The following is a 115,343-nucleotide window of genomic DNA, read 5'->3' on the forward strand; positions in this document are numbered from 1 at the left end:
CACGCCCATTTTTTCAATATGGAACGGTGAAGCATTGAGATTCAAAATCAGTTCCGCGCCCGCTTCTTTGGCTTGGGCGATCGGCTCTGGGTGCCAAATGTCTTCACAGATGCTTAAACCAACCTTGGCCCCTTTAATATCGACAATACAAGGGGTTGTCCCAGCTTGGAAGTAACGTTTGTCATCGAACACTTGGAAGTTCGGCAACTTCTGCTTGCAGTATTCACCCAGGATTTGCCCCTGATAAAATACCCCAGCGCAGTTAAATAACTCACCGTCAATGTCACGTGGGTAACCCACAACAACATAAATGTCATGAACTTGGTCTAAAATACTAGCCAAGGCCGCTTCGATGCGTGGCGCCAAGCTTGGGCGAAGCAATAAGTCTTCAGGTGGATAACCGGTTAGGGTCAATTCAGGAAAGACGATCACATCTGCTTGATGTTCGTCTCTTGCAACAAGAGACTGTGCAATCACAGATTCCGTGTTATGTTTAATGTCGCCAACCAGCATATCCAGTTGGGCCATGGCTATTCGAATGGTCATTACGTTGCTATCTCAGACACTCTGTTAGATGATATGAGTGTTATTGTCGTGGAATTACATTGCTAAGGTAAAGGGCATGATTGTACGTTTGCTATTTTTTATTCTGGTTTTTGCCATTGGCTGGATAATTTATCGCCAATTTGCCAAAGCAATCATGGCAAAATCCAAATCGGTTAAGAAACAAGATGACAAGTCACATGAAGAAGCTATGGTCAAATGCGCAACCTGTGGCACCTTTGTCCCCACCAGTCACGCGGTTTACGACCATAACCAAACACCATTTTGCTGCGTTGAGCACAAACTCGAGCATAAATCCTAAAACGGACTAATACTGCAACCATAGAGAACGTTGTTCACCATTGTCATACAGCCACCAGCAACGCACTCTTTGCTGGTCTGCGGTGGCACACCAACGTTCTACCCCTAGGCGCGCAATTCGCTGCTTTTGCAACCAGAATTGCCCCGTTGTCAGCCTAGCCAAATGCCAATGGCCGTCCTGCGGCCGACAAAAGCCAGCACAATGGCTCTGCTCTCCTGCTGTGGCTGACATGGCAGACAGAGCCTGATAACTCTCTTGCCAGACGGATTGGGGATTGTATTGCGCCCGTTGTGTTTGCCATAAATGGCTATCATTAAGAGACACTTGGTGACGCACCAAGAGTAGGCTTAGTATCACCACCAGCACTAACACGGGCACCGATACCCAGCCGTGACGCCCCTTCACTGCGACGCCCCTACCTGCGCCAGCAGCTTGCCTACCTTAAAACACACACCGTCGTAGTCCCATTGATCGCCACGTAATGTCTGGTAACTCAAGACAGCTGACGCCATGTCACAGTGCCCTAAGCCATAAAGATACTCCACCAAAATCGCTTTGATTTGACGAACCGGCACCGCACCATAGTCCACCCAGACTTCATCAGCGACGCCATCTAAATCACGATCCACTACCGGATAAAAGCGCACGTGCTCAACCCCTGTCATCAGTTCCAATGGCCGACCTGATGGCGCGGGTCTGCGCCAGAAGGCATGCTGCTCGGCTTTGCCCATTTTCACAAACCAATAAAACTCTTTCGCATCGTATACCAGCACCTCCCCCGTTAAATCCGTCTCCCCATGCCATGAGGTGATCATGCCATGATTATTCGCCAATACCGTGGCGGCGACATTCTGTTCACAACTACTAACACGCAAGATGTCCCCCACATCCAAATTGTCGCAGGACAGCTGCACTTCAATATGCTGCTCATTCGACCAACCATAGCCAGCACAGGCCCCGAAATCGGTGCCGTATAACCAATCCGAGCCAGGATCGAGCTTATCGTTTTTTAACCGTGCAGGCTTATCCCCCTGCTCTCCAACTTGCAGGCGCCCATGACTGGCATAGCAGCCACCACTGCCAAGGCGCTGAAACTGTGCTTGAAATTGATCCTCTACTGCCTGATTCAAGGCCATTAGCTGCAATAGCTGCTGACGCTTAGTCATATGGCTTTCGAGCGCCTGTACCACAGGCACTATAAGGCTCACCACGCTGGTCAATATGGCCATCGCCAGCAAGGCCTCTAGCAAGAAGAAACCGGATGCAGCTCGACCTACCATTGGTTCAACTCATATTGCAGCAAGTGTTGTAGCGCGGCCCCGCGACAGCGCTGACAATTAGGCACGCCAAGGCTCGATGAATTAAGAGCGGGCGCCTGCCCAAATAATAGGCGCATGTTAAGCTGTAAGCTCTGCTGCACCTTTTGCTGGTGCTGTGTTTGCAAGGCCTGCATTTGCTGCGTCAGCTGATTTTGTTGCTGCTGGGCCAGGCTAATGACAAATGCCACACAAGCAATACTGAACATAGCCTCCACCAGCATCCACCCTGATTGTTTGGAAGCCTTCATAAACACTCCTCAACCTCATAGGATTGGCTGTCTAGGTAGGCGCGACCACTTTGGTTGACGAGAATTCGCTGGGCGTGCGCTTGTGCTCGACAGAGATAAAAGGAGCCATTTTGATAGCTGGATAAGCCATTGGGGAGAAATTCGATATAAGCCCGCTGTGCAGGAAAGCCACGCCAGACCATTGAGGTATCGGATGACAACTGATGACGTTGCAAAACCTGGGTATCGCCCGACAAATGGAGCCAAGCTTGTTGCCCCCAATCACCATTGCAATGTTCACCACCACACAAACGTACGGGCTGTTCACTGCGCATCGCTAGGCTGCGGGCACGAGCAATGAGGGATAGCAAGCCACTTACATCTTGTGCGAGCATTTGTCGGTCTTGCCAGCGCTGGTAGTAAGCCAGCAGATTAGAAGAAAGAAAAGCCGAAGCGACGATTGAAATCATAGCGATTGCAACCAACAACTCCGGTAGGGAAAAGCCCTTGCAGGAATTCATGACACACTCCTTATGCCACTGACGGTCAGCGTCCTTGCTGACCCATGAATGTTCGCTTTAGCTAAGCATTACTCTGATCAGTATTGTCCAAGTTTTCGCCATCTGCCAGTGTATCACCCGCTACATTTTCCTCATCCTGAGGACTTTGCTGCGCTTCAGGGGCAAACCATTGGCTGATCCGTTCTATCATCTGTTGCTGATAATCAAATACTTGACGAATGTCGGCCATCTTCTGTGCTTGTTCCTCACGCATGGCCATAATATCTGACAGAGTGTTTTCCACCACGTCGCGGTAATCATCAAACAGTTCTGAGGTTTTCTTAACCGCCTCTTCCAGTGTCTGACGATACTCCCCTAATGGCTCTTGGATAGAGCGCATACCAGGATTTTGACCATAAGCGGATACCGCCTGAGAAGATTTCATTGTCTGGCTGGTTTGCAAGGTCATGGAGAAACTCGCCAATTGCGAAGCATCAAACCCCATGTCGAAGCCCTTTTGCAACGCCCCCGCCACATCGCCGTCATAAAATAAGTCGGACACTTTGCCGACGGATTCCATCATGTCTTGAATGGCACTTAATTCGTCATCGTTCAGGTCCCCTTCGACACTGAAGTCAAACGCAAAAGACTGGCTGGAATTTTCATAACGAGAGTAACTAATGCCATTGTCACTCATGCTCGCCGCTTCGCCCTGCTCTGTGGCACTGAGCGCATACAAATTCAGTTTTACCACATCGCCTTCTTGGGTCGTCATTTGAATTTGTGAGTAATCTTCACGGCGATAGCTCATTTCTGAAGCCATGGACACTTGCGACGCTGCATTGACATCCGCAGGTTCAAAAAAGGACTTTCTTAATGCTTCAAAGCCTTCGTCTAACAGACTCTGTGTTTCATCAATACCTTCTTGTACGCCACCGTTCACCAACCAACCGAGCGCATCTAACTTTTCTTTGGCATCGTCCATGCCTTTTTGCACGGCTTCTTTTGCCGTATCAAACACTGCCGCTAAGCGCTCATCATTGGCGCCATTCTTCTGCAGCTTTTCCATGTAATTACCGACATGGGACATAATACGCTGCGCCACTTTTTCCGGAGAAAAATCATTGTCACTTTTAGCGGTCGCCGTCGTTGCTTGTTCAGAGGCTTCAGCGTTAGGCGAGCTAAAAGAAGCCGCTAGCCTAGCTGACAAAGACTGCTGAATGACCCCCATGGAGCGATAAGAAGATGAGGAAGGCATATAACCATCTGCTCCCCACTGTTTCGGTGTTTGCGCTCGATCAGTGTGAGAGGTCTGGTGGTTATGATTGGTTGTAAATGAGGGCATGGTTTGACCAAGGCCCTTTAGTGGATCAGACATAATCCTTCCCCGCGAATGAAATTATCGTTGTTTAATTATCGACCAATATCGTGCACTCTTGAGCAAAAATTTCATCTTTTTACGCAAACCACGCTGACAGGTATTTGGCTATCTGCCGCGGCTTTTGAAACGGTAATGAATGATCACAACCCTTCACGGTTTGATGCTGCCAACCTAGGTGCTGCTCAGCCAACTCATCATAATGTTGGCGCAGCAGTGCGTGGCTGAGCTCGCCAGATAACAAAAATACCTGATCCGCTTGCGCTAACATGTCATCGCGCAATGCCACGTTCCCAGAAACACGCTCCACCCAATCTGTCACCGCATCTAAGGCATAACTAAAGCCAAGCGGCCGATGCGCCAAGCGACTTTGTGTGGTGGCTTCTGCAACCGGATGCTTGCGGCGATTGGGTGCTACACCATCCATAAAATGGGCAATCCCCAATTCCACATCACCGGTTTCACGAATGGTTTGTGAGGCCACCCGATAACGCTGACGCACCTCGGCTAAGGTCTCGACACACTCGCGCTCTAGGGAGGCAGGTTCCATCAGAGCTAAGCGATGAGCTTTACCCTGTTTAGATTGCCGCTGCGCATTCAAGTGCAAGGCCACCAAACCGCCTAATGAATAACCAATGATATCGAACGCTTGCCATGATAAGTGCTGTAATAACTGCTCAATCTCTGCCGACAATTGATCAATGCTCAACGGTGCCTCTTGTTGACCATGGAAAAACGACTGTCCCATGCCCGTCAAATCAGGGATCAAAATCCAGCGCCAATGGTCCAAATAGTCCAACATAGGAGCATAGGTGAGCTCCCCTGCAACACCAGCACCATGCAACATCAAACAAGCGCCATCGGTTTTACTGTTGGGCACTTCAATCAGGCGATAGGCCAGCTCGGTGTCGGCTAATGGCAAAAATTTTGTCTCGAACACTTTAATTCTTCCTACTCGTTCCCACATTTCAGGGTAAAATAGCGCTATCAAACGCTTGAAAACTCTTTAAATATACGTGGTTCCTTATTATGGCAGAAGTCAAACTCATTAGTTTGCCTTATGAAAGCACCTTGGCTCGTCTGTTCCCTAAGTTCAGCGATCTTCCTTACCCGATTCTGTTCGACAGTAATTACGAATCATTCTCCGATACGCGCTGGGATATATTAAGTGCGGCACCACTTGCCGTGCTGGACGCACAGGCGCAGCAATTTGCTCTCAATTGGTTTGTTGAGCCGTTATTCGAGACCCAGGTAACGGATAACCCGATGACACTGTTAACTGAGTTGGTTGACATCATCACCCAGCAGCCGTGGGCCGACGACTGCTCTTTGGTGTTCAATGGTGGCTTGTTGGGTTACTACGGCTACGAAGCTGGCCGCTATGTAGAGCGGCTACCTGAGAATGTCATAGAAGACGTACAACTGCCGACCATTTTGCTGGGGCTTTACGGATGGGCTATCGTCACAGACCATCTTGAAAAAACCACAACCTTGGTCGTTACGCCATGGTGCCAGATGAGTGAAGCAGAGTTACTTGCTCGCCTGACTCAAGCGGACGACCCTGCGCTCGCTAAGCCCTTTGAACTGCACACAGCCTTTGCGGCTAATATGAGTGCGGCAGGTTACGCTGAGCGCTTCCACAAAGTCCAAGCGTACATCCAGGCGGGCGACTGCTACCAAGTCAATTTAACGCAACGCTTTAGTGCGCCTTACACTGGTCAAACTTGGCAGGCCTATTTAGCGGTGAAAGACGCCTGTCCAACCCCATTTGGCGCCTACTTCCAATTACCAGATGGCCGTGCCGTGTCATCTCACTCGCCAGAGCGTTTCATTCTTTGCGATAACGGCCGCGTGGAATCCAAGCCAATCAAAGGCACCCGCCCACGGGGCGCCACACCAGCAGAAGACCAAGCTTATGCGGATGAGTTGATGGCCTCACAAAAAGATCGCGCTGAAAATCTAATGATCGTCGATCTACTGCGCAACGATCTGGGTAAAAACTGTGTTACGGGCAGTGTCAAAGTACCTAAACTGTTTGACCTCGAGAGCTACGCTAACGTTCACCATATGGTGTCCACTGTTGAGGGCCGCATTGATAAGAAAGGTGATGCCCTGAAAGTATTCCAAGAAAGCTTCCCTGGTGGCTCTATTACCGGTGCGCCGAAAGTGCGTGCGATGGAAATCATCGATGAGCTGGAGCCCCATGAGCGCAGCGCTTACTGCGGTTCCATGATCTACTTCGGTTGCAACGGTCAAATGGACTCCAGTATCACCATTCGTACTTTGATTGCCGATGGACAAAAGATACACTGTTGGGCAGGTGGCGGCTTGGTAGCGGATTCTGTGTGCGAAGAAGAGTACCAAGAAACCTTTACCAAAATAGGCCGTTTAACCCATACTTTAGAGAAGGAATTCCTCAGGTAGCGACTTATGGTGGACGTCTCAACGTTTTTAGAATCCCCTCCTATAACGCCGACAATCGATGAGATTCGTGCGGCATTGGATAATGAGACGTCCGCACAAATCTTTAATCCCGATCAGCATATTGCGCCCCATGCCTACCGCCACGACTATCGTGCCGCGGCCGTGCTCATCCCGATTTATCACTGCCCCGATGAAGGCGAGCTTAAAGTACTGCTGACGCAGCGCTCACTGCACATGCGTAACCACCCAGGACAAATTGCTTTTCCTGGCGGCAAGCACGACCCAGAAGACGCCAGTATTCAGTACACCGCGCTGCGCGAAACTCTAGAAGAAGTCGGCCTTGCGCCTGACTGCTTTGAATTACTCGGGGAACTTGGAGAGTACTGTTCCATCTCCGGTTTTTGCATCAAGCCTGTGGTGGCAGAAATGACCCGTATGAGTGAACTCAGCATCAGCGAAGATGAAGTCGAGCGGATCCATTGGGTGCCCTTAAATCATCTTCTCAACCCGCAAAACTTTAGTTATGTCGAAAGAGAAATAGGCAACCTTAAGCGTGGCTATTTTGAGATTGATTACCATGGCTTACGCATCTGGGGCGTCACTGCGGGCATCATTTTTGGCCTTTACCAAGCGATTGAAAATCATTCTCGCAGATAGTGGGATTGCATTATAAGGTTAGGCAGCATTTGTATTTTATCTCCTGCGACGAACTTGCTATGGTACAGCCAAATTTGATTAAGACTAGGATAAGACAGCATGTCCAACTTTGATCTAGACGCGTTTATCAGCAGCCACAAAGCCGATGAAGCTCAAAAAATCATTCACAGCGCTTTAAAAGAATTCGACAACATCGCTATTTCATTCAGTGGTGCAGAAGACGTTGTGCTGATTGATATGGCGGTAAAAGCCAAAAAAGACGTACAGGTATTTTCACTAGATACGGGTCGCCTACACCCTGAAACTTACCGTTACATCGAACAAGTTCGTAAACACTACAACATCAACATCGACATCATGTCACCTGACGCAGAAAAGCTAGAAGCCTTCACCAAAGAGAAAGGCCTGTTTAGCTTCTACGAAGATGGTCACAAAGAATGTTGTGGCGTACGCAAAGTGGCGCCGTTACGTAAAAAGCTAGCAACGTTGGATGCCTGGATTACTGGACAGCGCAAAGATCAAAGTCACGGCACTCGTAATCAACTAGATTTCGCTGAGCTAGACGGTGCTTTTGGTACTGAAGAAAGCCCGCTTTACAAGTTTAACCCACTGGCTAACTGGTCTTCTGAGGATGTATGGAACTACATCAAAGTATTTGAAGTACCGTTTAACGAGCTTCACCAGAAAGGCTTCACCAGCATTGGCTGCGAACCATGCACTCGTCCGGTACTGCCTAACCAGCACGAACGTGAAGGACGCTGGTGGTGGGAAGAGTCAGAACACAAAGAATGTGGTCTGCACGTCGGCAACCTTATCCCGACTAAGCAAGCTTAAAACAAAGCGCCTAAAGAGAAATCTTTAGGCGCTTTTTCTTGCTTGGTCCGAGCCCTTGGTATCCACATAGCTCTGCCATTGGCTGACAAATTTATCGTAGCAGTTACCTAAATCCTGTACATGCTTGTACAGCACTTCCCCCGCTTCAGTGAGTTCTGTCGAGCGCCCATGACGAATCAATAGTGGCTCACCGAGCCCTTTCTCTAGTTTTTGAATATGCTGACTTACTGCAGGCTGAGTTAACCCCAACCTGCGTGCCGTCTGCGTGAAACTTCCCGTTTCGACTAGCGTTCTGAATGTGATGAGATGTTGAGTATTTAGCATAATGTTTCCTTATGATGGTGAACATTATGCCCCCTACCGTTTAGTCAGGCATTGACCTACATCGTATTTTAATGAAAGACTCGAAAGACAGTATTATCAGAGCACTAAAGCATGATGAACGACAAATTTGATCTAGCCACTTGGATGACTCGCCGCTCTGGCCCACGCACTGAACGCAGCAACGATCATCGTGACGTCTACCAACGTGACCGCGCCCGCATTATCCATAGCGCCGCCTTCCGACGCTTACAGTCTAAGACTCAAATCCTCGCCATTCGCCAAAACGATTACAGCCGCACCCGCTTAACCCACTCCTTGGAAGTCGCCCAGATTGGCGGAGGCATCGTCTACCATCTGCAGTCCTCACACCCAACAGAAGCAGCGTTTCAACCTTGGCTGGCGAGTGACTCGCTCATGGAAACCATCTGCTTAAGCCATGATATTGGCCATCCTCCTTTTGGTCATGGTGGCGAGGTCGCGCTGAATTTCATGATGACCGAGCACGGTGGTTTTGAAGGCAACGGCCAGTCGTTACGCATCCTTGGTAAGCGTGGCTCCTACTCAGAACAGTATGGTATGGACGTGTCGCGCCGCACCATGTTGGGGGTGCTCAAGTACCCTGCACTGTATACTGGCGTGGTTGGGCATTATCCCAACAAACCTCATAGCTTGCGTCAATTTAAAGCCAAAGACTGGCACCCTCCTAAGTGTGTTTATCAAGAAGAGGCCGAGCTGCTGGATTGGATCTTAGCGCCCTTCAGCCAAACCGATCGCAATGCGTTAACAACCGTGACGCGCAGCGACCTCAAGCAACATGGTCGCACCCAGCATTCTGGGTTTGATACCTCGATTATGGATTTGGCAGATGATATCGCCTATGGCGTGCACGATTTGGAAGACGCCATTGTACTTGGCATGGTGACGCGCGAAATGTGGCAGCAACACCTGCGACCTAAACTCTGTGCCATCGACTGCGCCTTTATCCATGACAATATAGAACGCTTAGAGTCTCAGCTGTTTAGCAAGCAAAGCCATTTGCGTAAAAAGGCCATCGGCGACATGGTCAGCTGGTTCATCACCGCTTGCTCGGTGATTGAAAAACCGCAATTCGAACACCCTTTGCTACGTTATCAAGCCACATTACCAGAAGCGGAGCGCAGTGCATTAGACATTCTAAAAGCGTTTGAGATGCAACATATTATCATGCGCCCAGAAGTGCAGATGCTGGTCTACAAAGGGCAACAGATGTTGTTAGAAATGTTTGAAGCAGTTGCCGCTGACCCGGCTCGTTTACTGCCTAAGGACCTGGCTAAAGAATGGCTCAACAGTGTTGAGAGCGGTGGTAATGATTACCGCATTATTTGTGACTACATGGCGTCTATGACCGATGATTACGCCAGCCGTATGTACAAAACCCTGTTTGTGCCGAGTTCGGGCTCGGTATTTGAACCGATCTAAAGCACTAACTCAACTGGCGGCCAAGTAGCTTCAGGTCGCCTTTTAACCCAGCACTGCGCACCACGTTTGGCAAACAGCCCCACTCTTGAAACCCGTTTTTCATAAAAAAGTGATTGCTCTTTTGATTTGAGCCGAGAATGTAGGCCACCAATGTATGAATGCCCATCTGAGCAGCTTGCTGTGCAATATGGTTTAACAACCAATGACCGCAACCTTGCCGTTGATAGGCAGCGGCAATGTAAAGGGCAATTTCCACCGCACCATCTAAGGCAGGCAGACCATAAAAGCGTTCAAGGGAGCACCAGCCAACAATTTGACCTGCGCTTTCCTGTACCCATAGAGGATGTTGCTCAGTGGCGTTTTCAATCCATTCCATCACACTGATCAGATTGATACCGCCCTTCACATCCGCTTGCGCTTCTGATTCGAGGAAAATAGAGAGGATCATCGGTGCATCCTCTATGCTCGCAGGACGCACCGATAAAGATAAGGCCGACATACTAGCCCTGTTCAAGCAACCTGATTAGGTCGATCATCTGTGCATTGGCACGGGACATGTAAGACGCCATGACCAAAGAATGGTTCGCTAGCAAACCAAAGCCACTGCCATTCAAAATCATTGGTGACCAAACCGTCTCTTGAGTAGCCTCAAGCTCACGAATGATTTGACGTAGGCTAACCAAAGCATTTTTACCTTCTAGCGTGTAGACAAAGTCCACTTCGATCGCTTTTAGAATATGCAGCATGGCATAGCTCGCACCGCGGGCTTCGTAGAAAATGTTATCTGTTTGCGTCCATGGCGTTTGTACGTTTTGCACTGAACCAGTATCGGTAGATTGACGCGCGGTCACATCACCAGCCAAGTCAGTGTTCTCACGTACTTTGGCAACACTTGCTGACAGACGCTGAGACAGGCTACCAAGGCGCGTTGACATATCAGATAAGTAATCTGCTAGGTTGTCGGCGCGGGCATAAAACTGCGCGTTGTCATCTTTGTTGGCCAAACGGTTTAGGTATTTAAGCAATTCAGCATTACCACGACGGTATTCGCTTTCGCTTGAAGGCAGCGCCCAGCTACGGGTATCGAAGTTGTACTGAGGCTCAGCAATCTTCAAGTTTTCATCTTCAGTAGATTGCGATTGGCTACGGCTGAATTCTTTACGCAAGCCACGTGCTAAGTCACGCACTTGCACCATCACACCAAACTCCCAAGACGGCATGTTATCCATAAACACACCTGGTGGCATCACGTCGTTAGAGATAAAGCCACCGTTCTTGTGCAACATAGTGTCCACTAGGGTGTACAGCGTGTTGGTCATGGTGTAACCAGTCACTAGCTGCTTACTGTTGTTCAAATAACCATGCTCTTCAGCACGACTCTTCGCCTCAGCAACCACATCAAATTGGTCTGGCTCAGTGTCCCAGTAGACCCCTAAACCAAACAAAAAGATGACCACTAATACCACTGCGATGCCTGCCGACTTGCCGACATTTGGTACGTCTGGCAGCGCTCGCCAGAAAGCTATCTTATCGATAAATTTCGCCATTGATGTGTTCCCATGTTAATTAACTTTAACTTCAATTACGTGCCTAGAACTTTGAAAGGTCATTGCTCGTACACGAAAATCCGGTGTTCTGCTGTTAATAATCTGATACAGCAATCGACCTTCCTTATCATTCGGCCAATAAATCTCAAGTGAGCCTTTGGTGAGCCCAACTCGTTCAATAATAGGCTGAATTTGAGCGAGAATCTTCTCTTCACCCAATTGAAAAAGATTATCGGACAAATTAAAAAGATTTTCCGAAGCCATTGGTTGCGCTTCCGCTGTCAACTTAAGGCGCTTACTCTGCACCTGTATTTGTTGAATTTGTTGTTCGACTTCAGTGATCAAGGGGTCACGTGGATTCACCTGTTTCGCTGAAGCAAGATAACGCCTAGCACTGACAAGATCCTGCCGCTTAGCTGCATTGACCGCCCAAGCAAGATATCGTTCAACGATCGCAGCAATGCCCAAGGTGGCATCGTAGTTGCCAGGATCACGACCGAGTGCCACCTGGAAGTACAAATTGGCATTATCTCCGTCCGGTCTTAATAGGCGATTCTCTGCTAGTGCAATCTGACCCATTTTCACCAAATCGGCGGTCATCTGATCCGTAACTTGCTGCTGCCCCAATGAGCCTAGTGGATTGTCTTGTGTCTGCTGAGACGGTGCTTGCCTATGCGCGCCATTTTGGTTTTCTTGGTGCTCGCTGTGCCACCAATTCGGCCCTGACAAGGTACTGCAGGCAGATAAAAACATTGACGAAGTTAGTAAGAAAAGCGCTTTTTTTATCAAGAGAACTCCTAGGCGTTTGGAAACTTTCGTGGGCATTGGTAGTCTATAGCGCCTTATCTCCAGAAGAAACCATCGCCGCAATACAACGAGCCTTGCCTTATGATGCGATTCATCGCTGCGTTTTTAACACTTATTTTTACCAGCTTCAGTTTTGCCTTTAACTTTAGCTCCGCTTTCGACTCCGAACCGGAGTTTCTGCCAGTCGACCAAGCCTTCAGCTTATCGGTCAACAGCGATGCGTCAGGACAAGTATGGGCCACGTGGGACATTGCCGACGGCTATTACCTTTATCGCCACCAGTTAAAAGCCAGCAGCGAAACCGAGCCTTCTTTAAGCTTTACAGCCCTGCCAGACGGAGAGATGAAACAAGACCCATATTTTGGTGAAGTCGAAGTGTATCACCAGCAATTGAAGCTGCCATTAAACGTCGCTAACACCAATTTACCGCAACAGATCGATTTTACTCTTCGCTATCAAGGCTGCGCTGAAAAAGGCTTATGCTATCCCCCGCAAACCGTGCCTATGTCAGCCGAATTTATTACAGTTAGTCAGTCTCAGCCGGTTGCTGAGAATGCACTCGGCGACACAGCCACCACAGCTTTTAAACCTTCTGAAGCACAACAAGTAAGCACTCTTATCAGTCAAGCGTCCTTTAGCAAGATGCTGGTCGTCATGTTTGGCCTCGGCTTGCTACTCTCTCTCACCCCTTGTGTCCTGCCTATGATCCCAATCGTCAGCGCCATTGTGGTGGGCAGTAAAGCCAAAGGCTGGAGCGGCTTATACCTGTCGGCTATTTATGTTCTGGGTATGGCGCTGACCTATGCTGCAATTGGCGCATTAGCAGGCTGGTTTGGCACACAACTGAATTTACAAGCAGCACTACAAGATCCACTTATTTTACTGCTGAGTGCCGTACTGTTCGTGACCCTTGCGTTGGCCATGTTTGGTGTCTATGAGTTGCGTTTACCGAGCGCCTTGCAAACCCGTCTGGACCATTTATCGAATCGCTCACAAAACAGTCGTTCTAAAATCCTAGGAATTTTCCTTGCCGGAGTATTTGCCACCTTGGTGGTGTCTCCATGCGTCTCAGCCCCACTGGCCGGTGTCGTCTTGTATATCAGCTCCACATCCGATCCACTGTACGGCGCTGCAGCACTCTTTAGCATGGGCCTCGGTATGGGCTTACCATTGCTCTTGGTGGGGACGCTGGGTAGCAAAGTATTACCGAAAAACGGGGCATGGCTCGAAGACATTAAAAAGCTGATGGGCTTCGCCATGTTGGGTCTTGCCATTTGGCTCGCCAATCGCTGGCTAGCAGAAGGCTGGCACCTGTTGCTGTGGGGACTCCTCAGCTTAGCGCTTGCTTCTTACTTCCTCCATCGTGCGCTCACTGGAGACTCACATCCAGTGCGCTGGCTATTAGCCCTAAGTGCCATCATCGTTGGCTTTATTGAAATCATCGGTGCGGCGTCCGGCAGTCATACCCCGCTATCGCCGCTCAACCAGCTTAACCTAAATCAAGCTGCTCAACATAGCAATGTAGAGGTGCCTTACTATCGCACCATCGGCTCATTAGCAGAGCTGCAACAGATCCAAAGCCAAAGCAGCCTACCGGTGGTCGTGGATCTGTATGCCGATTGGTGCATCAGCTGCAAGGTCACCGAAGAAGAAGTATTCAAACACCCAGATGTGCTGCCGTTGCTACAACAAATCACCTTTGTCCAAGTCGATGTGACCGATAACAACTCACAAAACCAGGCCTTTTTACAGCAGTTTGATTTATTTGGACCACCTGCCATGCTGTTTTTCAATCGTCAGGATGAACTCTTAGATCATTACTCCCTAGTCGGTGAACCAACCAAAGACGAGGTAGAAGCACGCTTGCAAGCATTATTGTCAAACAAAATGCAGTAAAAAGTTTACCACTGTGCATTTTTTAAACTTATTTCCAAGTTATAGGTTTTTTATCTACAAAACTGGACAATATCGCGCTTTTTACTGATAATTTCCGGCTAATTGGATTTCCAACTGGCTGATGATCAGTGATTAATCAATACTTTTTTCACAGCCAGTACCGCCTGCTGCTGATTGCATCAGCAGCAGTTATAGACTGAATACATAGACAGAAAAAAAGAGAGTCAACATGGACATTCGCAAAATCAAAAAGCTTATCGAACTACTAGAAGAATCTAACGTTTACGAGATCGAAATCAAGGAAGGTGAAGAAGCAGTTCGAATCAGTCGTGGCGGAGCTCCAGTAGCTGCCCCTCAGGTTTACGCGGCTCCAGCGCCTGCGGCAGCTCCAGCGCCTGCGGCAGCTCCAGCAGCTGAAGCAGCACCTGCCGAAGCAGCGATTTCTGGTCACACTGTTAACTCTCCAATGGTCGGCACTTTCTACCAGTCTCCTGCACCAGGTGCGAAATCATTCGTAGAAGTAGGCCAGAAAGTAAACGTTGGCGACACTATCTGTATCGTTGAAGCGATGAAGATGATGAACCAAATCGAAGCAGACAAAGCCGGTACAATTGGCGCCATCCTAGCAACTGATGGTGAGCCAGTAGAATTCGACCAGCCTCTTGTTACTATCGTTTAATTCACAGCCAAAGGTTTCATCATGCTAGATAAAGTATTGATTGCTAACCGAGGCGAAATTGCACTGCGTATACTACGCGCTTGTAAAGAACTCGGTATCAAGACAGTTGCGGTTCACTCTAAGATTGACCGCGACTTATTACACGTACGCCTTGCAGACGAATCGATCTGTATCGGCCCAAACCCATCAAAAGACAGCTATTTGAACATTCCTGCGCTGATCAGTGCAGCTGAATTGACGGATACGTCTGCGATTCACCCAGGTTACGGTTTCCTTGCCGAAAACGCGGATTTCGCGGAGCAAGTTGAGCGTTCTGGCTTCACTTTCATCGGTCCTAAAGCTGAAACCATTCGCCTAATGGGTGACAAGGTTTCTGCGATTAAGGCGATGCGTGAAGCAAACGTACCGACTGTTCCAGGTTCAAACGGTCCTGTACCGTCTGACCCAGAAGAGTGTATGCGTATTGCTCGTGACATCGGCTACCCTGTGATTGTTAAAGCCGCTGCCGGCGGCGGTGGTCGTGGTATGCGCGTTGTACACAACGAAGGCAGCCTACTGAAGTCGATCAGCGTCACACAATCTGAAGCAGGCTCTTACTTCGGTGACAGCACGGTTTACATGGAAAAATTCCTAACCAACCCACGTCACGTTGAAGTCCAAGTCCTAGCAGACGGCCAAGGTAACGCGATCCACCTATACGATCGTGATTGTTCGCTACAGCGTCGTCACCAGAAAGTATTGGAAGAAGCACCAGCACCACAGCTTGATCCAGATTCTCGCGCTCAGTGTCTACAAGCCTGTGTCGATGCCTGTATCAAGATCGGTTACCGTGGCGCAGGTACGTTCGAGTTCCTATACGAAGATGGCCGTTTCTACTTCATCGAAATGAACACTCGTGTTCAGGTAGAGCACCCTGTTACTGAAATGGTAACTGGCATCGACATCGTTAAAGAGCAGCTACGTATTGCCAGCGGCCTACCTCTTTCTATCAAACAGGAAGATGTGAAACTAAAAGGTCACGCAGTCGAAGCGCGTATCAACGCCGAAGACCCTAAGACCTTCATGCCAAGCCCAGGTAAAGTAAACTACTTCCATGCACCAGGCGGCATGGGTGTACGTGTTGACTCGCACCTATACAGTGGCTACTCAGTACCACCGACTTACGATTCTATGATCGCGAAAGTCATCTGTTTCGCAGACACTCGTGAAGGCGCCCTAAAACGCCTAGAAGTGGCACTAGATGAAACCTTCATCGATGGCATCAAAACTAATATCGACCTTCAGAAAGATTTAGTAACCGATACCAATTTCATTGCTGGTGGCGTCAACATCCACTACTTGGAAAAGAAACTGGGCCTATAATTGCGCTCAATTACTACACCTCCGTCCGGAGGTGTAGTACCCTCCTTCATATCGCATTAATCAGACTTACTTGAGTCATAACAGGACTTTACTCCCATGCCTTGGTTGCAAATCCGCGTTCACACAACGCCTGAGCACGTTCCCGCATTCGAAGATTCCATGCTTGAATGTGGCGCACTGGTCGTAACATTCGAAGACGTTCACGACGATCCGGTTTACGAGCCTGACCTCAACACCACCCCTTTGTGGAAACACACCCGTGTGACCGGACTGTATGAAGCCGATGCTGATTTAGACGTCATTCGCAGCGTCATCGAACATAAAGCGGAACATCTCAGTGAATCCAACATCGATCTAAAAATCGAAATCCTTGAAGACAAAGATTGGATCCGCGAATGGATGGACAGCTACCACCCTATTCAATTTGGTAAGCGCCTTTGGGTCTGCCCGAGCTGGCGCGACGCACCCGACGAAAACGGCGTTAACTTGATCCTTGATCCAGGCCTCGCCTTCGGCACCGGCACACACCCAACCACCGCCCTGTGCCTAGAGTGGCTTGATTCTGTCGACTGCCAAGACAAGAGCATCATCGACTACGGTTGTGGCTCAGGCATTTTAGGGATTGCAGGCCTTTTGCTGGGCGCAAACAACATGGTGGGCATCGATATCGACCCACAAGCCGTTGAAGCGACGCAAGCTAACGCGGAACGCAACAGCATTGCGCCAGATCGCTACGAAGTGAAACTGCCACCGTATGAAGGCGATCTTCAAGCCGATATCGTGGTGGCAAATATTCTAGCAGGGCCGCTTGCCGAGCTTGCGGACACCATTTCAAAGCTGGTAAAACAAGGTGGTATGTTGGCACTTTCTGGTATCCTAGAAAGCCAAGCTCACTCCGTTGTCGAAGCCTACAAACCTTGGTTTAAAATCGAGTCCATCGTGGAAAAAGAAGAATGGGTTCGTATTGTGGCGAAAAAGTTGTAGCCCTTTAAGGAAATTCTCGGCTTATGTCAGAAAGCATGATCACGCGTTGCCCTAAATGTTCCACCACTTTCCGCGTCACGCAGGAAGTGCTCAGTATGGCCAAAGGTAAGGTCCGCTGTGGTCAGTGCTTTCATATCTTTAGTGCCCAACCGGCGTCCAATAGCGCCGAGGACTCCTCTGCCGATTCACAGCAACGCGCCCCTCAAGCTCAGCAACAAGCAGCAGAGCAACGCGAGCAGCCAAAACCGGCACCTCAAGAGCTTCCTTTGTCACCCAGTGAATCTAGCGAACAGACTGACGTAACCAGCAAGCCACAAACTCTTGCTGCAGCACCAGAACCTAAGGCTCCGGCCACAGACTCTATTCAAGAAGACGGCAGCGTTAACCCTGAATGGCTAGACACCCTTTTCCACGAGGAAGATCTAGAGCCCTATACGCCACCAAAAGACACCAGTGCCCGCTTTATCGGCAGCACCCTTGACGACGAACTGTTCGATGACCTAGACACGCGTTCACGACCATCGACACCGGATACGCCTGCCCGTCAGAAAACACCACCTCAGCCTGACACTGCGCCGCCAGCAGCGCCTCAGCCTGCAGCAAAGCAAACTAAGCTAGACGCGACACCTGCAGCTAAAGAGCAGCGCCCTCAATCACCCACTCCTGCCAGCGAAGAACTGGCCCCTTGGGAAGTAGAGCTGGCAGAACTTGAGGCACAATTTAGCGAACAAGGGCCAGCCTCTGAACCCCTGTTCAGTGAAGCTTTGGCCCCTAAAGCCAAACCGCAGGCGCAGCCTGCAGCACAACCGACACCAGCCCCCCTGGCCAAGCAACACAGCCCTGCTATTGACGCCGATGAGCCCGACTACATGCAAGCGCTGCACTCGTTAGCGCAGGATGTGTCAAAGCATGAACACCTGAGTGACGCTGAATACTCCTCGCAAGAGTCGATCAAACAATTGGCCGCAGAATACAGCCTTGCCACCTTAACAGGCTCCGAACCAGGCTCAAACAAGCCGGCCCGCAAGAAGGCAAAATATACTTGGCTTTGGACATGCGCCTCCTTGCTTGCCTTCATTGCCTTGGCCGTGCAGATGGCCACCAGCCACTTTGATCAAGGCAGTCGCTCTCCCGAATTACGCACCTTTTATAAAACCGCTTGCTCTTACCTTGGCTGCACTCTACCTGCCTTTGAAGACATTAATGCAGTAGAAATTGAGCATGTTCGCATCCAAAGCCATCCAACACTGGCAAATAGCTTGCAAGTCAATGCCATCATGACCAATCGCAGCAGCTTCGCCCAACCTATGCCAAAGCTGGCATTAGAGTTCTATGACCTCAATAGCCGCCCGGTTGCTGCGCGCTTATTTTCACCACAGGACTATCTACACAAGGACTTTTTGGACATTACCTTTATGCCAGCGAACACGCCGATCCATATTGTCTTGCCGATCCAAGACCCTGGCGCGCGCGCAGTGACGCACCAAATCAAAGTCTTTGCCAGCGACACTCAGTCTTACTAAATGTGCATTTATTGAACATACTGCAAATAAGCACAAATTTTAGCCAATTTCTGAGTTGTCAAGACTTCAAAAAACCGAATCCCCTAGGTATTATTCACGCCCGCTCGACGGTGTAGCAGATCTTTAACAACAGATTCGGTATTTAGACACATCATGGCCTTCAGTATTGGCAATTACAGCATCGAAAAGCCCGTTATTCTTGCTCCGATGGCAGGGGTAACCGACTTACCTTTTCGACGTCTTTGTCATCAGCATGGTGCCGGTTTAGTGGTGTCAGAAATGGTCACATCTGATGTGCGCCTTTGGGACACTAATAAAAGCCGCATGCGCCTGATTCATGATGCAGAAGTGGCACCTCGATCCGTACAAATTGCAGGCTCTGATCCAACCATGATGGCCCAAGCGGCGCGTCAGAATGTCGAGCTTGGCGCCCAAATTATTGATATCAATATGGGCTGCCCCGCCAAAAAAGTACTCAACAAAGCAGCTGGTTCTGCCTTGTTGCAAGATGAGCCTCTGGTTCAAAAAATACTCGAATCCGTCGTTAGTAGTGTTGATGTTCCGGTCACACTCAAGATCCGTACGGGTTGGTCACCGGACCAGCGTAACGGCTTGAGCATAGCGAAAATAGCCGAACAATCTGGCATTCAAGCCCTGGCAGTGCATGGCCGCACTCGTGCTTGTAAATTCAAAGGTGAAGTGGAGTTCGACACCATTGCAGCAATTAAGCAGGCGATCTCCATTCCTGTGTTTGCCAATGGCGATATCCAAAGCGCAGAACAAGCCAAGCAAGTATTAGATTACACGCAAGCCGATGCTGTGATGATTGGTCGCGCCGCTCAAGGACGCCCATGGATATTTCGGGAAATCAATCACTACTTAGAGCACAACGAACTGTTAGCGCCGCCTTCAACGGATGAAGTCCAAGCCATCGTCATCAATCACGTTACGGCGTTACATGATTTTTACGGTAGCTTCATGGGGACACGTATTGCGCGCAAGCACGTTGGCTGGTATCTGCAAACATTGGCAGACACAACGCCATTTCGAAGCCAGTTTAATCGCATCGAAGATGCACAAGAACAGCTCGATCTGTTGAATGAATTCTTTGCTTCTTAGCACAATAAGAAGCATCTCTGGTACCTGAATAGCGTACGAGGTTACCCACCTCGGCGACGTCTATTCAAAAATGGTTAGCTTTAAAATAGAAGGTTATTCTGTGGTAGATCAAACACATACTCAAACGTTTCAAACAGCTTCAGCTGAGCAATCGCAAACACTGCGTGACAATGTTGAAAAAGCATTGCAGAACTACTTTGCTCACTTAGATGGCCAACCTGTAACTGATTTGTACCAACTAGTGTTAGCAGAGGTAGAAGCACCTTTGCTAGAGTCAGTCATGAACTACACTAAAGACAATCAAACCAAAGCGTCAGCGATTCTAGGCTTGAATCGTGGTACGCTACGCAAAAAGCTGAAGCAGTACGGTATGCTGTAATAAAAAGGGCGCTCACGCCCTTTTTTCGTTTTACCCGTTCCCCAAACTTTATAAAACGTTAATCACATTGCGAGAAGCATAATGGCAAACACAACTCCAATTAAACGCGCTCTTATCAGCGTTTCTGACAAAACTGGCATTGTAGAATTTGCACGCGAATTGGCGAGCCAAGGCGTAGAAATCCTGTCGACTGGCGGTACTTATAAACTGTTGCTAGAAAACAACGTTGCTGCAGTAGAAGTATCTGACTACACAGGCTTCCCTGAAATGATGGACGGTCGCGTTAAGACCCTTCACCCAAAAGTACACGGTGGTATCTTGGGTCGTCGTGACATCGACGGTGCCATCATGCAAGAGCATGGCATCCAAGAAATCGACATGGTCGTGGTTAACCTTTACCCATTCGAAGCAACAATTGCTCGCCCTGACTGTGACCTACCAATGGCCATTGAAAACATCGACATCGGTGGTCCAACCATGGTTCGTTCAGCAGCGAAAAACCACAAAGACGTGGCAATCGTAGTAGACCCAACCAGCTATGCAGGCATTCTAGCGTCTTTGCAAGAAAACGGTGGCCTAACCTACGACCAGCGTTTCGACCTAGCTGTTAAAGCGTTCGAACACACGTCTAACTACGACGGCAACATCGCTAACTTCCTAGGTAAGAAAGTGGAAGGCGGTAGCGAAGACTTCCCACGCACGTTCAACTTGCAATTCAACAAGCAAGAAGAAATGCGCTACGGTGAAAACCCACACCAAAAAGCGGCGTTCTACGTTGAAGCCAACCCACAAGAAGCGTCTATCAGCACGGCGAAACAGCTGCAAGGCAAAGCACTTTCTTACAACAACATCGCTGATACTGATGCAGCACTTGAGTGTGTTAAGAGCTTCCAAGAGCCTGCTTGTGTGATCGTTAAGCACGCCAACCCATGTGGTGTAGCAACCGCAGCGAACCAACTTGAAGCCTATGACCTAGCGTTCAAAACGGACCCAACGTCAGCATTCGGTGGCATCATCGCGTTCAACCAAGAGCTAACGGCTGAAACCGCACAAGCCATCGTTGATCGTCAATTCGTTGAAGTGATCATCGCGCCTAAAGTCAGCGCCGCAGCACTTGAAGTGGTTGCCGCGAAACAAAACGTTCGTCTTCTTGAGTGTGGCGAATGGTCCGCTGACAAGCCTGCAGCACTAGACTACAAACGCGTTAACGGCGGCCTATTGGTTCAAGACCGTGATGACGGTGCGATCGAACTCGGCGATCTGAAAGTTGTGTCTAAGCGTCAGCCTTCTGAAGCAGAACTAAAAGACCTGCTATTCGCTTGGAAAGTAGCGAAATTCGTGAAATCTAATGCCATTGTTTACACTAAGAACGGCCAAACAATCGGTGTCGGCGCAGGCCAAATGAGCCGCGTATACTCTGCGAAGATCGCCGGTATCAAAGCCGCTGACGAGGACCTACAAGTAGAAGGTTCTGTTATGGCGTCTGACGCATTCTTCCCATTCCGTGATGGTATCGATGCCGCGGCAGCAGCAGGCATTACTGCGGTTATCCAACCAGGTGGCTCTATGCGTGATGACGAAGTCATCGCTGCAGCAGACGAAGCGGGTATGGCCATGGTATTCACTGGCATGCGCCACTTCCGTCACTAAGATAGGCATAGGAAACAAGCATGAAAGTTCTTGTAATTGGTAACGGCGGGCGCGAACACGCGCTTGCCTGGAAAGCCTCACAATCTGCTGACGTTGAAACCGTTTACGTTGCACCAGGTAACGCTGGTACAGCGCTTGAGCCAAAATTGGAAAACGTCAACATCGGTGTAGAAGACATCGATGCGCTGCTAGCGTTTGCTAAAGACAACAACATTGGCCTAACCATTGTTGGCCCTGAAGCACCGCTTGTGATCGGTGTTGTGGATGCGTTTGAAGCCGCAGGCTTAGCGATCTTTGGTCCAAGCAAAGCAGCCGCTCAGCTAGAAGGTTCAAAGTCTTTCTCTAAAGACTTCCTAGCGCGCCACAAAATCCCAACAGCGGGTTACGGCAACTTCACTGAGATCCCGGCAGCGGTTGAGTACATCAAACAGCAAGGTGCACCGATCGTCGTGAAAGCTGACGGTCTAGCTGCAGGTAAAGGCGTAATCATCGCTGAGACAGAAGCCGAAGCAATTGCCGCGGTGGAAGACATGCTGGCTGGTAACGCATTTGGCGAAGCGGGCTCTCGTGTTGTTATCGAAGAGTTCCTAGTTGGCGAAGAAGCGAGCTTTATCGTGATGGTTGACGGTGAATCCGTTCTGCCGATGGCCTCAAGCCAAGACCATAAAGCACGCGATAACGGCGACACTGGCCCGAACACAGGCGGCATGGGTGCTTACTCCCCTGCACCAGTGGTAACGCCTGAGATCCATGATCGCATCATGAACGAAGTGATTATGCCAACGGTGAAAGGCATGAACGCGGAAGGCAACCGTTACCGCGGTTTCCTATACGCTGGTGTCATGGTAGCGAGAGATGGTACACCTAAAGTGCTTGAGTTTAACTGCCGTTTTGGTGACCCAGAAACACAGCCAATTATGATGCGTTTGCGCTCAGACCTAGTGTCTATGTGCCTGGCTGCAGTAAACGGTGAGCTAGACTCTATTGAGGCCGATTGGGACCCACGTGCCAGCCTAGGCGTTGTCCTAGCAGCAGGCGGTTACCCAGCGTCTTACAATAAAGGCGATGTGATCTCTGGTCATGATGCAGCGCTGCCTGAACACCAAAAAGTGTTCCACGCTGGCACAGCATCAAAAGACGGCGATGTTGTCACCAATGGTGGTCGCGTACTTTGCGCCGTATCACTAGGTGATACCGTTGCAGAAGCGCAAGCAGGTGCCTACGAAGTAGTTAAACAAATCTCTTGGGATAACGTTTACTTCCGCACCGATATCGGCCACCGTGCCGTAGCGCGTGAGCAAGCAAAATAATCTAACGCTCCCAGGTGAGTTTTAGAGTAAAAAGGCCACATTATGTGGCCTTTTTTATGCCTTATTAACAACTACTTTTTACCTAAACCCGCCTGTTTTTCATCCAGCCAAGCTTTAAACTTCTTGCCCACTTCCAATACGATCAAGCCAAAAATAACACCGCCCATCCACTCAAAGTCCAGCAAAAAGCCAATTGCTCCCAACATGGCGTAGCCGTACATAAAATTACTACGCGTCTGCCCTTGGTGCACACGGGTAAACCAAGTCACCACTAATAGCGCAATACACCACCAGACATAATATTCCACCAAGATTGGATATAGCATTTGACACCCTAACTAGTTAATAATGTAGGCCTCAGGGAGGCCGTTTTGATAAAACACAGCATACAAACGCTTATTTTACTCGCTATCATGCTACTGACCAACATCGCTTACTCCGCACCGATGATGGCTTTACTGGATGAGGAAAATCACAGCGTCAACATTGGTAACGTCGGCAGCTATTTCATTGATGAAACCAGCCGCCTCACCTTAAGAGATATTGACTCAGAGGTGCTACGTAAGCGTTTTGTTCCTCTCAAACACGAGTTTCCACAATTTGGTCTCGTTGAAGGCAACATTTGGATTCGAGTCGAGGTAGCACAACGCTTGCCAACAGGAGAGTCCGCCGCCCTACATATCAAGGCCCCACGCGCTCAAGTGGTGGATGTGTACACGCCCAATTTGTTAAATAACCAAATCTTTGCCGAAATGGGCGATGCGCGCCCATACCGTAATCGCTTGATTGCTTATCCAGACTATATTGTTCCGTTACCCAGCTCCGCCCCGCCGCTGTATACGGTATACATTAAAGTCAGTTCGCGCCTACCGATCAATTTGATTATGGAAGTGAAAACACTTTCACAGTTAACCAATGACATCCAAAAAGACACTTACTTAACAGGCTTTTTGATGGGCGTACTCTTGCTGCTTTTCGCCAGCAATGTGTTCTTTTTCATCCGCACCCGACACCCCATGTACTTATTGTATAGCACACTGTTGGTTGGCATTGCCTGCCTGCACTTTGCCTTACATGGTTTCGTCTATCAGATATTCCCAAACCTGATGGGCTTACAGGAACGGGTTTACAACTTTTCTGCGCTGGCTTGCGCGGCGATGATTACTTATTTTACGCGCTACTATATCGACACCAAAGAAACCTTACCGCAGGTCGATAAGCTGCTGCTTTTACTGATCCTTGGCAATGGTTTCTTAGCCGTCATCTACGCACTGGCCCCAGAAGAACTTAACATCGCCTTTTTAAGCATCAGTGCCGTCAGCACATTGGTATTGTTGCTGTTTGTCGCCCTCTACAGCGTCTACAAACGAATCCCTTATGCTTTTTATTATTTGACCGCTCGCTTGGTATTAACCCTAGGTCACAGCATCTGGATTCTTTCGACCTATGGCGTACTATCCCTGCCTTTCTGGTACGAATGGGGGCTGACCACCTCGATCATTTTGGAAGCCCTAGTGCACTTTGGGGGCATTATCTCACGCCATACCCCCACCCACCTCAATACAGCAAAAGGTGAAGATGTTCCTCGCTACGAGCTGCTCAGTGAAGTGGCATCACGCATTAAACGCCAGACATCCATCATTGATCATCAATACAATTTAAACGAACCCAATGCTGATGAGCTTAAGCAGGCCTATAAAAACCTAACCAATATAGCCGAGCGCCTGACGATTATTCAAAGCCTACAGGAGCAAAACAATCACGATCGCAGCAACGTGCCCACTAACCTGCAACTCTTGATTGATCAAGCAACCATTGATTTCTTCACGCTCGATCAAAGCGATGCCGAGATCGACATGCAATACGACAATACGTTTGGCTGGGAGCTGCTTGCCAATAGCCATATTGTGAAGCACCTTTATCAAGTGATTATGGAAGAGCTGCACCATCACACCGACCAAACGCTGAATGTGGAAAGCGATGTCATCATCAATGAGCGCGATGGGCAGCGATTATTGCAGATCCGCGCTTATCCGATACCAAGCTCAGTGACCTTAGAGAAAGAACAGTATTTTGGCCCACGCTACCTAAGGGATCTAGTCGAAGCCCTACAGGGTGAGATCAGCATTTCTGGGGAAGGCCGAGCGCGTGCTTTAAGTTGCAGCATTCCGGTTAACATCCGACAAGTTGAAGTCAGCGAACTGGCCAAACAAACACAGCAAGAAAATATTATTTTGGTGATCATTGGTCATCAAGACTCTGACCTGATCGAGCGCACCAGTAACTTCTTACACACCCGCTTGTTTGCCCTAACACACATTGATTCAGTCACCGACCTACACAGCCTGCTCAATCAGCGCAACGGCAAAAGTCGCTTCGTCATTTTACTGTTTGAAGATCAGAAAAACTTCGGCGCCTCTGATTTGGCCGGTTTCGTCAGTGAGTTACATGAAACCGATTCATGCCTACTTATTTCAAACAATGTTAATATGTCACAAGAATATGCCAGTGCACTTGGCTTCAACGGCTTTGTATACAGTTCCCAAATTGAAACAAGGCTGTTAGCGGATATTGAACAGCTACAACGGGAAGCATCCAACTCGATGTTGCCCAGAATCAAGAGATACTCTCAATCCACTTGAGATTTGAGAGCGTAATTAAAATAATGAACGCCGCAATAGGAGACTTTAATGGACTGTTTATTTTGTAAACTTGTCAACGGTGACATTCCAGCCAAAATACTTTACCAAGACGATGATGTGATCGCCTTTGAAGACATCGCGCCACAGGCTCCTAGCCATTTTTTAGTCATTCCTAAGCGCCACATTAGTACACTGAATGACTTAACGGCCGACGACGCTGCCCTAGTCGGGAAACTGCCCATCACAGCGGCGAAAATCGCAAAACAGCTAGGCATCGCTGAAGACGGTTACCGTGTCGTGATGAACTGCAATGAGCAAGGCGGTCAAACGGTTTACCACATTCACATGCATGTGCTTGGCGGCCGTGCCATGACTTGGCCTCCAGGTTAACAGAAGGTATTTCTTATGCTTCTAACAAAACTCGATAAAGCCGTGCTGCAATTTGACCGAGCGCTGCAAACCTTGGTGCCGAATGCCGCCAAATCCGCGCGTCCGTCACCAGCATTACATCACTCTGAAGCACCTCTTGCTGCCTCAGAGCGTAAGCATTCAATTGGTCTGATGCGCATCAACCATACCGGTGAAGTATGTGCCCAAGCCCTCTACGCAGGTCAAGCCACCACGGCGAAACTAGAGACGGTTAGAGCAGATATGGAACACGCCGCCGACGAAGAGATCGATCACCTAGTTTGGTGTGAAGAGCGCCTACACGAGCTTGGTAGTCGTCCGAGTGTTCTCAACCCACTCTTTTATGGTGCGTCATTTTGCATCGGTGCAGGCGCAGGCATCATCAGCGACAAACTGAGTCTCGGTTTCGTCGCCGCCACGGAAGACCAAGTATGTTTGCATCTTGATAAACACATGGCCGCTTTGCCGGAACAAGATCAGCGTTCGCGTGCAGTGCTGGAGCAGATGCATATCGATGAAGCCAAGCATAAGCAAATGGCGCTGGACTCTGGTGGCTATGAATTTCCTCAGCCAGTCATGCGTGTCATGACCTTGGTCTCTAAAGTAATGACTCATTCAACTTATCGGATCTAACTTATGAATCGTGATCTACAATCACTTCGCCGTGACTATCAATTTGACGACTTAACCGAAGAAAAAGCTGGCTCAGATCCGTTGGCATTGTTTGATGCTTGGCTAAGCCAAGCCATAGAAACATGTCCAGACGACCCGACAGGTATGTTACTGAGCACGGTGGACGCACAGAATAAACCACACTGCCGTACTGTGCTCTTGAAACAACGTGATGCGCACTCGTTCTCTTTCTTCACCAATTATGACAGCGACAAAGGCCAAGACATCGCACACAATCCTAACGTGTCTTTGACCTTTTTCTGGGCCCCTCTTTCGCGCCAAGTACGCATCGAAGGCGTGGCAGAGAAAGTGGCGCGTGAAGTGTCTGAAGCCTACTTTGCAACACGACCAAAAGGCAGCCAGATTGCCGCCAGTATTTCACGCCAAAGTCAGGTCGTTGCCTCACGTGACGTGCTCTCTAATGAGTTTGCCGCCCTTGAGCAGGAGTACCTAGACAGTGATATTCCTTGCCCAGATAACTGGGGTGGCTATGCTGTCAAAGCTACTTCGATTGAATTCTGGCAGGGCCGCCCAAGCCGCTTACACGACCGTATCGTGTTCACTCTGAATGTCGACGGCACATGGCAAGCGGTACGTAAAGCACCTTAAGCCTTGTTTAGCCCCTGTTAACGCCATAGCAACGATCGCCTGATCATCGCTATGGCGTTTTATGCTGCAAAGAGCATCTCGCCAATGTCGCACCAGCGCTCTCGATCACGCTTTCAATGTCTAGATGGCTACCGTGGATTGGCGGTAGTATTGATGATTGTGTTTCACCTCTGCTGGAACTTGAGAGATTTTGGCTTTATTGAATTTGATGACCGAAGTGCGTTTTGGGTCAATTTTCGCGCCCTGATTGTATTTCTGTTTGTCAGCGCAGTGGGCTGGTCTAGCTATGTGGCGCACAAGCTCGGCCACAGTTTTCACAGCTTCGCCAAGAATCAAGCCAAACTGGCGTTCGCCGCCGCTCTGATCTCACTAGGCACTTACCTTGCTCTGCCAGAGCAATGGGTCTTCTTTGGTATTTTGCACTTTATTTTTGCCGCTGGTTGGATCGTACGCCCTCTATCGGGGCACCCTCTTATCAGCGCAGTCATAGGCTTGAGCTTAATCACGCTCAACCAGCTTCTCAACATCGACTCCGGCACTTCGCATCGCTGGTTTATCCACACCTTTTCCGCTCCCAGCGCCACCTTAGACTACATCAACCCATTACCTTGGCTAGGCGTCGCGCTAATTGGCCCGATATTTGGATACCTGAGCCTACACACCCTCCCGTTACCAGCAGCGATCACTACTAGCGTGCTGACTTTCTTAGGCCGCCATGCACTATTGGCCTATTTGTCGCACCAATTGATTCTATTTCCGCTGGTCATGGGGGCGTACTTTTTATGGCGCTAGACAACAAATGATCAGTGAGTGATCAGCAGACAATCAGCCAAAAACAGTAAACAAAATTTCTTATTTTAATGTTGCAATTATACATTCAAGAACTTTTGGGCATGCTCACGTAAGTGATCACTTCAGCGATTGATAAGGCGCAAAATTTTGATTTTTTCAAGCCTTGATTTTCATCGATATGAGCACTATTGTTCGTGCCATCAAATACAAATTACACTACATCTAGTATCAAGCAGTACCTAGAAATACTATATACAGTATATCCACAGGTTTTACTGCAGAAATGGGAATCCAAGGCATGAGCACTCTGACAGTTACCAAGCGGAACGGCAAAACCGAGAACATTAACCTGGATAAAATCCATAAGGTAATCACTTGGGCAGCTGAAGGTTTAGACAATGTTTCCGTTTCTCAAGTTGAGCTAAAGGCTCAAATTCAGTTTTTCGAAGGCATTCGTACCACCGACATCCATGAGACACTGATTAAGTCTGCGGCAGACTTAATCTCTGAAGACACGCCAGACTACCAATACCTAGCGGCGCGTCTAGCGATCTTCCACCTGCGCAAAAAAGCGTTCGGTGAGTTCGAGCCACCACACCTACACCATCATGTGCGTAACCTAGTTGAGCAAGGTCGTTACGACAAAGAAATCCTTGAGAACTACAGCGCTGAAGAACTGGACACAATCAACGGTTTTATCGATCACTCGCGTGATATGAACTTCTCCTACGCAGCGGTAAAACAGCTGGAAGGTAAATACCTCGTTCAGAACCGTGTCACTGGCCAAATTTACGAAAGCCCTCAGTTCATCTACATCTTGGTGGCCGCGTGTCTGTTTGCAAACTATGAGAAAGCAGCACGTCTTGACCTGATCAAGCGTTTCTACGATGCCGTGTCGCAGTTCAAACTGTCTTTGCCAACACCAATCATGTCGGGCATCCGTACCCCAACACGTCAATTCAGTAGCTGTGTATTGATCGAATGTGGTGACTCTCTAGACTCGATCAACGCGACCTCAAGCGCCGTCGTAAAATACGTAAGCCAACGTGCAGGTATCGGCATCAACGCCGGTGCCATCCGCGCCCTAGGTAGCCCAATCCGTGGTGGTGAAGCGTTCCACACTGGTTGTATCCCATTCTACAAGCACTTCCAAACAGCGGTTAAGAGCTGTTCACAAGGCGGTGTTCGTGGCGGTGCGGCAACTGTGTTCTACCCGATTTGGCACTTAGAAGTTGAGAACCTACTGGTTCTTAAAAACAACCGTGGTGTGGAAGAGAACCGCGTACGTCACCTAGACTACGGCGTACAGTTCAACCGTTTGATGTACCAACGTCTGATCAAAGGCGGCAACATCACGCTGTTCAGCCCATCGGACGTACCAGGTCTATACGATGCTTTCTTTGCTGACCAAGAAGAGTTCGATCGCCTGTACACCCAGTACGAAGCGGACGAAAGCATCCGTAAGCGCTCTATCAAGGCGTCGGAACTGTTTACGCTATTTGCCTCTGAGCGAGCCAGCACCGGTCGTATTTACCTACAGAACGTTGACCACTGTAATACCCACAGCCCGTTCGATCCAAAAGTGGCACCAGTTAAGCAAAGTAACCTATGTCTAGAGATCGCACTGCCAACTAAGCCACTAGAGCGTATTGATGATCCAGAAGGCGAAATTGCTCTGTGTACTCTATCTGCCTTCAACCTAGGCGCACTTGAGAACTTAGACGAGCTAGAAGAGCTGTCTGAGCTAATCATCCGTGCCTTAGACAGCCTATTGGATTACCAGAACTACCCAATCCTAGCGGCACAAAAGGCGACTGAGCTGCGCCGTACTTTGGGTGTGGGCGTGATTAACTACGCTTACTACTTAGCGAAGAACGGCGTGCGTTACTCTGATGGCAGCGCCAACGAACTGACACACCAGACGTTTGAAGCGATTCAGTACTACTTACTGAAAGCATCTAACAAGCTAGCGAAAGAATTTGGCCCTTGTAAGGCATTTAACGAAACCACTTATGCTCAAGGTATCCTACCAATCGATACTTACAAAAAAGAGCTAGACAATATCGTTTCGGCCGAGCTGCAATACGACTGGGAAGCCTTGCGTGAAGAGATCAAGCAACACGGTCTACGCAACTCAACGCTGACAGCATTGATGCCATCTGAGACGTCTTCTCAGATCAGTAACGCGACCAATGGTATTGAGCCACCACGCGGTTTTGTATCGGTCAAAGCAAGTAAAGACGGTATCCTAAAGCAAGTAGTGCCAGACTTTGAACGCTTGAAAAACAACTACGAATTATTGTGGACCATCCCGTCAAATGATGGCTACCTTCAACTTGTGGGCATTATGCAGAAATTCGTTGACCAAGCGATCTCGGCTAACACAAACTACGACCCAACCAAGTTTGAAGCAGGCAAAGTGCCAATGAAAGTCATCTTGAAAGACTTGTTAACGGCCTACAAATTGGGTGTCAAAACGCTGTACTACCACAACACTCGTGACGGTGCAGAAGACAAGCAAGACGACATGGCTGATGATTGTGCCGGCGGCGCTTGTAAGATCTAATTAGCCAAGCCCTACGTATCAATGACGTAGGGCTTTCTGCCTTACTTCTCTAATTACTATTTTCGTGATCATTAAGGATCCTTTTCGGCAATGAGTTACTCTACTTTTAACCGCAAGAAATTTGATAGCCTGCAAGAACCGATGTTTTTCGGGGAAAACGTGAACGTAGCGCGCTACGACCAGCAAAAACACCCTATTTTTGAAAAGCTAATCGAGAAGCAACTGTCGTTCTTTTGGCGCCCCGAAGAAGTAGATCTGTCTAATGACCGCAAAGACTTCCTAAAGCTAGAAGAGCATGAGCAACACATCTTCTTAAGCAACCTGAAGTACCAAACACTGTTAGACAGTGTTCAAGGCCGCTCTCCAAACGTAGCCTTACTACCGATTGTGTCATTGCCTGAATTGGAAACGTGGATTGAGACTTGGTCGTTCTCTGAGACCATTCACAGCCGCTCTTACACGCACATCATCCGCAACATTGTTAACGATCCAACGAAAGTGTTTGACGACATCGTGGTCAACGATGAAATCGCTAAGCGTGCCATCAGCGTATCGAAATACTACGACGACCTAATTGAGCTAGTGAACCTATACAACACGCTAGGCCTTGGCGTTCATCATGTGCCTGAGCGTGGCGACGTCGTTGTCACCATGAAGACCCTAAAGAAAGCGCTGTACCTAACCATCGCATCGGTCAACGTACTGGAAGCGATCCGCTTCTATGTCAGCTTTGCCTGTAGCTTTGCCTTTGCCGAGCGTACCCTGATGGAAGGCAACGCTAAGATCATCAAGCTGATCGCCCGTGACGAAGCACTGCACCTAAACGGTACTCAACACATGTTGAATCTGATGATGTCAGGCCGTGACGACCCAGAAATGGCAGAGATTGCGCAAGAGTGCCAACAGGACGTGATCAACATCTTCGTCGAAGCGGCACAACAAGAACGTGATTGGGCGCAATACCTGTTCAAAGACGGTTCTATGATCGGTTTGAACGCACAAATCCTTGGCCAGTACGTGGAGTACATCACCAACGTTCGTATGCAAGCGATTGGTCTTGAGCCGCAATTTGCCACCAAGAACAACCCAATCCCATGGATCAATGCTTGGCTAGTCAGTGACAACGTGCAGGTCGCACCACAAGAAGCAGAAATCAGCTCTTACTTGGTCGGCCAAATTGATAACGATTTAGACGGAGCCGATTTTGACGACTTTGATCTCTAACACTGAGCATCAAGATCGAGACGTTCACCGAGTTCTGTTAGGCAAGAAGCAGATTCTCGTCACTGAAGACGAGCCTCTGCTGCCACAACTCGAACGAGCGGGCATACAAGTGGAGTACCAATGCCGTGAAGGCTACTGCTCCTCTTGCATGATCAAACTTCTATGGGGCAAAGTCAGCTACCCGATCGAGCCCCTAGCGTGGGTCAACAGCGGTTATATGCTGACCTGCTGCGCCATCGTCAAAAGCGATATTGAAATCGCCATGCTGTAATGGCTTAGCCTGCGCTAAGCATTTTATAGGCTGCGTAAATTCGTGTGACGGTGGTGACCCAGCACAACCCGCCAAACAGCATAGCCAACAGCACAAACTGGCCTGGGAACAAGCACATTAAGACAAAGCAAGCGATGGTTTCCGTACCCTCCGTAATGCCCCCTAAGAAATACAACGACTTCTTACCATAATCGAGCTGCTCGATATTACGCTTGGCCGCCATGATGGCAAACGCTAAAAAGCTACTCCCTGTCCCCATAAAGGACCAGATCAGAAATGCCGCAGCCAACGCATTCTGCTCAGGCGCCGCGGCAGCAAAGCCAACCACCACCGCCGAATAGAAAATAAAATCCAGCACAATATCGAGATAGCCTCCGGCGTCACTACTGCTCTGCGTGGTCCGAGCAATGCTGCCATCAAGGCCATCACAAAGGCGGTTAAGAGCAATCGCAAACAGCCCTAACAGATACCAGTCCGTGGCAATCAACAATGCCCCACACAGCCCTATCGCAAAGCCTACCAAGGTCACTTGATTGGCATGGATACCGCGCTTAATCAAAGGTTTCGCTAGGCACTCTAAGGGGGCCTTGATGACGGGAATGAAAAACTTATCAAACACTTCAATTTCCTATTGGCTGGTTACCGTTACTACCTTTAGTTATACGCTCCCTAGGCGTTGTTTGTTACTATACCCGACAGATTTATTGGCTCGATATAGGAAAGATTTCATGATCCATGCAAAGCAGTACGGTGACAGCCTACCTCCCCTTGTTGTGATACACGGCCTGTTTGGCAATGCCGACAACTGGCATTCCATTGCACAGAAGTGGGCCGAACACTTTACCGTGTATTGCTTAGACCTACCGAATCATGGCCGCTCATCGACGCTAGATCCCGTTACTTTCCCCGCTATGGCAGACGCCATTAACCGCTGGCTCGAAGAACATCAGCTCGACCATATCTTCTTACTCGGTCACTCCATCGGTGGCAAAGTGGCCATGCAGCTAACCAGCGATCATCCAGAGAAAATTGCCAAATTAATTGTGGCCGACATCGCTCCAGTGACTTACCAACCAAGTCATACCGAGATTTTCAAAGGCTTGCAGGAAATCAACTGTCAGAAACCAGCCAGCCGTAAGGCCGCTGATGAGTTGTTAGCCCAGTTTGAAAGCAACTCGGGGGTTCGCCAATTCCTGCTAAAGAATTTAACACGGACCGAGCAAGGGCATGTGATTGATTTAGGTCTTGAACAATTGCTGGCAGGCTATGAGACGATCCTGCGCCAGCCTGAGCTGAAAGAGGGAATTCAGACACCGACTCTATTTATCAAAGGTGAACACTCAGATTACATTCTACCTAAATACCAGGAAGCGTCTCTTAAACACTTCCCGCATGCCAGCGTAAAAATGATTCCTGAAACAGGCCATTGGCTACACGCTGAAAAGCCTACCACTTTCGCCAGCTTAGTTAAGCGCTTCCTCACAGCCTGATTCTGGACACAGGCCAAATTCGCTAAACAAATAGCGATCCGTTGGCAACACTAGACCATACAAACGGATCAGATAGGGGTTAAAGGCGATACGCAGAGGATTAGGATAGCTTGGCGGCATTAAGGTGCCGCTGGCTTCATACACCTTGATATAAGAGCTCACCAAAGAAAGTTTGTCCTGCGAGGTACTGTATAAAGCAAACAAGGCCCCGGCTCTGACCAACTGCAGTGAGTGCGCAGCCAAGGCTTTTTTCTTATGGAACATCAAGCGAATCGCGTCCTTGGAGAACTGCGTGTCGAATAAGGCGGAGTCGTACAAGGACATCACTAAATTGGAGTTTTCCAGCACTTCGGTGAGCGCCTTAAGCTTCTCTGCTCGCTCCTCTGCCACCACCGGATAAGAATACACTTCCACTTCGTACAACTTGGTCATGCGCAGACTGCGATCACTTAGGGACAGAGCATCACTGTGAACCACCGCGATCGGGGCATGGTCTTCCCAAAATGACTGCAACACATTTAATCGCTGGTCCAACGGCGCCCCAGACAATACCGCAGTACTGGATTTCGAGCACTGTGATTGGGCTAGAGCAAATTCTTCTTCACCTAAGAATAAAGCGATAATAGCTACCTGTGCCGTGCTGGCACAGATCTGGGCGTAGCTATGCAGACCCACTGTGATCACCAGATCGCCATCCGCTAATTGAGTGCTAGGATTATTCAGCACCGGCACTTGATACGAGGTCGACGCCGAGAGTGACATAGACAATACCCTGGAAACCGTTTCCCGCCCATCATGGAACACATAAGTGCCTGCCGAAAGCAGCGCACTCATGAGTAATCCAACGATAAGTAAAAAAATCCGTTTCATAATGTATGCAGTGTCTAATTAAAAAGATACGTTAGCAAACATAAAGTAGCTCGTTTTCTTTTCCGTCACATTATTGACTCGTATATAAGGCTCATTATCCAAACGAGCATTAGCACCTATACCAGCCGTCAAGGTCGTGGGGCCAGCCACCACACGATAGGTCAGCCATAAACCCAACGCTTCGTAATCATAAGTAGCTACTTCCTTACCATAAATATAGCGAGTATTTATAGAAAAACTATCGTTTAAAGGCGTGCTGACAAACAAGGTAGTTACAAAAGGAGCCACGCTCTCTAGGATGTCATCGTTCTCTGATTGCGTATCTTGATAGGCAATGGTTGCACGCACCAAGATGTCTTTCGCAGAGCGCCAATCCAATTCCGCTTCCACCCCCTCAATGGTCGCACTCAGCCCTGTTTCAGGGGTCAACAGACCACCCTCTTCAAGCGCATCCACATATTTTTTATTGGAACCGACCAAATCGCTCAACTCTTCACGGTATGCCGAGACATCAAAAGACAACCCGAGTGTCGGAATATTTTGATAATACCCCACTTCATAAGAGGTAATCTTTTCCGCGGGTACACCGGTTGCGATGGCAGGAATGGATCGCTCTCCATTAAACACATACGACCAGCTGGCCTTTTGATCGTACAAATCTGGCACGCGATAGGCCTGCGAAACGTTAGCTCGAAGCGAGGACTGCTCGGTCAGCTTGTAGGTCGCCCCCAGCTGTGGCGAGCTGTAGTCACCAGTCATCTTGCTGTGCTCATACATAACACCTGCGTTGATGATCAAAGGGTCCCATACTCGGTAACTTAGGTTACTCGAAGCACGCACCAATTCTTCTTTGTACTTGCCAGCAAAGTAGGTTTTTGAATGCACCTTATCCTGGCGATAAGAAACGGTGTTTACCAAACGATAGTCCGTGCTAGGCGTCCAAATACTTTGTAACTCAATATCATGACGCTGTTCATCTAGATCCGACACCAAATGGCCTTCGTAGATCTCAGCGTCCGGCAGACTCTGCGCAAACAGCTCATTCAATACTTGGCCATAAACGTCGACGTCATGATCTTCAATACGCTCAGAATTGTCATAGTAGTATTGCGCTTTTAGAGTATGCCTTGGCGACTGTTCAAGCTCCCACCCCACTTTTATGTGTTCACGATCTCGCTCTAGCTTAGGGCGCGTACCGCCATAACTGACCCCAGGTACTTCGTAAAACTCCACATCCGCATCGAGATTTGTTGCACCAATATCAATATCGACTTTTTGGTCCTGATCTTCGTAAACCAAAAACATATTACCAGAGGTTTGAATATGGCCATCGTTGCGTGGTTCGCCATCGCCTTTGAATTCGTAGCCATCCACCGTGCCACGGGACGCCGACGCACGATAACTCCAATTTTCAGACAGGCCGCTGTATTGCCCATACACTCGACGATTACCTTGGTCATCGGAGGTCACATAGACATCACTGCCTAAGGTATCCATTGGGCTGCGCGTAATAATGTTAATCACCGCTAAGAACGAGTTACTGCCATAGCTTGAGGCATTCGGGCCACGGTTCACTTCGACCCGTTCAACGTCTTCGATATTCAGTGCCAAACTTGGCCAATCCACTCGGGCATACACTGAACTGTATACTGAGCGGCCATTCACCAGCACTTGTATACGACGAAAACGGTCCAGCTCAGTGCCGTGATAAGCGACGACTTTACGGTATGAATTCCAATAGGGCCCAACAAAAAAACCTGGCACGTAAAACAGTAAGTCCTCGACATACTGCACATTTGAGCGTCGAATAAACTCACCCGATAACACCGACAGCGTCGAAGAAACTTCTACGCGCGGCTGTGCCACACGGGCAGGAGTCACCACGGCGGGAATGTCGCCATAGACGAGATTATCAAGACTCGCCAAAGAATCACGATAAGTGTCTGCTGCGGCCAAGCCAACATATGAGCTGACCAGTGCAGTCGTTACGAATCGAATCATACAATCCTCAATTTCTGAAAGTATCCGCATAATATGTCCCTAATATGCGCACTTCCTCGGAAAAGAAACGGAGCTCCTCTAGCGCTGCCTGCATTGCTGGAGATTGAAAATGGGCTTCTACATCAACGTAGAATTGGGTCGCTGCAAATTGGCCATCAAGCATATAGCTTTCCAACTTCAGCATATTAATACCTTGGGTCGCAAAGCCACCCATGGCTTTATAAAGTGCGGCTGGAATATTGCGCACTTTAAACAAAAAAGAGGTGATGTAGCGCTGATCCGGCTCAAACATTGGCATCTTTTGCTGCTGCGCAAACACCAAGAAACGTGTGGTATTACCCTCCACATCATTAAAATGGGACTGCAATATAGAAAGTCCATAGAGATCTGCTGCAAGCGATGAAGAAAGGACGGCCAAGCCAGGCTGTTTCGACTCTGCCAGATGCTTGGCGGCGCCCGCAGTGTCGTACATAGCAACAGGCGTTGCCGCTAGCTGTTTGATGTTACGATCGCACTGTGCCAGCGCCTGCGGGTGACTGCCCACCGTTTTGACATCCGCCAAGGTCATGTCAGGCGTACCAATCAAACAATGATTGACGGGTTCAAAATGCTCTTTCACCACATAGAGCTGTGTGCCTTTCAGCTCGCGATAAATTTCTTCCACTCGACCTGCAGTCGAGTTTTCAACGGGAATCATGGCATAATGGGCTTCGCCGTTTTCTACTTTCGCCAAGGCTTGGCTAAAGCTCGCGCAATTCACCATCTGCCAATCAGGAAAACAATGCTTACACGCAAGATGTGAGTAAGCCCCAGGCTCACCTTGGTACGCAACAATATGATCGGCATTGATTGAAACGCCAGATTGGGCCATGATTTACACCGTCTTTCTAACTTCGAAGATGCAAAACATTACCAATTTTTCGTGCCTTTCAACACTAAAATTGGCAACTAAAGCAAATATTTACCCAATCAGTTAACTTTTATGAAGCAAATATTTATCAAGTTCATTCGTTTTTACCAGTATTTGCTAAGCCCACTGCTGGGCAATAACTGTCGCTACTACCCAACCTGCTCGGCATATATGATTGAGGCAATTGAGCGATTTGGCGTGTTCAAAGGGGTTTGGCTAGGCTTGAAACGTCTGGGGCGCTGTCACCCTTTCCATGAAGGAGGGATTGATCCAGTCCCTGAGAAGAAATGCGACTCAGATTGCCATAAGCCGCATCATAAAGACTCTTAGTTAAGCTGTAGGTTTAAATCACTGACCACCAACACCGCTTGGGTGCGATTATTAATGTTCAGCTTGCGGAAAATGGCGGTAATATGCGCTTTCACCGTGGCTTCAGAGATATTCAGCTCATAAGCAATTTGCTTGTTTAATAAACCTTCGTGCAGATAGCACAATACCTTGTATTGCTGGGGCGTCAACTCCGCCACACGCCGCTGCATATCTAAGTCTGGTGTTGGCTGTTGCGCCAATTGCTCAGACATTCCTGGCGGTAACCAAGTATCGCCATCGAGAATGGCTGAAATGGCTTCCAAATACAGCGCAGGCTCACTGGTTTTGGGGATAAATCCCAATGCTCCGGCCTCGATGACATTGGCTACCACAGCCACGTCATCGCTGCCCGAAATCACCGCAATCGGAATATCAGGGAAATCGGAACGAATACGTATTAATCCATATAAATCACCGCTTCCTGGCATATTTAGATCCAGAAGCAACAAATCCACATCAGGATTCGCTTTTAAGCTTCCTAATGTGGATTCTAGGTCATGTGATTCTTGGATCTCTACTTCACCGAGTTGATCGCGTAGCGCTCCCGTGAGAGCGCTGCGAAATAAAGGATGATCATCAGCGATAAGAAGTGAAATCACTAGGTTTCCTTAGCATGAACGTATGGTTTACTTATTTAACCTGTTATCGATCAAATCATCAACCACACTTGGATCTGCTAAGGTACTTGTATCACCTAATGCATCATGTTCATTAGCCGCAATCTTGCGCAGAATGCGTCGCATGATCTTGCCTGAACGAGTTTTTGGTAAACCAGTTGTCGCCCAGTGAACGAGGTCTGGGGTTGCAATTGGGCCCACTTCTTGACGCACCATCATTTTCACTGACTTAGTCAGCTCTTCATCCGGCTCAACGCCCGCAACCGGAATGATGTAAACGTAAATGCCCTGACCTTTTAGATCATGTGGGTAACCCACTACTGCCGCTTCTGCAACCGATGGGTGTGCGACCAAGGCACTCTCAATTTCAGCGGTACCTAGACGGTGACCGGATACGTTTAACACGTCGTCCATACGACCAGTGATCCAGTATGCGCCATCGGCATCGCGACGTGCACCGTCACCGGTAAAGTACTTGCCTTCAAAGGTGCTGAAGTAAGTTTGTTCAAAGCGTTCATGGTCGCCGTATACGGTACGCGACTGGCCTGGCCAAGAATCTAGAATCACTAGACCGCCTTCCACTTCAACGCCCGTCTCAGTAATCATGTTGCCTTCGGCATCCACTAAAGCTGGCTGAACACCAAACAATGGGGCAGTACAGGATCCTGGTTTTGGATTGGTTTCTGTCACACGTGGCGTCATCATCAGACCGCCCGTCTCTGTCTGCCACCAAGTATCAACAATTGGACACTGACCGTTACCAATGTTCTTGTGATACCAAACCCAAGCTTCAGGGTTGATCGGCTCACCGACACTGCCTAGCACACGCAGAGAATCACGTTTACTGGAAGCGATTGGTTCATCACCCTTCGCCATCAAGGCACGAATCGCCGTTGGCGCTGTGTACAACTGAGTGACCTGGAATTTATCCACCACACGACCAATACGGCCAGAGTCAGGGTACGTTGGTACGCCTTCAAACAGCACGCTGGTCACACCATTCGCTAATGGACCATACACCATATAGCTGTGGCCGGTGATCCAACCCACGTCCGCAGCACACCAGTAAACATCGTCTGGTTTTATATCGAAGACCAATTCATGGGTGAGTGAAGCGTAGACTAGGTAACCACCGGTGGTGTGTACCACACCTTTTGGCTTACCAGTGGAACCGGACGTGTAGAGGATGAAAAGTGGATCTTCTGCGTTCATCGGCTCAGGCGCAGCTTCTGTACTTTCGACTGCTGCCAGCTCAGCCCAATCTAAATCACGGCCATCTACCCACTTCACATCAGCGTTGGTGTAGCGGTATACCACGACCTTTTCCACCGATGGACAAGCGTTATTCTCAAGCGCTTTATCGACGTTATTTTTCAGAGGCACTAGGTTGCCAGCACGCTTACCTTGGTCGGCCGTCAACACCAATTTCACGGAACAGTCATTAAGACGGTCAGCAATCGCTGACGCAGAGAAGCCGCCAAAGATAACACTGTGGATCGCACCGACACGGGCACAAGCCAGCATAGCGTAGGCTGCTTGTGGAATCATTGGCATGTAAATAGCAACGCGATCGCCTTTTTGTACGCCTTGTTTGCGCAGTACGTTGGCGAGACGGCCCACTTCATCATGCAGCTCTTGGTAGGTCACGATACTGTCATGGCCTTCCACATCACCTTCGACATAGAACGCCACTTTATCGGCTTTCTCCGGTAGGTGACGATCAATACAGTTGTATGCCGCGTTTAGCTCACCGTCTTCATACCATTTAATGCTGACATTGCCACGCTCAAAGCTAGTGTTCTTTACTTTGGTGTAAGGTTTTGACCAAGCCAAACGTAGACCTTCTTTGCCCCAAAATGCATCTGGGTCAGTGATCGACTCTTGGTAACGTTGTTCAAATTCGGCTTGGCTAACATTGGCATTGGAGTAGGTGTAATCCATCTGCTCCGTGTATTCTGAATGTGACATGACTCGCTCCGTTGTTATTTTTTATAAGGATGCTGAAACTTACTATATCGCCTGCTTAGAGACAGGCTATCCCACTTTAGTCTAACTCTCTGATAACACTCAGTTATCAAATGTGCCGGCGTATAAGAAAAATGGTAAACGCGCAGGGACCTTCTCTAGAGGATCTTTCCAGACATACTCAATTTCCTTTTCTGCTTCTTGAATCATGAAGTCGCCATGCTGCTCCATCATAATTTGTGAAGCCGACCAAGAGCGCATAAAGGCAAACGCTTGTGACATGGTCCAATGACACTCCAATTCGAATGTTGGCGTTTCAATGGCCCTGAATGGAAACTCAACAGCGCTGTACTGACCACGCAGCAATGCCGTTTTTTCTGGCCAAAATGGCTGCAAGATCGGCAGCATATGCTCTTTAATCGCTTGGTCTAAAACGTTATCGAACTGAACCCAGTTATAACCCCAAATAAACAACTTCCCTTCAGGCTTTAATACACGACGCACTTCCGCCCAAAAGTTGTCTAGGTCAAACCAATGTAAGGCGTGAGCCACACACACAGCATCAAAGTAATCATCTGGAAAGTTGGTATGCTCTGAAGGCTGTACCGAATAATTGACCTTGCGATGTGGCGTTGCTTTGGCTATTTGCGCCTCGGAAATATCCGTGGCTTCGACGTGATCAAAGTACGCTGCCAAATCAATCGAGGCTTGTCCTGTACCACAGGCACAATCCCAAACTCGCTCGGTTTGTTTGACTTGGTGACTCAGCCAGTAATACAGCTCTGGTGGGTACGTTGGCCTAACACGAGAATAATTGGCCGCCGAGGAGGGATCGAAAGTACGCATATCTCTTCCAAATTGATTTGTACAAAAGATTAGTATCTACCTAATTACCCCATATGTATAAAGGATTTCGCGCGCACATGCGATACCTTTGACCTGCTCCGCCTGTATCCCTTTTGTAAGCGCCCCTTCGACATTGATTAGGTTATCGTCCAAAAACAGGATTTTATTGGGTTCAACAGCTAACTCCTTGACCACATAGTCAAATACTGCCAAATCGGGTTTCACCAAACCCATTTGATGGGAAGCAAAGTAACTGTGGAAAAGACCAGACAAGCCCATTTCATCCATTAACCGTGCCCAATGGGCATCATTGGTATTAGACAGCACGGCACGGTGATAATGAGACGGAATGCTTTGCACGAGCTCGATTGCGCCATCAAACAAGCCTTTTGGCCAATTGATAAAGTTATCCGTAAACGATTGCTGATCTACATTGCTATCCGTTTCGGCTAATAAACGCTCAACAAAGACTGGCAACGGAATTTGGCCGCTGTCGAAGGCCTTGACCGATGGTGACTCTAACCACATTTCCCATAATTGAGCCTCACTGCCAACTTCGACTTGGAACACCTTAGCGAAGTCTGCTTGTGAACCTAAGTCGACCAGCACATTGCCTAGATCGAATAACACCACCTCAATCATTTTAATCATTCACTCTAAATAATTGATAAAAATCAAACTTACCATTTAATACAAAAAACCTGTACGGCTATTGAAAGTTCTTCTTATAACATTAACACTGATGTTAACTTTACCGTTTCATGTTTCCGGCAAGCTTGCTAAGGACACTTTAGGAAAAGTTAATTACCTAAAGCTCACGAAATACGTGCCGCTAAAAGATTTGTGTAATTACATTTTAAAAGGAATGCACATGAACAAACTTCTTAAACTTTCAAGCTTGGCTGCCTTGGTAGCCCTATCTGGTAACTACGCCTTGGCTGAAACGGCTACAGGTAATGCTTCGGTTACCGTATCCAATGCTTTTACTTTGGAAGAAACCACTCCCTTAAGTTTTGGTACCATTCGAGCTCAAGTGGGTAGTATACCGAGCTCAGACGAAGCAGCTTATAGCGAGCTTAGTTTGCCAGCAGATGGCTCTAACGCAACCGTCACTAACACAGCAAGTACTGGCGATGGCACAGCATCCAGCATTAACATTATTGATCCTGGTACGCCAGGGACATTTAGTGTATCTGGGGCTGCACCGAATCAAGTTTTAGTGATTACACCGCCAGGAGCTTTTGATCTAACCACCACTACTGGCGGCGCAGTATTTGAAGTTTCCATTGCGGAAGCAGATATTCGAATTACATCAGGGGCCAATGCAAACCGCACTTACTCAAGTGGCACTAACGACTTAATTACAGATGACTCTGGTAGTGTGACATTTGATGTAGGTGGCACATTATCTACTGACACAGATGGTAATGCTACTAACTACCGTGATGTCACCTACAGTGGCACCTATACAATGACCGTAGAGTACTAACATCAAGAATGACACGAGCCAAGCTAAGAAAATTAACTTTACTTTTGCCACTAATGCTTCATCTGAGCACTTGTTTTGCAGATATAGAAGAAGTTACCCCCTTAAGTTTTGGCTCAATTGTTGTTTTGTCAAATGATTCAGTTGAAAGCATCTCAATTAATCACAATGGCATCGTTAGCTCTACTCAAGCAATAATGACGGTCACTCCCCCCACTGTGGGGGAGTTCCTTCTATCAAATTTCCCACTCAATCAGAGACTCTTTCTCTCGGCACAAAGCATTCAATCAACAACTAATAGCGCCGTTTACTCCACGGAACAATTTGTTATGTCCAATGTCGATGTTCCTAATGTTATTTTCACAGATGGAAATGGAAATGCTCAAGTTAATGTAGGCGGAACCCTTAGCACTTCAGGGTCTGGAAATAAGTCGTTTGTTGATACTGCCTACCACATTAGATTCCAACTGAGTGTAGATTATTAAAAAGCCATGAACTCTATAAAGTACTGTTTTTTTATATTATGTATTTCCCTTAGTAGCAGCATTTCCTATGCTGACCTGCTCATCTCACCGTTAAGAGTTGTTCTGGACGGTAAACAAAGATCCAGTAATGTCACACTAATCAATTCAGGTAATGAAACCAGAAGCTACAGAGTAAGCTGGAGCCAAAAAGTGGCATTGCCTAAAGGCGGATACCGAGACCTGACCGAAGTTGAGCAACAGAATTATGCGGGATTAGAACGTATTGTTCGTATCAGCCCAAAACAGGTCACCCTATCACCAGGACAGCGACAAACCGTCAAGCTGTTATTACGGGATCCAGGCAACCTGCCCAGCGGCGAGTATCGCTCTCATTTAACGTTTACAGCTTTACCAATACATAAAAATGACTCAAGCCAGCCTTCTGGCCAAACTGGAATTCAGCTCAATGTGCTAATGAGTTATACCATGCCGGTTATATATCGAACAGGGAATGTCAGTGTTGCCCCCGCCATCGACAACTTATCCTTACTTACGATTAAAGAAACCGGCGCTACGTTTATTAAAGTTCAGTTATCGCATAATGATTTATTTAGCTCCTCTGGCCGTTTAGTGGCTTATTGGACTCCAACAGGACAGCCAACTCGACAAGTAGGCTTATTAAACGGTTTTAATTTCTACCCAGAAAACAAAAACGCTGAAATACGCGTCCCCTGGAATAACTTTAAGCTCGAGCCTGGAAGCCTAGAAGTGCGCTATGAGGGACAACAAGAGTTTAATGGGCTACTATTGGCAAGACAAATTCTGGAAATCACACCTGCCATGGTTCGATCTGTTCAATAAGGTGATCAGCTAATGCGTTTACTTCTGATTAGCGCTCTCATATTGAGCGCTAATAGTACTTATGCGAATGACATTCTTGATCGCCTTAAGGCGCGCTATAAAGCGATTGAGCAAGGTGAAGTTGCACTACCAGAATTAAACGCCCCCCAACAAAATATCAGTACAACTCCCTCTAACAACGCCAGTATGGTTAATTTAAACAGCTCGGATGTTTTCATTCCTAGCGGTGAAGAATTAATTGTAACGCTGTATTTTGATCGCTATCTATTGGGGGATATTTTTGGTGTAAAAACCGACTCAGGTGCAGCGTTTAGCCTAGCAGACATTGCCACTGTATTAGATTTCCCCATCACCACGCAGAACGAAGCACCGCAAGCTCAGGGTTGGGTCCGCACCCCAGACAATACCTTTTCGCTAAGTATTTTAGAGAACCAAAGCTCAATCACTTTAGCGGGTGTCACCTACCCAGTCAGTCAAGAGGCCATTGTAGATATTGATGAGCTGTTCATCGATGCAGACACACTAGAAGATTGGTTCGATATTATCATCGACATCAACTATCAAGAATTAAAGGCGAACATCTCCTCAAACGCCCCTTTGCCGCTGCAGGAGCGTATTGCCCGCCAAAGTCGATCTGGGTCAATTCAACCGAACGCCAATGTGGCGCAAAACCCGCTGGCGGAAAACGACTATTCACCACTCTCATTGCCTTTGCTGGATATTCAAGCCTCCACCAGCTTTGCCCAAAATCGAAACCAAAGTACTAACCTATCAGTGCTAGGGGGCAATGACTTAGCTTATTTTAATACCCAGTATTATTTAGCAGCCAACTCAGAGATAGGCTTAACCGGCGCCCGACTGCAAGCCAGTAAAACCAGCCCAGAAGCCGGTCTACTAGGGCCTCTGCAAGCAACCATACTAGAACTTGGTGATATTAGACCCACCCGGGTAAATAACACCTTAAACTCCAGTAATGCCGTCGGCCTTCGTGTTAGTAATGAAAAAATCGGTAACATAAATAACACCAGCATCGATCTTTTTGGTGATATTCAGCCTGGCTGGGATATTGAGATTTATCGTAACAACCTACTGATCGCCAGTGACACCAATATTGAGGACGGTCGCTATAACTTTGATAACCTCCCCTTAGTCTTTGGTGCCAACACCGTCGAGATTGTGTTTTATGGTCCACAAGGGCAAATAGAACGTGAAGTCGAAAGCTACTACGTGGATGGCACAGGGCTGGGCGCCGGCAGCTTTGTTTATGATGTCAGTCTCTACGAGGATGGTGCAGAGCTCTTTGACAGTTTCCTTGACGCTCAATCGAATAGCCAATCCTATGGCACCACATTGACCGGACGAGGCACCTTTGGTCTAACCGATTGGCTCAGCATCAATGTTGGCCAGCAAACTCATTTGGATAGTGAGTACCGAGCATTCGATCGCCAATCCGTGGGCTTTACGACTTCCCTTTTTGGTCAGGCACTACTTTCGAGTGACTATATTGTCGCGCCTGACAGCTCTTCGATTGAAGAACATACGCTTTCAACCGAAGTGCTGGGACAGTCATTGGACTACTCCATTACCAAAAGCAAATACCAAGACGAATTGACTCAAGACTGGCAAACTAGCAAAAATGATGAGATAAACCTTTCAGGAGAAATCTCAGCGCTCAACTTATCCTATCAGCAAGATATAGAGCGCCAACAAAGCAACAACCAAACCGAGTACCAATACCGAAATCAGATTGCGACCAGCATCCAGGATATTTACCTGAGTCATGAACTGGAATGGGGCAGCCTTGACGACGACAAAGTAGGTCGTTGGCAGCTACAAAAGTTTATTGATGGTTACTTCGTACGAGTGGGCAGCAGCTACGTCATCAACCCAGACTTTCACGTTAACGGCATTTCTACCGAAGTCAGTGGCGCACCGTTTGAGAACATACAAGCCCAAGTCAGCTACTCTAGAAACTTAGACACTCAAGTCAACAATATCGCCCTATCAACCAGCTGGCGCCCAGGCGACTTTAGTCTCCGCTCACGCCTAGCTTACAATGACCTGTTAGGCTGGAGCGCCAACCTTTCTGGACAAGTTAGCATAGGCCAAATCCAACAAGGCTATTTCACATCCAACCGCTCTTTGGTGAGCCAAGGCTCACTCTCCGTTTTTGTCTACCAAGATAACAACAACAATGGTGTCTTTGATCTGCAAGACCAAGCGCTACCAGATATTGACGTGCTCAGTAAACAAAGCTTTCGACGGGCGAAAACGGATAAAAATGGTATTGCCGTCATAGAATCACTGCCCAATTACCGTCAAACAGACATAGAAGTCGATGAAGGCTCCGTTGCTAACCCCTATTTGATCCCGAGAGGCGAAGGGGTATCCGTGATCCCTCGCTCCAGTGTGGTACAGCATATCGAAATCCCGATGGTGAATTCGATTGAAATAGAAGGCAAAGTGTCTGAACTGCTAAGCAATGAAGCTCCCCGTCCCGTCGCATTCGTTCCCGTGCAATTACTGGATAAATTCAATCAGGTCATTGATGAAGTCAATACCGAGTTCGATGGCTATTATGTCTTTAGCCGAGTTCCTCCCGGCCAGCATAGCATTCGGGTGAAGCCAGAATACTTAGTGCAACGCAGTTATTTACCTCAAACAGCGACGCAAATAGACCAGCGCCGTGCTCAAGACAACCTTATCTTGGGTGAGAACTTATATATTCGTAAAGGCGATGAGGTATCGGGCTATAGCAGTGAAATTAGAAGCTTCGCTTCCTTGGGCGCACTAAGAAGTTACTGGACTATTTTACGCAAGCGACAACCCCAGCTGCTCGATTACCACTATTTCTATCAGCAGAATGGGCAAACTTACACGCTATATATTGGCTTTTCAGAAGAGCGCCAACCCGCTGAAAATGCCTGTGAAAAATTCACCACCATCGGCTTAGCATGCAGCGTACAAGCCATCACCCGCCGCTAACCTTACTCGCTAGCGGCATTTTGGGTTTACAACGATAGAAACGGATCGCCCTTGTAGCGGGTCACCAAACAATCCTGTTGCATCTGTTTCAACATGTTACAAAAGTCGACGCTGTAGGCTTTTTTCAGGAAGGGGCCAACAATCAGCTGATAGTAAGTTTTGCCTTTCACCTGATGGCGGTTAATCAAAGGCGCTGTGTCGGCAAATTCTTCCGCATACCTTTGGGTAATGGACTGCCAACCTTGAATCGCTTGTTGCTCAGAACCATAGGCCGCAAGTTGAACGCCATAGTATTGTGTATTGGCACCGGCGTCTGCTTTGGTCTTGCTGCCACCTTGAAATTCAGCCGTTACCGCATTACTCGGTGGTCCTTGACGAAACGGCTTATCCGAGCGATTCGCTGAAGTGGAGATGGGGGCAGTCGAACCCGCGTCCGCTGTTTGAGCATTGATATCGGCTAACGCCGCCGACGGCAACACTGGCGCTTGGTTGGCTTGTTGCGCGGCTTCCGCCGCCGGTGCCATTTCTTGAGTTAAACTTTCGCTGGATTCTGGCACCGTATCCAGGGTTTCCACCAAGAGTTTTAAATCAGATTCAAGGGCGAGGATGCGCTGCAGTTGTGGCTTCATGTCCTCCCATTCTTGCTGCTGGGTTTGCAACGCCTGCTGTAATTCGGCATTGGTCATGGTGCCTTTTTTCTCGGGCGTTAAGGTACATCCTGCTAGCCAAATAGCTCCTGTACAAACCACTAATAACTTCAGTCCCATACATCCTCTCCCATCAATTGAGACATATTACGATAACACTAGGGCGTTTGTCCCCCAAACTAAGACCCCGTAGCGAACGCATTTTCCGACAAAAATCCATAACATGACAGGCAACCAATGCAACTTCGCCACCCCAGCAGCTAAGCACAAAGCATCGCCTACCACAGGAAGCCAGCTAAACAACAGGGCCGGTTGGCCAAAACGCTGAATCCAATACTGCACTTGCTGTAATCGCTTGGCCGATACGGGAAACCAGCGCCGCTCTTGAAAGTGTAATAGGTACTTGCCAAGCCACCAGTTTGTCATGCCACCTAGGGTATTGCCTAGGGAAGCACTTCCCCAGCCGATCAGCGCTAGTTCTGGGTAACGAGCGACAAAACCCAACAACAGCAACTCTGAGCCCAAGGGCAACAAGGTCGCTGCCAAAAACGCGACAAAAAATAGGCCAACTAATTCGCTGGTAGCTTCTACTACTATATTGATATGACTGCACCTTTACATCATAGTTTTGGTAACACAGCGTTACACCTCGGCCCCGCTTTGGTTTCTCGCCACGAAGCATAGTACTCATTAATGCGAGATAAATTAAATTTTTACGTGCACCTTAACAAGATACTGTAATGAAACAGGCGTATACTGCCCTGTACGATAAAGGCCTTAAAATTGCATAAGCAAATAAACGCTCTCAGCCATAAAAGGGATCTTTTATATGCCGTTTGATATTCCAACCGAGCTCGACTCCCTGTACCAACACATCGACAAGGTAATTCTGTCTCGACAGCACCCGGTGACGGGGCTATTTCCAGCGAGTACCAGTATTAATAACCATGGTGATTACACCGACGCTTGGGTACGCGATAACGTCTACTCCATTCAAGCCGTTTGGGCCCTGTCACTGGCCTACAAACGTGCCTCAAACCCAGACAATCGTGCTCACGAACTAGAGTACGCTTGCATCAAAATGATGCGTGGTTTGTTATTTGCCATGATGCGTCAGTCGCATAAGGTGGAAACCTTCAAGGATTCCTTAGACCCCATAGACGCCCTGCACGCCAAATACGATACCAAAACCGGGCTCGAAGTCGTGGCTGACGATGCCTGGGGACACTTGCAAATTGATGCCACCAGCCTGTACTTGTTAACGCTCGCGCAGATGATCAAATCCGGCAGCAGCCTGATTTACTCACGTGACGAGTTCAATTTTATCCAAAACCTGATTTATTACATTTCCCGTACCTACCGCACCCCGGACTTTGGTATATGGGAACGCGGCAATAAGGTCAACAACGGTAAAGCAGAGATTAATGCCAGCTCTGTAGGCATGGCCAAAGCCGCCATGGAGGCCTTAGACGGCTTGAACTTATTTGGCGAACACGGGCCAGAATGGGCCGTGGTGCATTCCTTTGCCGATGCCGTTGCCCGTGCTGGCTCGGTGCTGGAATCCTTATTGCCAAAAGAATCCCGCTCCAAAGAGGTAGATGGCGCTTTACTTAGCATCATCAGCTACCCAGCCTTTGCGGTAAACGATGAGAAACTGAAACGTCGCACACGCCAAGAAGTCCTCGATAAACTGGGTGGCAATTATGGTTGTAAGCGTTTCTTGTTAGACGGTCACCAAACCGTTATCGAAGATCACAGCCGCATCTATTATGAATACGACGAACTGATCAATTTTGAGCACATCGAATCTGAATGGCCGCTGTTTTTTACCTATTTATACATTGATCGTTTGTTCGCCCGTGACTGGGAAAGCGCTAACTACTACCGTTACCGCTTGGAAAGTTTGATGGTGGAAAAAGATGGCGAGCGCCTGCTGCCTGAGCTGTACTATGTTCCTGAAGAACTGATTTTGGCGGAAAAAGCCGCTCCCGGCTCCCAGCCTCGAGAGGCCAATGACAACTTACCCTTAGTGTGGGCGCAAAGTCTCTATCTCGTAGGACGTATGCTGGATGATGAGTTGATCACCACCGAAGATCTAGACCCGTTAGGCTTGCACAAAAAGCAGCACATTCAGCGTAACGTCAACATCTCCATGGTGTTGCTGGCCAAGAACAACAAGATCAAACAACAACTGCTCGATGCCGGCTGCTTGTGTCAGACCGTGGATGAAATCGCGCCGATTCAGATCATCACCTCTGAACAACTGATCGAACTTTACCGTAACGTGGGGGCCTCTAAGCCGCTTGGCTTGAGCGGCCGCCCGAGTCGCGCGCTCAATAGCCTTGCCATCGCTCAGCCATTTGTTGTAAACGAGCAGCGCTGCTTATGTCTGTCTTGGTTTCAAAATGAGGATCGCGATTACCGTAAAACCGACCCGGCACTTTTTGAACAGCACATCCGCAATGAATTATCGGTGATTTCAGACAGTTGGTATTACCCAGCCAATGCGGTGTTTGCCATCCTCATCGATGAAGCGTTGGCGGAAATGACTGGCGCCTCCGGTCTCTTTGATTTCATTCGCAGACTGCAAAAGCGTGAGTTCAGTGAATTTCGTGTACTGCCCCAGTCGGCCAAAAATGCCTTTAAATCAGGCAGTCGCCGCCTGATGAACTTTGACATGCCAGCAGGCCATAAACTGGGCACTCAACTGCCTGTTTACGAGGCCCCTTGGCCGATTTCAGGCGCTGTTGACCGCACCACTTATGATTACCAACATTGGAGCATCAGCCAGTTGATTCAGCATCTGCAAGAGCTGCCAACACTAGAAGATGCCACCGAAATCCTACTGCAACTGGGCCGCAGACAGGCGCTGCATGAGCAAGTCACTGAGCTGCACGATGCCCCCATCACCGTGCGCAATGTATTAGATTCGGTCTACACCAATGCTCTAATACATCGTAACTGGTACTGTGTGCGCCAGCTTTATTCCATGATGTTAAAACCGACAACGGACATGGCGACTCATGCCGCTGAGATTACCGTGCGCCAGCGTGTGTTGATCATCGGTCAGCGTACTGCCCAGCAACTCAGCATTACCACACCACTGCATCAGAACGAGGTCTTTAAGGCGATTGCGCAAAGCTCCGATTCGTTATTAGCCCAAGTGGTCTATCACGAGTTATTGGCCATTACCGGTACCTTGATGAAAATTCACCCTGAATATTTTGCTGGGGTACGCACCATTCGCCTACACAACTTAGGCCTACTCTGTGCACATAAGTTTATCGGTGATGACCAGTGCGACAACATTGATGTCATCAAGACGCTCGCCTCGCGCTCCCCGATGGAGCTGTATGAAACCCTGCGCCGAGTGCTCATCGAGAAGCACAAAGAGTTCACTCACGTGGTCGCCAGTGTGCGTTATCACCAACGCGTGGACAGCCAAGCTGGCCGCACCAAAGACATTGATTGGTTTGAATGGCGCACAGGTCAAGGCCTGATCACCAAACTGCCAGAAGCCATGTTGTTACAGTTATGGGACAGCTTGGCGCAGACCAATCGTATCGTCTTTGGTGACCCGCAAAGTAACACCATCCTCGACAGCAAACGAACGCTCAGTTCGATGACGCCTGGTGAGGATACCTTTGCCCATTTAATTGAAACCTTAACCTCAGATATTGCCCCAAGTTGGTATAAGTGCCTTATCTTCGAGGGTTTGTACGCCTTTATCCAGTTTTGCCAGAAACATCCGAATGGTGAGTTTATCGACGAAGTAAATTTACCAGTTTTGGTTTCCAAAGCAGCGATGGATCATGTAAAACAGTATAAGACTGACCACCCTGAGGTGGATAACTACGACATGGCCTTGGACGAATTTGCCCAGCTAACACCAAATAAAGTGAATCATTATTTAAGCTGGGCCGTGACCAAACTCCATAGTCAGCAACGTCATACACATAAAAAAACGTAATTGGTTGGAGAAGTAAATGGATCTTCTGAACGACGTCATCAACGCTCGCTGTTCCGACCCCTTTAAATGTCTTGGTTTGAAGCCAAGCCAAGACAAAGGATTCACATTAACGGCATGGCGCCCCGACGCGACTAAGGTTGAGGTGTTAGAAATTGACTCTGATAAGTTAATTGGCACCATGCAAGCCGGTCAAGATGAAGGCGTGTTCCTGTTTGATTGGCCAGCAAAGCGCACACAAAGTCACTACCGCCTGAGAGTCCATTACGGTGAGAACCATTTCACCATTGTTGACCCCTACCAATTTCCAGAGGCCACTTTTTCGGACCCAGAGCATCACAGTGCGACCCTGTATCATAAAGAAGGTGCCATCGTGCGCTCTGCAAGCGTCAGCGATCAACTCTCGATTCAAGGCACACGCTTCGCGGTATACGCCCCAGCGGCCCGCTCTGTTTCAGTCGTGGGCGACTTTAATAGCTGGGATGGCCGACTGCACCCGATGTCCAGTAATGGTGATGGTGTGTGGCGTTTATTCATTCCCGATGTGGTCGCCGGCGCCCGCTACAAATATGAAATTCGCGCGAAAAACGGTGACGTCCTCCCCCACCGTACTGACCCCTTTGCCAAAAACATCGAGCAATTCCCATCGTTTGCCAGTGTCGTGTGTGATGATGACTATGCGTGGCAAGATCAGCAATGGACTACGCGTGCTATTGAGGACGTTTACGAGCAACCTATGAGCATCTATGAAGTGCACTTAGGGTCTTGGAAAAAACATAGCGACGGCACTTCTTTAAGCTACGCACAACTGACTGAGGAATTGGTGCCTTATGTGGTGGAAATGGGCTACACCCATGTCGAGCTACTGCCGGTGATGGAATTTCCTTTTGACGGTTCTTGGGGGTACCAGCCAATTGGATTGTTCGCACCTACCTCCCGCTACGGCACAGCCGATGAATTTCGAGCACTGGTGGATGCATTCCACCAAGCTGGCATTGGTGTGATTATGGATTGGGTACCGGCCCACTTCCCCACAGATAGTCATGGTTTGGCTAGTTTTGACGGTAGCAAACAGTACGAATACCCAGACCCGAAAAAAGGCTGGCATACCGAATGGAACTCGTTGATTTACGATTTCGGTAAGGATCATGTGATGGATTACCTAATCAGCAATGCCAATTACTGGTTAGAGGAATTCCACATTGATGGCCTGCGCGTCGATGCGGTGGCCTCCATGCTCTACTTGGACTACTCGCGCAAAGACGGCGAGTGGGTGCCGAATGTGGACGGCGGCAACCACAACTACGAAGCCATTGAATTCATTCGTAAACTTAACGAAACCATTTATTTGAATCATCCTCGCTGCTTTACCGCGGCAGAAGAGTCCACTGCGTTCCCTGGCGTCTCCAAACCTACCTACATGGGTGGCCTAGGTTTTGGCTTTAAATGGAACATGGGCTGGATGAACGACTCCCTTAGTTACATCAGCAAAGACCCTATTTATCGTCAGCACCATCAGGGCAACCTAACCTTCTCCATGGTATACGCCTACGATGAGCAATTTATCTTGCCAATTTCCCATGATGAAGTGGTGCATGGTAAGGGTTCCATGATTGCTAAAATGCCTGGGGATGCATGGCAGAAATTCGCGAACCTGCGTGCCTTTACCAGCTATATGTACTTCCATCCGGGCAAAAAGCTCAACTTTATGGGGAATGAGCTGGCACAAGGCCAAGAATGGAGCCATGAACGCTCTTTAGACTGGCATCTACTCGACGTGGATTACCATGCAGGACAACAACGTGTCACCAAAGCCCTGAATCATTTATACAAAAATGAACCAGCGCTGCATTTAGATCACTCTGCCACGGGCTTTGAATGGATCAGCCTAGACGACAGCGCTAATTCCACTCTGGCTTTTGTACGTCGTGAAAAGGAGTCGGCAGAGCATTTGATCATTCTGGTCAATTTCACGCCCACCCCCCATGGCAATTATCGCATTGGCACGCCGCAGAAAGGGCGCTATGAAGTAGTGTTTAACTCGGATGAAACGGGTTATACCGGCAGTGGCTACCCGATGTCGGACAGCTATCAAACTGAGCCTAAAGCCAGCCATGGTCGAGAACAAAGTATTGAAGTGCAGCTACCGCCTCTGAGTAGCGTTGCACTGAAATGGCATTCGAAATAATTCACAGGAGCAAAGTATGACCCGTACCTGGCAGATCAATGTAGGTTTCCCTCTCCCTTTAGGGGCGACACCAACACCAGGAGGGGTCAACTTTGCGGTGTTTTCCGAGCATGCCCAGCAGCTTTATTTGTGCTTATTTAACACCGAGGGGGACGAGTTAGCACGCTTGCCTTTTCCTGAAAAGCAGCGTGGCATTTGGCATATGGAAGTGCAAGGAGTGGCGCCTGGGCAACATTATGGCCTTCGCGCTGAGGGCCCTTTCGACCCAGGCCAGATGCAATTTTTTAATGACCATAAGCTACTGATTGACCCTTATGCGAAGCAACTCAGCGAACGCTTGGTGTTTCACGAAGAGCAAGTAACCCTCACACCTGAGGGGCTGGCAGATCAGCGCGATTCCGCCACCTTTGTGCCAAAGTCTGTGGTGGCCGTGCCACACCCATTGCAGCATAAACGCCCTAGCAAACCACGCGGAGCACAGCGCAGCCTGTATGAACTGCATGTAAAAGGCTTTAGCCAGCAACTTGAAATCGAGCCAGAGTTACGAGGGACTTATTTAGGTGCTTGCAGTGATGCAGCGATTGCACACTTACAGCAGTTAGGTATTTCGACCATTCAGTTGATGCCCTGCTTTGCTTTTGCCGATGAGATCCATCTACAAAGCAAAGGCTTAAGTAACTATTGGGGCTATAACCCAATTAACTTTTTCACCCCCGAAGCACGCTACGCGATACAAGACCCCACCGCTGAGTTCCAACAAATGGTGGCTCGCTTTCACGAAGCGGGCTTCGAAGTATTGCTCGATGTGGTGTACAACCATACCGCTGAAAGTGAGATCAACCACGGCACTACTTGCTACCGTGGCCTCGACAACCAAGTGTATTACCGCCATCAAAACGGTCAGTATTTAAATTACACCGGCTGTGGCAACTGCGTGGACACCTACCATCCCACCACAGTACGCTTAATCTGTGACAGCATGCGCTACTGGGTAGACGTTATGGGCGTTGATGGTTTTCGCTTTGACTTAGGGGTCGATATGGGCCGTGAGCGACACCAGTTCTCGCCCACAGCTCCTCTATTACAAGCCATCTTGCAAGACCCTATTTTAAGCCAAACGACCTTAGTCATGGAGCCTTGGGACATAGGTCCAGACGGTTACCAAGTAGGTCACTTCCCACGGGGCTTTCTAGAGTGTAACGATAAATACCGCGATACCATTCGACGCTTCTGGCGCGGTGATGCCAACACTGTGCCGGAATTTGCCACGCGTATCATGGGCTCCCGTGATGTGTTCCATAAGGGGCACAAGTGTGCCCTGCATTCCGTCAATTACATTACCTATCATGACGGCTACACCCTGCATGACTTAGTGGCTTACCATCGCCGCCACAACCTCGACAACCTGGAACATAATCGCGACGGCCACACCGATAACATCAGTCAAAATTTTGGTGTTGAGGGGGAAACCAATGACGCGCGGATTCTGGCAGCACGTTTAACGCAACAGAAGTGCTTTTTGGCGACACTACTGTTTAGCCAAGGCACACCCCATATTTTAGGTGGGGACGAGCTGGCACACAGCCAAAAAGGCAATAATAACGCTTATTGCCAAGATAATGACATTACTTGGCTAAGCTGGGAAAACAGTAGCGAACGCGACCAACTAAGCGGTCTGATTAAAGATGCGCTTGCCTTACGCCAACGCTACCCAGTATTGGCTGAGGCTTTCCTGCCGGATGATCCTCTTTATCAACACAAACCCTGTGATGATGTCAGTTGGTTCAATGAATCTGGCCAGCCCATGTCCCAAGAAGACTGGCAGCACCCAGAGCGTGATTACCTGTCGATGCAGTTGACCAGCGCCAGCAGTGGAGAAATATTGTGGCTCGTTTTTTATCGCGAAGATCAACCAATCAGGATAAAGTCTCCTAATGGTTATTCGGTGAAAAGCGTGCTATTTTCTACCGATGAAAGGTTACAAATTCAAGGATACGAATTTGATCTTAACATGCGCTCGGTAATGCTATTAGAGCTTCAATCCTAGCGCGTTTGCTTGCTTACGCTAGCACAGTAATCTAGGAGAAACTGTTCAAGTGGCTGATATTAGCATCCCCGACTTTAAAAAAGTCGAACCTCAAAAAGAGACCTCGCGTAACAATGTTGCCAATAAAAGGGTCTTAATCGTTGAAGACATCGGTGAAATGCGTCTAATGTTGAAGTCGCTGATGTCCAGCTTAGGCTACAGCAAAATCGACATTGAACCGTCTGGACAAGCGGCGTTAAAGCGCATCCTAGGCGGACGCTACGACATTGTGCTGTCCGATTACAATTTAGGCGGCAGTATTGACGGTCAACAACTGTTGGAAATCACCCGTAAGACCTATGCCCTCGATCACTCCACCATCTTTATGATGATCACTGCCGACACAGCTTATGAAGCCGTAGTCAGCGTCTTGGAGTACCAACCTGATAGTTATTTGGTAAAGCCGTTTCCACCGGAAGCCTTTATGCGCCGCTTGGGACGTGTTATTCAGCAGAAAAAAGCGTTCCAAAACCTTAATCAGGCTCGCCTGCATGAAGACTGGGATAAGGTCATCGAAGAAGCCAAATACATCATGGCTAAGCATGCCCCCTACGCTAACTTATGCCTAAAATCGATTGGCGAAGCACTGTACGCCAAAGGTGAATACAAACAAGCTAAAACACACTATATGCTGGTGACTCAAAAGCATAAAAACCTCGCTTGGGCCTATTACGGCATAGCCCAATCTGAAATGGCTATGGGACAGTTTGCCGGTGCGGCGAAAAACCTTGAGACCACCATTGGCTTGAGTCGTCATTTCTTATCAGCCTATGATTTGCTCGCCGATGCCTACCAGCAGCTGGACAATTTAGAACAAGCGCAAAGCATTCTGCGTACCGTTCTAGAAGTCTCACCACGTTCCCCCGAACGAAGTAAGCGTCTTGGTGAGATCAGTGTTAAACTCAAGGATTGGTTCACCGCCGAACAAGCCTATGCCCGCATCATTCGCCTTGAACGTGAGACCATCAACGAAAACGTGGACATGTATTACGATCACTTGCAGGCCATTACCAATCTCATCGCCTCAGGCCAAGAAAGCGACAAGACTCTGAACGAGAAGTTTAAGCGCTCCTTGACGCGTTTGCGTATCATCGGCAAAGAAAGCCCAGTGGCGGTGACCAACTCGTTTCGGATTGAGGTGCAACAATACGTTACACGCAATCATTTAGGTGAAGCCATCAAAGCCTGGCAAAACTGGCACCGTTTGATCCAGCAAGGCAAAGCTTCGCCTTTAACCGAGGCCCAAGAATACACCCTGAAAAAACGACTGGGTCTGCTTTAACACTTTTTAGAAGTCTATTTATGTCAACCGATCTCCACCCTTACAGTGCCTTAACGCCTGATACCATTATGGATGCCGTAGAGAGCCTCGGCTTCTACTGTGACCATCGGCTTTACCCATTAAACAGTTATGAGAACCGTGTCTATCAAGTTGGCATAGAAAACTCCGCGCCACTGATCGCTAAGTTTTATCGTCCTAAGCGCTGGAGCGCGGCGCAAATTCAAGCCGAACATGATGCGACCTTGGCACTGAAGGCGGCCGGAGTGGGTGTGGCGGCTCCCATGCTCATACGCGGCAAAAGCCTGTTCCAGCATAAAGGTTTTTACTTCTCGTTAACGCCGAAAATTGTGGGGGAAGCGCCAGAACCCGGCAATCTCGATCAACTGTTTCAAATTGGCGAGTTGATCGGAGCCATGCACCAAGCCTCAGCCGACTGGCAGATTGAGCAGCGCCCTTATATACCTCACAGTCAGCGCATTGAACGTGCCAGTAATGTTGTACTGCAGAGCTCTTATTTGCCCAGTTCCCTACGCGTTGACTACGTTAAAGTGGTCGAAATGCTACAACTGCGCGTACAGCAGACCCTAAAAGCCCATGCCAACAACGCTATTCGCTTTATCCATGGCGACTGTCACCGCAGCAACCTCATCGCTCACGATGGCACCCTAACCTTATTGGATTTTGATGACTGTCGAATGGGCTATGCCGTACAAGACCTGTGGCTCCACATCAGTGATGCCAACGAGAAACGCGCCCAGCTGAGTGAGTTGATCGAAGGTTATGAGAGCCACTGTGACTTTGATACGCGAGAGTTGGATTTAATCGATGTCATGATGGCCGACCGCACCATCGTCTACACGGCTTGGATTGCAGAACGTTGGAGCGACCCCGCTTTCCCAACGATCTTCCCACACTTTGCCAGTGAAGGCTTTTGGTTACAGCATCTCCAGGACCTAAATGAGGTGTTGGCCCACTGGGGCCAATGGCGTTAACTTAGGCGGCGGTTTTAGTACTCTTTACTTGGATCAAGTTGCGATCCAAGTCGTACATAACAAACGCCACATAGGCACCTTTATCTATCGGGCCTTCGAGCAACTCAACTTGCAGCTGCTCGAAGTGCATAATTAACTGCTCAGCACTCAGTTCACTGATCAAGGAAAGGTGCCCTGCGCCTTCTAAGGCATGATGACGTAATTCATCGCCAATCTGTTGAAAGAGAATTTTTTCTTCCCCAAACGCTACACCAATGCCCTCTTCCGCAGGCAAAGGCGTCATCTCAAAGACGGTTTTATAAAACGCCTGTGAACGAATGGCATCGGCAACCGTCAGCACCACCTGATCAAAACGCTGTATCATTGTTTATCCTATCCCTTGTCTGATTCGTCTATGTCACTGTGTTGCACAGTAAAGAGTTCAGGAAACACCTCAGCCACCGCCACGCTCCCCAGCACCAACTTATCCTTTGTCCGGCGTGGCAGACGCTTAATGCGATACTCTAGCTGCATGGCTTGCTGTTTACTCGCCGCAGACTGGTACCAAACCAGCGTCAAAGGGGCTTTACCACGTAAATAGCGCGCGCCTTTGCTGGGGCTGTGGCAATGCTCCTCAAAACGACGCTCAACATCGGTAGTCACACCCGTATAAAGCGTATTCAAGCGCGTTTTAATCATATACACAAACCAAGGTGGAATCATCGCACTCAACTTACAAAGCGTCCTTAAAACTCATCTACCCGCACTAGAATATACCTTAGCAAACAAGACATTAACCATTTCTTAGTGATAATTTCCAAAGCCCTAAAAGAAGAATTGATGTGCTTCATAAAAGGGTTATGAGATTATGTAAATCTATGCAAAGGCCATAGTTATTATGGCGATATCCTTTAAAATTTCACGCCATTCTATCTTAGTTTTTTAACGGACAATCAAAGATGCCCCGTTCGAGGTTTTTCTCTGTTTTCATTACCGCGTCGGCGACTGCGGCATTAGTGGGCTGCAGTACCACAGCCACCGAGCAGACCCACTTTTATGAAGAGGCCGATGCCCTTCTGAACACCGAAAACCAGCGTGTCTTTTCGCCGAGTACGAGCCAAGCCGAAAATGCCTCACTCACGGACTTGATTCCGGATTCAAGCTTGCAGGGCCTAGTTCACACGGCACTGTCAGGCAATCCTAGTTTACAAAAGACCGCCTTATCACTGGCCGCCAGCCAACTCAATCTTAGCAACGCGCGTGCAGCACGTTTACCGCAAGCCAATCTGGGGCTGTCCGCAAGTGACTCTGAAACGGGCGACGGTCAATTCTCTGGCAACGCCAACATCAGTTGGGAACTAGACCTTTGGGCACGTTTAGCCGATGCGCAAAACGCTGCCGAGAAAAGCGTCGCCAGTGACTACGAGCTGTTCCGTGCCAGCCAAGCCAGCCTCGCAGGTAATGTGATGAAAAGCTGGCTGCAACTGATCGCACATCAGCGTGCCATCGACATTGAACAACAACGTCTAGCACTCCTTGAAACCAATGAATCACTGATCATTAAACGCTTTCGCAATGGCCTTGGCACACTAGAAAGCCTTGATGAAGCAAAAACCGCCACCTCACAATCGCGCGCAGATTTGGCGCAATACCATGAGGACCTCGCCAGCGAACTCAGAGCCCTACGCCTCTTGCTAGGGGACAATCAAGCCGCTCCCATCGCGATTCCAGAAGGTTATCCTAACGTGTTACTCACGCTGCAGCGCTTGCCCAATCAAGATTTAGCTTTACGGCCAGATTTGCGAGCCGCCTACTTAAGCATTGAGGCGGCCGATTATGAGGTCAGCGTGGCTTACAAAGACATGTTGCCGTCTTTTGACCTCAGCGCTTCCCTAAGTGATGCCAGCAGCAGTTTACGAGATGCATTATTCGTCTCCCCGGTATGGTCGCTTCTCGGCCAACTCAGTACCCCCGTATTTCAAGGGGGACGTTTACGAGCCAATCACGAGATTGCCAAGTTAAACATGGCGCAAGCCTATCAGGATTACCGTGAGACACTACTGAACGCGGTGAACGAAGTCGAAGACGCCATTGGCCAAGAAGCCGTGTTAAACAAGCGCCAACAACACATCAACAGTGCCTTACAAAGCGCGGAAAGTAACCGCCAACAATATGAACGTAAATACCGCTCTGGTTTGGTGGAGCTAAGCGATCTGATCAGCGCCCAACAAGCGGTTTTTAATCTGCAATCTGAATTAGACACCCTACAATTCCAACAATTGAGCAACCGCATTGAGTTAGGGCTCGCTTTAGGATTAGGAATACCACAAGCATGAAACGATCATTACCTTGGATTTATTTTGGCTTTGCCGTGTTACTGTTAGTCGCCGTGGTGCTGTATATCCAGTCGGCTATGAGTGCCAATCAGGCTAACTTTAGTCAACAGCGTCCCCCCGTCCAAGAAACCGCTCTCGATGTTTCCGTTGTCGAAGTCAATGCTGCAGAGCACGCGGCCGCGATCCAAGCAGTAGGCATCGCCAATGCCAATCAGAATCTAGCCTTGACGACACAGATCAGCGGTGAGGTGATTGAGCTGTCGCCGCAATTTGAAGTCGGTCAACAAGTCAGTAAAGGCCAGGTTTTATTACGCTTAAAAAACATCGGCGCCCAGTCTGACCTAGCCAGCGCACAAAATGCCCTCGCCAATGCCGAATTGGCCTTTAAAGAAGAACAACGTCAAGCCGATCAAGCCAATGCCGAATGGCGTGCTGCCGGCCTCACTGGCGACCCAGCATCGGATCTCGTTTTGCGCGCGCCGCAATTGGCGGCAGCAAGAGCAGAACTCAGCGCCGCCAAAGCGGCGCTCACTTTGGCCCAAGACAACGTCAAACAACTGACTCTTCGCGCGCCATTTGACGCCATCATTGTTTCTAAAGACGTTGCTTTAGGGGCCTTTCTCGGCAGCAACACTCAGGTCGCCACCTTATACAGTACCGATCAAGTGGTCGTAGAACTGCAGTTAAGCTTGCTGGATTGGCAAAAGCTGCCAAGTGCCAACACGATGCTGCAGCAACACTGGTCCGCGACCGTAAACTCGGTCAACAGTGCCGCTGACTGGTCAGGCTATGTCAAGCAAGCGGGCTTGCATGTGGACAGCGAATCAGGGCTACGTAGCCTATTTGTCGCCGTTGATCAGCCACTGCAACAATCGCCTGCTTTGATTCCAGGCAGCTTTGTTAAGGTAGATCTAAAAGGCGCGACGCAAGACAACCTGTGGCAGTTGCCCAACTCAGCGCTCAGTCAGAAAAGTGAAATCTGGTATCTGGATCAGGACAACCGTCTTGCCAACTTCGATGCCAGCCCGGAGTTTGTCGACCAAGAGTTTGTTTACATTAAAGCCCCCGAGGCACTGCGACACAGCCCTCAAAAAGTGCTTGTGCAACCCTATAACAGCTATTTGAAAGGCATGTTGGTCAACCCTCAACAACGAGGTACCCCATGAACTCAGAGCAAGTACGCGGCATCATCCCTTGGTTTGCCAACAACCCCGTCGCGGCCAACCTACTGCTGGTCCTAGTGATTGCCCTAGGGGTGATCAATATGGACAGCCTGAACAAGGAGGCTTTCCCCAGCCTGAGCCCGAACCGGGTATCGGTTTACATTGAATACGACAGCGGTTCCGCCCAAGCCAGTGAAGAAGGCGTGGCCATTCCTGTAGAACAAGCGTTACAGGATGTGTTAGGCATTAAAACCGTGACCACCACCTCGAACTCAAGGGGGGTGAACGCACGCATTGAAATGCAAGATGACTACGACATCGATGAACTGTTGCAGGATGTCAAAGATGAACTGGATCAAGTGACCTCGTTTCCGGATGAAGCCGATCCGCCAGTAGTGTCCAAGAGCATGCGTGAGGAACACGCCATTTGGATTCAGCTGTATGGCGATACCGATCGTCGTACGCTACAGACCCTAAGCAAGGATTTGGAATCCGATTTGCTGGAGCATCCTTTTATTAACTCGGTCAACATTTCTGGTTGGTTAGACCCCACCATGTTGATCGATGTCGATAAAAACAAGCTGGAAGCTTACGGCCTGAGCTTGTCTGATGTTGCCAGCGCGATCAACAATGAGTCGAGCCCTGAACGGGTCGCCACCCTGCGCAACGAAGACATTTATCTGCACGTACGCGCTTCGCAACAGGCTTATGTGAAACAAGCCTTTGCCAACATTCCCATTCGCAGCAATAGCTCAGGTTCGGTATTGCGCCTGCAAGACATCGCCACCATCAGCGATGCATTTGATGACGATGACTTTATGTTGTCACGCTTTAATGGCGAATCGAGTCTGGCGCTGCAGGTCATTACCACCGGACGTGATGACATCAGTAAATCTGCCGAAGCGGCAAAAGGTGTGGTCGAACAATGGCAACACAGCGGCCGTCTACCACAAGGGGTTCTGCTCGATACTTGGTACGACCGAAGTGAATCGATTAACGGCCGTTTATCTCTAATGGTAAAAAATGCCATTACCGGTATCGTGCTGGTATTCATTATGCTGGCCATTTTCCTAAACTTAACGGTCGCGTTTTGGGTGGCGATGGGCTTACCGTTTATCTTCTTTGGCACCCTGTTTGTGATGGGCCTCGACAGTGTAGGGCTGACCCTAAACCTATTTACCACTTTCGGCTTTATCATGGCCCTTGGCATAGTCGTCGATGATGCGGTGGTCATTGGCGAAAGTGTCTACAGTGTGCGCTCAAAAGAAGGTGACACCCTAGCCAATACGATTAAAGGCACCATGCGGGTTGCCATCCCTACCTTATTTGGTGTTTTTACCACCGTTGCCGCATTTTGGGCCTTATCCAATATCGAAGGCCGCTTAGGTCAGCTGTATGCCCAGTTTGCGGCGGTGGTGGCCATCTGTTTAATCCTGTCTGTGATTGAGTCCAAGCTGATCTTACCGGCACACTTGGCACACTTAAATACCCAGCGTAAACGCCGTAAATTTCTGCCGGCTCGCGCTTGGGCCAAGGTACAACATGCTGCGGATGCTTCATTACAGTGGTTTAATGAGCGTGTTTACGCCAATCTAATAGAGCGTGCGATAGATTATCGCTATGCCGTATTGGTGCTGTTTTTAGCGATCTTTGCACTGGTCATTTCTATGCCGATGACAGGGGCGATTCGCATGAGCTTTTTCCCGAATATCCCAGGAGATACCATTCGCGCCAGTTTAACGATGCACAGTGATGTCAGCTATGGCCAGACTCATCGCGTGCTGACGTTATTAGAAAATACAGCCCGTGAGACCGATAAAACCCTTTTAAAAGGCAGCGACTTGCAGGGCATTGATCATTTACAAGTCACCGCCAGCGGCGATCAAGCCGGCAACCTGCGAATCGAACTGTCTCCTGAAGCCCCTTACAGTGCGGCCGACTTTGCGCGAACGTGGCAACGCTTATCAGGCTCCCCTGAAGGTGTCAGTAATTTACGTATTCGCAGTGCCCGTGAGTCCGTGGACGCCCTGCGAGTGGAACTGCGTGGTCGCGACAACAACGTCCTAGATGGCGCGATGGCAGAACTGATCAGTAAGCTGGGGGCCGTGCCAGCGGTGCGCGGCATTGAGCAAAGTGATGCCGCCAGTGAATCCCGACTGGTGCTTCGGTTGAATGAACAAGGCCGCGCATTAGGCTTATCCACCAATACCCTAGCGTCCCAAATCATGGGCAATTTTGACGGCCAAGTGGTGCAAAAATATCAGCGCGATAACGCCGAAATCGAAGTGCGTATAGGCTACCCTGATGCGCAGCAAGAAAGTCCTGCGAACATTCTCAATACCCTGATCACCCTAACCAACGGCCAGCGTGTCCCGCTGTCCTCAGTGGCAAGCCTTGATCAAGAAACCGCGCAAACTCGGGTAACTCGTATCGATGCTAAACGCTCCGTGTACTTGTCAGCTGAGGTCGACAAAGATCAGATGTCATCTACAGAAGTGGTCGAATACCTAAGAAGTGCCATTGAGCCTGAGATGAATCAGCGCTTCCCTTCCGTCGACATGTACTACTCTGGTGAAGCAGAAGAACGTGAAGAAGCGCAATCCTCTATGATTCAGATGTTTGCCATTGCCATGCTGATCATTTATGGCTTATTAGCGATTCCTCTGAAGTCCTACAGTCAGCCAGTGATCATCATGATGGCGATTCCGTTTGGCATCGTTGGCGCACTACTGGGCCACTGGCTGAATGGCGTGGCGCTGGGGATTTTCTCACTCAACGGTATCATCGCTTTGTCTGGGGTGGTGGTGAACGACAGCTTGCTACTCACCGCGCGCTTTAATGACTTGCGCCGTGAGACCAAGCACTTACACCGAGCCGTCATTGAAGCCTGTCAGACGCGCTTGCGTGCCGTTTTGCTGACCTCTATCACTACCTTTGCCGGCTTGATCCCCATTCTTTGGGAAACCTCTCGCCAAGCACAAGTCATGGTGCCCGCAGCCATTTCCCTCGCTTACGGTATCTTATTCGCCACCGTGATCACCTTGGTACTGATTCCGGTGCTGCTGATGATTCAAGAGGACATTAAACACCTTGGCCGACGTGTGAAAGCTTGGTTTAGCGACAATGACACCGCACTCGCGACCAAAACGCTCGATTAATGCCTTAGAGTGGTAATAAACCCTCTCTCGAAAACGCCATCGCTGCCAAAGCCATGGCGTTTTTTTTATGACACAACAGCATGCCTTGGTGTTTTTTTGCACTCTTCGACTAAAGTCTCAATTCTTCTTTACAAACACACTGCTACATTCATTGTGCAAATAAAAATAACAAAGGAGTCGACTATGTCGGAACATACTCAAAACCAAGAAAACTACTGGAAGGCGAACGTCAGATTGATCTTTGGCTGTTTAATCGTATGGGCACTGGTGTCCTACGGCTTCGGCATTCTGCTTCGTCCAATGCTCGCAGGGATTGAAATCGGGGGGACAGATTTAGGATTCTGGTTTGCTCAACAAGGTTCAATTATCAGCTTTATCATTTTGGTGTTCTTCTACGCTTGGCGTATGAACGCTTTAGACAAAGAATACGGCCTTGAGGAGTAATCATCATGAGTCAATTTACGATTAACTTGCTGTTTGTAGGGGCTTCTTTCGCCCTCTACTTTGGTATCGCAATCTGGGCTCGCGCAGGCTCAACCAAAGAGTTCTACGTTGCCGGTGGCGGTGTCCACCCAGTGATGAACGGTATGGCAACGGCAGCTGACTGGATGTCTGCGGCTTCTTTCATTTCCATGGCGGGCTTGATCGCCGCCGGCGGTTACGCTAACTCAACCTTCCTTATGGGTTGGACAGGTGGTTACGTTCTACTAGCCATGCTGTTGGCACCTTACCTGCGTAAGTTCGGTAAATTTACCGTGCCAGACTTTATTGGTGATCGCTTCTACTCTAAAACGGCCCGCCTTGTTGCGGTCGCTTGTTTGATTGCGGCGTCTGTTACTTACGTTATCGGTCAAATGACTGGTGCCGGTGTCGCCTTCTCGCGCTTCCTTGAAGTAGATAAAGACACTGGTTTGATCATCGCGGCGATCGTGGTATTTTTCTACGCCGTATTGGGTGGTATGAAAGGTATCACTTACACGCAGGTGGCTCAGTACTGTGTTTTGATCGTGGCATACACCATCCCAGCCGTGTTCATTTCGCTACAACTAACCGACACCTTCATTCCAGCGATTGGTTTGTTCTCTGAACACACGCAATCAGGTGTGCCTTTACTACAAAAACTGGACGAAGTGGTTCGTGAACTTGGCTTCCGCGATTACACCGCTGATGTAGACAATAAACTGAACATGGTTCTGTTTACGCTGTCGCTAATGATTGGTACGGCGGGTCTACCTCACGTTATCATTCGTTTCTTCACAGTACCTAAAGTAGCGGACGCACGTTGGTCTGCAGGTTGGGCACTAGTGTTCATCGCCTTGCTATACCTAACTGCACCAGCGGTTGCTTCTATGGCACGTTTGAACCTAATGACTACCATCTACCCAGAAGGTCCAACAGCGAATGCCATCAACTACGATGAGCGTCCTGACTGGATTCAAACGTGGGAGCAAACAGGTCTAATTCAGTACGAAGATAAAAACGGTGACGGACGCATTCAGTTCTACAACGACACGCCAGCGTTTTCTGATGAAGCAACGGCACGTGGTTGGGCGGGCAACGAGCTAACCGTTAACCGTGACATCCTAGTATTGGCGAACCCTGAAATTGCCAACCTACCAAGCTGGGTAATTGGTTTGATCGCCGCAGGTGGTCTAGCTGCAGCCCTATCAACAGCAGCAGGTCTACTATTAGCAATTTCATCAGCCATCAGTCATGACTTGATCAAAGGCTCGATTAATCCTGATATTACAGAGAAAGGCGAATTGTTAGCAGCTCGTATCTCCATGTTTGTTGCCATCGTTGTGGCCACTTATTTGGGTATGAACCCACCAGGCTTCGCTGCTCAGGTAGTCGCACTGGCCTTTGGTATCGCTGCAGCATCGATCTTCCCTGCACTCATGATGGGTATCTTCTCGAAGCGTGTGAACAGCAAAGGTGCAATTCTAGGTATGCTTGCAGGCCTAGGTTGTACTCTAGTGTACATCTTTACTTACCTAGGTTGGTTCTTCATCCCTGGTACGAACACTCTGGCGAACACACCTGATAACTGGTTATTCGGTGTATCACCGCTGTCTTTCGGTGCCATCGGTGCAGTGATCAACTTCGCAGTGGCCTTCATCGTGTCAAGCATGACCGAAGATGTACCACAAGATGTGCAAGACCTTGTTGAAAGCGTACGTTACCCTAAAGGTGCGGGCGGTGCGGTCGACCACTAACCGTTAGTTTTACTAACCCAGGCTAGCTCCATTGGAGCTAGCCTACTTTATCTCACACAATAATAAGAAGGTGACTTTATGCTTTGGGAATTAATCGCGACTCTCTGTGCAGGCTTAGCTGGTGCCGGTATCGCTCTATTTATTCGTAAGCTGACGTTTAAGAAAGCACCCAAATGGCTGGTTCCAACGCTTGCTGGCATCGGCATGTTAACGTTTCAAATTCAAAGCGAATACAGCTGGTATTCACACCAAGCGAGCCTATTACCAGAAGGCGTGGTGGTGGTAAAAACCGTAGAAGAACAAACGCCATTGCGTCCGTGGAGCATGGTGTACCCACAAACCACACGCTTTATTGCGGCGGACATTAATAACGCAGCGCAAAATGACCTGAACCAAGATGTTTACCTAGTCGATTTATATTTCTTTGAGCGCCGCTTGGCCGCCAAACGTGTGACTCAAGTGGTGCACTGCGGTGCTGATGCCCGCACCAACTTCAGTAGCAAACTGGAAGTACCGAGCGGTAATCAAGTGGACAGCCGTGAATGGGTGTCACTGCCAAGCAATGATCCGCTATTGACCGCCGTATGCCATAGCTAGGCCTCCTAAATAACTAGCCCATCTCAAACCAAACACTGATTGCACGCTTAAGCATTTTTCCTGACAATACATGGCTCTGACTCTGGAGCCCTGTATGCAATTTGAAGCCCCCCATCGTGACGCCCTGTATGACATCATTTTTAACCGTCGCGATGTTCGTCGAGATTTCCTCCCCACAGCCGTTCCCGATGACGTGATTCAGCGCCTATTAACAGCCGCCCACCATGCTCCCAGTGTGGGGTTCATGCAACCTTGGGATTTTATTGTCGTTAAAAGCCCCACCACACGCGCCAAAATCAAGCAGGGATTTGTTGCCGCCAATGAAGCATCAGCCAAGCTGTTTCAAGGTGAGCGCCAAGACTTATACCGCTCATTGAAACTCGAGGGGATCGAAGAAGCACCGCTTGGCATCTGCATTACTTGTGATCGTTCACGCACTGGCAATGTGGTGCTAGGACGCACTATCAAGCCGGAAATGGACCTCTATAGCGCCGTGTGTGCGGTACAAAATTTATGGCTCGCGGCCCGAGCAGAAAACCTGGGGATGGGCTGGGTCAGCATTCTAGAAGACCAAGTTTTGTACGAGACGCTTAATATTCCAGAGCATTTAGACATCATTGGCTACTTTTGTATTGGCTACGTCAAAGCCTTTCAAATCAGTCCCGACCTAGAACAGTTTGGCTGGCAGAATCGCCGCCCACTGGCTGCCGCGATCCATTACGAAGGCTGGCAACAGGATAGTTGAGTTTTTCTCAACTATGGAGAGAATTTATATCGTTTGTGGTTATTAAGCTCCCTACCTATCATAAGTACTGTCAGTGAAACTTATGAAGGAGCGACATTATGAAAGTGAAAACACTTGTTGAACTATTAGAGTCTGTTGATACAACTTACCTAACGGAATCAGAAAAAGCAGAAGCCATTGCTCGTGCGCAAGCGGCTGAATACACAGCAGAATTGATCGCCTCTGGCTTGGCTTGGGTGAAGAAAGCTTTGGTCGGCAAACGCACCGTGATGAACACTGCAAACCACTCCCACGCTTAATCCGTTCTGGATTAACGATTAGGTTATAGGCGCTGAAAATAATATAAAAATGCGCTTACCTAGCCTCCTGCTACGATCTTTCTCCTCTTTCCTAACCTTATCAAGCCCACACTTAAGCAACCTCTTCTACGCTTAAATAGCCAACTTTAGGCATAAAAAAAGGCCACCGAATCGGCAGCCCTTCTTACGATCAATGCGATCTTAGTGCTGGTGACCACCTTCGCCGTGTACGTGACCGTGCTGAATTTCTTCTTCAGTCGCTTCACGAACTTCAACGATTTCAACTTCGAAGCTTAGTGGCTTGCCAGCTAGAGGGTGGTTACCATCTAGTACAACGCCGTCTTCTTCAACACCGACAACAACAACTGGCTGTTGACCGTTTGGTGTTTGCGCCATGAACTGCATGCCAACTTCAATAGTATCAACGCCTTGGAAGTTTTCACGTGGCACTTTTTGGATCAGTTCTTGGTGAACTGGACCGTAACCTTCTTCTGGAGTTACGTCTACTTTCAATGCATCGCCTGCAGACTTGCCTTGTAGAGCGTTGTCTAGACCGTCAATGATGTTGCGAGCGCCGCTAAGGAATACTAGTGGCTCTTGACCTGCAGATGAATCTAAAACTTCACCAGCTTCGTCAGTCAACGTGTAGTGCATGCTCACAACTGTGTTTTGTGCGATTTGCATTGTTATCTCCTAAGTGTGTTTTTCGGGTTAAAGAGTCTGATAAAGCCTGCTAATACTGGCCAAAACCAACCTTTTGAACCCTAAGTTTGAATTCTCCCCCATGGTAACGAAGCCAAACTTAGATGACCACCGTATAAGGCGTTTTCTCTTTAAAATCTCTTCTTTTGGTTAGATTTTAGGCAAGAATTGGCGAATATCTAGCTCATGGGACTTACCCAACCAAGCAGCACCTTGGGTATGGTCATACAGCTCATCACCACTAAGAGGATGGAACAATACATCTAGCTCACCTCGGTTCAACATTAGCCAAGGAATGACCTTATCAAACAACTCGGCATTGAAGGCTATTTGCACACTCCACATAGGATGCGGTCCGACCTTTCTCTCATGAAAGCGACCCACCACCACCTCATGCAAAGACGATAACTGGTGAGCAATTTGTTGCGCTAAAGCTCGTCCCGCTTGATCCTCGTAATAAAGGTGAGCATGGTACGCTTTAATCTCTTCTACCTGCATAGCAATCACTTCTCTGGTTCATCTGATACGTCTTAAAAGTATCTTAACATTCTTAACCACTTAAACTGAGGCGTCAGTTTGCAACTCAGCATTTCAGTGACTGAAACCCTCAAGTCGCGACCATAGTCTAAAGGCAAGGTCGCTGAGCTGTGCTAAATTAGGCGGTATATCATTTAGTTACTGACAAAAGAGTGCCAGCATGACGGCTTTTTGGGTAATTCTCGCCATTCTTTATATTCTCGGACTGTTTTGGATCGCTAATTGGGGCGATAAAGACAGCCCAATCGCTAAGCGGCTTACCCGCCATCCACTGGTCTACAGCCTTTCGTTGGCAATTTATTGCACCGCTTGGACCTTCTACGGCGCCATTGGTGAAGCGACGCGCTCTGGCTGGAGCTATTTACCGATTTTACTCGGGCCGATACTGCTCTACTTATTTGGCTTTGGTTTGCTGCGCAAAATGATTTTCGTTAGTCGGCGCCAAAACATCACCTCGGTGGCGGATTTTATCTCCTCACGCTATGGCAAACGCCCGTTAACCGCGCCACTGGTGATCTTAATTTGTATGCTAGCGGTGATTCCTTATATCGCCTTGCAGCTAAAAGCCATCGGCTCCAACTTTGCTTTGTTCGTCAACCAGGATGAAAGTTCGGCTAGCTTGGTGGTATTCATTGCCACCGTTCTGATCGGCATGTTTGCCATGCTCTTTGGCACACGCAAAGTCGAAGTCACCGAATACCGTTCCGGGATGATGCTGGCCATCGGCACGGAATCCTTATTTAAATTGTTGGCCATTATTGCCGTGGGACTGGTGGCTATTTTTGCTGTGCCTCACGATAGCTTTGCAGCGTTTTTTGCCAGTGCCGATTTTAGCGTTTGGAACAGCGATACCTTGGTCTCGTTCCCGTTTATTATGCAGACCGCCATGGCTGCCGCTGCGGTCATTTGTTTGCCGCGCCAATTCCATGTCACCGTGGTGGATCATCAAAATGAGCGTCAGTCGAATAGCGCCCGTTGGATTTTCCCCCTTTACCTAGCCATCTTTGCGGTGTTGATTCCACCGATTGCTATGGCGGGCCAAAGCCTGTTCAGTAGCGATGTTAATAGTGACACCTATGTCATCCAATTGGCCTTGGAGTCGCAGAGCTTGCCATTACAAATCCTGATGTTTCTCGGCGGCATGTCGGCCACTACTGCCATGGTGATCGTGGCCACCTTTGCCTTGAGCATTATGATCAGTAACGATGTGATTTTACCCCTGATGCTGGCGCGCAATAGCAATCAGAAACAGGGCTTGCCGACTTACAACCGTAAAATTTTGCTCGTGCGTCGCATCGCCATGTTGGGCATTTTGGCACTATCGTTTATTTACTATCAGGAGATGGCGAATAGCGAATCCCTGTCCAGCACCGGTCTGATTGCCTTTTCTCTGGTGTTCCAATTGGTGCCTGCGGTGATTGGCGGCTTGTACTGGAAACGAGGCCACGCTTACGGGGTCTACGCCGGCTTAACATTGGGCTTCCTATGTTGGTTCCTGTGGATGCTACTGCCCATTACCGGTCATGGGGACCTCACCCTTGGCAATTACGAAAGCCGCACAGAACTGATCAGCTACGGTGCTTTGATTAGCCTAATTGCCAACATCATTGGCTATGTATTTGGCTCTCTGTTGGCCAATGAACGTCTGGTGGACCGCATCCAAGCAACGGCCTTCGTCACCCCGACCTCAGAAGTGGAAAGCCGCTTCTTTAAGCCTAAGAGTAAAGCTATCAACAGCGACCTGTTTGTCCTGTTAGAGACTTTCTTGGGGCAACAAAAATGTGCTGAAGTGATCAATAGCTTTAAGCAAAACTACGCCGAGGAGCTGCCCAATAATCAACGCCCTAGCCGACTCTTTATCGAATACTGTGAACGTGTCCTAGGAGGAGTGTTAGGCGGCTCCTCCGCCCGCACCATCATCAACTCACTGTTGGTTGATAAGCAAATCAAGGTAGAAGAAATGGTGACCTACCTGGATGAAGCCACCCAAGCGATCCAGTTTAACCAGAACCTGCTGTTTATCTCACTGGACAACCTCGATCACGGTATCAGTGTGGTGGATAAAGAGCTGCGTATGGTGGCATGGAACAAGACTTACTCGGCTTTGTACCCCTACCCTGAGGGCATGCTCAAGATTGGCCTGCCAGTGGAAGAGTTGATTCGTTATAACGCGGTGAATGGTGAGTGTGGCGTGGGTGACGTGGAAGAGCTGGTCAACAAGCGCCTTGAGCACCTACGTAAAGGCAATAGTCATCGCTTCCTGCGCCGCCGCGCCAATGGACGCGTCATTGAGATGGTCGGCAACCCGCTGGCCAACGGTGGTTTTGTGACCAGTTTCACCGATGTCACCGAGCACATTGAAAGTCAGCAAGCCCTGAAAGACGCCAACATTGACTTAGAAAAGCGTGTCGTCGCCCGCACCCAAGAAGTGCAAGGCATTAACCAAGAACTGATGCAAGAGATTGAGCGCCGCGCCCACGCTGAGCAAGAGCTGATCGATGCCAAAGCCGAAGCAGAACGGGCCAATGCTTCTAAAACCGAGTTCTTAGCACTGGCCAGCCATGATATTTTGCAGCCCCTAAACGCCGCTAAACTCTACCTAGGGGCACTACAAGACAGTGATTTTCCAGAAGATTCGCTTAAAACCCTGAATAAACTGGGGGACTCCTTAGAGTCCACCGAGACACTGATCTCCACCCTATTGGAAATTGCGCGGCTTGACCAAGGGGCTATCAAGCCCACGTTAGTGGACACAGAGATCCAACCCATTATTGAGCCTATCGTGGCGGAGTTTGGCGTCATCGCTGAAAGCAAAGGGCTGCAGCTGAGTACTCACATTCGCCCAAGCCGAGTGCACAGTGACCCGATATACCTACGCCGCATCATTCAAAACTTTGTTTCTAACGCGGTGAAATACACCGAGAAAGGCCGTGTGCTGATATCAGTTCGCCCCACAACAGAGCATGTTCGTATCCAAGTATGGGATACCGGCGTCGGCATTCCCAAAGCCGAGCAGCAGAAAGTGTTTGACGACTTTTACCGCTGGGAAAACAACCGTGAGCCGGGCATGGGCTTGGGGTTAGGCTTGGTACGCCGCATGCAAAGACTGCTGGGGGTATCGACTCAAGTACGCTCGACTCCGCACAAAGGCAGCTGCTTTACCATTCTGGTGCCCAAAGCCCAGCAACAAGCCCAGCCAAAACCCCAAGTCGAAACGGTGACCCTGACAAAAATAAATAAAGCCTTGGCCATGTGCCATATATGGTGTGTCGATGACGACCCGAACAACCTAGAAGCCATGAGTGCGCTGCTAGATAAGTGGCACTGTAGCTACCGTACCTTCAGCCGTTACGAAGATGCCTTGGTGGCAGAAGATGACACCTTGCCCGAATTACTGCTGATGGATTATCAGCTCAATGATCAGCATGATGGTATCGAATTAATTGAACGTTTACGGCAGCGCTTTGAGCGTGATATTGCCGCCGTGTTAATCACTGCGGTGCGCACCGATGAGCTAGCGGAGCTGTGCGAGCGTAAGCAAATTGCCTACATGCCAAAACCAGCAAAGCCCGCAAAATTACGGGCTTTGGTACAACACATTATTACTCAACGCAGTTAAGGCAAAGGCGCCAAGCCGCTTACGCTTGGCGCACCGGTGGTGTTAAGCCACAACCACGCAAGATAATTTCACTTAACGTATCGCCAATACGGTGAAGGTCGTCTTCGTCATACTGCTCTTTGCCCGTCAAAGCAAAGATTTGCGCTTCGAAGTCAGCGTAATGCTGAGTCGTTGACCAAATCATAAAGATCAGTGCGACGGGATCCACTTTGCGCATTTTGCCAGTGTCGATCCATTGCTCGATCACCCCCACGCGAGACTGCAACCAAGGGCGTAGGTCTTCTTTTAGGTAATCACCAATGTAGTGCGCCCCTTGAATCACTTCTTGAGCAAAGATGCGCGAGGAACGGCCGTTTTCAAAACTTTGACGTAATTTGGTACGAATAAAGCCATCTAATACAATGGCAGGATCATCGGTCGCAGTGGCCTTATCAAATAAGTCGTTCCAGCTGTCAGCAATATTGTTTAGCACTTGCTTGTACAAGTTCGCCTTGGAGTGGAAGTAGTAAACGATATTGGGTTTTGGCAAACCGGCACGCTCTGCGATGTGCTGCAAACTCGCCCCACCAAAACCTTTCAGCCCAAATTCAATTTCAGCCGCTTCTAAGATGCGCGAAAAAACTTCTTCGCGGTTGGCTTGACGCTTACTCATGAGTCTTCATTTTCCTTCGATTTAGCCGCGTATATGATCGAGTTGATCCGATACCAGCGTGTTTGGGGCGAGCTCATAGGCACGCCCAAAACCTTTTACAAAACGTCCACTGCGTGGACTTAACTTAAACATTTGGAAGTCGCCCAATTGCAAGAGCTGAGCAACGATGTCACCGTGACGTCGCAACAGAGCCTCTCCAATGATGTGCCAGAGTTCATCCTCACGAACCACTGACTCGACCGCCATGTCGTACTGTAAACGTCTTCTAGCGTATACAGTATCGCAATCGGCCTCATCATCAATGATCAAGACCGACGCATTGTTAGCATTTTGCAATGCTAATGTATGCAGCGCTAATGCACTGACCAAGATATACAGCTCTCCCTGATACACCACAAACGGTGAATAAGAGGCGATCGGTTGCCCTTCAGGATCGCTCACCGCCAGCATCAAAGAGCCCTTTGAGTCGATAAAACTCGTAATCTCTTGCTCCAGCTCGTGCGCTAATCGTTGATTTTTCACCTTGCCCTCACCGTGATTGCATCAGTTTATGCGTCTGCTAGCAGCGTTTTTAGGTCGGCTGCACTGGTCAATTTGCCTTCGTCGTCAATGTTTGGGAATACCGCTAGGGTGATGTTGTCTTGCTCTAAACTTGGCAACCACATGGTTTGGAACGTCTCCAAGCTCACTTCTACTGGCTCGCAGTCGTCCCACTCTTCCACAGCCCATTGCGCGGCAAAGTCCGCATCCGGCCAAACCATCACGCAATCACCTTCGTCGGTTTCCACCATCACGAAGCCTTCTTCGTTACTTAAGCTCCAAACGACTTTGTGTTGTTTAACACTGTCTACAAAATACTCTAAGCGTACATCATCAGGAGACGCTAACAATTGAATTCGTTGATCTAGGCTCAGTTCTTCACTCATTTTTCGTTCTCTAACGGTTATGAAATTTAGATAAAGGGTTAAAACAGGGCCACTTCTTGTTCCGTCAAGGAACGGTACTGCCCTTCTTCCAAGTCGCCTAACGCTACACCAGCGATGGCCTCACGGTGTAAACGCTCTACCTTGTTACCAGTAGCCGCCAACATACGTTTAACTTGGTGATACTTACCTTCACTGATGGTCAGTAAGATCTCATTGCTGGCGATACGCTCTGCTTTAGCGGGTTTGGTCAAACCGTCTTCGCTTTTTAGCTGAACCCCCTGCTCTAACTCAGCTAACGCTGCATCGCTGACTGCCTCAGCGGTCCACACACGGTAGCGTTTAGGGCAATCACTTTTCGGTGACGTAATGCGGTGTAGCCACTGACCATCGGTTGATAGCAATAAAAAGCCTGTTGTATCCATGTCCAAACGTCCGACCACACGCAGGTCTTTTTGCTCGTGACTGGCAATCAAATCCAACACCACAGGATGCTCACCGTCTTCGGTAGCACACACATAGCCCGCAGGTTTGTTGAGCAAAAAGTATTTTTCTCGAGGCCAAGCCAGCAGTTCGTCACGGCAATGAATCACATCCGTTTGTTGCACAGAGTGGTTGGCCTTTTTCACTGGCACGTCATTGACTGAGATGTGTCCCTTGCCAATCAGCATTTTGGCTTCTTTACGGGACAATCCCAATGTATGGGAGACATAAAAATCTAAACGCACAACGGCATCGGTGAAAGGTTTTGACATAGAAGTTTGGTTGGCTCATTCGATTGGAATAAAAATTAAGCGCGATCAGTGCCCGCCAAGCCGTCCAAATAAAGACGTTGCGGGCCATAGCGGCATGATGTCCATCATACCTGACCCGCAACGTTTAAGAAATGAAGATTGAAATTAGTCTTTAGAAGCTGACACTGTAACGGCCAGGTTTATGATTCATCACCAACATAAAGTTCAAAATCACCGCCCCTAGGATCGAAATAGCCAGTAGTTCAAGGTCGACGATAAAGATCGAGGCAAACACCACAGAGCAATCTACCACCATCATAAATTTACCGATCGGCACCCCACGGGTTTGGAACAAGTAGCGTGCTAAAATATTCAAACCACCTAGGCTGGCGTTATGACGGAACAACACAACAAAGCCAACACCAATCAAAAAGGCACCGGTGATGGTCGCGTACACCGGATTGATATCCTGCAACTGCAAGAACATAGGTGTGAGATCGGTAAACGCAGACACCAAAAATACCGAAGCGAAGGTTTTCAGGGTAAATTCCCAGCCAATACGTCGGATCGACAACCAGTAGAACGGCAGATTGATGACAAAGAAAATCTGACCAAAGGTAAACGACGTCAGATAATTCAATAGAAACGCAATCCCTGCCGTCCCCCCAGTCACTAGGCCGACTTGATTGTAAAAATTAATCCCTAAAGCGATCAGCATGGTGCCAGTAAGGATGCCTTGAACATCTTCTAACTTTGTATGTCGCTGGATATTCGCCACCGCTGATGACATGGAAACCTCACACTCAATTAATCGAAAGAGTGTGTATTTTAGTGGCTGATGTGTTGCTACTCTATGGGGGCAGGCGTCACGAAAATGCCTGTCTCAATTAAAGTGTCTATATTTTTGTACACTTCACTAGGGCTTTAATAGTCGCCCAATTTGCCAGCACAACATCACGCCAAGTAATACTAAAAGCACATCAGTAACCATAATTGACCTGCCCTCTCAGTTCAGGCTGAGTACGCTGTTTTAACCAATGAACTCGATGGCTACGCTGGGCCACTGCGAGCTTATTGCCATAGGTTTGCGAGAACAGCTCCCACTCAAAGCGAATATGGGTCGCCGTTTGTTCGATCAGTTCACGGTGTTCGAAGGGAAGGTTTGGTGTAAGCATGATACCTTGCAGAAAGTGCACGCCGCGTTCGAAGTAATCATTAGCCTGCAGCCATTCTTGCATCGAGATAGACACTTCGGCGAGGTTCATATAGCTGACAATCACCGCTGAAACCGCTGACTCTGCATCCATAGCAAAGTCTTTATCAAAGGTCGCTTTAGCACAAGCCAGTGCTTTGCGGCCCAGCTCTTGGGCATCAGCATAAGCGGCACGGGTATGCGCTTCATTCGCTTGACGAGTTAAATGCTGCCAGTAAATCATGGAACCCTCCTTTTCTATTGATAGGAATGATTATCATCTAGAAAAGAAGGATTGTCCACTTAAATGAGAAATATTCTCAAATCACCATTCAATGCCTGGCTGTGCTTTGACGCCACCTTCAAACGCATGACGTTCGTTGGCGATTTTACTGTGGGTATCGACGCTGTCTAATAGTTCTCGCGGTGCGGTACGTCCTGTCATCATAACATTTTGATGGGCTGGGCGTTGTGCTAAGGCCGCAACCAAGTCCGCCACATCCAGGTAACCGTATTTGTACATGTAAGTGATTTCATCGAGCAGTACGAAGTCAACATTTTCATCCGCTAACGCTTGCTTCGCAACCTCCCAAGCCTGATGAGCGGCCTGCTGTTCAAGCTCTGGATCACGCGTCTCCCAAGTAAAGCCATGGCCCATGACATGAAACGACACTTGTGGATGTTGACCAAAGAATAGCTGCTCGCCGGTCTCTTTACGGCCCTTGATAAACTGTACCACCGTCGCTTTATGACCGTGGCCTAAAGCGCGCGCCATGGTGCCAAACGCACTGGAGCTTTTGCCTTTACCGTTACCGGTTAACAAAATGGACACGCCACGCTCTTCTGTGGCCGCGGCTATTTTCTTATCCACCACCTCTTTTTTCTTCAAACGCTTGGCCATCTCAATTTGCGCTTGCTGTTCTGGGGTTCTCTCCATTTTATGAATCTCTTTTTTTGAATAGTAACCAGCTTGGATAATACAAGCCTTTATGAATCGCTAGGATTCTAAGTATAAAGATGAGGAAGGTGGCGTAAATCGAGTTATATTCATGCCAAGCAAGGTTTTGCTCTAGCAGGACCATCAGCATTGCCCCTAAAAAGGCGGGCGTAGCATAGAACTCTTTGCCCAATACCAAAGGCGCGCGATCGCTTAGTAGATCGCGAATAATACCCCCGGCCACCCCTGTAATCACGCCCATGGTGATGGCAATAATCGGTGAAAAGCCTAAACTCAACACCCGCTCAGTCGCGACCACAGTAAACAAAGCCAGGCCGAAGGAGTCGGCATAGTGGAACACTTGTTGGCGGTTCTCAATCACACGTACGCCAAAAAAAGCGAACACCGATGACAGGATAGCCACCCACAAATAAGAAGTGTCTTCGACCCAGTAGACCGAGTCCATTCTTAGCACCACATCGCGAATGGTTCCACCGCCCAGTGAGGCCACCATGCCTAATAACACGATACTGAAGATGTCCATATTACGCCGACCGGCCGATATCACCCCCGTGATGGCAAATGCCGCGATACCAATCATGCCAAGAATATAAAGCAACATACGATGCGCCTACTCCACCCAATCCCCTGCCCCCAAGCGGTTTAACATGGCGTAATCTGCGCCAATGTCTAACTCTGTAATGCTTGAGTAAGAAGGGTTGAAACGAAAACACTGTGCTAATGGCATACCACAAAGAGCGGCCAGCATGACCTTGATCACTCCAGAATGGGTCACTAACACGGCATCCTGATCGGCTTGCTTTACCTCCTCAAACCAAGCCATGACACGGCTAAGAAGCTGGGCTAGCGTTTCGCCTTGGTAAGGTGCATGGTCGACCAGATTATCTAGCCAAGCATCGATGTCAACTTTAGGGATATCACTCCAAAGGCGCCTTTCCCAAGTTCCAAAATCCACTTCTTTTAAGGCATCGACCGGGATGGAATCTGGGTGCAGCGCATGCGCCAATAACCGCGTACGCTGTAACGGACTGTGATAGAACTGCCAGCTGTGCTGCGGAAACTGTTGTCGCAACCAAATACGAATCGCCTCAGCATCTTGTTGCCAGTCAGCCACAATGGGCACATCCGCTTGGCCGTAACATTGCCCCTTAGGGACGTCCGGCTTAGGGTGTCGCACGAGAAGTAACTTCATCAGGCCTGCCACCCCAATAAGGTAAACAGCGCCACTAATTCCCCAAGCTGCTCAACGGCACCAAGCGTGTCGCCGTTATACCCTTGAATGCGGCGCCATAAATAGTAGCCACACAAGAGCCCGGTCATAATCAAAACCGATAGCATTGAGAACCAAGCAGTGATGCCAATCAACATCACAATAAACGCCATCGACAGAGCTATCCAAATCCCCCCTCGCAGGGTGATATCAGCAATCATCGACTGCGCTTTACTCTGCCCTAGGCTGACATAATTCATACACACCATGATGCCTAACGGCAGCCAACGTGCGGCTACATGCACACTCACCCAGCCCAGTAGCACGAAAAACATCCCATCTTGCCAGGACGACTTGGTAATCCATTGACTCAGTAACCACCATTTGATGGCAAAGCTGAAAATCCCCGCGAGCACACCATAACTGCCGACTCGAGAGTCCTTCATAATGGTTAAGCGCTGCTCTTGATTCCAGCCCCCGACCAAGCCATCACAAGCATCCATGAAACCGTCTTCATGAAATGCCCCCGTTAACAGTACGGCACTCAGCATCATCATGAGTGCTTGAAACGTTGGTGTCCAAGCACTGAATAACAAAGGCCAAGCGCTAATCAGCGCTACTATTACGCCCACCCATGGTAAAAAGCACACGCTTGGGGTGTGCTTTTTCGGGGATTGCCAATCAATGTTGAGCGGGATGCGTGTGTAGGTCGCTAGGGAGCGTTTAAACCCTAGCCAGTCCTGATCAAGTTGCATTGCTGACCCCAGCCGATTCAAAGCTTGCCATGTCATTAAAAAATACCACCGCGCTCTTAATAATCGGATAACTTAAGATGGCCCCAGAGCCTTCACCCAAACGCAGGTCCAACTTCAGAATCGGTTCAGCCTGAAACTGCTGCAACAGTGTTTTATGGGCTTGCTCATCTGACTGATGCGCAAAGATGGCATAGTCGGTCACCGCCGCTTGTATCTGACTGGCAAATAACAACGCCACGGTACAAATAAAACCGTCTACGACAAAGGGTTTGCCAAGCTCAGCACTTCGCAACATAGCCCCAGACATGGCCAAAATTTCTAGCCCGCCCACCTGCGTCGCGACTTCCCAAGGAGCCCATTCGCCCACCGGTTTATGCAGTGCTTGTTCCGCCCGTTTAAGAGACGCAGCGATAATCTGTGCTTTTTTGGACACCCCAGCATCATCCAGCCCAGTGCCACGACCAGCGGTCTGTTCTGGTTTGGTTCCTGTGATCGCACTCATCATGCAAGATGAGACGCCAGTGTTGCCAATACCCATTTCACCAAACAATAAAATATCTACGTCTTGGCAAGCATCGACTTCATCAGCGCCTGCGCTTAACGCTTGATTCACTTCGTCTAAAGTCAGGGCGGCTTGCTCGGAAAAATCTTGGCTGGCAGACGCGACTTTGCGCTTTGACAACAATGGGTGATCCGGCATGTCTACCTTCACCCCCACATCCACTACTTTTAGAGGGACCTGATGCTGACGACAAAAAACACTAACAGCCGCACCGCCCGCGAGAAAGTTCGTCACCATTTGCGCAGTCACTTCTTGCGGGAAGGCACTAATACCTTTATCCACGGCACCGTGGTCGGCGGCAAACACTAACATTTGCGCACGCTCGATAGTCGGCGTCAAAGTACGCTGAATACGCGCGACTTGATAAGCGATGCTCTCCAAGCCACCCAATGAGCCGGGTGGCTTAGTTTTGAAGTCAATTTTATGTTGAATATCGTCGTCTAATTCACTGCTCAAGGGAGCAACTTGGAAGGCTTTTAACACACAGACCTCGCAAAACATTCTGCCAAGAAAAAAGCAGGTTAAGAACCTGCTTTTGCCGCACGCTGACGCACGACTTCGTAGAGACATACGCCTGTCGCAACCGATACGTTTAGGCTGGATACCACACCCGCCATCGGCAGTTTGATAAGGTAATCACACTGCTCACGAGTCAGGCGGCGCATACCGTCGCCTTCAGCGCCCATCACGATCGCCGTAGGAATGGTTAGATCCTGTTCGTAAACTGTCTGCGTCGCTTCACCTGCGGTACCAAAAATCCACACGCCAAGGTCTTGCAGTTTTTTCATAGCACGGGCAAGGTTAGTTACCGAAAATACCGGCATGCTTTCCGCCGCACCACAGGCGACTTTACTCACTGTGGCGTTGATCGATGCGGATTTATCCTTTGGAATCACCACTGCATGGGCGCCCGCCGCATCGGCACTACGCAAACAGGCGCCAAGGTTATGAGGATCGGTTACGCCGTCCAAAATCACAATCAAAGGCACTGCATCAAGGTTTTGCACCAGACGCTCTAGATCTTTCTCATCACCGGTTTTGGTCACTTCTGCCAACGCCACCACACCTTGGTGGACGATGCGCTCTTTGCTTTTACTGAAAAGCTGGTCAAGGTCGCGACGTGGCACCTGGTTAACACGAATTTTTTGCGCCTGACACAGCTTCAAGATGCGCTGCATCTTTTTGTCATCGCGCCCTTCCTGTAGGCGCACTTCTTTCACTTTACCGTCTTGGCCTAGTGCGTTTTCTACGGCATGAATACCGTATACCCAATCTAAATCTGCCATGTGGCTAACATACTCTTTCTATCGTTCTAATTAATCGCGAACGCTCGCTTTGGCGTTACTCTTTTTCTTCTTGGCTTTCGGCTTAGCATTTTTCGCTTTGGTGCCCGACGCTTTTTTCACTGCTGCAGGCTTTTTTCCTTCCGCAGCGTTTTTCTTACTGGATTTTTTAAAGCGTGCCTTTTTGCCTTTTGCGTCGTCTTTTTTCTTACTCGAATTCTTCTTAGGTTTATTGCCCCACTCTTCACCCGCTGGCGCTTTCTGGCCTTCGCGATCTGGTCTGGCGTTTGGCTTCACTCGACCGCCTAACTCCATCGGTGGCAGTTGTGCCAATTGCATTTCCAGCTCAGATAGCTCATCGCGGTCCATGCGTTTTTTCGGCGCTGGACGGCCTTGCAACATTTGTAGATCAATCTTACGTTGCTCAAGGTTTACACCAGATACCGTCACGCGGACTTTTTCGCCGAGGCGGAACACTTTGCCGGTACGCTCGCCAATCATGGCTTGGTGTTCTGGGTCATGCACAAAGTAGTCATCGCCCAAGCCTGACACGTGTACTAGACCGTCGACATATAAACCTCCCAGTTCAACGAATAAACCAAACGGTGTTACGGCCGTAACAATACCGTCGAACTCATCACCAAGGTGCTGTTCAACGTACTGACATTTCAACCATGACTCTACGTCACGGGTCGCTTCATCGGCGCGACGCTCTGTGACCGAGCAGTTTTCGCCCAACTCATCCATCGCGGCATCGTCGTAGCCATAGATCTTGTTCGCTTTTAACGTGACTGAGCCTGGTACCTTGTAGGCCTGAGTCACTTTCGGCGCCCCTTCACCACGAATCAAATAGCGGATCGCACGGTGCACCAGCAAGTCAGGGTAACGGCGAATCGGTGAGGTGAAATGCGTGTACGCTTCGTACGCCAAACCAAAGTGTCCTACATTATCCGGCTGATAAACGGCTTGAGACATGGAACGTAGCAGCATAGTTTGAATGCTGCGAGCATCGGCACGGTCACGAATTTTCTCCGCTAAATCGGCGTAGTCTTTCGGGGTTGGTTTCAAACCACCGCCCAGCTCAAGTCCCAGTACGGACAAATAAGTACGCAGGGCCAGCAACTTCTCTTCACGTGGACCTTCGTGAATACGGAATAAAGCAGGTAAGTTCGCTTTCAGCAGCAGTTCCGCCGACGCCACGTTGGCGCAAAGCATACATTCTTCAATCAGTTTGTGGGCATCGTTGCGTTCGATCGGCACAATTTGCTCAATCTTAGCGTTCTGATCGAACACCATACGGGTTTCAACGGTGTCAAAATCCATCGCACCACGCTCTTCACGAGCAGCACGCAACACTTGGTACAAACCGTATAAGTCATCAATGTGAGACACGATGTTCTGGTAGCGCTCACGCAGTTCAAGGCCTTGATCATCAGGCTCTGCCGCAATCATCTTCGCCACTTTGGAGTAGGTCAAACGCGCATGGGAGTTAATGATGCCTTCATAGAATTTGTAACCACGCATCTTACCGCGAGAGGTTAACGAGATTTCCGCCACCATGGCCAAGCGGTCCACGTTCGGGTTTAACGAACATAGGCCGTTTGACAGCACTTCTGGCAGCATTGGTACAACACGACCAGGGAAATAAACCGAGTTACCACGAGTAATGGCTTCTTCATCCAACGCGGATTTTTTCTTTACGTAATGAGAAACGTCGGCAATGGCGACAAACAGCTTCCAACCGCCTGGCGTTTTTTCACAGTAGACGGCATCGTCAAAATCACGCGCGTCTTCGCCATCAATGGTCACGAACGGAGTTTGGCGTAGGTCGACACGGTTCAGTTTGTCTTCTTCAGCAACTTCTGTGGTGAAGTGACTGATTTGCTGCACGACTTCTTTCGGCCACTCATTCGGGATTTCGTATTGGTGAATCGCGACATCGATCTCAAGACCTGGCGCCATAAAGTCACCCAGGATCTTTTTCACAACCCCTTTTGCGGCCATATGACGCTCGGCATAGGTCACGATTTCAACCAACACATATTGACCATGTTTCGGTGACAATCCAGAAGACTGCTCAATCATGATATCTTGGGCAATGCGTGGGTTCTCTGGCGTGACGAACGCTGAGCCGCTTTCTTCGTAGTAACGTCCCACCAAGGTGCTGTGCTTGCGCTGTTTGATTTCGACAACAACGCCATCCAAACGACCTCTAATGGTTTTGCCTGATAGGCGCACCACGACCAGATCGCCATCCATTACGGATTGCATTTGACGCGGGGATAAGAAGATATCCTCTTCTTCTTTACGCAGTAGGAAACCGTGACCGTCCTTTTGACCTTGCACGTAACCTTCGATCAAATCGCTTTCTACGATTGGCGAATAAGCATCATCAAAATTGCTGACCAACTGATGATCACGGCACATAGCAATTAAGCGACGACGTGCCGCTTCGATGGAGTCTTCATCCTTTAAGTTAAAGGCTTCGCACAATTCTGGGTGAGTAACAGGACGACCCACCGAGGCAATATGCTCTAGTATGTATTCGCGACTCGGAATGGGATTGTCATATTTTGATGCTTCCCGATCTCGAAATGGGTCTTGAATGCTTTTTTTACTCAACGGTACCGTCCTATTAGTCGAAGCTCGTCTTCGCGCGCTTCTTATTGTGTGTTTATTTATGCTGGTAAGTATAAGTTATTCTTCAAAAATACTCTCTAACCTGCATAACAATCTTCATCATAGCTGCAACTTCAATCGAGGCTCATATTGGTAATAACACAACAAAAGCATCGATTTCACTTGTTAACAGCCTTATTAAGCCCTTGTTTCAGGGCGATTCTGCGACGTTTTTATGACAACAAACGTTAAATGTAGAACGAAAAACGTTAAAACTGCCCAATCGATCAAGTTTTTCGATGGATTAAGAGATTTTTGACCTAGCGACGATTGCGGCTTAAATGCATCTCCGCCATGATTTTGGTGGAAATTTCTTCCACCGACAGTCGAGTCGTATTCAAAAATGGAATACGTTCTTGTCGATAGATGGCTTCCACTTCGTCCAATTCGTAACGGCACTGACGCGCCGACGCGTACTTTGTTTCTGCCATACGTCCAGTACGAATTTCGTGCAGACGCTGAGCATCAATGGTCAAACCAAACAACTTGTTTTTGTGGGGCTTCAATACTTTAGGCAAAACCACACTGTTAAAATCGTCTTCCGTTAACGGGTAATTCGCTGCTTTGATGCCATATTGCATAGCCAAGTACAAGCTAGTAGGTGTTTTCCCAGACCGAGACACGCCCAGTAAAATGATTTCTGCTGCATCATAGTTTTTCACCGACGCCCCATCATCATTCGCCAAGGCATAATTAATGGCATCAATGCGGCCATCGTAGATCCCTTCCTTGATACCATGGGCTTTTTGCGCATTAGGTTGCGCTTTCACCCCCAGCGCTTGCTCAATGGGCGATAACAATTCGCCAAAAAGGTTGTAGCAATGGCCTTCGCTGGCCTCAATCACAGAGCGAATGGCCGGGTCTGAGATGGTAAAAAACACCAAGGTGTTTTCTCCGTTCGCCGCTTCCTGCTGTAATTGTTGGCAAAAACCATAGGCCTTGTCCAAGGTCGACAGAAAAGGCACGCTTTGCTGCTGAATCGCCACATCAAAGAACGATAACATGGCTTGGCCAAACACCTCCGCGGTGATCGCGGTACCATCTGAGACAAAATAAACTTTCACAAACCACCTCCTTTTTGGCGTAAAACAACTACATTAAAAAAGCTGATTGAAATAAAACAACATCGAATAATCGATTTTATTCATTGATCAGCCTCTTCTTACAATGGCTTCACTGGCTATGACTTAGCAAGTAAATGACAGCCCCAAGATAATAATTTTAAAACAACAAGCTGAGGTACACTGTGAGCGATTTTATTAAGTGGTTTAGTGATCTGCGCCTAGAAGATGTAGGCGAAGTCGGTGGCAAAAATGCGTCTTTAGGCGAAATGATTTCCAACCTTTCACAATTAGGCATTCAGGTGCCCAATGGCTTTGCTACCACTGCTTACGCTTATCAATCCTTTTTAGATGAAAGTGGCCTTAATCAAAAAATTCATGACTTACTCGATACTCTCAATGTCGATGATGTTCATGCGCTCACACAAGCGGGCAAGCAGATTCGTAGTTGGATTGAAGAGGCCCCCTTCTCTGAAGAGTTCAATCAAGAGATCGAGCAGGCCTACGCTCAGCTTTCTAATGATAACCAAGGTGCATCTTTCGCCGTACGCTCTTCGGCCACAGCGGAAGATTTACCGGATGCTTCTTTTGCCGGTCAACAGGAAACCTTTTTAAACGTGCAAGGGTTAGACGGCATTAAACTAAGCATCAAACAGGTCTTTGCGTCGCTCTACAACGATCGCGCCATCTCGTATCGCGTCCACCAAGGTTTTGAACACAAAGGCGTGGCGCTTTCTGCGGGCATCCAAAAAATGGTGCGCAGTGATATTGGCGCCTCAGGCGTCTTGTTCACCCTAGATACCGAATCCGGCTTTAACGATGTGGTCTTTATCACCGCCGCTTACGGCCTTGGGGAAATGGTTGTACAAGGTACGGTAAACCCAGACGAATACCATGTACACAAAGGCACGTTAGAAGCGGGTCGACCTGCGGTCGTACGTAAAACCCTAGGCAGCAAAGCGCAAAAAATGGAGTACGCCGAAGCCGACAGCGATGAGCTGGTTAAAATTGTGCCGGTTACCTTAGCACAGCAAGACCAATTTGCTCTGAGCAACCAAGAGATCGAAGACCTGGCACGCCAAGCCATGATCATTGAGCAGCATTACCAGCGCCCGATGGACATTGAATGGGCCAAAGATGGCATCGATGGCAAACTTTACATTGTGCAAGCGCGACCTGAAACGGTGCGCTCTCAGGCCAGCACACAAAGCATGGAGCGCTTTAACTTAAAAGAAACAGGCCCCGTCCTAATGACCGGTCGTGCCATCGGCCATAAGATCGGCTCCGGTGCGGTCAAAGTTTTGAGCTCTATTAGCGAAATGGATCGTATCCAAGAAGGCGATATTCTGGTGACGGATATTACCGACCCAGACTGGGAACCTATCATGAAAAAAGCCTCGGCCATCGTCACCAACCGTGGTGGCCGGACCTGTCACGCCGCCATTATTGCCCGTGAGCTTGGCATCCCTGCGGTAGTGGGGAGTGGTGATGCCACCACAACTCTAAAAGACGGCCAAGAAGTGACTGTCTCTTGTGCCCAAGGCGACATGGGCGTGGTCTACCAAGGCGCCTTAGCATTTGATGTGGTGACCTCAGAAGTCGGCAACATGCCGAAGCTACCAGTAAAAGTGATGATGAACGTCGGCAACCCAAACCGTGCCTTTGACTTTGCCATGCTGCCAAATGATGGTGTGGGCCTTGCGCGCCTTGAGTTCATCATTAATCGCATGATTGGCATTCACCCCAAAGCCCTACTGAACTTCGACACCATGGATGCGGGCTTAAAAGAAGAGATTAACCATCGCATTGCTGGTTACCCAAGCCCCGTTGAGTTCTACATAGATAAATTGGTAGAAGGGGTAGCAACCTTGGCCTGCTCTTTCGCTGATAAGCCGGTGATTGTGCGTCTGTCTGACTTCAAATCAAACGAATACCATAACTTGGTCGGCGGGCCGCAGTTTGAACCAGACGAAGAAAACCCAATGCTAGGCTTCCGCGGTGCAGCACGTTATATCGATGAATCGTTCCGCGATTGCTTCGCCTTAGAATGTCAGGCCATGCGCCGCGTGCGCGATGAAATGGGCTTTACCAACGTACAAATTATGATTCCGTTTGTGCGCACCCTGGAAGAAGCAGAGCAAGTCATTGACCTGCTCGCCGAGCACGGTCTCGTGCGCGGTCAAAACGGCTTAAAAGTGATCATGATGTGTGAGCTACCGTCGAATGCCCTACTCGCCGATGAATTCTTAGAATTCTTCGATGGTTTCTCTATCGGTTCTAATGACTTAACTCAACTAACGCTTGGCCTAGATCGTGATTCAGGTTTGATCGCAGATAAGTTTGACGAACGCAATCCGGCGGTTAAAAAACTTCTTAAAATGGCGATCGATGCTTGTAAGGCGAAAGGCAAATACGTGGGCATTTGTGGTCAAGGGCCATCGGATCATTCGGACTTCGCTGACTGGCTGGTAGCACAAGGCATCGAAAGCGTTTCACTCAACCCAGATACCGTGGTTGAAACATGGCTGCATCTTAATGAAGTACTCACCAAGAATGCTTCATTAAGTCAGGACGCTGTTTAATCACAGCACTCTCTAGGTTCTTCGCCCCGTTTCATGCGGGGCTTTTTTTTTGCTTTTCACAAGGCCACTCCCTACAAACAAGAAAAGCGCTGATCATCAGCGCTTTTCCAATCCAGCATAGGAACAATAGACAACCTTATTAACGCAGCTGACTGTCTTTACTGCCACTACGGTTGTACATGCTATTGGCTTTATCGTGGTTTTCAAATTCAGATTGGCAGGCAATACACAAGCGCACCCCAGGAATGGCGTGTCGACGACGCTCAGGAATTTCAGCATCACACTCTTCGCAGAACTCTAAGCTGTCCCCGACCGTCAAACGGCTACGAGCACGCTCGACTGCTGAGTTTACTGTTGCGTCAATTTGATCTTGCACCGCACCATCGTGCGCCCAACCACTTGCCATAGACTCTCCAACATTTAGCTATTTTAAAGACCGATGTATTAGTATAGAAATTAGGCAAATCCGGCACAATAAAAGTTCTGCTTAAAACAGCCGCACTTTTTAATTTCTACGACATCAATCGCTGAAAGTCACACTAGAAGAAAGTCGCACTTGCGGCGCGTCACAATAGACAAATGCAGAAAACATTAAAGTAATGTAAGAAATAATCTGGAAGGATTAGAACAGCAGTACAAGGAGAGAAAGAGAAATGAGATTAAATGGAGGCCGGAGTCGGAATCGAACCGGCGTACACGGAGTTGCAGTCCGCTGCATGACCACTCTGCCATCCGGCCTCTATAAAATCATCTAGCCTTAAAAATCAAAAAGGCACCAAAATGGTGCCCGGGACCGGAATCGAACCGGTACGATATTTCTATCGCAAGATTTTAAGTCTTGTGTGTCTACCAATTTCACCACCCGGGCTAGACTTTACTGAAATGGAGGCCGGAGTCGGAATCGAACCGGCGTACACGGAGTTGCAGTCCGCTGCATGACCACTCTGCCATCCGGCCTCAATCAGTAAATCTTAAGAGAATGGAGCGGGAAACGAGGCTCGAACTCGCGACCCCAACCTTGGCAAGGTTGTGCTCTACCACTGAGCTATTCCCGCGTCTCAAAAGATGGAGCGTATTCTATAGAAATAGATCGATACGTCAAGGGATTCGATGAAATAAATTACTCACTTGGCGACTTTTTTTAAAGTCGTATAAAACGCAACCAAGTGAGATTATTCCTTATACAACAATAACTAACCTTTCATCGATTCATCAGATGTGAGTTCTGGCCAAGCTGCTTTTAAGTAGATGTACATGGACCACAGTGTGAGCAACGCCGCAATGACAAGCACGAACAAACCGAAAGCGGCCCAACCAGTATCCGGTGCATTGGATAGCAAAATAAAGATCGCAACCATTTGCATGGTGGTTTTGATTTTACCTACAAACGATACCGCCACGCTGGCACGCTTACCCATTTCAGCCATCCATTCACGCAACGCGGAAATGACAATTTCACGTCCCACAATCACTGCACTGGCCAATGTCATCAGCATGCTGTCGTACTCTGCCACCAAGATAACCAGCGCAACCGACACCATCACCTTATCGGCAACGGGATCAAAAAAAGCACCAAAGGGTGTGGTTTGGTTCAAGGCACGTGCTAAGAAGCCGTCCAACCAGTCAGTAATCGCCGCAATGCCAAAAATAGCGGCACTGGCATAAAAGCGCCCTTCCCAAGGTAGGAAATACACCACAACTAGAACAGGAATAAGAAAAATACGTAATGACGTAAGAAAGTTTGGAATGTTCATTAAAAGCCTTTTTAAAAAGAATGCCCAACACTTAGTGATGGGCTTAGCTTAACTTTTATGGAGGTAGAGGTATATCTCTTGTGCTTTATTTCCACCGATCCCTTTCACTTTGGCAATGTCCTCTTGGGAAGCCGCCAACAGTTCTTGATAACCACCAAACGCGGTTAACAGATCTTTGCGACGCTTAGGACCAATACCAGGGATATTCTCTAATGCGGAATGGCGGCGTTTTTTATCACGGCGACGACGGTGATTTTTGACCGCGAACCTATGTGCTTCATCGCGAATATGTTGAATCAAGTGTAGCGCCGATGAGTCGGGGGGCAGCACCACTTCATCTTCCTTAGAGCCAATGTACAGGGTTTCTAAACCAGGCTTTCGGGTGTCACCCTTGGCCACCCCCAACAAGAAAATGTCGACTAAACCAAGCTCTTTTAACACCGCCTCGGCTTGTGCCAGCTGCCCTTTACCACCATCAATTAAGAGCACGTCAGGTGCCGGAATTTCACCTTCTTTGACCCGTTTATAGCGCCGTGTCAACGCCTGATGCATGGCCGCATAATCATCGCCTGCTTCAACCCCCTCGATATTAAAGGAGCGGTAGCGCTTTTTATCCGGGCCATCTGGGCCAAACACCACACAGGATGCCACGGTCGCTTCGCCACTGGAGTGGGAAATATCGAAACACTCCATGTGCAACGGTGGCTCTTTAAAGCCGAGGACCTTTTGCAAAGCGCTGATGCGACTAAAGTGATTACGCTTATCCGTCAGACGCGCCTGTAGGCCTTGCTCGGCATTGAGTTTGGCAAGATCTAACCAGCGAGCACGCTGTCCACGTACATTACTGGTCACTTCAATTTTCTTTTGCGTCGTTTCAAATAAAGCGTTTTCAATCACCTCTTGATCCTCGATGGCATGGCTCAAGATCAGAGACTTGGGTAAATCCTGCGCCCCACCGATGTATAGCTGCGCGATAAACGAAGACAGCAACTCAGATTCATTAATCTCAATCGGCATTTTCGGGTAATGACTTTTACTGCCAATGACCTTTCCTTGTCGCACCATCATCACGTGTACACAGAAACCACCAGGCTGAATCAAGGCGGCAATGACATCCGCATCGCCAGTTTGACCATAGACATGCTGCTCTTCTTGCACATGTTTCAGCTGAATAATTTGGTCACGCAGCGCCGCCGCACGCTCAAACTCCATATCCGCCGCCGCTTCGGTCATTTGTTCAGTCAGTTCTGAGGTCAATTCTTGGTTTTTACCCTCTAAGAACATACGCGCATGTCGCACATCTTCAGCGTAATCGGCATCGCTAATAAGCGCCACGCAGGGAGCGGAACAGCGCTTGATCTGATACTGCAAGCACGGGCGGGTACGATTGCTGTAGACCGAGTCTTCACATTGACGTACACGAAACACCTTCTGCATGGCGATCAGACTTTCTTTCACCGCCACCCCACTTGGATAAGGTCCGTACAATTTACCTTCTTTGCTCTTAGCACCGCGACGGAACAAAATCGCAGGATGCTCATGATTGGAAATCAGAATATAAGGGTAGGATTTATCATCACGCAGCAGGATGTTGTAAGGTGGCCGATGTTGCTTGATCAAGGTCTGTTCAAGCAACAATGCTTCGGTTTCACTTTTGGTGACGGTAATTTCAATGGCGTCAATGCGGCTGACCAAGGCCATGGTTTTAGTGGTCAAGCCGGTAGCGCGAAAGTAGCTGGACACTCGATTTTTGAGGTTTTTCGCCTTGCCAACGTACAGCAGTTCACCTTTGCCATACATTCGATAAACGCCGGGGCGTGATGTGAGGTTTTGAACGAAGTGTTTAGGATCGAAATCTTGTGACACTAATTTTCCTTTATACGAGACCTAAGACGTTATAGCGCATCGCCAAACGTGCTAGTTCAACATCGCTTTGAATATCGAGCTTTGTAAAAATACGCTTACGGAAAGTGCTGACGGTTTTATCCGACACATTCAGGCGGTCGGCAATGTCTTTGGTTTTGACACAGTCGACGATCATCTGCGCCACCTGCAGCTCACGTTCAGACAGTTCACCAAACGGCGAGTCCGCCCCGTTTTTAGTGGTTTTGGCGAGCGCCACTTTTTGTGCAACCACTCGAGATAGGTACTGTTTACCTTGAAAAACGGTCTCCAGTGCTTCCACTAGTTCCGATTGATCTGACCCCTTGGCGACATAACCACAGGCCCCCGCTTCCATCATCTTAGCGGGATAGGGCGCATCGTCGATCGCGGATAACGCAATCACCTTGGTATTAGGGTGTAATCGTGAAATTTCTAAGGTTGCTCCCAATCCACCGATACCTGGCATATGCACGTCCATCAGAACCACATCAATATGTTCCTGACGCAACACTTTCAGGGCCTCTTCACCACTGTGAGCACTGCCCCACACTAGCACCCCTGGAATGTCTTCAATGACACGCTTTATCCCTTCGCACACCATAGTGTGATCATCGACGATCAGAACTTTACGCATCTTTACCTCATTTAAAGCATGGAACTCAAAACACAATTTTATAATTTACGAATCTTTACGCATAGCAATAATCTCTTACTTAACGTAGCTATTTGTAAGACTTTAGTCACACAAAAACAGGATTCTAATGCGCCATAAAATTCGATCCAATTGGCTTTGTAGTGTTTTGTAATAGTTATAACTAAAAGTTAATTTTACTCTTAACTTTTATGCACCTCAGGCAGGTAAATTCCCGTCGTAGCCCATTTTTTTCAAGGCTTCTACCGCTCGCTCGCGATACAAAGCTCGAATCTTGGTCCCCTGAGTCTTATATAAATAGTACAAATGGGGAGCCACTTCACTTTCTGACACTTGCAAAGCATTGGCAATGTCGCTCAGCAAAGACTCCAATACCGGCGCCGACTTATCTTCAATCAGCACAGGTTTTGGAATCACTAACTTCTCACCATTAATGACTTTATCAACAAATGTCGTGTAGTGCTTTTCAAAAACCGGCCAAGATGTGCGCTCATCTTCGGTACTTAAAAAGTGCCAACCTGTTTCTGCTCCGGCAAAATACACTGCAGCATGGGACCAAGCTTTTTCCTGCGGCTTATGGCGACAACTGCAGGCTTCCATATACGCTTGACGTGGCTCAGGCAAACCGTAGGCACGGTAGGCGGTTTGAATCACTGACAAAAATTCGGAAATCGTTGGCGGCCAAGCATACTTTTCTTTCGTGCGCTCTACGGCATAGGCTAACAATGGCTCTTGAAAGCCCTTTAGAGCAATCGCCCATTCGCGCTTGGCCAGCTTTACCTCTTCCGTGGTGGCATATGCAGACGCAAATTTATGGGTATAAATCGCTTTAAAGCGCGCAAACAGCATATTAACCAGCACACGGGTACGCTGTTCGGCTTCTTGCGAGGCTTGATTCGGCTCGCGCTCACTACCAGTCTGTGTCGTGGATGTTGGTGAGGGCGTTGCTAACTTGCTCGCGATTGGATTTAGGATTTGCTGAATAGGTTGCGGTTCCTTCATAGGATTGACGGTCCGATTGCTTATATTGCCATTGACGTTTTACGTATTTGAAAAATTCACTGTTCCAAGTACGAACATTTTTGCGTTGCTCTTTAATGCGCAGAAGAAACTCAGCCAGCAAGGATTCGGCAAAAGCTCTCTCAATACCCGCTTGATGTATCTGCTCAAAAGTCGCGTCCTCTGGCAGCCACTGATCCGGCTGACGGGTACGCTCCTTTGCTTCTAGGTATAGATCAAAATCCGACAATCCTCGACGATCTGAGGAGGCACTAGGCATCACAGGCACCGGCGCTTGATCCGCAGCATTCGATGTACGAGCACGCTGGGTGAACTGCGCTTGCGGCGCACTGGCTTTGTCAGCGGCCTCAGTCTGTAAGCGTGACAACTTGCTCATCATATCATCGCTTGGCTTAGCACTCTGCGGCGCAGCATCAGGGTTACGAGTGCGCGGCGCTGCGCTAGCACGTTGCGAGTCCGGCTGCTCTAACAAAATTTCTAAGCCCGATTCGGAGCGACGAAATTGTAACGCTTGTGCCATTTGTAGGCTGCTTAGTAGACGAACGACGTAAGGAGCGGTCCAAAAAGGCAGCATTTCCACCAGTTCCCTATGAGAAATTTTCATCTGGCGGTTACCAAGATGATGCGCCTTTTGTTGCAGATAGGTGAGTAAAACACTTTCCTCAAGGCCAAGTTCACAGGCTAGGTTAAACGAGACAGGTAATAAGAAATCAGGGGCAGCCATAGATACGACCATTTCATTCGGGATTGTTCAGTTTACCAAACGGCAAAGCTTTTAGCACGATAACTCGCTTTTCAACCATGAATCAAGCGTAAAAATTCGCAGATTCATAAAACTATGACAGGCACATTTCTTTACAGTTAAATCCTGTTGACAGAGAAATTTTAGGCTCCTATGCTGGAACTGTGCCGCGAAGTTAGACGCCTTTCTGGCTTCAAACAATCGGCCAACTTTACTGAGGAGAAAGTTGTATGTATACAATAAATATTACTGGTCACCACGTCGACATCACTCCAGCAATCAAAGATCACATCAATGAAAAAATGAGCAAAATTGCCAAGTTGAGTGATCAAATCACTTCTGTCAACGTGACGCTCGTTCAAGACAGTAAAGAACAAAAAGCAGAAGCGCGAATACATTTGCCTGGCAAGGAACTGTTTGCCACCGCTTCTTCTGAAGATCGTTTGTTCCACGCTATTGATGGCATGATTGAGAAACTTGCCCGCCAAGTGGATAAACACAAAACCAAACAAGCTTCAGGAAATCACAAAGCCGAGGTTGCTTCTTAGCTTAAACCCTTTCACCCGTTTCCTACCACGCCCGCTTCTGCGGGCGTGTTTGTTTTGACTGCGAATTATGATTGAACTTTGGAACTAACACCCGCATAGTCTGTCATAGGTTTCAGGATAATCTAATTAGGAGAACTCTCATCATGCGTTACACAGATGCCCTTTCGACACATACGTCCCAAGCGGCCAATAAGACGCTGCGCAATACGTATGGCTTACTATCGCTGACTTTGCTTTTCAGTGCTTTCACAGCCGGTATCAGCATGGTCTTTAATTTGCCTCACCCAGGTTTGATTCTCACGTTAGTGGGTTTCTACGGTTTGCTTTTCCTAACTTATAAATGTCGTAACAGCGCCATCGGCTTATTGTGCGTATTCGCGTTAACCGGCTTTATGGGCTTAACCCTAGGTCCAATCCTCAATGCTTACTTAAGCATGTCTAATGGTGCGACGCTCATTATGAGTGCGTTAGGTATGACTGGTTTGTCTTTCCTTGGCCTATCTGCTTACGCTTTGGTGTCTAAGAAAGATTTCAGTTTCCTTAACGGCTTTATAACAATCGGCTTCTTTGCGCTGTTGTTCGCTATGATTGCTGGTTTCTTCGTTCAGCTGCCAGCGCTACAAATCTTTATCTCGGTTGGCTTCACGCTGTTCTCTGGCGCCATCATTTTGCTACAAACCAGTGAAATCGTTCGTGGCGGCGAAACCAACTACATTATGGCGACGGTGAACCTATATGTTGCGCTGTACAACATGTTCCTAAGCCTATTGTCATTGTTTGGTATGGCGAGCGACGATTAATCGCCTAGCCCATTTTTAAAAGGCCGCAGACTGCGGCCTTTTTTATGTGTAAAATTTGCTTTATTTACTCAAGAACAGCATGAACTACTCTCTTTTTATTACTGGTAGCCCAACCGCGAGCCGTGCTTGCCAAACAGCATTGGACTTTGCCGAAGCCGTAGTGGCGCACGAGCAACATGGTATCCAAGGTATTTTCTTTTACGAAGAAGCTGTGGCCATTGCCAACGCACTCGCCATGCCACCTCGAGATGAGTGCAATATTCGCGCACAATGGGCGACGTTTGCCAAACAGCATAATATCCCACTTTACGTATGCATTGCCGCCGCCTTGCGTCGCGGACAGCTAAATCAAGCCGAAGCGAAACGCCATGAAGTGGAACACTTCAACTTAGCGGATGGTTTTCAATTGGAAGGACTAGGCAGCTTAATCAGCTTAACCTTGGAATCTGATCGCGTAGTGAGGTTTAACTAGTAATGAGCACCTTAATTTATCTGTCTAGCTCACCCTATAACGGCACCGCACTAAAGGAAGCCTTAGACCTTGCCCTAGTGTTCGGCACCTTTGAACAGGCCATCAGCATCGCCATTACCGGAGATGCCTTGGCACTACTGATCGAAGAGCAGGCTCCAAGCACTCGACACGGCAAACATTTGCATAAGTTGCTGGATGGCTTAGAGTTCTATGATATTGAGCAAGTGTTCGTCAAAGCCACGGAGACATCGGCCTTGCCCGTATCACTTTGGCCAGGCATCACCGCCCTTAACACCGATGCATGGCTGCAAATGCTCGATCAACATCAACATATTTACCGCTTTTAGGGAGAGACAATGAAGCTTTATCAGATTAACCAAAGCCAATACCCTAGCAGCGTTGAAGAAGACTGGCTCGGCTCTTTAACGGCCGGCGATGCTGTGCTGCTATTAGAGGCAGGCGTAATGCGTGCTTTATCACAACCAACAACACTTGCGGCATTACAAGACCAGCAGATCAAAGTGTGCTTTCGTCAAACTGACCTAGACGCTTACGGTATTCAAGCAAATATCGGTGTCGCCATTTCCGACCTTAAATGGGTTGAGCTGACACAACAATACTCCAAAATCGTTTCATGGTAAGGCGCGATATGGCAACAATAGAATTTGATGAAGAAGGCTACTTACTGGATCTAAGCCAATGGGATGAAGCCTTGGCAGAAGAAATTGCCGCAAAAGAAGCCCTTGAACTGACCGCAGCTCACTGGGAAATCCTACGTGTATTGCGTGCTTTCTATGAGCAGTTTGAAGTATCGCCAGCCATGCGACCACTTGTTAAAGCGGTGAGCAAAGAGCTTGGTCCTGACAAGGGCAAAAGCATTTACCTAATGAAATTATTTCCTGGCAGCCCACCAAAATTAGCCGCCAAGATAGCAGGATTGCCAAAGCCAGCTAATTGCCTATAAAAAGGCTCACTTAGAAGACACAAAAAAGGCAGCGCAGGCTGCCTTTTGACTTATTTGCTTCCCTAGCAAGGTTACTGACCAAACCAAGAAAGCTTGTCCTGTAAGGTCACCACATCGCCAATAATCAATAATGCGGGCGACTTCACTTCATTATCCAAAACAACCTGATGAATGTCCTTAATGGTGGAAGTCAACACGCGCTGATCTTTCGACGTGCCCTTTTCCACCACCGCCACTGGCATAGAAGGTCGCATACCAAAACGAATCAAAGATTGGCTGATCGATTCAAGGCCCGTTAACCCCATGTACACCACAAGAGTCTGTGCTGGATGCACCAATTCATCCCACGGTAGCTCGGTCGTTCCATCTTTCAAATGGCCAGTTAGAAAGCGCACTGATTGCGCGTAATCACGGTGCGTCAAAGGAATCCCAGCATAAGCCGCGCACCCTGCCGCCGCGGTCACACCAGGCACCACTTCAAAGGGCACCCCTTCCATGACGAGTTCTTCTAACTCTTCGCCACCACGACCGAAGATAAATGGATCACCGCCTTTTAAGCGCACCACCACTTTGCCTTCTTTGGCTTTCACCGCCAACAGAGCGTTGATCTCTTCCTGGGGCAAACTGTGCAATGATTTTGCTTTGCCAACATACAGCTTCTCTGCTGTCTCTGGAATCATGGCAATGATTTGCTCACCTACCAGACGATCGTAAAGCACCACATCCGCTGCTGTTAGTAAACGATGCGCTTTCATCGTTAGCAAGTCCGGATCCCCCGGTCCTGCACCGATTAAATATACTTTACCTGTCATACTTTTCTTTTCTCAAATAGAAAGGCCCCGCAAGCGGAGCCTTTGAATGCCTATTGCACAACCGAATTAACCGATCAGCGTCTTGCCACCCATGTATGGTACAAGCGCTTCTGGCACTGTCACAGTGCCATCGGCATTCTGGTAGTTTTCAAGGATCGCTACCAAGGTACGGCCCACCGCTAAACCTGAACCGTTCAATGTGTGTGCCAATTCTGGTTTGCCAGTTTCTGGGTTACGCCAGCGTGCTTGCATACGACGCGCCTGGAAGTCCCACATGTTTGAACAAGATGAGATTTCACGGTACTTCTGCTGACCTGGCAACCACACTTCGATGTCATACGTTTTGTGAGCAGAGAAACCAAGGTCACCACCACATAGAATCACGGTGCGGTAAGGTAAGTTTAGCTTCTGTAGAATCGTTTCGGCATGACCAATCAATTCTTCTAGTGCTTCTGTTGAACGATCTGGACGACAGATGTGCACTAGCTCTACTTTCTCAAACTGGTGCTGGCGAATCATACCGCGCGTGTCGCGACCATAGCTGCCCGCTTCGCTGCGGAAACATGGCGTATGTGCGACGAACTTCTGATGCAGCTCAGCATCATTCAAGATCTCATCACGAGCGATGTTCGTCACCGGCACTTCTGCAGTTGGGATTAAGTATAGATCACTATTGCCGCTGTCTTTATCAACCGGCACTTTAAACAGGTCTTCTTCAAACTTCGGTAGCTGGCCGGTACCACGAAGTGATGCAGAATTCACTAGGTAAGGCACGTAAATCTCTGAGTAACCGTGCTCTTCAATGTGCGTGTTCAGCATAAATTGAATCAGAGCACGGTGTAGGCGTGCGAGATCAGAGCGCATCACCGCGAAACGTGAGCCTGTGATTTTCGCCGCCATTTCGAAATCTAACATGCCTAATGCGGCACCCACGTCCACGTGGTCCTTTACTTCAAAATCAAACGTACGTGGCTCACCCCAACGGCGGATTTCGACGTTGTCATCTTCGCTAGCACCTTCTGGCACTGACTCATGTGGGATGTTTGGAATGCTTTCTAGTAGCGCATCCATTTGTGCTTGAACGTCATCTAATTGCGCTTTCGCTGCCGCCAGATCATCACCCAAGGTCGCGGTTTTCGCTTTCAACTCTTCTGCTAACGCTTTATCACCAGCTTTCATCGCGGCGCCGATTTCTTTGGAAACCGAGTTGCGGGACTGTTGCAGTGTTTCTGTTTCAATTTGAATTGCTTTGCGACGCTCTTCCAAGCTAGAAAAAGCCGCCACGTCTAAATCAAAGCCTTTTTTCTTCAATAATACGGCAACCGCTTCTGGGTCTGCCCTTAGAGCTTTAATGTCTAACATTGCTGCAACAAAACCTTATGTAATTAAATAGTTAAAACTGCTTTGAGTTGGGCTTAGAAGGCGCGCGCTAATCCAATACCAGCGGCCAAGGCCAAAATCCCTAGCAAACAACTCAATGATAAATAGCTTATGGCACTTAGCCAAGCCTGCTGATTCATAAGTGAGACAATTTCTAAGGAAAAAGTTGAGAAGGTGGTAAAAGCCCCCAAGAACCCCACCATGATCAATGGCCTTAACGGCTCCAAACTCGGAGCTCGCTCACTGATCAAGACAAAGGCAATGCCCATTAAGAAGCTGCCCATCACATTGATCGAAAGCGTGGCCAGCGGGTAATGGGCTTGCCAAACACTATTGACCCACTTGCTTACGGTATAACGGGACATGGCCCCCAGCGCCCCACCTAAGGCGATCATAAAGTACATCACAAGGCATCATCCTGATGCTGATATCGCTGCTTAGGGCTTTGTTGATCTTGCTGCTCAAGCCAAGCAAGCTTCTCGCCAATTTTCTTCTCTAGGCCACGATCAGTGGGCATATAGTAGCGCTCATTTGCCAGCTCAGGCGGTAAGTAAGACTCCCCCGCCGCGAAAGCATTGGGCTCATTGTGGGCATAACGATAATCTTCGCCATGCCCCATATCTTTGGCAAGACTGGTCGGTGCGTTACGCAGATGATTCGGTACTTCCAGACTCGGTTGATGTTTCACATCACTCATCATCTGGTTAAAGGCTTTATACAAGGCATTACTTTTCGGCGCACAGGCCATGTAAACGGCTGCTTGAGCAATCGCTCGATTGCCCTCATAAGGACCTACCCGCTCAAAGATATCCCAAGCGTTTAGACCGATCTGCAAAGCCCTAGGATCTGCATTACCAATGTCTTCCGAAGCAATCGCCAATAGGCGTCTAGCTATATACAGAGGATCACAACCACCATCGAGCATACGCGCCATCCAATACAAGGCGCCATCTGGGGATGAACCACGCACCGATTTATGGAACGCTGAAATCTGGTCGTAGAACACATCACCGCCTTTATCGTAGCGGCGGATGCTACCCCCTAAGACATCTTCTAATTGCTGATCGGTAACCGTTTCCCCATCTTCGACAAAATCTGCCAGAATCTCGACGAAGTTCAGACTGCGGCGCACATCGCCATCAGCGGCCTGTGCCAAAATTCCCAAATGGTGGTCACTGACTTGAATATTACGTTGCCCCAAACCACGTACAGGGTCTTGTAAGGCACGTTTCATCACCGCAAGCAGGTCATCAACCGTTGGCGTCTGTAAGCGATAGACGCGGGCACGGGACAACAACGCTGAATTTAATTCAAACGCCGGATTCTCAGTCGTCGCCCCGACAAACAAGAAGGTACCATCTTCGATGTAGGGTAAAAATGCATCTTGTTGGGATTTATTAAAGCGGTGCACTTCGTCAACAAACAAGAGTGTGGCTTTTTGAGTCATTAAGCGCCACTGCTTGGCATCATCGACTGCCGCTCGAATCTCTTTCACCCCCGACATGACCGCCGACAACTCGATAAACTTGGCATCCAACGAGTTGGCGAACAACTTGGCAAAGGTGGTTTTGCCGATCCCAGGCGAGCCCCACAAAATAAAGGAGTGACCTTGGCGGCGCTCAACCATCTTACGTAACGGTTTGCCCTCACCCACTAGGTGTTGTTGGCCAACATATTCATCTAAGGTTTGCGGACGCATACGCGCCGCCAACGGTGCCATAGGGTTGATATCCTCAGCGGCAAACAAATCATCCATTTATTACTGCTCAATTATTAGGTCAACGGACTCAGGTAAGTCGACAATAAAGTTCTGCTCGGATACCCCTTCGTGAGCTTCGACATTGGCAAACTCAATCACAGTGGTTTGGCCCAGTACGTCTTTAATACGCATCGTGCGGATGTAATCCTGATCAAAGGATAAGGTTAGCGTATCAAACAAGTCTTCCTGCTCTAGCGGCTCTAATTGGAAACTGTCGCTATCCGTTTTAGAAACCCTGTAGTGGTTCAGAGCATTATCCGCCGAGTTACCTAACAAAGCGGCGGGCGAATTGCCCACGGAGCCAGCAAAGGGTTTACGCGTCGCTTGTTCTAAATCCACATCCCAGATGGTGACCCACTCACCGTCTGAAATAATACGTTGCGGGAACGGTGTAATAGTGTCCCAAACAAAGCGATTTGGCGCTGCCAACAAAAATACGCCCTCGCTGTTTTGCACCTGATCACCGCGCTCATTATAGGTCGCTTGTCGGAACTCCCCTTCCACATTACGGTTATGCTCCAACAACTGACTCAGTTGTTCTGCAGGCACCTCGGCCGATACATTAAAGGCTAACAACAAGCCTAAGCTAAACATGATACGTGCCATAAATACTCCCATTGGGCGGATACCTTATTCTGGTATCAAAATCTCACGTTGGCCATTGGTTCCCATCGGCCCCACTAATCCGGCGGACTCCATTGCTTCCACCAAGTTTGCAGCTCGGTTATAGCCAATTTTTAAGCGACGCTGAATAGAGGAAATGGAAGCTTTACGCGTTTCTACCACTATTTTCACAGCTTCGTCATAGAGTGGGTCTTGGTCTTCACTGCCACCAGACGTCAGTTCTTCGGCATTAACGGTGACATCGGTAATGTATTCCGGCTCACCACGGGCTTTCCACTCTTCTACTACGGCATGCACCTCATCATCTGAAACAAATGCCCCGTGTACACGAATGGGGGTAGGCAGACCTGCGGGTAGGTAAAGCATATCCCCCATCCCCAACAGCTGATCGGCGCCACCTTGGTCAAGGATGGTGCGCGAGTCAATCTTCGAGGACACTTGGAACGCCATTCGGGTGGGGATGTTGGCTTTGATTAAGCCGGTGATCACATCCACCGATGGGCGCTGTGTCGCCAACACCAAATGAATCCCTGCTGCACGCGCTTTTTGCGCAATACGAGCAATCAATTCTTCAACTTTCTTACCGACGATCATCATCATGTCGGCAAATTCGTCGACGACAATCACAATGTAAGGCAGTGGCTCTAAATACGGTACCGTACGCGCCACGCCATCTTCAGAGAACATCGCCATTTCCGGCGTCCACAATGGGTCTTCGATTGGTTGTCCCGCGGCGGCCGCTTCACGTACCTTCTTGTTAAAGCCGGCAATATTTCGTACGCCAAGCTTAGACATCAGCTTATAGCGACGCTCCATCTCATCCACCGACCAACGCAAGCCATTGGCGGCATCTTTCATGTCAGTTATAACAGGCGTTAACAAATGCGGAATACCTTCATAAATAGACAGTTCCAACATTTTAGGGTCCACCATGATCATGCGCACTTCGTCAGGTGTCGACTTCAACAACATGCTCAAAATCATAGCGTTTACCCCCACCGACTTACCCGAGCCAGTGGTACCCGCGACTAATACATGTGGCATTTTCGCTAGATCCACTACCACTGGCTCACCAGAGATATCATGGCCGAGCGATAACGTCAGTGGTGACGAAGCATTGTCATACATAGGCGTATTGATCACTTCCGAGAAGTACACCGTATCGCGATGCTGGTTAGGGATTTCGATACCAATGGTCGATTTACCGGCAATCACTTCCACCACACGCACACTCATGACACTCAACGAACGGGCTAAATCTTTCGCCAAGTTAGTAATACGTGACACTTTCACACCTGGTGCCGGCTGAATCTCAAAACGGGTGATCACAGGGCCTGGGTTAACTTCCACCACTTCCGCTTTGACACCAAAGTCCTGTAATCGCTGCTCCAGCAATGCTGACAGATCAAGCAACTCTTCTTCGGTATAGCCACCTTGCTTTGGTTTAGGCTGCGTCAGTACACTACGATCCGGTAACGTGTAAGCGGCTTCGGTGCGTTCGACCTCGGCAGAAGGGCCACCTAAACCATCCAAACGCTTCGCTTCTGAGAGCGTCTTAACAGCAGGTTTATGCGCCTGCATCTCCGGCTCAGGCTGTGATGCCTTCGGAGCTGGAGAAGCCTTCGCTACGGGCGCAGGCTCTGAGGTTGGTTCGGGCACCGACTCTTGATCTTCAAGCTCGTATTGATCAGTTGTCGCAGGCTGATATTGCGCCTCAACTACCGGTTCAGGTGATTGTACCAATGACTCCGAAGGCGCTGCTTCAGGCTCAGAACGGCGGCTAGGCTGAGGCGCTTTTTGAGCAGGCTGCTTGTCCCAAACATCACCAAAGTTAATGTCTTGGGCGTCTTCTTCCACATAAAGCGTATCGGTAAAATCAAACTTATCATCTTCAAACGCTACATCATCCAAGCCACCAAAACTTGGCTCTTGGTGCTCCGAGCGCGCCTTAACGGGTACCTCTGGCACTGGTTCATCTTGCTGGCGTGCTAACTTGCTCTTAACTTTCTGCCACAACGAGACCTTTGGCTCACCGTCTTCGTCCAAGCTGTCAAGATCAGCCTGCTCAGGCGGCACTTCAGCTACGCTCTTTTTCTTACGGAAGATGGCCGGTTTTTCAAGGTCGTCACGGTTTGCTTTGCCGGCTTTCTTAGAGGTTGGCTGAGCCGCTTCCTCGGTATCGGAGCGACTCAGTTTCTGTAGCACATACAGATAAGCAAACTCAGCTTTCTCACCAATAAACTCGAGCAATTGTGACCAATGAATCTGTGCCAATAAGGTCAGCGCCAATACGACCAACGCCAAACTCACTAATGTCGCACCGTCATAGCCAATCCAATGATACAGCAACTGCCCTAACGACTGCCCTAAAATCCCCCCAGCACCAAACTGTAAGGCACTACTGCCGACGGTATGTAGAAAACACAGGGTCGCGCCAAAACTTAAATATAGAATGCTGCCAATACAGCATAGGATGGCATTGTTGAGAGCAATCATTTGATGGGGGTTGCGCCAGAGGATGTAGGCAACCGACAAGAATAATAACGGCAACGAATAAAATAGATTACCAAAAAAGGCCGATAGCAAATCCGCCAGCATGGCACCTATGGGCCCCATAGAGTTTTGTGTGGCACTACCGCTGCCTGAATAAAACCAGCCTGCATCATCTGGGCTGTAGGTATAAGTCGCGAAAGCAAAAAACAGAAAAAATAAAATGGCGGCGATAAATGCTGCCTGCTTCGCAAACGTTCCCCAGATCAGTGATCGTACAGACTCACGCTCTGCTGCTTGTGTCAAAAGCCACCTTCCAATGTCATCATCCAATGTTTAGGAGTGCAAGCTTACCATAAAAAAAGCCAGCCCAAAGGGCTGGCTTTCGCTTTTGCTAAGATAGGGAAATCTTAGAAGTAAGCTTTAACACCAACGATGTTCTGCTCAGTAGTCAGATCACCATTGTAGTTTTCGAAGTAGTAAGTTAGATCGCCCGCAGCGTATTCAGCGATGAAGTAAGTGCCATCGTCTTTAGCACCTTCTAGATCTTTAGCGTATTCAACTGTTAGCGTTAGCGCTTCAGTTGCAGCAAACTCAATAGATGCACCCGCTTGCTGAACGTCAGTAGTCGTTGTCGTTGCAGTATCAGCACCAGTCTCGCCAGTACCGTAGTTTACAGAGATCGATGCTGGACCAGCGTCGAATTGCGCACCAACGTTTACAGAGTTAGCATCACCGATTGCGCCACCAGAGATACCTAGTTTGATACCCTCTAGGTCAGCAACGTAAGAGATTGCTGCACCGATGTCAGAATCATCATTAGAATTAGTTGTTGCTTCTAGTGCTACAGTTAGGCCGTCAGCCACTTTGTAACGGATACCAGTGTTGTCAGTGTCACCTTGATCTGTGCGAAGATCAACACCGTCGTGGATCTCGTCCATACCCATGAATGCTTTAGTAGATACAGAGCCGTCGAAACGACCGAAAGATACTGCACCTTGCTTCACGTATAGTTTTTCAAAGTTAAAATCAGTGCCTTCGTCATCACCAGTTGTTTTAACTTCAAGCTCAGCGTAAACAACACCAGTGTCAACAGATAGCTCGATTTCACCTAGGTCAGTACCGTCAGCTAGATCGTTGTTACCTTTAGCGTTACCGTAGTAGCTAGTGTACTCAACGCCCGCTTCACCGTGGAAAACTGGCTCAAGTGCAAAAGTAGATGTAGAAACAGCTGCAGCAACTGCAGATACCGCGAAAACAGAAGCAAGTTTAATCGCTTTCATTCAAGATTCCCCTTTAATTATATATGTTCGGTCTTAAGACCTTTTTGATAGGCTTTAAAGCCTTTTTCAAAGTACCGCTGAGTAAGTCAACGTCAGGCATAGTAAAACCAATCAATTTCAGTTTTGTGACAATCACACAACACCGAAAAATTTTTTAGCCTGTTGTTTACAGTGTATTTTTTCTGCAACACAACTTTGGGCTGCCCCGATTAAAACCAAGTTTTCCTTGACTGGTCAAGCACTACGAACACTTTTTTTGATTTTTTTTTGCGTTTTTGCCATTTTCTGCATGTCTTTAACGCATTTGCGTTATATCAGAATCAGATCCATGCAGCCTAATTACGCTTTATGTACACTATCGTCACGAATAGATTAGAAAGAGCGCATTTTATTCACTAGGACTGGCCAAATGCAGCAAAAACTATGGATAATAAAAGCACAAAAAGAACCGAATGACAGAACCTATCATGCCTGATCACACTGTTAACGAGCCCGAATTCACCCCCGAATTCACCCCCGAATTAGTCCTGCTCACAGAGTCTATCTTTGACACACCAGATCCATTCAAAGCGTTATTAGACCCTGAAGGTTTGTCCGCAATCGGTGGGGATTTAAGGCCGGAACGCTTAATTCATTTGTACCAACACGGCTTCTTCCCTTGGTACAGCGACCCCGACCCGATCCTTTGGTGGCACCCGTTAGAGCGCTGCACCCTTGCACCGGCCGATTTTCATGAAAGCCGGTCACTGAGAAAAGCCCTTAAACGAGGAGAATGGAGCTGGAAGGTCAACGCAAACTTCTTGCAAGCGATAAACATTTGCCGAGATTTACGAGCAGACGCAGAAGGAACATGGATATCGAAAGATGTCATCAATGCTTACTCTGCATTAAACAAGCAAGGCTATGCATTTTCTTTAGAAGTGTTCTATAACGGCGAGTTGGCTGGAGGCTTTTATGGTGTTGCCATGGGCAGAATGTTTTTTGGTGAATCCATGTTCTCACTCAAAGACAATGGCTCCAAAGTGGCCCTCTGGCAATTTTGTAAGTTGGCATCTCATCTAGGGATTGAATTAATCGACTGCCAAGTTTATTCTGAGCATCTAACATCCCTTGGGGCGCAGATGATGACCAAGGCAAGCTTTGTTAAAGCCTTGCAAGAACTGATTCCCAGCCCAACCCAAAACCATGAATTGATCGCCTTATCAGGCCAAGAAACGGCCAATCCCATTACATATATTGCGGTCTAAATTTGCTTTTTGGGGCCATTTTGGGCAAAATACGCCGAAAATTTTAGCAAACTCGCCAATCACAAGCCTATTTCTAGCCTAAATAGCGAGATCATGCTTAACCTTAATTAAGAACAGGACACTGATTGTGGCAAAAGAAGACAGCATTGAAATGGAAGGTACGATTGTCGATACCCTTCCAAACACCATGTTCCGCGTAGAACTTGAAAATGGTCACGTTGTGACTGCGCACATCTCTGGTAAGATGCGCAAAAACTACATCCGTATTTTGACTGGTGACAAAGTGAAGGTTGAACTGACACCTTACGACTTGTCAAAAGGTCGCATCGTTTACCGTTCTCGTTAATTTCAACCAGAACGCGATAACAAAAAGGCCGCTTAACCTATGGTTAAGCGGCCTTTTTGTTGTTTAGGCGCCCGATAGCGCCGGGACGCCCTAGCAGCAAGTTAGCAACCGACAGTCTCTTTGCGAACCGAAAACGCCAATTCGTCTTTTTCTTCATCCAAAGAGACGGATACCACGCCACCTTCCGTCAAATCTCCAAACAGTATCATATTCGCCAATGGTTTCTTCAAGTGCTCCTGAATCACGCGCGCCATAGGACGTGCCCCCATTTGACGGTCATAACCCTTATGAGCCAACCAACCGCGAGCAGTATCACTCACTTCAATCATGACTCCCTTAGCATCCAACTGCGCTTGCAGCTCAACCAAGAATTTATCCACGACATTGAAGATCACCTGTTCGTCCAATTGCTTAAACTGAATCACTGCATCAAGACGGTTACGGAATTCCGGTGTGAACGTCTTATTAATGACCTCCATACCATCGGTAGAATTATCCTGTAGCGAGAAACCAATCGAACGCTTAGCCAACACATCAGCACCGGCATTAGACGTCATAATCAAAATCACGTTGCGGAAATCCGCTTTACGGCCATTGTTATCAGTCAAGGTACCGTGGTCCATCACTTGCAACAGCAAGTTAAAGACTTCGGGGTGAGCTTTCTCAATCTCATCCAACAACACCACACTGTGTGGATTCTTCGTTACCGCCTCGGTTAGCAAACCGCCCTGATCAAAACCCACATAACCTGGTGGCGCACCAATCAAGCGCGACACGGCGTGACGCTCCATGTACTCAGACATATCAAAGCGAATCAGCTCAAGGCCAAGAATTTTCGCCAACTGGCGCGTCACCTCAGTCTTACCAACCCCGGTCGGACCAGACATTAAAAAAGAACCAATCGGTTTCTGTTCGGCTTTCAGGCCAGCACGAGAAAGCTTAATGGCATCAGACAAAGACTCAATCGCTTTATCTTGCCCAAACACCACCATCTTCAAGTTGCGCTCTAGGTTACCCAGTACCTTACGATCATCCGAGCTAGCAGCTTTCACTGGCACACGGGCGATCTTAGACACGATTTCTTCAATGTCTTCCACGGTAATGGTTTCTTTACGACTGTCTTCAGGCTGCAAGCGCTGATAAGCCCCTGCTTCGTCCACCACATCAATGGCCTTATCCGGCATATGACGATCCGGTACATAGCGCTGTGCGAGCTCTGAGGCCGCCTTCAAGGCCGCGTCCTCGTACTTCACCTTGTGGTGTTCCTCGAACGAACCGATAATACCTTTTAGAATTTCGTAGGTGTCATCCACGCTCGGCTCGTTAACATCGATTTTTTGGAAGCGACGGGCCAAAGCATGATCTTTTTCAAAGATGCCACGAAACTCTTGGAAGGTGGTCGAGCCAATGCAACGCAACTGACCTGAACTTAACGCAGGCTTCAATAAATTCGATGCATCCATCACCCCACCAGACGCTGCACCGGCACCAATAATGGTGTGGATTTCATCGATGAATAAAATCGCATTCGGCAGTTTTTTCAACTCACCTAGCAAGTGTTTAAGACGTTTCTCAAAATCACCGCGATATTTAGTACCCGCCAGTAACGCCCCCAGATCCAACGAATAAACGATGCCATCGGCAATCACATCCGGCACTTCACCATCGACAATGCGTTTTGCTAGGCCTTCCGCGATGGCTGTTTTACCAACACCGGATTCACCGACCAATAATGGGTTATTTTTGCGACGACGAGACAAGGTCTGAACCACACGTTCTACCTCATATTGGCGTCCAATCAGACGATCAATACGACCCGCTTTGGCCTCTTCGTTTAAGTTAGTAGCGTACTTTTGCAATGGCGCTTTCGCAGTGTCTTCGCCTTCCTCATCTTCATGCTCAATCGCATCATCTGGTGAAGCACTGCCCAGTTTGGAAATGCCATGCGCCACAAAGTTCACCACATCAATACGAGCCACATTGTGACGACGCAGCAGGTAAACCGCCTGACTTTCTTGTTCACTGAAGATGGCGACGAGCACATTCGCACCGGTCACTTCACGTTTACCAGAGGACTGGACGTGGAACACGGCACGCTGTAGCACTCGCTGGAAGCCCAACGTAGGCTGCACTTCACGCTCTTGATCGTTTTCTGGGATAAGGGGCGTTGTGCTGTCTACGAACTCTTCTAACTCCTTGCTCAAGATTTCTAATGTTACTCCGCACGCTTCAAGCACTTTTGCTGCGGCCGCATTGTCAATCAAAGCCAATAAAAGGTGCTCAACGGTCATGAATTCATGACGCTTATCACGAGCGGCTTTGAAAGCATTATTCAAGGTTTGTTCTAGTTCTTTGTCTAGCATCGCTTATCCCTCACTATAAATCAGTCAACCCTTTGCAGGTCGCACATTAGGGGGTGCTCGTTTTGCTCTGAAAACTGCTGCACCATAGCTACTTTGGTTTCCGCTATACCGTAGGGGTAAATACCACAGATACCTTTACCCTTGGTATGAACTTCCATCATTACATGCTGAGCTTTCTCGGCATCCATATTAAAAAAGCGTTGGAGAACAAACACGACAAAATCCATTGGCGTGTAATCATCATTAAAGAGCACCACCTGATACATAGACGGTGGTTTAAGTTCAGTTTCATCTGGTGCAATCGCAACCGATGAGTGACCGTTTTCATCGTCCTCTAAATTTAGACTAATTTGCTTCGATGCAAACATCTCGGACCTCAAACACTACAAATATTCACGTTAATACGTATTTTCTCAATCCCTGACTCACCAGAAAGTGGAAAACAATAAGAAATTTTACAAATCCACAATAGAGTTCTACTCTCAACTACATGCGGTCAAAAGTTAGACAGTTCAACCCTTGTGCCTTTGTCGCCAGAGTTTAACAGATCTTTGATCTCATAGATTGCACCGAATTCATCATCAGCGTTTATTTGCGGTTCGGCTAATCGAGCCAGTAAGAGTATTTAAGGAGTGACTCATGCATCGTGGATCCGTTAAATGGTTTAACAACGCAAAAGGCTACGGCTTTATCGTGTCTGACAGTTTCGAAGAGGATTTGTTCATCCACTATTCAGCGATCAACGTGGAAGGTTACAAAACGCTCAAAGCAGGTCAACCGGTGACCTTTGATGTCACACCAGGCAAACGTGGACTTCATGCGATTGAAATTACCCCGGTCGCCACCAACAACACAAGTGAGCCAAACGATACCGAATCCGCTTAATTAGCTGCAACGACGATTGCCACAACATTGTTCGGGCACCTTTGGTATGATGCGCCATATCAGAGGTGCTTTCTAGCATCCAAAACTTATCGTTTTGAAGACGCTCTATCATGCTACTGCTATTAAATAAACCGTTCCAAGTACTCAGCCAATTCTCAGCCGATGGCGATAAAGACACCCTAGCAAGCTACATCAATGTCCCTAATGTCTACCCTGCTGGTCGCTTAGATTATGACTCAGAGGGCCTGTTATTACTGACCGACCAAGGCGCCCTGCAGCACCTTATTGCCTCGCCTAAATTCAAAATGCCGAAAACCTACTGGGTCCAAGTAGAAGGCGACATTAGCGAGCAAGCTATTCAGGCTTTAGCTCAGGGGGTAGAATTGAAAGATGGTATGACCAAGCCCGCTCAATGCCGTCGTATGGATACACCTGATGTTTGGGACCGCGTGCCACCGATTCGCGAACGATCCAATATCCCCACCAGCTGGATCGAACTCACCATCAGTGAAGGTAAAAACCGTCAGGTACGCCGCATGACCGCTCACGTTGGCTACCCAACGTTACGCTTGATTCGTGCCGCGATTGGCCCGTACAGCATTGAAAATGTGCCCGTTGGCACACATATTCAAGTAGACCTTACCGATACATTAGCGCAGCAGGTACAACATTTTGAACGAGAAAAAGCGCGCAAGTCTGCCTCACCTAACCGTCGCCGCTCTAGTCACGGACAAGCAGCGCTACCTCATGGTAAAAGAAATGCAAGACGGTCAGATCGTGCTCAATCAGCCAGCCGGGCACGTGGAAAACGGTGAAACGATCGAACAAGCAGTGATGCGTGAAACCCTTGAGGAGTCTGGCTGGCAAGTTACCCCAGAAGCGATTTTGGGCATCTATGCGTTTACACCTTTTGCCGGTGCGGACACCTATCATCGAATCTGTGTTATTTGTCGACCAGAGCAGCTAGTAACGCAGGCGCTAGACCCTGACATCTTATCTGCAGACTGGTTCAGCCGCGCAGAAATTGAAGCACTGCCACAACGCAGCCCATTAATCATGCAATGCATTCAAGACTATGAGAATGGTCAAAGACATGACATCAACATGATTAACAATCACCATATCAAGGTGAATTGAAGACCTAGGCAGCGCCTTCGGCTACAATACGCCCTTACATTCTAATGACGGACCTTTACCCCGTTTACACTATTAGAGAGCTATCATGAGTCAAGAAAACCCCAACGCATCAATCAAAGTCATCGTAGGCATGTCCGGCGGTGTGGATTCATCTGTTTCCGCCCTACTTCTGCAACAACAAGGCTACCAAGTGGAAGGCCTGTTTATGAAGAACTGGGACGAAGACGACGGTACCGAATACTGCACGGCAAAAGAAGATTTGGCAGATGCTCAAGCGGTTTGTGACAAACTCGGCATTCACCTGCACACAGCAAACTTCGCTGCGGAATACTGGGACAATGTGTTTGAACATTTCCTTGAAGAATACAAAGCCGGCCGTACACCGAACCCAGACATTCTTTGCAACAAAGAAATTAAATTCAAAGCCTTCCTAGAATACGCTTTAGAGTTGGGCGCAGACTATATCGCTACCGGTCACTACGTGCGCCGCGGTGAAATCGATGGCGAACCTGTTTTATTGAAAGGTTTGGACAATAATAAAGACCAAAGCTACTTCCTGTACGCCGTCGGCAAGGACGAAATCGGCCGCACCTTCTTCCCTGTAGGCGAACTGGAAAAACCAGAAGTACGCCGTTTGGCTGAAGAGTTCGACCTCATCACCCACAACAAAAAAGACAGCACCGGCATCTGTTTTATCGGTGAGCGTCGCTTTAAAGATTTCCTTGAACAGTACCTACCCGCTCAGCCTGGCAATATCGAAACCTTGGAAGGCGACATCATTGGCAAGCACCACGGCCTGATGTACCACACTATTGGTCAGCGCCAAGGCTTGGGCATTGGTGGCCTATCAAAATACCCAGATGAGCCTTGGTATGTGGTGGAAAAAGACTTGCAGCGCAATGTACTGGTTGTCACACAAGGGGGCCAGCACGAGTCCTTGTATAAAACACACCTAATTGCCGACAACTTTGATTGGGTTGCACGCGAAAAACCGGCCATGCCGCTCACTTGCATGGCGAAGTGTCGCTACCGCCAACCGGATCAAGAATGCACCATTTCAGAATTGGCCGATGGTCGTGTCGAAGTGAGTTTCAAGGAGCCGCAACGCGCCATCACACCAGGACAATCCGTGGTGTTCTATCTTGGTGAGCACTGCCTCGGCGGCGGCATTATCAACGTTGCTTTCAACAAGTAACCCATGGTCTGAGCGGAGAATACTATGCAGCATGATGCAAGAGAACAAGCCATTGCCTTAGCCGCGATCTTTCAGGCCGCCGAACTGGTCGCTAACTTAGCGCGCAAAGGCACTCTGGACACGGAATACGCCAAACCTTTGCTGGATAGCATATTGGTGATTAACGCCAGCAGCACTGAAGACATCTACGGTGGACAGTTTGAATGCCAAGGCAATCTTGCTCTCGGCCGCCGGATTGCCAAGGAAGTAATGGGCAAAGGCCGTGACGCGGTTAACCCTGACACCATTCGCTACGCCCTGAGCATGATTCACCTGGAATCCAAGCTCCACAAAGAGCCTGAGATGCTGTCCGCCATTGGCCAACGCCTTGGCCAGCTTGAGCGTCAGCTTGAGCATTATGACGACGTCATGCACGAGAACGTGGTAGCAGGCATTTCCGGCATGTATCAAGACACCTTAAGCAAACTACCATTTCGCATTCAGGTACATGGCGACAGCCGCTTCTTGCAGCAACCTCAAATTGCCCATCAAGTGCGCGCCATTCTAATGACAGGCATTCGTGCCGCCATGCTATGGCGTCAAGTCGGCGGTAAACGCTGGCATTTGATATTCAAGCGTAAAGTACTGATGAAGCAGCTCGAAGGCCGCTTTTAACCCCTCTTTTCTGGCAAAGCAAGGCGGCAAATCAACATTGCCTTCTTGCTTTTCCCCCTCTACATTCATGACAATCATTCAGATCAATCTTGACTATATTCGAGGTCAATATTTCTCTACCCCCTTATTGAGGTAGTATATTGACCAAAATTTTAATCAAATGCGATTTGATTACTGAGAATGGCGGCCAAAAGTCACCTTCTATCCAAGCGGCTAACTTAGCCAGAATGTTAGGGGAATTACATGTCAAAACAAACGATTTACTACACGTTGACAGACGAAGCACCAGCACTAGCAACGGCTTCACTTCTGCCAATCTTTAGTTCATTTGCGAAAGAAGCAGACATCGAGCTAAAACTTACGGATATTTCATTAGCAGGCCGTATCCTTGCAGCTTTCTCTGATCGCCTTCCTGAAGAGCAACGCGTAGAAGATGGTCTTTCTTTCCTTGGTGAACTGACTGCAGACCCAAGCGCCAACTTCATCAAGCTGCCAAACATCTCAGCATCTATCCCTCAGCTAAACGCAGCCATCAAAGAACTTCAAAGCCAAGGCTACGATGTTCCTAGCTACCCAGAAACAGCTGAAACAGAAGAAGACAAAGAAGTACAAGCACGTTACGCGAAACTACTAGGTAGCGCAGTAAACCCAGTACTACGTCAAGGTAACTCTGACCGTCGTGCGCCAGCTGCAGTTAAAGCCTACGCGCGCAAGCACCCGCACTCTATGGGCGAGTGGAAGAAAACATCGCAGACACACGCTGACTACATGCGTGACGGCGACTTCTTCTCTTCTGAACAATCTGTGACAATGGACAAAGCACAAGACGTGCGCATTGAGTTCGTTGACCAAGCAGGTAACGTAGAAGTTAAGAAAACCCTACCACTGCTTGAAGGCGAAGTGCTAGACAGCATGAACATGAGCGCTGCTAAGCTACGCCAGTTCTTCGAAGAGTCTCTACAAGAAGCCAAAGAAGCCGGCATCATGTGGTCACTACACGTAAAAGCAACCATGATGAAGGTGTCTCACCCAATCGTGTTTGGCCATGCGGTAACAGTTTTCTACAAAGAAGTATGGGATAAATTCGGCGACCTGTTCAAAGAGATCGGTGTTAACCCTAACAACGGTCTAGGCAGCGTTCTAGATAAAATCAAAGTACTACCACAGTCTCAGCAAGACGAGATCCTAGAAGCGATCCACGATTGTTACGAGCACCGCCCAGAAATTGCCATGGTAGACTCTGTCCGCGGTATCACTAACCTACACGTCCCTTCTGACGTTATCGTCGATGCTTCTATGCCTGCGATGATTCGTAGCTCAGGTAAGATGTGGGGCCGTGACGGCAAGACTAAAGACACTAAAGCAGTGATGCCAGAGTCTACTTACGCACGAATTTACCAAGAAGTGATCAACTTCTGTAAAACAAACGGTGCATTCGATCCAACCACTATGGGCACAGTACCAAACGTTGGTTTGATGGCACAAAAAGCAGAAGAATACGGCTCTCACGACAAAACATTTGAAGCGAAAACTGACGGCGTGATGCGCGTTGTTGATGCAGCGGGCAACGTTCTAATGCAACACGACGTTGAAGCTGGTGATATCTGGCGTGCATGTCAAACTAAAGATGCAGCCATCAAAGACTGGGTGAAACTAGGTGTGACGCGTGCGCGCAACTCAAACACACCAGCTGTATTCTGGTTGGACGAAGAGCGTGCTCACGACAACGAACTACGCAAGAAAGTTGAGCTTTACCTACAAGACCACGATCTTGAAGGCCTAGACATCCGCATCATGTCTTACAACGAAGCGATCCGTTTCTCTATGGAACGCATCATTCGCGGCCAAGACACCATCTCGGTAACAGGTAACGTACTACGTGACTACCTAACTGACTTGTTCCCAATCATGGAGCTTGGCACGTCTGCGAAAATGCTG

112 protein-coding genes and 4 tRNA genes (2 of these 116 cut by a window edge) are annotated in these 115,343 nt (G+C 48.6%); 57 read left to right on the forward strand and 59 right to left on the reverse strand.

The window, feature by feature from the left end:
- A protein-coding gene (locus MAQ5080_RS02545) for an NAD+ synthase (protein ID WP_067205282.1) crosses the window boundary here: on the reverse strand, positions 1–546 show its 5' portion. 1,092 nt of this gene lie to the left of the window's left edge; only the first 546 of its 1,638 coding nucleotides appear in the window; the start codon lies at positions 544–546; its stop codon lies beyond the left edge, outside the window.
- Positions 547–622: 76 nt separating this feature from the next.
- Between MAQ5080_RS02545 and MAQ5080_RS02550 the strand changes: the two genes are divergently transcribed.
- Positions 623–865 (forward strand): PP0621 family protein, encoded by a 243-nt coding sequence (locus tag MAQ5080_RS02550; protein WP_067205279.1) that lies wholly within the window; start codon positions 623–625, stop codon positions 863–865.
- 6 nt (positions 866–871) lie between these two features.
- Here MAQ5080_RS02550 and MAQ5080_RS02555 read toward each other — a convergent pair whose 3' ends face one another.
- The 6 genes from MAQ5080_RS02555 to MAQ5080_RS02580 all read right to left on the reverse strand — a co-directional run bounded on the left by MAQ5080_RS02555 (position 872) and on the right by MAQ5080_RS02580 (position 5,229).
- A complete protein-coding gene (locus MAQ5080_RS02555; RefSeq protein WP_067205277.1) occupies positions 872–1,270 on the reverse strand; it encodes a hypothetical protein in 399 nt (132 codons plus the stop codon).
- A complete protein-coding gene (locus MAQ5080_RS02560; protein ID WP_067205274.1) occupies positions 1,267–2,145 on the reverse strand; it encodes a hypothetical protein in 879 nt (292 codons plus the stop codon). Before MAQ5080_RS02560 ends, MAQ5080_RS02555 begins: the two co-directional genes overlap by 4 nt.
- Entirely contained in the window at positions 2,139–2,432 is a 294-nt protein-coding gene (locus tag MAQ5080_RS02565; RefSeq protein WP_067205271.1) for a hypothetical protein, read from the reverse strand. The genes MAQ5080_RS02560 and MAQ5080_RS02565 overlap by 7 nt, the downstream gene beginning before the upstream one ends.
- Entirely contained in the window at positions 2,429–2,932 is a 504-nt protein-coding gene (locus tag MAQ5080_RS02570) for a GspH/FimT family pseudopilin (protein ID WP_067205269.1), read from the reverse strand. Before MAQ5080_RS02570 ends, MAQ5080_RS02565 begins: the two co-directional genes overlap by 4 nt.
- A gap of 61 nt (positions 2,933–2,993) precedes the next feature.
- Positions 2,994–4,289 carry a DUF5610 domain-containing protein gene (locus tag MAQ5080_RS02575; RefSeq protein WP_067205267.1) on the reverse strand — a complete coding sequence of 432 codons (1,296 nt, stop codon included), beginning with the start codon at positions 4,287–4,289 and terminating at the stop codon, positions 2,994–2,996.
- Positions 4,290–4,368: 79 nt separating this feature from the next.
- Positions 4,369–5,229, reverse strand: coding sequence for an alpha/beta fold hydrolase (locus MAQ5080_RS02580; RefSeq protein WP_067205265.1), 861 nt, complete (start codon positions 5,227–5,229; stop codon positions 4,369–4,371).
- Positions 5,230–5,318: 89 nt separating this feature from the next.
- Here MAQ5080_RS02580 and pabB point away from each other — a divergent pair, with 89 nt between their 5' ends.
- The 3 genes from pabB to MAQ5080_RS02595 all read left to right on the forward strand — a co-directional run bounded on the left by pabB (position 5,319) and on the right by MAQ5080_RS02595 (position 8,204).
- Positions 5,319–6,713: an aminodeoxychorismate synthase component I gene (gene pabB, locus MAQ5080_RS02585; protein ID WP_067205263.1), complete on the forward strand. Its 1,395-nt coding sequence runs from the start codon at positions 5,319–5,321 to the stop codon at positions 6,711–6,713.
- A 6-nt stretch (positions 6,714–6,719) separates the two neighbouring features.
- Positions 6,720–7,370, forward strand: a complete 651-nt coding sequence (locus MAQ5080_RS02590) for a CoA pyrophosphatase (protein ID WP_067205261.1) — start codon at positions 6,720–6,722, stop codon at positions 7,368–7,370.
- A 99-nt stretch (positions 7,371–7,469) separates the two neighbouring features.
- Positions 7,470–8,204 (forward strand): phosphoadenylyl-sulfate reductase, encoded by a 735-nt coding sequence (locus MAQ5080_RS02595; RefSeq protein ID WP_067205259.1) that lies wholly within the window; start codon positions 7,470–7,472, stop codon positions 8,202–8,204.
- A 24-nt stretch (positions 8,205–8,228) separates the two neighbouring features.
- Here MAQ5080_RS02595 and MAQ5080_RS02600 read toward each other — a convergent pair whose 3' ends face one another.
- The gene (locus tag MAQ5080_RS02600) at positions 8,229–8,528 is read right to left on the reverse strand and encodes a LysR family transcriptional regulator (protein ID WP_067205256.1); all 300 of its coding nucleotides are present in this window, start codon (positions 8,526–8,528) and stop codon (positions 8,229–8,231) included.
- 111 nt (positions 8,529–8,639) lie between these two features.
- On the opposite strand from MAQ5080_RS02600, the gene MAQ5080_RS02605 reads away from it, so the two are divergent.
- Positions 8,640–9,986, forward strand: a complete 1,347-nt coding sequence (locus tag MAQ5080_RS02605) for an anti-phage deoxyguanosine triphosphatase (RefSeq protein ID WP_082860990.1) — start codon at positions 8,640–8,642, stop codon at positions 9,984–9,986.
- Positions 9,987–9,990: 4 nt separating this feature from the next.
- On the opposite strand, the gene MAQ5080_RS02610 is transcribed toward MAQ5080_RS02605, so the two are convergent.
- Genes MAQ5080_RS02610 through MAQ5080_RS02620 form a run of 3 tightly spaced genes read right to left on the reverse strand, consistent with a single transcriptional unit; the run spans position 9,991 to position 12,322 of the window.
- On the reverse strand, positions 9,991–10,485 hold the full coding sequence (locus MAQ5080_RS02610; protein ID WP_067205254.1) for a GNAT family N-acetyltransferase: 495 nt from the start codon (positions 10,483–10,485) through the stop codon (positions 9,991–9,993).
- A 1-nt stretch (position 10,486) separates the two neighbouring features.
- Positions 10,487–11,533, reverse strand: coding sequence for a DUF2333 family protein (locus MAQ5080_RS02615; RefSeq protein WP_082860989.1), 1,047 nt, complete (start codon positions 11,531–11,533; stop codon positions 10,487–10,489).
- A gap of 15 nt (positions 11,534–11,548) precedes the next feature.
- The gene (locus MAQ5080_RS02620) at positions 11,549–12,322 is read right to left on the reverse strand and encodes a hypothetical protein (protein WP_067332930.1); all 774 of its coding nucleotides are present in this window, start codon (positions 12,320–12,322) and stop codon (positions 11,549–11,551) included.
- A gap of 99 nt (positions 12,323–12,421) precedes the next feature.
- On the opposite strand from MAQ5080_RS02620, the gene dsbD reads away from it, so the two are divergent.
- The 9 genes from dsbD (at position 12,422) to purD (ending at position 23,242) form a co-directional block, all read left to right on the forward strand.
- Positions 12,422–14,236 carry a protein-disulfide reductase DsbD gene (gene dsbD / locus MAQ5080_RS02625; protein ID WP_231870764.1) on the forward strand — a complete coding sequence of 605 codons (1,815 nt, stop codon included), beginning with the start codon at positions 12,422–12,424 and terminating at the stop codon, positions 14,234–14,236.
- Between the two features lie 229 nt (positions 14,237–14,465).
- Entirely contained in the window at positions 14,466–14,915 is a 450-nt protein-coding gene (accB, locus tag MAQ5080_RS02630; RefSeq protein ID WP_067205250.1) for an acetyl-CoA carboxylase biotin carboxyl carrier protein, read from the forward strand.
- 21 nt (positions 14,916–14,936) lie between these two features.
- Entirely contained in the window at positions 14,937–16,277 is a 1,341-nt protein-coding gene (accC, locus tag MAQ5080_RS02635) for an acetyl-CoA carboxylase biotin carboxylase subunit (RefSeq protein ID WP_067205247.1), read from the forward strand.
- Positions 16,278–16,373: 96 nt separating this feature from the next.
- Positions 16,374–17,261: a 50S ribosomal protein L11 methyltransferase gene (gene prmA, locus MAQ5080_RS02640; RefSeq protein WP_067205243.1), complete on the forward strand. Its 888-nt coding sequence runs from the start codon at positions 16,374–16,376 to the stop codon at positions 17,259–17,261.
- A 23-nt stretch (positions 17,262–17,284) separates the two neighbouring features.
- The gene (locus tag MAQ5080_RS02645; protein ID WP_067205241.1) at positions 17,285–18,784 is read left to right on the forward strand and encodes a zinc-ribbon and DUF3426 domain-containing protein; all 1,500 of its coding nucleotides are present in this window, start codon (positions 17,285–17,287) and stop codon (positions 18,782–18,784) included.
- Positions 18,785–18,937: 153 nt separating this feature from the next.
- Positions 18,938–19,903, forward strand: a complete 966-nt coding sequence (gene dusB, locus MAQ5080_RS02650) for a tRNA dihydrouridine synthase DusB (RefSeq protein ID WP_197464544.1) — start codon at positions 18,938–18,940, stop codon at positions 19,901–19,903.
- A gap of 100 nt (positions 19,904–20,003) precedes the next feature.
- Positions 20,004–20,282 carry a DNA-binding transcriptional regulator Fis gene (fis, locus tag MAQ5080_RS02655; RefSeq protein WP_067034794.1) on the forward strand — a complete coding sequence of 93 codons (279 nt, stop codon included), beginning with the start codon at positions 20,004–20,006 and terminating at the stop codon, positions 20,280–20,282.
- Positions 20,283–20,363: 81 nt separating this feature from the next.
- A complete protein-coding gene (gene purH / locus MAQ5080_RS02660) occupies positions 20,364–21,932 on the forward strand; it encodes a bifunctional phosphoribosylaminoimidazolecarboxamide formyltransferase/IMP cyclohydrolase (RefSeq protein WP_067205235.1) in 1,569 nt (522 codons plus the stop codon).
- Between the two features lie 20 nt (positions 21,933–21,952).
- Positions 21,953–23,242 carry a phosphoribosylamine--glycine ligase gene (purD, locus tag MAQ5080_RS02665; protein WP_067205232.1) on the forward strand — a complete coding sequence of 430 codons (1,290 nt, stop codon included), beginning with the start codon at positions 21,953–21,955 and terminating at the stop codon, positions 23,240–23,242.
- 71 nt (positions 23,243–23,313) lie between these two features.
- Here purD and MAQ5080_RS02670 read toward each other — a convergent pair whose 3' ends face one another.
- Positions 23,314–23,568 carry a hypothetical protein gene (locus MAQ5080_RS02670; protein ID WP_067205230.1) on the reverse strand — a complete coding sequence of 85 codons (255 nt, stop codon included), beginning with the start codon at positions 23,566–23,568 and terminating at the stop codon, positions 23,314–23,316.
- A 45-nt stretch (positions 23,569–23,613) separates the two neighbouring features.
- Here MAQ5080_RS02670 and MAQ5080_RS02675 point away from each other — a divergent pair, with 45 nt between their 5' ends.
- The 8 genes from MAQ5080_RS02675 to yfaE all read left to right on the forward strand — a co-directional run bounded on the left by MAQ5080_RS02675 (position 23,614) and on the right by yfaE (position 32,426).
- Complete coding sequence (locus MAQ5080_RS02675; protein WP_067205227.1) at positions 23,614–25,884, forward strand: 7TMR-DISM family protein; 2,271 nt, start codon at positions 23,614–23,616, stop codon at positions 25,882–25,884.
- A gap of 48 nt (positions 25,885–25,932) precedes the next feature.
- The gene (locus MAQ5080_RS02680; protein ID WP_067205224.1) at positions 25,933–26,274 is read left to right on the forward strand and encodes a histidine triad nucleotide-binding protein; all 342 of its coding nucleotides are present in this window, start codon (positions 25,933–25,935) and stop codon (positions 26,272–26,274) included.
- A gap of 15 nt (positions 26,275–26,289) precedes the next feature.
- Positions 26,290–26,925, forward strand: coding sequence for a 2-polyprenyl-3-methyl-6-methoxy-1,4-benzoquinone monooxygenase (gene coq7 / locus MAQ5080_RS02685; RefSeq protein WP_067205221.1), 636 nt, complete (start codon positions 26,290–26,292; stop codon positions 26,923–26,925).
- Between the two features lie 3 nt (positions 26,926–26,928).
- The gene (pdxH, locus tag MAQ5080_RS02690) at positions 26,929–27,573 is read left to right on the forward strand and encodes a pyridoxamine 5'-phosphate oxidase (protein WP_067205218.1); all 645 of its coding nucleotides are present in this window, start codon (positions 26,929–26,931) and stop codon (positions 27,571–27,573) included.
- An 84-nt stretch (positions 27,574–27,657) separates the two neighbouring features.
- Positions 27,658–28,365: a heparan-alpha-glucosaminide N-acetyltransferase gene (locus MAQ5080_RS02695; protein WP_156496509.1), complete on the forward strand. Its 708-nt coding sequence runs from the start codon at positions 27,658–27,660 to the stop codon at positions 28,363–28,365.
- 298 nt (positions 28,366–28,663) lie between these two features.
- Complete coding sequence (nrdA, locus tag MAQ5080_RS02700; protein ID WP_067205212.1) at positions 28,664–30,931, forward strand: class 1a ribonucleoside-diphosphate reductase subunit alpha; 2,268 nt, start codon at positions 28,664–28,666, stop codon at positions 30,929–30,931.
- Between the two features lie 90 nt (positions 30,932–31,021).
- Positions 31,022–32,155 (forward strand): class Ia ribonucleoside-diphosphate reductase subunit beta, encoded by a 1,134-nt coding sequence (nrdB, locus tag MAQ5080_RS02705; RefSeq protein ID WP_067205209.1) that lies wholly within the window; start codon positions 31,022–31,024, stop codon positions 32,153–32,155.
- Complete coding sequence (yfaE, locus tag MAQ5080_RS02710) at positions 32,136–32,426, forward strand: class I ribonucleotide reductase maintenance protein YfaE (RefSeq protein WP_082860988.1); 291 nt, start codon at positions 32,136–32,138, stop codon at positions 32,424–32,426. The genes nrdB and yfaE overlap by 20 nt, the downstream gene beginning before the upstream one ends.
- Before the next feature lie 4 nt (positions 32,427–32,430).
- Here yfaE and MAQ5080_RS02715 read toward each other — a convergent pair whose 3' ends face one another.
- Entirely contained in the window at positions 32,431–33,045 is a 615-nt protein-coding gene (locus MAQ5080_RS02715) for a CDP-alcohol phosphatidyltransferase family protein (RefSeq protein ID WP_067205207.1), read from the reverse strand.
- A 109-nt stretch (positions 33,046–33,154) separates the two neighbouring features.
- On the opposite strand from MAQ5080_RS02715, the gene MAQ5080_RS02720 reads away from it, so the two are divergent.
- The gene (locus MAQ5080_RS02720) at positions 33,155–33,916 is read left to right on the forward strand and encodes an alpha/beta fold hydrolase (RefSeq protein WP_067205204.1); all 762 of its coding nucleotides are present in this window, start codon (positions 33,155–33,157) and stop codon (positions 33,914–33,916) included.
- Here MAQ5080_RS02720 and MAQ5080_RS02725 read toward each other — a convergent pair.
- From MAQ5080_RS02725 to MAQ5080_RS02735, 3 genes are read right to left on the reverse strand one after another with little or no spacing between them, the layout of a single operon-like run.
- Positions 33,890–34,750 (reverse strand): hypothetical protein, encoded by an 861-nt coding sequence (locus MAQ5080_RS02725; protein ID WP_067332933.1) that lies wholly within the window; start codon positions 34,748–34,750, stop codon positions 33,890–33,892. The genes MAQ5080_RS02720 and MAQ5080_RS02725 overlap by 27 nt on opposite strands.
- 54 nt (positions 34,751–34,804) lie before the next feature.
- On the reverse strand, positions 34,805–36,787 hold the full coding sequence (locus MAQ5080_RS02730; protein WP_067205199.1) for a TonB-dependent receptor plug domain-containing protein: 1,983 nt from the start codon (positions 36,785–36,787) through the stop codon (positions 34,805–34,807).
- A gap of 7 nt (positions 36,788–36,794) precedes the next feature.
- On the reverse strand, positions 36,795–37,658 hold the full coding sequence (locus tag MAQ5080_RS02735; RefSeq protein ID WP_067205197.1) for a prephenate dehydratase: 864 nt from the start codon (positions 37,656–37,658) through the stop codon (positions 36,795–36,797).
- A 111-nt stretch (positions 37,659–37,769) separates the two neighbouring features.
- Here MAQ5080_RS02735 and yidD point away from each other — a divergent pair, with 111 nt between their 5' ends.
- Positions 37,770–38,027, forward strand: a complete 258-nt coding sequence (yidD, locus tag MAQ5080_RS02740) for a membrane protein insertion efficiency factor YidD (RefSeq protein WP_067205194.1) — start codon at positions 37,770–37,772, stop codon at positions 38,025–38,027.
- Here the strand turns inward: yidD and MAQ5080_RS02745 are convergent.
- The 4 genes from MAQ5080_RS02745 to MAQ5080_RS02760 all read right to left on the reverse strand — a co-directional run bounded on the left by MAQ5080_RS02745 (position 38,024) and on the right by MAQ5080_RS02760 (position 42,145).
- Positions 38,024–38,665 (reverse strand): LuxR C-terminal-related transcriptional regulator, encoded by a 642-nt coding sequence (locus MAQ5080_RS02745; protein ID WP_067205191.1) that lies wholly within the window; start codon positions 38,663–38,665, stop codon positions 38,024–38,026. The genes yidD and MAQ5080_RS02745 overlap by 4 nt on opposite strands.
- A gap of 27 nt (positions 38,666–38,692) precedes the next feature.
- Positions 38,693–40,651: an acetate--CoA ligase gene (gene acs / locus MAQ5080_RS02750; RefSeq protein ID WP_067205189.1), complete on the reverse strand. Its 1,959-nt coding sequence runs from the start codon at positions 40,649–40,651 to the stop codon at positions 38,693–38,695.
- 99 nt (positions 40,652–40,750) lie between these two features.
- Positions 40,751–41,494, reverse strand: coding sequence for a class I SAM-dependent methyltransferase (locus MAQ5080_RS02755; RefSeq protein ID WP_067205186.1), 744 nt, complete (start codon positions 41,492–41,494; stop codon positions 40,751–40,753).
- A gap of 36 nt (positions 41,495–41,530) precedes the next feature.
- Positions 41,531–42,145 carry an HAD family hydrolase gene (locus tag MAQ5080_RS02760; RefSeq protein WP_231870763.1) on the reverse strand — a complete coding sequence of 205 codons (615 nt, stop codon included), beginning with the start codon at positions 42,143–42,145 and terminating at the stop codon, positions 41,531–41,533.
- A 220-nt stretch (positions 42,146–42,365) separates the two neighbouring features.
- On the opposite strand from MAQ5080_RS02760, the gene MAQ5080_RS02765 reads away from it, so the two are divergent.
- The 4 genes from MAQ5080_RS02765 (at position 42,366) to MAQ5080_RS02780 (ending at position 47,290) form a co-directional block, all read left to right on the forward strand.
- Complete coding sequence (locus MAQ5080_RS02765) at positions 42,366–42,983, forward strand: DUF4402 domain-containing protein (RefSeq protein ID WP_067205182.1); 618 nt, start codon at positions 42,366–42,368, stop codon at positions 42,981–42,983.
- Positions 42,984–42,991: 8 nt separating this feature from the next.
- The gene (locus MAQ5080_RS02770; protein WP_082860986.1) at positions 42,992–43,465 is read left to right on the forward strand and encodes a DUF4402 domain-containing protein; all 474 of its coding nucleotides are present in this window, start codon (positions 42,992–42,994) and stop codon (positions 43,463–43,465) included.
- Positions 43,466–43,654: 189 nt separating this feature from the next.
- Complete coding sequence (locus MAQ5080_RS02775) at positions 43,655–44,305, forward strand: fimbrial biogenesis chaperone (protein ID WP_067205176.1); 651 nt, start codon at positions 43,655–43,657, stop codon at positions 44,303–44,305.
- Between the two features lie 12 nt (positions 44,306–44,317).
- Positions 44,318–47,290, forward strand: coding sequence for a hypothetical protein (locus tag MAQ5080_RS02780; protein ID WP_067205173.1), 2,973 nt, complete (start codon positions 44,318–44,320; stop codon positions 47,288–47,290).
- 26 nt (positions 47,291–47,316) lie between these two features.
- Here MAQ5080_RS02780 and MAQ5080_RS02785 read toward each other — a convergent pair whose 3' ends face one another.
- Together MAQ5080_RS02785 and MAQ5080_RS02790 are read right to left on the reverse strand one after the other, a co-directional pair.
- Positions 47,317–48,057 (reverse strand): SPOR domain-containing protein, encoded by a 741-nt coding sequence (locus tag MAQ5080_RS02785; protein ID WP_067205170.1) that lies wholly within the window; start codon positions 48,055–48,057, stop codon positions 47,317–47,319.
- A gap of 27 nt (positions 48,058–48,084) precedes the next feature.
- Positions 48,085–48,483 (reverse strand): YqaA family protein, encoded by a 399-nt coding sequence (locus tag MAQ5080_RS02790; protein ID WP_231870762.1) that lies wholly within the window; start codon positions 48,481–48,483, stop codon positions 48,085–48,087.
- A gap of 283 nt (positions 48,484–48,766) precedes the next feature.
- On the opposite strand from MAQ5080_RS02790, the gene MAQ5080_RS02795 reads away from it, so the two are divergent.
- Genes MAQ5080_RS02795 through MAQ5080_RS02815 form a run of 5 tightly spaced genes read left to right on the forward strand, consistent with a single transcriptional unit; the run spans position 48,767 to position 58,452 of the window.
- Positions 48,767–51,907 (forward strand): phosphorylase b kinase regulatory subunit alpha/beta, encoded by a 3,141-nt coding sequence (locus MAQ5080_RS02795; protein WP_067205164.1) that lies wholly within the window; start codon positions 48,767–48,769, stop codon positions 51,905–51,907.
- Between the two features lie 16 nt (positions 51,908–51,923).
- Entirely contained in the window at positions 51,924–54,092 is a 2,169-nt protein-coding gene (glgB, locus tag MAQ5080_RS02800) for a 1,4-alpha-glucan branching protein GlgB (protein ID WP_067205162.1), read from the forward strand.
- A 16-nt stretch (positions 54,093–54,108) separates the two neighbouring features.
- A complete protein-coding gene (glgX, locus tag MAQ5080_RS02805; RefSeq protein WP_067205159.1) occupies positions 54,109–56,139 on the forward strand; it encodes a glycogen debranching protein GlgX in 2,031 nt (676 codons plus the stop codon).
- A 49-nt stretch (positions 56,140–56,188) separates the two neighbouring features.
- A complete protein-coding gene (locus tag MAQ5080_RS02810; RefSeq protein ID WP_082860985.1) occupies positions 56,189–57,460 on the forward strand; it encodes a response regulator in 1,272 nt (423 codons plus the stop codon).
- Positions 57,461–57,480: 20 nt separating this feature from the next.
- On the forward strand, positions 57,481–58,452 hold the full coding sequence (locus tag MAQ5080_RS02815) for a serine/threonine protein kinase (protein ID WP_067205155.1): 972 nt from the start codon (positions 57,481–57,483) through the stop codon (positions 58,450–58,452).
- A gap of 1 nt (position 58,453) precedes the next feature.
- On the opposite strand, the gene MAQ5080_RS02820 is transcribed toward MAQ5080_RS02815, so the two are convergent.
- Positions 58,454–58,816 carry a VOC family protein gene (locus MAQ5080_RS02820; protein WP_067205152.1) on the reverse strand — a complete coding sequence of 121 codons (363 nt, stop codon included), beginning with the start codon at positions 58,814–58,816 and terminating at the stop codon, positions 58,454–58,456.
- An 8-nt stretch (positions 58,817–58,824) separates the two neighbouring features.
- Positions 58,825–59,130 (reverse strand): GIY-YIG nuclease family protein, encoded by a 306-nt coding sequence (locus tag MAQ5080_RS02825; RefSeq protein ID WP_231870761.1) that lies wholly within the window; start codon positions 59,128–59,130, stop codon positions 58,825–58,827.
- A gap of 260 nt (positions 59,131–59,390) precedes the next feature.
- On the opposite strand from MAQ5080_RS02825, the gene MAQ5080_RS02830 reads away from it, so the two are divergent.
- From MAQ5080_RS02830 to MAQ5080_RS02865, 8 genes are all read left to right on the forward strand, one after another.
- Positions 59,391–60,767 carry a TolC family protein gene (locus MAQ5080_RS02830; protein WP_067205146.1) on the forward strand — a complete coding sequence of 459 codons (1,377 nt, stop codon included), beginning with the start codon at positions 59,391–59,393 and terminating at the stop codon, positions 60,765–60,767.
- Positions 60,764–61,933 (forward strand): efflux RND transporter periplasmic adaptor subunit, encoded by a 1,170-nt coding sequence (locus MAQ5080_RS02835; protein ID WP_067205143.1) that lies wholly within the window; start codon positions 60,764–60,766, stop codon positions 61,931–61,933. Before MAQ5080_RS02830 ends, MAQ5080_RS02835 begins: the two co-directional genes overlap by 4 nt.
- Positions 61,930–65,088: an efflux RND transporter permease subunit gene (locus tag MAQ5080_RS02840; protein ID WP_067205140.1), complete on the forward strand. Its 3,159-nt coding sequence runs from the start codon at positions 61,930–61,932 to the stop codon at positions 65,086–65,088. Before MAQ5080_RS02835 ends, MAQ5080_RS02840 begins: the two co-directional genes overlap by 4 nt.
- 183 nt (positions 65,089–65,271) lie before the next feature.
- On the forward strand, positions 65,272–65,532 hold the full coding sequence (locus MAQ5080_RS02845; protein WP_067205136.1) for a DUF4212 domain-containing protein: 261 nt from the start codon (positions 65,272–65,274) through the stop codon (positions 65,530–65,532).
- A 5-nt stretch (positions 65,533–65,537) separates the two neighbouring features.
- Positions 65,538–67,304, forward strand: a complete 1,767-nt coding sequence (locus tag MAQ5080_RS02850) for a sodium:solute symporter family protein (RefSeq protein WP_067205133.1) — start codon at positions 65,538–65,540, stop codon at positions 67,302–67,304.
- Between the two features lie 78 nt (positions 67,305–67,382).
- A complete protein-coding gene (locus MAQ5080_RS02855) occupies positions 67,383–67,901 on the forward strand; it encodes a hypothetical protein (protein ID WP_067205130.1) in 519 nt (172 codons plus the stop codon).
- A 94-nt stretch (positions 67,902–67,995) separates the two neighbouring features.
- Positions 67,996–68,646 (forward strand): 5,6-dimethylbenzimidazole synthase, encoded by a 651-nt coding sequence (gene bluB / locus MAQ5080_RS02860; protein WP_067205127.1) that lies wholly within the window; start codon positions 67,996–67,998, stop codon positions 68,644–68,646.
- A 98-nt stretch (positions 68,647–68,744) separates the two neighbouring features.
- Positions 68,745–68,945 (forward strand): hypothetical protein, encoded by a 201-nt coding sequence (locus MAQ5080_RS02865; protein ID WP_067205124.1) that lies wholly within the window; start codon positions 68,745–68,747, stop codon positions 68,943–68,945.
- 201 nt (positions 68,946–69,146) lie between these two features.
- Here MAQ5080_RS02865 and MAQ5080_RS02870 read toward each other — a convergent pair whose 3' ends face one another.
- Both MAQ5080_RS02870 and MAQ5080_RS02875 read right to left on the reverse strand, forming a co-directional pair.
- A complete protein-coding gene (locus tag MAQ5080_RS02870; RefSeq protein ID WP_067205121.1) occupies positions 69,147–69,629 on the reverse strand; it encodes an FKBP-type peptidyl-prolyl cis-trans isomerase in 483 nt (160 codons plus the stop codon).
- A 168-nt stretch (positions 69,630–69,797) separates the two neighbouring features.
- Positions 69,798–70,145 (reverse strand): DOPA 4,5-dioxygenase family protein, encoded by a 348-nt coding sequence (locus tag MAQ5080_RS02875; protein WP_067205119.1) that lies wholly within the window; start codon positions 70,143–70,145, stop codon positions 69,798–69,800.
- A gap of 199 nt (positions 70,146–70,344) precedes the next feature.
- Here MAQ5080_RS02875 and MAQ5080_RS02880 point away from each other — a divergent pair, with 199 nt between their 5' ends.
- Positions 70,345–73,803: a hybrid sensor histidine kinase/response regulator gene (locus MAQ5080_RS02880; protein ID WP_067205115.1), complete on the forward strand. Its 3,459-nt coding sequence runs from the start codon at positions 70,345–70,347 to the stop codon at positions 73,801–73,803.
- A gap of 19 nt (positions 73,804–73,822) precedes the next feature.
- Here the strand turns inward: MAQ5080_RS02880 and MAQ5080_RS02885 are convergent, their stop codons facing one another.
- From MAQ5080_RS02885 to ppsR, 14 genes are all read right to left on the reverse strand, one after another.
- The gene (locus tag MAQ5080_RS02885; protein ID WP_067205111.1) at positions 73,823–74,455 is read right to left on the reverse strand and encodes a TetR/AcrR family transcriptional regulator; all 633 of its coding nucleotides are present in this window, start codon (positions 74,453–74,455) and stop codon (positions 73,823–73,825) included.
- A 21-nt stretch (positions 74,456–74,476) separates the two neighbouring features.
- Entirely contained in the window at positions 74,477–74,977 is a 501-nt protein-coding gene (locus MAQ5080_RS02890; protein WP_067205108.1) for a HugZ family pyridoxamine 5'-phosphate oxidase, read from the reverse strand.
- Positions 74,978–75,003: 26 nt separating this feature from the next.
- The gene (locus MAQ5080_RS02895; protein WP_067205104.1) at positions 75,004–75,381 is read right to left on the reverse strand and encodes a DUF2750 domain-containing protein; all 378 of its coding nucleotides are present in this window, start codon (positions 75,379–75,381) and stop codon (positions 75,004–75,006) included.
- Positions 75,382–75,419: 38 nt separating this feature from the next.
- Positions 75,420–76,133, reverse strand: a complete 714-nt coding sequence (locus MAQ5080_RS02900; protein WP_231870760.1) for a pseudouridine synthase — start codon at positions 76,131–76,133, stop codon at positions 75,420–75,422.
- 151 nt (positions 76,134–76,284) lie between these two features.
- A complete protein-coding gene (locus MAQ5080_RS02905; protein ID WP_067205101.1) occupies positions 76,285–76,902 on the reverse strand; it encodes a YitT family protein in 618 nt (205 codons plus the stop codon).
- Positions 76,903–77,092: 190 nt separating this feature from the next.
- A complete protein-coding gene (locus tag MAQ5080_RS02910; RefSeq protein WP_067205098.1) occupies positions 77,093–77,548 on the reverse strand; it encodes a DUF2753 family protein in 456 nt (151 codons plus the stop codon).
- Positions 77,549–77,629: 81 nt separating this feature from the next.
- Positions 77,630–78,241, reverse strand: a complete 612-nt coding sequence (gene cobO, locus MAQ5080_RS02915) for a cob(I)yrinic acid a,c-diamide adenosyltransferase (RefSeq protein ID WP_082860984.1) — start codon at positions 78,239–78,241, stop codon at positions 77,630–77,632.
- Between the two features lies 1 nt (position 78,242).
- Complete coding sequence (locus MAQ5080_RS02920) at positions 78,243–78,863, reverse strand: trimeric intracellular cation channel family protein (protein ID WP_067205093.1); 621 nt, start codon at positions 78,861–78,863, stop codon at positions 78,243–78,245.
- Positions 78,864–78,872: 9 nt separating this feature from the next.
- Positions 78,873–79,454: a histidine phosphatase family protein gene (locus MAQ5080_RS02925; RefSeq protein ID WP_067205091.1), complete on the reverse strand. Its 582-nt coding sequence runs from the start codon at positions 79,452–79,454 to the stop codon at positions 78,873–78,875.
- On the reverse strand, positions 79,454–80,227 hold the full coding sequence (locus MAQ5080_RS02930) for an adenosylcobinamide-GDP ribazoletransferase (RefSeq protein ID WP_067205087.1): 774 nt from the start codon (positions 80,225–80,227) through the stop codon (positions 79,454–79,456). The genes MAQ5080_RS02925 and MAQ5080_RS02930 overlap by 1 nt, the downstream gene beginning before the upstream one ends.
- Entirely contained in the window at positions 80,217–81,245 is a 1,029-nt protein-coding gene (gene cobT / locus MAQ5080_RS02935) for a nicotinate-nucleotide--dimethylbenzimidazole phosphoribosyltransferase (RefSeq protein ID WP_231870759.1), read from the reverse strand. The genes MAQ5080_RS02930 and cobT overlap by 11 nt, the downstream gene beginning before the upstream one ends.
- Before the next feature lie 65 nt (positions 81,246–81,310).
- On the reverse strand, positions 81,311–82,075 hold the full coding sequence (rlmB, locus tag MAQ5080_RS02940; protein ID WP_067205080.1) for a 23S rRNA (guanosine(2251)-2'-O)-methyltransferase RlmB: 765 nt from the start codon (positions 82,073–82,075) through the stop codon (positions 81,311–81,313).
- A gap of 30 nt (positions 82,076–82,105) precedes the next feature.
- Entirely contained in the window at positions 82,106–84,694 is a 2,589-nt protein-coding gene (gene rnr / locus MAQ5080_RS02945; RefSeq protein WP_067205078.1) for a ribonuclease R, read from the reverse strand.
- Between the two features lie 317 nt (positions 84,695–85,011).
- Positions 85,012–85,815, reverse strand: a complete 804-nt coding sequence (gene ppsR, locus MAQ5080_RS02950) for a posphoenolpyruvate synthetase regulatory kinase/phosphorylase PpsR (RefSeq protein WP_067205074.1) — start codon at positions 85,813–85,815, stop codon at positions 85,012–85,014.
- 182 nt (positions 85,816–85,997) lie between these two features.
- Between ppsR and ppsA the strand changes: the two genes are divergently transcribed.
- On the forward strand, positions 85,998–88,394 hold the full coding sequence (gene ppsA / locus MAQ5080_RS02955) for a phosphoenolpyruvate synthase (RefSeq protein WP_067205072.1): 2,397 nt from the start codon (positions 85,998–86,000) through the stop codon (positions 88,392–88,394).
- 139 nt (positions 88,395–88,533) lie between these two features.
- Here ppsA and MAQ5080_RS02960 read toward each other — a convergent pair whose 3' ends face one another.
- From MAQ5080_RS02960 to MAQ5080_RS03005, 10 genes are all read right to left on the reverse strand, one after another.
- Positions 88,534–88,800: a DksA/TraR family C4-type zinc finger protein gene (locus MAQ5080_RS02960; protein ID WP_067205069.1), complete on the reverse strand. Its 267-nt coding sequence runs from the start codon at positions 88,798–88,800 to the stop codon at positions 88,534–88,536.
- Between the two features lie 258 nt (positions 88,801–89,058).
- Positions 89,059–89,132 (reverse strand) — tRNA-Cys (locus tag MAQ5080_RS02965).
- 43 nt (positions 89,133–89,175) lie between these two features.
- Positions 89,176–89,262 (reverse strand) — tRNA-Leu (locus tag MAQ5080_RS02970).
- A gap of 15 nt (positions 89,263–89,277) precedes the next feature.
- Positions 89,278–89,351 (reverse strand) — tRNA-Cys (locus MAQ5080_RS02975).
- A gap of 23 nt (positions 89,352–89,374) precedes the next feature.
- Positions 89,375–89,449, reverse strand: a tRNA-Gly gene (locus MAQ5080_RS02980).
- Between the two features lie 138 nt (positions 89,450–89,587).
- The gene (gene pgsA / locus MAQ5080_RS02985; protein ID WP_067205065.1) at positions 89,588–90,148 is read right to left on the reverse strand and encodes a CDP-diacylglycerol--glycerol-3-phosphate 3-phosphatidyltransferase; all 561 of its coding nucleotides are present in this window, start codon (positions 90,146–90,148) and stop codon (positions 89,588–89,590) included.
- A gap of 48 nt (positions 90,149–90,196) precedes the next feature.
- The gene (gene uvrC / locus MAQ5080_RS02990) at positions 90,197–92,014 is read right to left on the reverse strand and encodes an excinuclease ABC subunit UvrC (protein ID WP_067205062.1); all 1,818 of its coding nucleotides are present in this window, start codon (positions 92,012–92,014) and stop codon (positions 90,197–90,199) included.
- 10 nt (positions 92,015–92,024) lie between these two features.
- The gene (locus tag MAQ5080_RS02995) at positions 92,025–92,666 is read right to left on the reverse strand and encodes a response regulator (RefSeq protein WP_067205059.1); all 642 of its coding nucleotides are present in this window, start codon (positions 92,664–92,666) and stop codon (positions 92,025–92,027) included.
- 216 nt (positions 92,667–92,882) lie between these two features.
- Positions 92,883–93,686, reverse strand: a complete 804-nt coding sequence (locus MAQ5080_RS03000) for a replication protein P (protein ID WP_231870758.1) — start codon at positions 93,684–93,686, stop codon at positions 92,883–92,885.
- Entirely contained in the window at positions 93,595–94,428 is an 834-nt protein-coding gene (locus MAQ5080_RS03005) for a DnaT-like ssDNA-binding domain-containing protein (protein WP_067205054.1), read from the reverse strand. The genes MAQ5080_RS03000 and MAQ5080_RS03005 overlap by 92 nt, the downstream gene beginning before the upstream one ends.
- Positions 94,429–94,676: 248 nt before the next feature.
- Here MAQ5080_RS03005 and hpf point away from each other — a divergent pair, with 248 nt between their 5' ends.
- The 6 genes from hpf (at position 94,677) to MAQ5080_RS03035 (ending at position 97,230) form a co-directional block, all read left to right on the forward strand.
- Complete coding sequence (gene hpf, locus MAQ5080_RS03010) at positions 94,677–94,994, forward strand: ribosome hibernation-promoting factor, HPF/YfiA family (RefSeq protein WP_067205051.1); 318 nt, start codon at positions 94,677–94,679, stop codon at positions 94,992–94,994.
- A 143-nt stretch (positions 94,995–95,137) separates the two neighbouring features.
- A complete protein-coding gene (locus MAQ5080_RS03015; protein WP_067205047.1) occupies positions 95,138–95,794 on the forward strand; it encodes a Bax inhibitor-1/YccA family protein in 657 nt (218 codons plus the stop codon).
- Positions 95,795–95,873: 79 nt separating this feature from the next.
- Positions 95,874–96,266 (forward strand): sulfurtransferase complex subunit TusD, encoded by a 393-nt coding sequence (tusD, locus tag MAQ5080_RS03020; RefSeq protein ID WP_067205044.1) that lies wholly within the window; start codon positions 95,874–95,876, stop codon positions 96,264–96,266.
- 2 nt (positions 96,267–96,268) lie between these two features.
- Entirely contained in the window at positions 96,269–96,613 is a 345-nt protein-coding gene (locus tag MAQ5080_RS03025; RefSeq protein ID WP_067205041.1) for a DsrE family protein, read from the forward strand.
- A gap of 9 nt (positions 96,614–96,622) precedes the next feature.
- The gene (locus MAQ5080_RS03030; RefSeq protein WP_067205038.1) at positions 96,623–96,907 is read left to right on the forward strand and encodes a DsrH/TusB family sulfur relay protein; all 285 of its coding nucleotides are present in this window, start codon (positions 96,623–96,625) and stop codon (positions 96,905–96,907) included.
- An 8-nt stretch (positions 96,908–96,915) separates the two neighbouring features.
- Positions 96,916–97,230: a TusE/DsrC/DsvC family sulfur relay protein gene (locus MAQ5080_RS03035; RefSeq protein ID WP_067205034.1), complete on the forward strand. Its 315-nt coding sequence runs from the start codon at positions 96,916–96,918 to the stop codon at positions 97,228–97,230.
- Between the two features lie 71 nt (positions 97,231–97,301).
- Here the strand turns inward: MAQ5080_RS03035 and cobA are convergent, their stop codons facing one another.
- From cobA to MAQ5080_RS03070, 7 genes are all read right to left on the reverse strand, one after another.
- Positions 97,302–98,042, reverse strand: a complete 741-nt coding sequence (gene cobA / locus MAQ5080_RS03040) for a uroporphyrinogen-III C-methyltransferase (RefSeq protein ID WP_067205031.1) — start codon at positions 98,040–98,042, stop codon at positions 97,302–97,304.
- A gap of 66 nt (positions 98,043–98,108) precedes the next feature.
- Positions 98,109–99,404 (reverse strand): serine--tRNA ligase, encoded by a 1,296-nt coding sequence (gene serS / locus MAQ5080_RS03045; RefSeq protein ID WP_067205028.1) that lies wholly within the window; start codon positions 99,402–99,404, stop codon positions 98,109–98,111.
- 53 nt (positions 99,405–99,457) lie between these two features.
- A complete protein-coding gene (crcB, locus tag MAQ5080_RS03050) occupies positions 99,458–99,826 on the reverse strand; it encodes a fluoride efflux transporter CrcB (RefSeq protein ID WP_067205025.1) in 369 nt (122 codons plus the stop codon).
- Positions 99,826–101,178 (reverse strand): replication-associated recombination protein A, encoded by a 1,353-nt coding sequence (locus tag MAQ5080_RS03055; RefSeq protein WP_067205022.1) that lies wholly within the window; start codon positions 101,176–101,178, stop codon positions 99,826–99,828. The genes crcB and MAQ5080_RS03055 overlap by 1 nt, the downstream gene beginning before the upstream one ends.
- Positions 101,179–101,181: 3 nt before the next feature.
- Entirely contained in the window at positions 101,182–101,787 is a 606-nt protein-coding gene (gene lolA, locus MAQ5080_RS03060; protein WP_067205018.1) for an outer membrane lipoprotein periplasmic chaperone LolA, read from the reverse strand.
- Between the two features lie 24 nt (positions 101,788–101,811).
- Positions 101,812–104,601, reverse strand: coding sequence for a DNA translocase FtsK (locus MAQ5080_RS03065; protein ID WP_067205015.1), 2,790 nt, complete (start codon positions 104,599–104,601; stop codon positions 101,812–101,814).
- A 104-nt stretch (positions 104,602–104,705) separates the two neighbouring features.
- Positions 104,706–105,578 carry a hypothetical protein gene (locus tag MAQ5080_RS03070; protein ID WP_067205012.1) on the reverse strand — a complete coding sequence of 291 codons (873 nt, stop codon included), beginning with the start codon at positions 105,576–105,578 and terminating at the stop codon, positions 104,706–104,708.
- A 452-nt stretch (positions 105,579–106,030) separates the two neighbouring features.
- On the opposite strand from MAQ5080_RS03070, the gene aat reads away from it, so the two are divergent.
- Positions 106,031–106,825 carry a leucyl/phenylalanyl-tRNA--protein transferase gene (gene aat, locus MAQ5080_RS03075; protein WP_231870757.1) on the forward strand — a complete coding sequence of 265 codons (795 nt, stop codon included), beginning with the start codon at positions 106,031–106,033 and terminating at the stop codon, positions 106,823–106,825.
- Positions 106,826–106,952: 127 nt separating this feature from the next.
- Positions 106,953–107,171, forward strand: coding sequence for a translation initiation factor IF-1 (infA, locus tag MAQ5080_RS03080; RefSeq protein WP_055461515.1), 219 nt, complete (start codon positions 106,953–106,955; stop codon positions 107,169–107,171).
- Positions 107,172–107,272: 101 nt separating this feature from the next.
- On the opposite strand, the gene clpA is transcribed toward infA, so the two are convergent.
- Both clpA and clpS read right to left on the reverse strand, forming a co-directional pair.
- Positions 107,273–109,534 carry an ATP-dependent Clp protease ATP-binding subunit ClpA gene (gene clpA, locus MAQ5080_RS03085; protein WP_067205010.1) on the reverse strand — a complete coding sequence of 754 codons (2,262 nt, stop codon included), beginning with the start codon at positions 109,532–109,534 and terminating at the stop codon, positions 107,273–107,275.
- A 20-nt stretch (positions 109,535–109,554) separates the two neighbouring features.
- On the reverse strand, positions 109,555–109,902 hold the full coding sequence (clpS, locus tag MAQ5080_RS03090) for an ATP-dependent Clp protease adapter ClpS (protein ID WP_082860981.1): 348 nt from the start codon (positions 109,900–109,902) through the stop codon (positions 109,555–109,557).
- Positions 109,903–110,173: 271 nt separating this feature from the next.
- On the opposite strand from clpS, the gene MAQ5080_RS03095 reads away from it, so the two are divergent.
- The 6 genes from MAQ5080_RS03095 to MAQ5080_RS03120 form a co-directional block, all read left to right on the forward strand.
- A complete protein-coding gene (locus MAQ5080_RS03095; protein WP_067205008.1) occupies positions 110,174–110,419 on the forward strand; it encodes a cold shock domain-containing protein in 246 nt (81 codons plus the stop codon).
- A gap of 110 nt (positions 110,420–110,529) precedes the next feature.
- The gene (locus MAQ5080_RS03100) at positions 110,530–111,234 is read left to right on the forward strand and encodes a pseudouridine synthase (RefSeq protein WP_067205005.1); all 705 of its coding nucleotides are present in this window, start codon (positions 110,530–110,532) and stop codon (positions 111,232–111,234) included.
- Positions 111,179–111,556, forward strand: a complete 378-nt coding sequence (locus MAQ5080_RS03105) for an NUDIX domain-containing protein (protein WP_231870756.1) — start codon at positions 111,179–111,181, stop codon at positions 111,554–111,556. Before MAQ5080_RS03100 ends, MAQ5080_RS03105 begins: the two co-directional genes overlap by 56 nt.
- A gap of 85 nt (positions 111,557–111,641) precedes the next feature.
- Positions 111,642–112,751, forward strand: coding sequence for a tRNA 2-thiouridine(34) synthase MnmA (gene mnmA / locus MAQ5080_RS03110; RefSeq protein ID WP_067205000.1), 1,110 nt, complete (start codon positions 111,642–111,644; stop codon positions 112,749–112,751).
- Between the two features lie 24 nt (positions 112,752–112,775).
- Positions 112,776–113,405, forward strand: a complete 630-nt coding sequence (gene hflD / locus MAQ5080_RS03115; protein WP_067204995.1) for a high frequency lysogenization protein HflD — start codon at positions 112,776–112,778, stop codon at positions 113,403–113,405.
- A 243-nt stretch (positions 113,406–113,648) separates the two neighbouring features.
- Positions 113,649–115,343, forward strand: the 5' portion of a protein-coding gene (locus MAQ5080_RS03120; RefSeq protein ID WP_067204992.1) for an NADP-dependent isocitrate dehydrogenase. The gene runs 525 nt beyond the window's last position; only the first 1,695 of its 2,220 coding nucleotides appear in the window; the start codon lies at positions 113,649–113,651; the stop codon falls past the right edge of the window.

The sequence above is a fragment of the Marinomonas aquimarina genome (genome assembly GCF_900089755.1).
GTDB classification, from domain to species: Bacteria; Pseudomonadota; Gammaproteobacteria; order Pseudomonadales; family Marinomonadaceae; genus Marinomonas; species Marinomonas aquimarina.

Coding starts and splice junctions, on each gene's coding strand:
- MAQ5080_RS02550 (WP_067205279.1), top strand. CDS start 623: ATGATTGTACGTTTGCTATTTTTTATTCTGGTTTTTGCCATTGGCTGG.
- MAQ5080_RS02560 (WP_067205274.1), bottom strand. CDS start 2,145: ATGGTAGGTCGAGCTGCATCCGGTTTCTTCTTGCTAGAGGCCTTGCTG.
- MAQ5080_RS02565 (WP_067205271.1), bottom strand. CDS start 2,432: ATGAAGGCTTCCAAACAATCAGGGTGGATGCTGGTGGAGGCTATGTTC.
- MAQ5080_RS02570 (WP_067205269.1), bottom strand. CDS start 2,932: ATGAATTCCTGCAAGGGCTTTTCCCTACCGGAGTTGTTGGTTGCAATC.
- MAQ5080_RS02575 (WP_067205267.1), bottom strand. CDS start 4,289: ATGTCTGATCCACTAAAGGGCCTTGGTCAAACCATGCCCTCATTTACA.
- pabB (WP_067205263.1), top strand. CDS start 5,319: ATGGCAGAAGTCAAACTCATTAGTTTGCCTTATGAAAGCACCTTGGCT.
- MAQ5080_RS02590 (WP_067205261.1), top strand. CDS start 6,720: ATGGTGGACGTCTCAACGTTTTTAGAATCCCCTCCTATAACGCCGACA.
- MAQ5080_RS02595 (WP_067205259.1), top strand. CDS start 7,470: ATGTCCAACTTTGATCTAGACGCGTTTATCAGCAGCCACAAAGCCGAT.
- MAQ5080_RS02600 (WP_067205256.1), bottom strand. CDS start 8,528: ATGCTAAATACTCAACATCTCATCACATTCAGAACGCTAGTCGAAACG.
- MAQ5080_RS02605 (WP_082860990.1), top strand. CDS start 8,640: ATGATGAACGACAAATTTGATCTAGCCACTTGGATGACTCGCCGCTCT.
- MAQ5080_RS02610 (WP_067205254.1), bottom strand. CDS start 10,485: ATGTCGGCCTTATCTTTATCGGTGCGTCCTGCGAGCATAGAGGATGCA.
- MAQ5080_RS02615 (WP_082860989.1), bottom strand. CDS start 11,533: ATGGCGAAATTTATCGATAAGATAGCTTTCTGGCGAGCGCTGCCAGAC.
- dsbD (WP_231870764.1), top strand. CDS start 12,422: ATGATGCGATTCATCGCTGCGTTTTTAACACTTATTTTTACCAGCTTC.
- accB (WP_067205250.1), top strand. CDS start 14,466: ATGGACATTCGCAAAATCAAAAAGCTTATCGAACTACTAGAAGAATCT.
- accC (WP_067205247.1), top strand. CDS start 14,937: ATGCTAGATAAAGTATTGATTGCTAACCGAGGCGAAATTGCACTGCGT.
- prmA (WP_067205243.1), top strand. CDS start 16,374: ATGCCTTGGTTGCAAATCCGCGTTCACACAACGCCTGAGCACGTTCCC.
- MAQ5080_RS02645 (WP_067205241.1), top strand. CDS start 17,285: ATGTCAGAAAGCATGATCACGCGTTGCCCTAAATGTTCCACCACTTTC.
- dusB (WP_197464544.1), top strand. CDS start 18,938: ATGGCCTTCAGTATTGGCAATTACAGCATCGAAAAGCCCGTTATTCTT.
- purH (WP_067205235.1), top strand. CDS start 20,364: ATGGCAAACACAACTCCAATTAAACGCGCTCTTATCAGCGTTTCTGAC.
- purD (WP_067205232.1), top strand. CDS start 21,953: ATGAAAGTTCTTGTAATTGGTAACGGCGGGCGCGAACACGCGCTTGCC.
- MAQ5080_RS02670 (WP_067205230.1), bottom strand. CDS start 23,568: ATGCTATATCCAATCTTGGTGGAATATTATGTCTGGTGGTGTATTGCG.
- MAQ5080_RS02680 (WP_067205224.1), top strand. CDS start 25,933: ATGGACTGTTTATTTTGTAAACTTGTCAACGGTGACATTCCAGCCAAA.
- coq7 (WP_067205221.1), top strand. CDS start 26,290: ATGCTTCTAACAAAACTCGATAAAGCCGTGCTGCAATTTGACCGAGCG.
- pdxH (WP_067205218.1), top strand. CDS start 26,929: ATGAATCGTGATCTACAATCACTTCGCCGTGACTATCAATTTGACGAC.
- MAQ5080_RS02695 (WP_156496509.1), top strand. CDS start 27,658: ATGTCGCACCAGCGCTCTCGATCACGCTTTCAATGTCTAGATGGCTAC.
- nrdA (WP_067205212.1), top strand. CDS start 28,664: ATGAGCACTCTGACAGTTACCAAGCGGAACGGCAAAACCGAGAACATT.
- nrdB (WP_067205209.1), top strand. CDS start 31,022: ATGAGTTACTCTACTTTTAACCGCAAGAAATTTGATAGCCTGCAAGAA.
- MAQ5080_RS02720 (WP_067205204.1), top strand. CDS start 33,155: ATGATCCATGCAAAGCAGTACGGTGACAGCCTACCTCCCCTTGTTGTG.
- MAQ5080_RS02725 (WP_067332933.1), bottom strand. CDS start 34,750: ATGAGTGCGCTGCTTTCGGCAGGCACTTATGTGTTCCATGATGGGCGG.
- MAQ5080_RS02730 (WP_067205199.1), bottom strand. CDS start 36,787: ATGATTCGATTCGTAACGACTGCACTGGTCAGCTCATATGTTGGCTTG.
- MAQ5080_RS02735 (WP_067205197.1), bottom strand. CDS start 37,658: ATGGCCCAATCTGGCGTTTCAATCAATGCCGATCATATTGTTGCGTAC.
- yidD (WP_067205194.1), top strand. CDS start 37,770: ATGAAGCAAATATTTATCAAGTTCATTCGTTTTTACCAGTATTTGCTA.
- acs (WP_067205189.1), bottom strand. CDS start 40,651: ATGTCACATTCAGAATACACGGAGCAGATGGATTACACCTACTCCAAT.
- MAQ5080_RS02755 (WP_067205186.1), bottom strand. CDS start 41,494: ATGCGTACTTTCGATCCCTCCTCGGCGGCCAATTATTCTCGTGTTAGG.
- MAQ5080_RS02760 (WP_231870763.1), bottom strand. CDS start 42,145: ATGATTAAAATGATTGAGGTGGTGTTATTCGATCTAGGCAATGTGCTG.
- MAQ5080_RS02765 (WP_067205182.1), top strand. CDS start 42,366: ATGAACAAACTTCTTAAACTTTCAAGCTTGGCTGCCTTGGTAGCCCTA.
- MAQ5080_RS02770 (WP_082860986.1), top strand. CDS start 42,992: ATGACACGAGCCAAGCTAAGAAAATTAACTTTACTTTTGCCACTAATG.
- MAQ5080_RS02780 (WP_067205173.1), top strand. CDS start 44,318: ATGCGTTTACTTCTGATTAGCGCTCTCATATTGAGCGCTAATAGTACT.
- MAQ5080_RS02785 (WP_067205170.1), bottom strand. CDS start 48,057: ATGGGACTGAAGTTATTAGTGGTTTGTACAGGAGCTATTTGGCTAGCA.
- MAQ5080_RS02795 (WP_067205164.1), top strand. CDS start 48,767: ATGCCGTTTGATATTCCAACCGAGCTCGACTCCCTGTACCAACACATC.
- glgB (WP_067205162.1), top strand. CDS start 51,924: ATGGATCTTCTGAACGACGTCATCAACGCTCGCTGTTCCGACCCCTTT.
- glgX (WP_067205159.1), top strand. CDS start 54,109: ATGACCCGTACCTGGCAGATCAATGTAGGTTTCCCTCTCCCTTTAGGG.
- MAQ5080_RS02815 (WP_067205155.1), top strand. CDS start 57,481: ATGTCAACCGATCTCCACCCTTACAGTGCCTTAACGCCTGATACCATT.
- MAQ5080_RS02820 (WP_067205152.1), bottom strand. CDS start 58,816: ATGATACAGCGTTTTGATCAGGTGGTGCTGACGGTTGCCGATGCCATT.
- MAQ5080_RS02825 (WP_231870761.1), bottom strand. CDS start 59,130: ATGATTAAAACGCGCTTGAATACGCTTTATACGGGTGTGACTACCGAT.
- MAQ5080_RS02830 (WP_067205146.1), top strand. CDS start 59,391: ATGCCCCGTTCGAGGTTTTTCTCTGTTTTCATTACCGCGTCGGCGACT.
- MAQ5080_RS02835 (WP_067205143.1), top strand. CDS start 60,764: ATGAAACGATCATTACCTTGGATTTATTTTGGCTTTGCCGTGTTACTG.
- MAQ5080_RS02840 (WP_067205140.1), top strand. CDS start 61,930: ATGAACTCAGAGCAAGTACGCGGCATCATCCCTTGGTTTGCCAACAAC.
- MAQ5080_RS02845 (WP_067205136.1), top strand. CDS start 65,272: ATGTCGGAACATACTCAAAACCAAGAAAACTACTGGAAGGCGAACGTC.
- MAQ5080_RS02850 (WP_067205133.1), top strand. CDS start 65,538: ATGAGTCAATTTACGATTAACTTGCTGTTTGTAGGGGCTTCTTTCGCC.
- MAQ5080_RS02855 (WP_067205130.1), top strand. CDS start 67,383: ATGCTTTGGGAATTAATCGCGACTCTCTGTGCAGGCTTAGCTGGTGCC.
- bluB (WP_067205127.1), top strand. CDS start 67,996: ATGCAATTTGAAGCCCCCCATCGTGACGCCCTGTATGACATCATTTTT.
- MAQ5080_RS02865 (WP_067205124.1), top strand. CDS start 68,745: ATGAAAGTGAAAACACTTGTTGAACTATTAGAGTCTGTTGATACAACT.
- MAQ5080_RS02870 (WP_067205121.1), bottom strand. CDS start 69,629: ATGCAAATCGCACAAAACACAGTTGTGAGCATGCACTACACGTTGACT.
- MAQ5080_RS02875 (WP_067205119.1), bottom strand. CDS start 70,145: ATGCAGGTAGAAGAGATTAAAGCGTACCATGCTCACCTTTATTACGAG.
- MAQ5080_RS02880 (WP_067205115.1), top strand. CDS start 70,345: ATGACGGCTTTTTGGGTAATTCTCGCCATTCTTTATATTCTCGGACTG.
- MAQ5080_RS02885 (WP_067205111.1), bottom strand. CDS start 74,455: ATGAGTAAGCGTCAAGCCAACCGCGAAGAAGTTTTTTCGCGCATCTTA.
- MAQ5080_RS02895 (WP_067205104.1), bottom strand. CDS start 75,381: ATGAGTGAAGAACTGAGCCTAGATCAACGAATTCAATTGTTAGCGTCT.
- MAQ5080_RS02900 (WP_231870760.1), bottom strand. CDS start 76,133: ATGTCAAAACCTTTCACCGATGCCGTTGTGCGTTTAGATTTTTATGTC.
- MAQ5080_RS02905 (WP_067205101.1), bottom strand. CDS start 76,902: ATGTCATCAGCGGTGGCGAATATCCAGCGACATACAAAGTTAGAAGAT.
- MAQ5080_RS02910 (WP_067205098.1), bottom strand. CDS start 77,548: ATGATTTACTGGCAGCATTTAACTCGTCAAGCGAATGAAGCGCATACC.
- cobO (WP_082860984.1), bottom strand. CDS start 78,241: ATGGAGAGAACCCCAGAACAGCAAGCGCAAATTGAGATGGCCAAGCGT.
- MAQ5080_RS02920 (WP_067205093.1), bottom strand. CDS start 78,863: ATGTTGCTTTATATTCTTGGCATGATTGGTATCGCGGCATTTGCCATC.
- MAQ5080_RS02925 (WP_067205091.1), bottom strand. CDS start 79,454: ATGAAGTTACTTCTCGTGCGACACCCTAAGCCGGACGTCCCTAAGGGG.
- MAQ5080_RS02930 (WP_067205087.1), bottom strand. CDS start 80,227: ATGCAACTTGATCAGGACTGGCTAGGGTTTAAACGCTCCCTAGCGACC.
- rlmB (WP_067205080.1), bottom strand. CDS start 82,075: ATGGCAGATTTAGATTGGGTATACGGTATTCATGCCGTAGAAAACGCA.
- MAQ5080_RS02960 (WP_067205069.1), bottom strand. CDS start 88,800: ATGGCAAGTGGTTGGGCGCACGATGGTGCGGTGCAAGATCAAATTGAC.
- pgsA (WP_067205065.1), bottom strand. CDS start 90,148: ATGAACATTCCAAACTTTCTTACGTCATTACGTATTTTTCTTATTCCT.
- MAQ5080_RS02995 (WP_067205059.1), bottom strand. CDS start 92,666: ATGCGTAAAGTTCTGATCGTCGATGATCACACTATGGTGTGCGAAGGG.
- MAQ5080_RS03000 (WP_231870758.1), bottom strand. CDS start 93,686: ATGAAGGAACCGCAACCTATTCAGCAAATCCTAAATCCAATCGCGAGC.
- MAQ5080_RS03005 (WP_067205054.1), bottom strand. CDS start 94,428: ATGGCTGCCCCTGATTTCTTATTACCTGTCTCGTTTAACCTAGCCTGT.
- hpf (WP_067205051.1), top strand. CDS start 94,677: ATGTATACAATAAATATTACTGGTCACCACGTCGACATCACTCCAGCA.
- MAQ5080_RS03015 (WP_067205047.1), top strand. CDS start 95,138: ATGCGTTACACAGATGCCCTTTCGACACATACGTCCCAAGCGGCCAAT.
- tusD (WP_067205044.1), top strand. CDS start 95,874: ATGAACTACTCTCTTTTTATTACTGGTAGCCCAACCGCGAGCCGTGCT.
- MAQ5080_RS03025 (WP_067205041.1), top strand. CDS start 96,269: ATGAGCACCTTAATTTATCTGTCTAGCTCACCCTATAACGGCACCGCA.
- MAQ5080_RS03030 (WP_067205038.1), top strand. CDS start 96,623: ATGAAGCTTTATCAGATTAACCAAAGCCAATACCCTAGCAGCGTTGAA.
- MAQ5080_RS03035 (WP_067205034.1), top strand. CDS start 96,916: ATGGCAACAATAGAATTTGATGAAGAAGGCTACTTACTGGATCTAAGC.
- cobA (WP_067205031.1), bottom strand. CDS start 98,042: ATGACAGGTAAAGTATATTTAATCGGTGCAGGACCGGGGGATCCGGAC.
- serS (WP_067205028.1), bottom strand. CDS start 99,404: ATGTTAGACATTAAAGCTCTAAGGGCAGACCCAGAAGCGGTTGCCGTA.
- crcB (WP_067205025.1), bottom strand. CDS start 99,826: ATGTACTTTATGATCGCCTTAGGTGGGGCGCTGGGGGCCATGTCCCGT.
- MAQ5080_RS03055 (WP_067205022.1), bottom strand. CDS start 101,178: ATGGATGATTTGTTTGCCGCTGAGGATATCAACCCTATGGCACCGTTG.
- lolA (WP_067205018.1), bottom strand. CDS start 101,787: ATGGCACGTATCATGTTTAGCTTAGGCTTGTTGTTAGCCTTTAATGTA.
- MAQ5080_RS03070 (WP_067205012.1), bottom strand. CDS start 105,578: ATGAAAGCGATTAAACTTGCTTCTGTTTTCGCGGTATCTGCAGTTGCT.
- aat (WP_231870757.1), top strand. CDS start 106,031: ATGACAGAACCTATCATGCCTGATCACACTGTTAACGAGCCCGAATTC.
- clpA (WP_067205010.1), bottom strand. CDS start 109,534: ATGCTAGACAAAGAACTAGAACAAACCTTGAATAATGCTTTCAAAGCC.
- clpS (WP_082860981.1), bottom strand. CDS start 109,902: ATGTTTGCATCGAAGCAAATTAGTCTAAATTTAGAGGACGATGAAAAC.
- MAQ5080_RS03095 (WP_067205008.1), top strand. CDS start 110,174: ATGCATCGTGGATCCGTTAAATGGTTTAACAACGCAAAAGGCTACGGC.
- MAQ5080_RS03100 (WP_067205005.1), top strand. CDS start 110,530: ATGCTACTGCTATTAAATAAACCGTTCCAAGTACTCAGCCAATTCTCA.
- MAQ5080_RS03105 (WP_231870756.1), top strand. CDS start 111,179: ATGCAAGACGGTCAGATCGTGCTCAATCAGCCAGCCGGGCACGTGGAA.
- mnmA (WP_067205000.1), top strand. CDS start 111,642: ATGAGTCAAGAAAACCCCAACGCATCAATCAAAGTCATCGTAGGCATG.
- hflD (WP_067204995.1), top strand. CDS start 112,776: ATGCAGCATGATGCAAGAGAACAAGCCATTGCCTTAGCCGCGATCTTT.